Genomic DNA, 113765 nt, shown 5'->3' on the forward strand with positions numbered 1-113765 from the left:
ACAACCATCACCGCCCGCACACGAGCCTCGACGGGCTTACCCCGCGGGAATACTTCAACAGGTCAGAGAAGGACCAAACCCGGAACGGACTAAACTTCTGAACGAGGACAATCCGGGGAGCAGGTCACGGCGTCCGAGCACTTCACGCAAGGGTCATTTTGTTGCGTTCTGGATCAACAGTGCTCACTCCAAGCGCCTGATTTCCACAACAAGTTTAGAACCTACAAAACCTTCCGGTAAGTCTCTCGACTATGTGTTCCGACAACGAAACGACGATCGACCTTCTGAATTACGGCGAGTCGGTCGGGTTGGTGAGCGAGCTCCTCGCTCGTGAAGATCTCCGGCCAATTTCGGTTGGGCACGGGCGAATACCGAGAACTGGTCGAGGTCGCGCGCGAATTCCGGAGCGGTCTCGAAAGTGTGCTTGTAGGACTCGAAGCGCCGCGCCATCGGATCGCTTCCGCCCTTTTGCTTTGACCCGTTCGCAAGTCGGACCACACATGGTCTTAATGCGGCATGGTCCGACGGCTTGGAATCGGGCAAGGTTCGTGATGTGGCGGGCGGACGTACCACTCGATACGTGCGCGGTGGCTGAGGCTGCAGTCGCTGCTGGCAACTTCGAATATTCGGAAATCGACGCGCTCTTCTCTAGTCCTTGATTAGGTACATCCAAACGGCAAGTTCATTCGAGCGCGTATTCAACCTTCCCGCGCAAGTGGTGCCAGGGTTGGATGAGCGAGTTTGGGAACGCTTCGAGAGAAAGCCGAAAGCGATGCGCGACAAAACGGTCGTAGGGCCTGCGATCGAGAGCATAAAATGTCTCCGAAGACTTGTTCCAAGGGCCCTTGAGGTAATCGAGGGGCAGGCAACCGTGCCATTGATCTTAACTCACTGGGGGGTAATACGGGTCTTACTAGGAGCAGGTGCCGATGAGCAGATTCCACACCTCAAGCCCATTATTGCTTTATGACCTGATAAAAATTGGCTCCAACTCGTATAAAGAAAGCCAATTATAGCTTGTCAAGGATATATCTATCTGCGAATGTTCAATGACCTGCTTATGCGTGATCGGACATTGTTGCCCGATCATCGCTTGCGTTGAGACTGAAGCGACTGGCTATGCGTCGCGAGAAGCACGAGCCTCTTCGGCAATCGCAACAAGATCATACCAGTGGTCGAAGAGCTGCGTGTAGGCAGCCTTCAGGGCAACCTCCGTCTCAGCAATCTCCCGTTCGCGCTTATTGCGGCTGAGGCTGCCCACGGGGCCATGCATGCCACTATGGATCTGAGCCTTAAGCTGCTCACGAATACGAGCCATATACTCGTCATAAATGCGCTGGGTCTCTTCGACCTCGCGCCTGTCCGTAGTGAGGCTGGGAGTGATCTTAGAGATGGGCTGACGGGTCTTCATGGTGTCTCCTTTGAAACTCAAGCTTCTGACGAGGCGCAGATATGCGCACCGTTCAGCTCCGCAAGGTATATTTTGGAGGTCTCGACCCACACTGACTGCCACCGTGAGAGCAGGGTGGCGCTCGAGATGATCAATCGGCATTCGCCAGGTTCAACCCGGCGCCTGACGCTTGGAGCTTACAAAGGTTACGACAGCGCCGACTTCGTCGCTGCGCTCAGGCGGATGGTCGTGACGCCGCACGTCGCGCAGAAGGCCCGGCATTCGGCCATCGACGGGCGGACCACCAAACATCCTGGCTGTGGCATGTCCCAGCGACACCAGAAGAAGTTCGAGGATCCCTTCGGCTGGGAAAAGACCGTCGGCGGCATTGCTCAAACCGTTCACCGCGGCCTCGACAGGGTCCGCGCACAGTTCACGATGATCATGGCAGCCTGCAACCTGCCAAGATTGCCGAAACTCCTGGCCGACCCACCAAGGCAACCTTCCTCAACCCGCGGTCCGTCTCCCAGTTAGCCGCTCTCAAACTGCGGCAGAGAGGAAACCGTCCTTCACGTCAGACTTCTTCAGCAACCTGTTAGAGCAGTCATGCGGAAGAGCGAACGCGTGGAGACGATCGCATGCATGCCAACGATTCATTGATCATCGGTATTGATGGCGGGCAGCAACGCAAGCTGCTCGCTTCATGTGCATGTGTCCTGATGAACTCGCTCTATTTTCCAAGATTAGACAGTTGTTGCTTGACCCGAACTTCGGTGATTGATCGTTTTACCAACATGATTGAACGTTACACCACTTGATGGCCCGTTCATGAGCGGTACTTCTGCGTCTCTGCGGCGCATCGCCTCAGAAGTCGGCGTTTCGCGCACGACCGTGTCGAACGCGCTGCGCGGGACGGGGCGGATGTCCGACGAAATGCGCCAGCGCATCCGCGAGACGGCGGAGGCGGCGGGATATCTGCCCTCGCACGCCGCGCGTGCGCTCCGGATCGGGCGCAGCGCCAATCTCGGGCTGGTGGTGCCGGATTTCTCAATGCCGCTTTTCCCGGTCTTCGCACGCGCCTTCGAGGCGGCGGCGCGGAGACACGGGCTGGCGCTGATGGTTGCAGACGCCATGGGGACCGATGACGGTCAGGCGCAGGCGATGCGCGAGCTCGTCGGGCGCGGTGTGGATGCGCTGATCGTCATCCCGTTACGCGACACCGATGCCAGTGCCTCGCGCCTGCCTGTGCCGATCATTACGGTGGACAGCGAGGCAAACGCCGCCAACACCGTTGCGAGCGACCACCGGGACGGGGGGAGGCAGATCGCGAGGCATCTCGTCGATCTCGGGCATCGTGATATTGTCATACTGGTCTCCTCCGGCGCCTCGACGGTGAGCTCGGAACGCGCGCGCGGCATGGAGGAGGTATTCTCTGCCGCCGGTGCCCGAATGCGTCTTGTCCCCGTGGCGCCGGATTTCGACAGCGCCCGCGATTTTGGAATGACGTTCGATCCGCGTTCGGCCACGGCCATCGCCGCAGCCTACGACGCGCAGGCGGTCGGCGTGATCTCCGCGCTGCGCGAGCGCGGGATCGACGTGCCCGGAGAGATATCTGTGACCGGGTTCGACAACCTGATATGGGGGCGGATCATTTCGCCCACGCTGACGACCGTCGCGCAGGATCTGGACAGTATCGCCGAGCATGCGCTCGCCGTCGCCACGGGTACCGCGCATGACACGCGCATCGTGCCGGTGAAACTCCGCGCGCGCGCCTCCTCGGGCCCGTGCCTCTCAGAGCAAAGCAACCAAGACAGGGAGAAAGATCAATGTTCAACGCAAGACTGACCGTCTCGGCGGCCGCCTTGGCCATGGTCGCGGCCCCGGCCGCGGCGCAGGAGCTTACGATTTCCGTTTACGGGATCGCGCAGGACGCCTTCGACGAGGTGCTCTACACCCCGTTCGAGGAGATCTGCGACTGTGAGCTGGTGGTGGAGACCGGCAACAATTCCGAACGCCTCGCCAAGCTGGAGGCGAACGCGGCGAACCCGGTGATCGACGTCATCGCGTTTGCCGACAGCGCCGCGCTGGAAGCGGCCGAGAAGGACCTCTTGGCGCCGCTCGACATGGCGCAGCTGTCGAATGTCGATGGCATCTACGACTTCGCGCAGGACCCGCTCGGCAACGGCATGGCGGTGGGCTACACTTTCTACGGCACCTCCATCGTCTACCGCTCCGAAGAGGTCTCGATCGAGACCTGGACGGATCTCTTCTCCGAAGAGCTCGCGGGCCGCGTCGCGCTGCCCAACATCACCACGACGCAGGGGCCGCTGACACTTTATATGATCCAGCGCGCCATCGACGCGGAGAAGGCCGAGGCGGGCGACTTCTCCGACGCCATCGCGATGGTCGCGGAGAACCGAGACAGGATCGTCACCTTCTACGAGCGCTCGAGCCAGATCCCGCAGCTGTTGCAGCAGGAGGAGATCCTGGCCTCGGTCGTCGGCCGCTTCGCCTGGCCCGGCATCTCGAGCATCCCGCTCGAGGTTGAATGGGCGCTGCCCGAGGGCGGACAGTCGGGCGGTCTGAACGTGCTCGCGGTGGTCGCCGGTACCGAGCAGACCGAGCTCGCGCACCAGTTCATCGACTACTGGCTGAGCGAAGAGATCCAGACCAGGATCGCCGAGGCGCGGGTGGACAGCCCGGTCAACACCGCCGTCGAGGTCGACGAAGAAACCGCCGAGGCGCTGACCTACGGGCCCGAGATGGCCGAGAGCATCCACTTCCTGCCGCCGGCGGTGCAGATGGAGAACCGCGAGAGCTGGCTCGACGCGTGGAACACCGAAATCGCCCGCTGATCGTTCGCGCGCCGTCCGCCTGACCGAAAGGCGGGCGGTGCCCACCCGGTCCCGAGGAGGTCCCCCAGGATGACCAACACCAGACGCGCCGGCCTGATGCTCGTCGCGCCGGCGACCCTCTTCATCGCGATCGGCTTTCTGTTGCCAGTGTTCGTCCTGCTGTCGGGCGCCTTTCGGCTCGAGAGCGGCTGGACCCTGTCCAACTTCACCGACTTCTTCGCCGATCCGCTCTACCGCGAGGTGTTCTTCCGCACCTTTCGGCTGGGCCTGACGGTCACTGCCGTCGCGGCGCTTCTGGGCTATGCCACGGCACTGGCGATCAACGACGCGAACCCGCGCTCCAAGGGACGGCTGGTGGCGCTTCTGGTGCTGCCGCTGATGATCTCTCCGGTCGCACGGACCTATGCGTGGCTGGTGATCCTCGGCCGTACCGGGTTTCTGAACGTCGCGCTGACCTCGGTCGGGCTGACCGACGAGCCGTTGCGCATCCTTTTCACCGAATGGGCCGTCTTCATCGGCCTGCTGCAGCTTTTCTTTCCGCTCATGGTGCTGCCGCTCATCTCGTCGCTGGAGAACATGCCGCGGGACGTGATCCCGGCGGCGCGGGTTCTGGGCGCGTCCTGGCTGGCGATCTTCTGGCGGATCATCCTGCCGTTGACACGCGAAGGGCTGGTGGTCGGCGGCACGCTGACCTTCGTGGGCTCGCTGACGGCTTACGTGACGCCGGCGATCCTCGGCGGGTCCAAGGTTCTGATGCTGGAGACGCTGCTCTACCAGCGCGTCTCGGTCGCGAACGACTACGCATCGGCCGGCGTGATCGCGGTCATCCTGATCGCCATGAGCGTGGCGACCAACGTGATGCTGAAGCGGCTCGCCACCGCGAGAGGAGGTAGGTGATGCGCCACGCCGGACGTGCCTTGCTGGTCGTCGTGATGCTGTTCCTGGTCGGGCCCTTCATCCTGATCTGTTTGACCGGGTTGTCAGGGGGCGAGACGCTGGCTTTTCCGCCCGACGGACTGTCGTTGCGCTGGGTTATCCGGGTCTTCGAGATCGAGAGCTTTCGCGACAGCTTTGCCCTGTCGCTGACGCTCGGCATCGGGGCGACGCTGATCGCGCTTATTCTCGGCATCCCCGCGGCCTATGCGCTTGTGCGCTACGACGTGCCGGGGGCGGATGCGATCCGCAACCTTCTGACCGCGCCGATCATCGTGCCGGGAATCATCGTCGGGCTCGCGCTCCTGCGCCATCTAGTGATCCCGAGCGGGCTCGGGGTCACGCTGGCGCTTTTCCTGGGCCATACCGCGCTTTTGATCCCCTACGCGGTGCGGGTGACGGCGGCGTCGCTGCAGAACCTGCGCGCCGACATCGAGGATGCCGCGATCCTGCTCGGCGCCTCGCGCATCGGGGCCTTCGTCCGGGTCACCCTGCCCAACATCAAGAACGGTATCATGGCCGCCTTCATCATCGGCTTCATCACCTCGTTCAACGAGGTGCCGGTGTCGCTGTTTCTGACCGGCCCGGGGGTGGCGACGCTGCCCGTCGATATGCTGCTCTATATGGAATATAACTACGACCCCTCGATCGCGGCCCTGTCCGGGCTGCTCGCACTGATGTCGCTCGGCGTCGTTCTGACCGCCGAACGCCTGCTTGGATTGTCCCGCTATGTCTGACCCGTTCCTGGAACTCGACGCCCTGACGCTGACCTACGGCGACACGATCGCGGTGGAGGCTCTGGACTTCCACATGGCCGCCGGAGAGCTGGTGGCGCTGCTGGGCCCCTCGGGCTGCGGCAAGACCACGACGATGCGGGCCATCGCGGGGCTGATGCGACCGGCCGCGGGCCACATCCGCCTCGACGGGCGGGACATCACCCGCGTGGCGCCGAACCGGCGCGGCGTCGGGCTGGTGTTTCAGTCCTACGCGCTCTTTCCGCACCTGTCGGTCTACGAGAACGTGGCCTTCGGCCTGCGCATCGCGCGCATCCGTGCCGAGGAACTGGAGCGGCGTACCCACGCGGCGCTGGGCGCCGTCGGCCTGACCGACTTCGCCGGGCGCGCCCCGGCCGAGCTGTCGGGCGGTCAGCAGCAACGTGTGGCGCTGGCGCGGTCCATCGTCATGGAGCCGAAGCTCCTGCTGCTGGACGAGCCCTTGTCCAACCTCGACGCGCGCCTGCGGCTGGAGATGCGCACAGAACTTGCGCGGCTGCAACGCGAGTTCGGCATCGCCATGCTCTACGTGACCCACGACCAGGCCGAGGCGCTCGCGCTGGCCGACCGCATCATCGTGATGAACGACGGCAAGGTGGAGCAGGTGGGCACGCCCGAGGATATCTATGACCGCCCGACATCGGTCTTCGTGGCCGATTTCGTGGGCTTCGAGAACACGTTCCGGGTGGAGCGCGGAGCGTTGTCGGGAGCAAACGGGCCGGTCGATGCAGGCTTTGCGGTGACCGAGGGCGCGCGCGGTCTCGCCTGGCGACCGCAGGACGTGACACTCGGGCAGGGACCGCATCGCGGGCGGATCGAGGGCGCGTCGTATCTGGGTCAAAGCGTCGAATACCTGATGTCCTCGCCGCTGGGGCCGATAAAGGCGGAGCGCCCGGCCCACGAGAAGCGTCACGCGACCGGCACCGAGGTCACCTTCGACCTGCCGCAGGCCCGCGCGGTGGAGCTGGCGCGTGGCTGAGGGCACGCTCTGGGTCGATACCGACATGGGATTCGACGACCTCGCGGCGCTCTGTCTGCTGGACGCGGCGGGGATGCCGGTCGGTGGCGTTTCTCTGGTCGCCGGCAACGTGGCTCTGGAACAGGTGCGTCGCAATGCGCACGGGGCCCGCGCCGCCTTCGGGTGGCGCTGGCCGGTCCACGACGGCGCGGCGGCACCCTTGGCGGGCCGCACCGAGACCGCGGTGGCCATCCTCGGCTCGATGGGCATGCGGAGCGCGGGCAGGCACCTGCCGACGGTCGAGAGCACGGCATCGCCCGTCTCGGCGACGGAGGCGATCGCGAGCTGGATCGGCGAGGGTGGTCGAAGGATCCTCGCGCTCGGGCCTCTGACCAATCTTGCGCATCTGGTGGAGGCATACCCGGTGGCTGCGGAGCGGGTCGAGATCGTCTGGATGGGCGGCTCGGCGGGGCCGGGCAACCACACCGCCGCTGCGGAGTTCAACGCCTTCGCCGATCCCGAGGCACTGGCGCGGCTGATCGCGTGCGGCGTGTCGTTGTCGATGGTCGGGCTGGATGTCTGCCGGCAGGTGCAGGTGTCGCACGCCGACGCCGTGCGGATGCGCGGGAACGGACCGCGCGCGGAGCTGCTCGCGGACCTGCTGGAGGGCTATGTGAACATCGCCGGGACCGGGCGGATGGCGCTCTATGATCCGGTCGCGGCAGCGTTCTGTGTGGCACACGACTGTGTGAAGTTCGCGCCGGCGCGGCTTGATGTCGAGCTCAATGGCACCCTGACGCGGGGCATGACGGTGATCGAGTGGCGCGCGCATCGGGCCGCGCCGAACGCGCGGATCGCGACCCAAGCCGACGCGTCGCGGATCCGCGATCTGTTCCGGCGCGGGTTCGATGCGGCGATCAAGGCGGAAGGAGTGCGCCCATGAGCGCTGATCTCAACGATCCCGACCTTCGGGACAGGGCGGTCGCCGCCGCCCGGGGGCAGGCGGCCTTCGACGTGCTGCTGACCGGCGGGCAGCTGGTCGACGTCATCACCGGAGAGATCCGGCCGGCCGATATCGGACTCGTCGGGCCGCTTGTCGCCTCGGTCCATGACCGCGGCGCTCGGGACGACGCGCGGGTTACGGACGATCTGTGCGGCGGGTTCGTGACGCCGGGCCTGATCGACGCGCACATGCACATCGAAAGCTCCATGACTACGCCGCGTCGCTACGCCGAGACGGTGGTGCCTCAGGGCACGACTGGCGTGGTGTGGGACCCGCACGAGGTCGCCAATGTCGCGGGACTCGACGGAGTCCGCTGGGCGCTCGACGCGTCGCGAGACCTGCCGCTCGAGGTGATGACGCTCGCGCCCTCCTGCGTGCCCTCCGCGCCTGGCCTCGAGCGTGCTGGCGCGCGGTTCGATCCCGCCGACATGGCCAGCATGCTGAAGATGCGCGACATTTGCGGCGTCGCCGAGGTGATGGACATGCGCGGCGTGCTAGAGCGCAGCGCGCGCATGCGCGGGATCGTCGATGCCGGGCTCGCGTCGGCAAAGCTCGTCTGCGGGCATGCGCGCGGCCTCGCTGGCGCAGATCTGCAGGCGTTTGCGGCAGCCGGGATCGGCTCGGATCACGAGTTAACCGATGGCGAAGACTTTCTCGGCAAGCTGCGTGCCGGCTTCACCATCGAGCTGCGCGGCAGCCACGATTACGTGCTGCCAGAGGTGGTCGCGGCGCTGAAGACGCTGCCGCGGCTGCCCTCGACAGTGACGATCTGCACCGACGACGTCTTCCCCGACGACCTTGTCGCGCGCGGGGGCATGTCCGACGTGCTGCGCCGGCTGGTGGGCCACGGGATGCCGCCCATCGATGCAGTGCAATGCGCGACGCTGAACGCCGCTCATCGGCTGGGTCGCGAGGATCTCGGGCGCATCGCCCCCGGACGCCGCGCCAACATCGCGGTCTTCCGTGATATGGAGCGCTTCGAGGCGGTGCGCGTCTATGCGTCGGGGCATGAGGTCGCGCGGGACGGGCAGTTGGTCGCGGACATCCCGGCCCCGGTCGCGAGGTCGGCGCCGTCGAGCATGCATCTGGAGCCGTTCGTGCCCGAGGATTTCACCTTGCGGGCCGAAGGGCCGAGCGTGCAGGTGACCACCGTGGCGAAACCGCGCTTCACGGAATGGTCGCGCAAGACGCTGCAGGTTGTGGGCGGCAAGGTCGTCCTCGGCAACGGCATGATCCAGATTGCGGTCATGCACCGCCACGGGCAAGCGCCGGCGACGCCGAGCCTCGGAATTCTCGACGGCTGGGGGCGCTGGACAGGCGCGGTGGCGACGACCGTGTCGCACGACAGCCACAACCTTGTTGTCTTCGGCCGCGCGCCTGAGGACATGGTGGCCGCGGCCAACGCGCTGATCACGTGCGGCGGCGGCATGGCCGTGGCGAGGGCGGGGCGCGTGACCGCTTGCCTGCCGCTGCCGGTCTTCGGCCTGCTGAGCGATGCGTCCGCAGCTGACACCGCGGAATGTTTCCGCAAGCTCAAGGCCGCGGCGGAAGAAGTAGCAGACTGGGCGCCGCCCCTCCGCACCTTCAAGGCGTTGGTCGGGGCGAGCTTGGCATGTAACCCTGGGCCGCACGTGACCGACCTGGGCATCGCCGACGGGTTGACGGGCGAGTTTAGACCCTTGTTCGCATAAGGATGCATCGATCTTGAGTCTTCTGCGTCGCATAAGCCGTACGATCCGCCCACAGCTGTTCGAGTTCAGCCCGTCGTCTCCTCGAACCGATACCCGACCCCTGGCTCGTTCAGTAGCCAACGTGGTCTGGCGGGATCATCTTCGATTTTCTTTCGCAGCGCCCGGACCGTTACTCGTAGGTATTCGATGCTCTCGGTGTGAGCGGGTCCCCAGATTTCACGCAGGAGATGGGTATGGGTCAGGACTTTTCCGGAATGACCTGTGAGTTCGGCCAGAAGCGCGAACTCTTTCGGTGTCAGTTTCACAGGCGTGCCGGACTTCAGAACCGCATGGCCGTCGAGGTCGATTTCAACCGGGCCAACCGTGAGCCGCCGCCTTCGTCCGTGTTCCTTGTCTGAACGGCGAAGGCAACTTCTTATCCGGGCCAGCAACTCATCGCTGTCGAATGGTTTCGTGACGTAGTCGTCGGCACCCAAATCGAGTGCCGCAACCTTTTCGGTTGGCGCCTCACGCGCGGTCAGCACGATAACGGGCACGTCGCGGGATACGAAGGACGGGATCAGCTCCAGCCCGTCCCGGTCCGGTAGCCCCAGATCGAGAAGAACGAGCCGTGGGCTCGCGCGTTCAATCGCCGAAATCGCCTCAGCGGCGTTGGCCGCCTCGACCACCGAATATCCTCCACGCTCTGCGGAGACCCGGAGTAGTCGACGGATTGCCAACTCGTCATCGACGATCAGGATGTGGTCGGTCACACGATGTCCTCCAGGTCGATATTGACGACCGCATCCTTCGGAATGCGGATCGAGAATCGTGATCCGCCCCGTTGTCGACGGCTCGCCTCGACCCCGAAGCCCATCGCATCGACGAAGCCTTTCACGATTGCCAGCCCGAGGCCCGAGCCGCCTGTGCGTTCCGAGGTCTCGCCGCGCGCGAAACGGTCGAAGATGCGGAGCTCTGCGCCGATCGGGATGCCCGGACCGCGATCGAGAACGTCTATGACCGGGCCACGCCGCCCCATGCGCGCAATGACACGGACGGGAGTTTCGTCCGGAGAATACTTCAGGGCGTTGTCGATCAGGTTCAGAAGTGCATGGTGCAGAAGGACCGCATCGGCGCGCACGAACGGCACGTTTGGGTCAATAGTCGTTTCGATTTCGCGGTGCGCGTAGGACCTGGGCAGATCCGCCAGAGCCGAACTGACCACATCGGTCAGATCCGTCGCCGCGAAATCCGGCGTGACCGCGCCTTCCTCGATGCGCGTGAGGTCAAGAAGATCGGACAGGAAGCGGCCCAGCCGCCGGGCCTCGGTGCGGACCGTCTCGACCAGATCGGCGTCCTCGCCGGACGGTCGCATCGCTTCGGCGGCCGCTGTCACGGCGGTCAACGGGGTGCGCAGGTCGTGACTGAGCGAGGCGAGAAGCGTGGCCCGCAGCGTATCTCGCTGACGCACGACCTCGACCTCACGCATGTCGAGTTCCAGCTTGAGCCGCTCATGGGCAAGCGCGGCCTGGTCGATCAGACTCTCGGCCAGCGCGGCGCGTTCCGCGGGGATCGGCGCGCGGCCGGGCGGTCCACGCAGGCCGAGGACCGCCAGGACACCGAGCGAGGTCTTCAGCGGGCGGAATTGCCATGCGCTTGCGGTCAGAGTGTCGGTTCCGTTTCCTGCCGGCTCGCCATGTTCCGGCGCCCAGCTTGCGGCGGCATGATCGACGGATGTGAGATTTGGCTCGGCCTGCCCCGAGGCCGTGATGCGCGCGCCCTCCTTCGATGCATGGAGCACGATGGTCTGCACGGCGAGCCGCGAGGCAACCGGCGAAACTGCGATCCTGGCCATTTGGACGGAGAATGGTCCCATCGTGGTCCAGTTCGACGAGTCGACCCGCCCTGTCTATATGAACGTCAAGGTGGGCTCGGTCCTGCCCCTGATCTGCACCGCGGTCGGGTATGCCTTTGCCGCCTTCATGCCGCAGGTCCGGCTGACCGAGATGATGCAGCGTTATCCGATTCACCGTGTGGCCAAATCCCAGAGAGCAGCCCTCGGCGAGACGCTTGCGGCTGTGCGCCGAGATCACTGTGCCTTTGTGCATGGCGGGCTTGTCGCGGGGGTCACAGCCGCTGCTGCGCCGGTCTTTAATCACAATGGCTCGGTTGCCGCCGCTATCGGCCTGATCGGTCGGCAGGAGGACCTCGAAGACCGGATAAAAAGCGAAGTCATGCCCCTCTTAGCCGGGCTGTCGAGGGATTTGAGCAGTCAGTTGGGGGATGTTTCTGCCGCCTTGTGACAAACGTCGCCGCCCGGCACGCCTTCTTCAGCCTGCTTTTGGATGAACGCCTACTGCGCGTCCGTGAACTAGCTCGCCTTCATGACCCTCCACTCCTCTCCCAGCCTCGTCGAACATGGCCCGGATTCCAGTTGAGAGCGGCCCAGTTCTCAGGGGGAAGAGCAGTCACCCAGAAAAGATCGCTCATCGTCAGCCTCCTTCGAGCGGAGGGTGAATCACGCGAAGCCGTGCTGATCAATGGAGTCTGAGCCTTCTGTATCTCAGGTTCGCTATTCTGTCCCCGTCACCAACCTTGGCCGAGGTCGGTGACGGGGGCGGTGTTTGGCGTCTGAGCCTTGTGGCCTGACCACGTCTGCTAGCGAGCCAGCACCGTCTCTCTTTCATCGTCTCGAACAGTTGGAAGCGGCCATCAGGACCGCGGAGCAGAAGGAAGAGAGCATGAACACGGTATCACCCGAACGCGTCATCGGCATAGACGTCTCTCGAGGCTGGCTGGACATCCATTACCTGCCGGGTGGTGAGCGCTTTCGATTGCCGAACGCGCTGGACGGCCACGCACAGGCGGTGACCATGGCTCGCCGGCAAGGCGCCCTGGTGTGCTTTGAGGCCACCGGTGGTCAGGAGTGGCGGCTATCGGCTGCGCTCGACGCGGCAGAAATCGTCACGCGACAATTACCACCAGCGCAGGTCAAAGCCTTTGCCGCCAGCCGCGGGACCCGGGCCAAGACGGACCGCATCGACGCGGAGCTCATCGCCCGTTTCATGGTGTTCCGCCCGGAAGCCGGCCGCAGCCATCCTGCTGGAAAGGTGCGTGGTCTCAGAGCGCTGACATCAAGACGCGCGCACCTCGTGGAGATGCGAAAGCGCCTTCTGGCCCAGATCAAAGCCCACGAGAAGCTCGGGACCGCCGAGATGTTCGAAGACATCGATACGGAGCTGAAGGCGGTACTTGATCGCCGGATCGCAGAGCTGGAAGAGCGGATCGACCACGCGATTTCGGCCGATGCCGCGCTGGCCGATACCGCATGCCTGCTGCGCTCCATTCCCGGGATCGGCCCCGTCGCCAGTGCCATGCTGCTCGCGGAAATGCCCGAGTTCGGAGCCGTCACCGGGGAACAAGCCGCGGCTCTGACCGGCCTTGCCCCCATCGCCCATGACAGCGGATCGCTGCGCGGCAAACGCGCCATCGCCGGCGGCAGGCGTGCCTTGAGACATGTCATGTTCCAGGCGGCGCTCGTGGCCACGCATCACAACCCGACCATGAGAGTCTTCGCGCAGCGGCTCCGCGAGGCCGGAAAGCCACACAAAGTCATCATCACCGCGGTTGCCCGAAAACTCGTAACCATCGCGAACGCGCTGTGCAGGAACCGTCAGAAATGGGCCGCTCCGGCTACCTGACAGATACAGTTGCTAGTCGGATGGCTCGAGTGTGCCCGCGAATGCTATGACATGCTGTCGGGCAACCAGGTGGCGGTGCCTGGAAGGACGAGTAGAACCGCGATTGCAAGGGCCATTGCGATCCAGAATGGCATGACGCCGCGATAGACAGTTCCAAGGCCGAGATCGGGTTTTAGGCTCTTCACGACAAAGACGTTCATGCCGACCGGGGGTGAAATCAGCGCCATTTCGAGTGTAATGACAAGCAATACACCGAACCAGATCATATCGACACCCGAGGCTTCCAGGATCGGCTGCAAGATCGGCACGGTCAATACGAGGATAGCGAAACCATCGAGGAATGTGCCGAGCACAATCAGCGCGGCCAACACGGTGAGGATGAGCACGCCTTGTGAGAGACCAGCCGCCTCGACCATATCTACGAGGGCGAATGGAATGCCAGTGAAGGCAATAAAGGTCTTGAACACAAATGCGCCGAAGAGGATCAGGAAAATCGAGCCCGTCGCCGATAGTGTCTGCCGCGCAGCTCGACTCAAACCTTCCACGCTCAGGGCGCGACGCGCGAGAGCCACGAGGAAAGCAAGAGCCGCTCCGACGCCAGCGGCCTCTACCGCTGAGAAAGCGCCGGCATAGATACCACCGATCGAACAGACAATAATACCGACCATCGCGCTCGCGCGCCCAGTCGTTCGCAGTCGCTCGCCTATGTTGGATCGCTCGGCAGCCTTCGGGGCAAGCGATGGTCGGGCGCGAACGCTCAGTTGGATTGCAAATACGAAGAGGGCCGTAAGCATTATCCCTGGAACCACGCCGGCGAGAAACAGCTTCTCGATCGAAACCTCCGTTAGAATGGCGTAGATAACGAAGCCAGCCGAGGGTGGGATAAGGATGCCGAGCGTACCACCCGCCGCCACCGCACCGGTCGCAAGGGAAGGGGCGTAGTCGTACCGCTCCATCTCTGGCATCGAAACGCGCCCCATTGTCAGCGCCGCGGCCAGCGACGAGCCGGAAAGCGCCGAAAAAGCTGCGCAACCCAAGATCGTCGCCGACGCTAGGCCTCCGGGCTTGTGCCCGATCCAAGCGTTTGCAGCATCGTAGAGGTCACGCGACATGCCTGAGAGCCCCGAGAGGTTCCCCATAAGAATAAAGAGCGGCAGGATCGTCAGTGCGTAGGAAGTGCCTTCCGAGAATATCTCCGCCGCCACCACAGGCATCACCGCGGGTGGTCGGATCGCCGCGATCCCGAGCGCTCCGACAAGAAGCATGGCCAGTCCGACAGGCATCCGCAGCGCCAGAAGTGTCATGAGCCCCGCTAGGGCCACGAGGCCGATCTCGACACCTGTCATGATTCCGTCTCCGGCCGGACTGCGTGCCAACATTCGACGAGGAGAGTTGCCGCATAGTAAGCAAAAGCAAGGGCGAAGGCCCAGTAAAAGGGCAGGTGGGAAATTGCGAGGTTGGATGTGAACTCCCCGCAAGCTCGTCCACAAGCGGCCTTGTCTATCAGGGCCCAAGAGGCGAAGGTGCATACGCCAGCGCCGAGGAGGGTGACCGGCAGGGCGATGGCGCGCGCAGCTCGATCGGGCAGGGTTCCGACCAATAGATCAACAGCGACATGCGCCTGACTGTGCGCGGCTACGGCGACGCCCGACGCGACGACGACAGCAAGTGTCACCGAGGCCACGTCTTCCAGCCCAAAGATTGGCGCGCCGAAAAGGTATCTAGCGACCACGCCGATGACGGTTGTCGTTCCGAGCACAGCTAGCGCGGCCGCCCCTACCCAGCCAAGCGGGGCGGCAATGGAGATCAGGGCGCGCCTCATCACCCTTCAGTGCCCTTCATGACATCATAGATTTCGCCGCCTGTTACAGCTCCGATGGGGCTGCCGCGGAAGGATTCGAAAGGTGCAGCCATCGCGTCGGAGAAAGCTGCCCGCGCCTCATCGTCGAGTTCGATAACTTCGACGCCAGACTGTTTGGCGAGTTCGAGCCCGGCATCTCCTGCCGCTCCATAGGCCGCGCCTCCCGCGCGGCTGAGTGTGTCGCCAGAGGCCTCCTCGACCCAGGCCTTCTGCTGTTCCGAAAGCCCATCCCAAACGCCCTTATTCATCAACAGAACGAAGGCAGCGCCCGAAAGCGGCAGACCGGTCGTGACGTAGTTCGCAGGCTCGTGCAGCGAAAAGGAACGGATCGAGCCGGGGTCGATGACGATCGCATCGATGACGCCGTTTGAAAGGTTCTGATTGATGACGCTAACGGGTTGACTTACAGGGGCAGCGCCAATGGCCTTGAGATAAGGCACATCCGCAGCGGTTGTCACGCGGGTCTTCAGCCCTGCCATGTCCTCGACACTGCGTACGGGCCGGTCGCGCGTCAGAAGGATGGGCGGATCGTTGGCCCAGACTGCGAGAAGCTTGGCGTCGTACTCAGCTTCAATCTGCGACTTGGCACGCAGCAGGGCTTCGGTGCAATCCTCTGCCGACTTGCATAATCCAGGTGACGAAATGACCGTCGTGACGGGGAAAAGCTCAGCGGTGTAGCCCGGCAGTGCGAAGCCGACATCCATAACGCCCGAGAGAAGCGCCGAATACTGCTTCGGCGGAGAGGAATTGAGAGCGCCCCCAGGGAAGAGCCGCACGCTCATCTCGCCGTCCGAGACCTCCGCGAGCGACTCCGCAAAGGGCGTGAAGACAGCCGCGTTCATCGGGTGGTTTGGCCCCATGAAGTATCCGAGCGCAAGCTCTTGTGCGGCAGAAGCGGTTGCGCTCAGTGCAAGAGCGCTTCCGAGCACGGCAGGTATGATCTTCTTAAACATCTTTAATCCTCCCAATGTCGCAGACGTGCGGCGAACGACCCAAGGATTGACAGACAAGAAGCTACCTGTCAAATAAAACGGACCAATGGTCCAAAAAAGAGAAAACCTATGCCCGCGACGATGCCGCCGAACGTACTCGCCGAGAGCGGCCTTCCGCTCGCCTTCGCCACGATGACTCCGAGGTTGGACACCTTTGGGCCCCCGGAGCCGCGCTTGGGCACCGCCCTACGCGCGTCCGTCCGGTCGCTCACGGTCATGCAGAAAGAGGCTATCGTGACGTCGACGCGGTTTCCCGGACGATCCTGGCGGCTTGCCTCCGACGAAGGTGCGTATCTCGGTGGGCATGACCAGGCGCCACCACCGCTCGCTTTCCTTTCCGCGGGAATGGTCGCCTCTTACTTCGCCGAACTTTCGGCGCTTGCGGAGGCGAGAGGTGTGCCAATGACAGGCGTCGAACTGGTTCAGGACAATTTCTACTGGATGCGTGGCTCGGCATTGAAGGGTACGATGGAGGCCGGCGCCCGAGATGTGAATCTCGAGATCCGCGCTCCAGCCACGAATGTGGCAACGCTACGCGACCTCGCACCCGATGCGGTTGCGGCATCTCCGCTCGATGGACTGATGCGCGCGCCGGTTGAGAGCCTTTTCACACTTCACCATAACGGCGCCCCACTCGGCCTCCTTCACGCGAAACCCGTGGACGGTCCTCCGGTGCCGGATCCTGGTCCTGCGCTTGGAGACCTGCAACCCGATCCGGGGGACTGGTCCGCTCTTGTTCGCGGCACCGGGGAGCCCGCACCCCGGAACGAGGCGACGACGACTTTTGCTGGGGGCGCTCTGACCGAGACGCAGGATCGCATCCTCCACGTTCGGGTTCGCGCGCACCGCCGCTCAGACGGGATGCTCTCGATCGTTCTGCACCTTTTCAACCCGGCCGGAACCATTTTCCACTTTATTAGCGCTCAAGACGGTCGCGCGCCGGATGCCGAGACGCTCATCTGTGCGGGGATCGGCTTCTGCTTCATGACCCAGTTCGGCCGTTATTCGAAAATTGCAAAGAAGAACCTGAGTTCCTACCGCATTGTACAAGACGCGCATTTTTCGCTCGCTGGTGCCTCGGATGGAACGGGCGCGCGCGGGACGGCGACTCCGCTCGAGACGCACGTACATCTGCATTCTTCAGAGAACGACGATTTCGCACGCACCGCCCTCGACACAGCCGAGCGGACCTGTTTCCTTCACGCCTTCTGCCGGGCGAGCCTCAAAGCCCGAATCCGTGTGACGGGGACCGATGAAGCAAACGCAGCCTGACGATCCGCCCGGGGGTGCGCTCGCGCGTGGCCTACGCTTGCTGGTGGCGCTGAACGACGTTGAGACCGCGACCATCTCGAGCCTTGTGGACGAGACCAGCCTGGCCAAACCGACTCTGATCCGGCTTTTGCATACGCTCGTCGAGCAAGGCTATGCTCAACATGACGAGGAGACGATGACGTATGCCGTTACGCCCAAGGTCGCGTCCTTGTCGCGGGCGCTGGTCGGTCGAGGCGCGGCTGGTGCGCGCACACAGGAGGTACTTGATCGTCTCGCGGACGACACAAAATGGCCAACCGAATGGCTGGCCCGGGACGGCGGATCGATGGTGGTGCAGGGTAATAATCGCGAGCGCGCGCCGATCCGCCTCAAGCTTTTCGAGCGGCGACGCTTTCCGCTTTTGACGTCCGCTTCGGGCCTTGCCCAGCTTGCTGGTTTACCATTGGAGGAAGCCGATGCGCTGATCGAGAGCCACGCGACCGAGCCCGCAATGCTTGCCAAGACACGCTCGGCCGTCGTTGAAGCGCGCAAGAGAGGATATGCGACCCGTCTCCTCCGCGAATTGGGACCGAACATGATCGTCGCCGCGGTGCCGATCCCCGATGAAGGTGGCGCCTTGGCGCTGATTCATTTCGACGATGTCGTTGATGACAAGACATTTCGCACGACACTTTTGCCGCGTTTGCAGGACGCGGCCCATGCGATGGGCAAGGCGCTGGCTGGTCACGACCAATAAAGCCGCAAGGGATTATCGACCATCAGCTTCTGGCGTGCCTCCGTGCTCGGCGCGATGATCGGCACTTGGTCAAGGAGCAATCCGTCATCGGGCAGATGACTCGCCATGTTCGGATGTGGCCAGTCCGTTCCCCAGAGTACGCGGTCGGGCGTATCTGCGACCAGCGTGGCAGCAAAGGGAGTGACATCATCGTAAGGTGGTCCGTTACGGCTCAGCCGTTCAGGACAGCCGACTTTGACCCAGAACCGTTCATTCTCCATCAACGCTCGGAATGCGGTGAATCCAAGCGAGTCGACCCCTTGGGAAGTATCGGGCCGACCCATGTGGTCGACAACGACGGGGCAGGGCAGGCCTTCGAGGAACGACGTCAGCTCTGGCAAGTCGGCAGCTTCGAAATAGACGACGACATGCCAGCCTCTCTCGGCGACGCGCGCCGCGAGCTCCGCGCGAGGGGCGAGCGGGCCTGGATCGACGAGGCGCTTGAGGAAGTTGAAGCGCACGCCGCGCACACCAGCCTCATGCATCGAGTCGATCTCGGCATCAGTGATTCCGGGATCGACAACCGCCACTCCGCGAGACGCGTTCGGTTGCCCCCGCAAAGCATCGAGCATCGCGGCATTGTCTGTGCCATGACAGCTTGCTTGAACGATCACTCGCCGTTCGATGCCCATATGCCTATGCAACGCGTTAAGCGCCTCGACGCCTGCGTCCTGCGGCGTATACTTCCGGGTCGGAGAGAACGGAAACCGACGCTGCGGTCCAAAAACGTGGCAATGTGCGTCCACCGCACCCACAGGCACACGCCAAGATGGCCGTGATGGATCGGGATGCCAGGTTTGCGCGTCTCTGCCGGGATCGCTGCGTGGAACATCTTCTGGTTTCATGGAAAAACCCTCCCTTCCATCAACTTCCGAGCGGTGCGCACCGAACCAGCCGCAGCGATACCGCCCTCCGCATTCCGCTCTAGCGCCAGCGAAAGCGTTCCACCTGGGTGTTCCAACACGTAGTCGTCGTCCTCCACTGCATCCGCCACTTCCGCCGCAGTCGTTCCGGGGCGCAAAGCGCCGGCTGCAATGGAGACTGCGCAGAGAACGCCGAGTCCTCGATGCACAGCGCGCGGGATGAAGCACCGGGTCGCGATACGCCCGCCCGTGCTTGGGGGCGAGAGAAGGCACATCTTCGGGACGCTGGCCTCCGAAACGTCGCCCAGACCCATACGTCGCCCCGCCGCGAGCCGGATCTTCTCAACATGAGCGCACAGCGCTTCGTTTGCCTCCATTTCTTCGGGCGCCTCGTCGCCCGTGAGTCCAAAGGCATCGGAACACATCAAAACTGCAGGCATCCCCGCATCGACGAGGGTGCAAGCGATGCCCTCGATCTCCTCTATGGCCTCGCCTGTCGGAAAGGTGGCAGCGCACCGCCCCGGCGCCGCTGGCGTCATCAGTCGAATTGGAACGGAAGTGCCCGGCACCCCGTCGATCGATGCCGCGCCCTCATAGCTCATGCGTCCCGCAACTGTCGGGAAGCGAGCCGTCGCGATCTGGCCGGTATTGATCTGACGGATTCGAACTTTCGTCTCTGCCGCCTCAGCGGCGACCAAGCCACGCTCGATCGCGAAAGGTCCGATGCCCGCCAGGATATTACCGCAGGGCTGGGCGTCCGATACCCGCGCCTCGTCGACGAATACCTGAAGGAACAGGTAATCCACGTCCGCCTCCTCGTTCGGCGAGGGCGAGACGACCCCCACTTTGGACGTGAGTGGTGAGGCACCGCCCATCCCATCGATCTGGCGGGGATCAGGGCTGCCCATGATACGCAGCAAGAGTGGGTCACGCGTGGCCGGGTCGGCCGGGAGGTCGGAGGCGAGGAAATAACCGCCCTTCGAACTGCCGCCACGCATCCAAATACAAGGAATGCCGTCACTCATCCCCATACCTCACGTATCGCAGCCCGGCCGCCTCCAGCTTTCCGCGCATGTCATAGATATCGAGGCCCAACTCTCCAGAAGTGAGGCGTTGGCGTTTCTCGGCCTCGTTGACCTCGCGCCTCTGTGCCGTTTCGAGAATCCTTTCGACGTCGGCCCGAGGCACGATACACACCCCGTCGTCGTCGGCCACGACGGCGTCACCTGGATGGACAAGGGCTCCGCTACAGATCATCGGAACGTTAACCGATCCTGGCGTCGCCTTCACTGTCCCCTGGGCGTGGACGGCGCTGGACCAGACCGGGAAACCCATTTCGCGCAGATCGGCAGTGTCACGCACGCCCGCATCTATCACCAGTCCACGGCAGCCGCGTGCCATCGCGGAGGTGGCGAGCAGGTCGCCGAAGTAACCGTCAGAGCACGGTGATGTCGGCGCGAGAACCAGCACGTCGCCCTCGGAAAGTTGCTCGATCGCGACATGCACCATCCAGTTGTCACCCGGCGGCGCGCTGATCGTCACCGCACTCCCGGCGATTCGTGTGCCCTGCTGGATAGGCCGCATCGTGGGCGCCATCAGTCCGCGCCGGACCTGCGCCTCGTGTACCGTTGCAACGCCTGCTTCCCCCAGTCCGTCGAGCAGATTGATCGGCACTCGCGGGCAACCGGTAACGACCATCGGCCCGCTCATAGCTCATCCACCGTGCGCGGAAAGACTGATTGGAAGCCCTCCGCATGAGTCGCGCTGCGGCCTCCTGACTGCCCGCCGGAGTTTCGGCGGAAATGGTTGCCGCGGTTCTCGGCAGCGTTGGTATAGTAATTCCAGAGGTGCTCCTGGCCTTCCATGCATTCGATCGCGGCGCGTTTCTTGTCCCAGACGGCCGAGATGTCGAGAAAGGTGTCGGGTTTCCAACCCATTTGCTCGGTCTGGTGCGGCTCGAACAGATAAAGCTGAGGCGCGCCCAGGACTTTCCCACCCGGCGAATGTCCCCATGCCTGCGCGATCATGCGAGATTTGAGCGCAATCTCCGTCGCATACATGTGGTCAGTGTTGTATGGGTCGTATTTGGAATGGCTCATCATCCAGCGTGGTTGTACCTCGCGAATGAGCGCAACGAGGCGGTCCATCGCTTCGGGCCCAACCTCGAGTGGGTAGTCGCCGAGATCGAACATCTCCAGTCGGTGTATGCCCAGGACCTTCGCGGCCGCTTCCGCTTCCGCCTGTCGCGCGTGCTTCACGCGCTCCAGCGTCATGTCGCGCTGTTTCCAGAGTTTCGCGCTTTCACCACGCTCACCGAAGCTTAGGCAGGCAACTGTAACCTCCCAGCCCTTCGCGGCATGAAGTGCGATGGCGCCACCACAACGCCAGACGAAGTCGGCGGCATGGGCTGAAATCACAAGGGCCGTTGGCTTGTCTGGCACGGTGTCCTCCACGAGTTTTATAAAAACGGACCACTGGTCCATAAAATGTTGACAGCTCCATTGCAAGCTGTTTAATGAGGTTGCGTTCACGGCGTCGGAGGTCCTATGCGCGTTCAAGTTGTCATCATCGGCGGTGGGCCGGCTGGTATGCTGCTGTCGCATATTCTGGGTCGCGCGGGCATCGATGTGTTGGTCCTCGAGCGCCGCGCTCGTGCGCATGTCCTGTCCCGAATTCGCGCGGGCGTGCTGGAGGCCGGAACTTGCGAGGTGCTGCGCAAACACGGCGTTGGCGAGCGGCTAGATCGTGAGGGCGAAGCGCATGACGGCATTCGCGTTCTCTGGCAAGGCGCCGAAAAACCCTTCACCATCGACACGCTTGCTGAAACCGGCCGCCCGATGACAGCCTACGGGCAGACGAAGATCACAGAGGATCTTTACGCTGCGCACGATCCGGCTTGTGTCACATTGATAGAGAATGCCGAAGACGTGAGGCTCTACGACATTGAGTCCGAGGCTCCCTACGTCACGTGGATCGAAGATGGTGCGCAGAAGCGCGCGGACTGCGACTGGGTCGCGGGATGCGACGGGTTTCACGGAGTCTCCCGCCGGTCGATCCCTGAAAGCGTCCGCCGCGAGTATGAGCGTGTCTATCCCTTCGGATGGCTCGGCGTCATGTCCAGAGTGCCTCCGCTCGAGCATATTTCCTACGCGCATCATGAGCGTGGCTTCGCGCTTGCATCGCAACGTGGACCAAACCTCGCGCGCTATTACGTCCAGTGTGCTGCGAGCGACCGGGTCGAGGACTGGTCCGACGATCGTTTCTGGAGTGAACTTCTCGCGCGCCTTCCCGAGGACGAGGCCGGAAAGGTCACGACCGGTCCTTCGATCGAGAAGTCTATCGCACCGCTGCGCTCCTTTGTCTCCGAGCCGATGCGCTGGGGGCGGCTCTGCCTCGCTGGCGACTCCGCACACATCGTGCCGCCGACAGGCGCAAAAGGGCTGAACCTCGCCGTCTCGGACGTGCATTACCTCAGCGAGGCGCTTATCGCGCATTATCGCGGAGATCACGGTCTGATCGACCGCTATTCGCAGACTGCGCTGGCTAGGGTGTGGGGGGCGATCCGGCTATCCTGGTGGCTGACGACGTTCCTGCACACCTTCCCAGAAGAGACTGAATTCGAACGTCGCCTGCGCCAAACCGATTTCGACCGGCTCAACAACTCGCCGGCCGCGCGTACCGATCTCGCCGAGCAGGTAGTCGGTCTGCCGCTCTGATGCTCACCAAGGAGGCGCCCATGGCACAGGACAACGACGACATCTCAGCCCGGATCGCGCAGGATAAGGCGACCGCGCGCTCACTCGAAGGCACCTACCTCTTCGACGGTGCGCGCTCAGGCGTAAACTATCCACTCAACAAGATGTGCATGTCGTTAACCTCCGACGCGAACCGGAAGGATTTCGCGGCAGACGAGGACGCGTATTGCGACCGCTATGGTGTCTCACCCGAAACCAAGGCGATGGTGTTGGCGCGCGACTGGATCGGTCTCATTCGTTCGGGCGGCAACATTTACTACGTCTTCAAGCTCGCTGCGATCGATCATGTTTCGATGCAGCATGTCGGAGCGCAGCAGAACGCGATGTCGCTCGATGAATTCCGAGCCAAGCTAAACGGCTTCAAGGACGCTGATCGTCCGCAGATAACCCCGGAAACGAAAGGAAGCTGAGATGGCCAAGCTTGTCGGAGCAGTCACCACCTCTCACGTCCCCTCTATCGGCATCGCCATGGACAAGGGTATTACCCAGGACGACTACTGGAAACCGCTTTTCGACGGTTACCTGCCCGCAAAGGAATTCGTGAAGGAACTAGCGCCAGATGTGACGATCGTCGTCTATAATGATCACGGGTTGGAAGTGTTCCTCGACCGCGTACCAACTTTTGGCATCGGCGCGGCTGCGGGATACGAGTCTGGGGATGAGGGCTGGGGACCGCGCCCCATTCCGCCATTCTTGGGGCATCCCGATCTATCCTGGCACCTCATCGAGCAACTCGTCGCACGTGAGTTTGACATGACGATGTTTCAGGAGATGAAGGTCGATCACGGCTTCACCGTCCCGATGTCTGTCGCTTTCGGTGGCCCCGCTGGAGAAGTCGACGAATGGCCCACCAAGGTCGTGCCGCTGACCGTCAATACGATCCAGTTCCCACTGCCTCAGCCTGCGCGATGCCTAAAGCTTGGTCAGGCGATCCGCAAAGCGGTGGAAGCCTACCCCGAGGACCTTCGGATCATGGTGCTGGGTACGGGTGGGATGTCGCACCAACTCCAGGGAGAGCGGGCGGGGTTTATGCAGCCACCATTCGATAGGATGTTTCTCGACAAATTCGCGCCAGAACCGGAAGAGCTCGCGAAGATCCCGCTTGGCGACTACATGAAGAGTGCAGGTCACGAGGGCGCTGAACTGATCATGTGGCTGGTCGCGCGCGGGGCGCTTAATGATGCGCGCGAAGTCTATCGTCACTACCACGTCTCAGCCTCGCTGACGGCGGCGGGTCTGGGTTGCTACGTGGACGCCGAGAGTCCCCACGCTGCCTTCGCCGCTTGAGATGCGACTGGGGTTGATGGGCGAGGGCGCGATCGCTGAAATCCACATGGAAGCTCTGGCAAGTACCTGCGCGCAGGTGACGCATCTGGTACCGGGAGAGACGGAGACGGGCGCGCGTTTTGCGTCAAAACACCAAATCAGTTCGATCTGCAACCTTGACGAACTTCTCGCTTCGGACGTTGACGGTGTCATCGTGGCCACCCCATCGGACCTCCACGCCACCCACGCGCAAGCGCTTGCGAACCGGGGCATACCCTCATTGGTCGAGATTCCCATGGCCACGCGCCTGGAGGACGCAGAGGCGCTTGCCATCCTTCATGCACCGCTCATGATCGCGCACACGCGGCGTTTCTCACCCGCGCACCGGGCCATGAAGGCGCGCATTGAGAGCGGCGAGACACTCCAACACCTCGTGGCCCAAACGTATTTTATGCGCCGCGAGAATCGAAACATGATGGGCAAGCCGCGCACTTGGGTCGACAGCCTTATCTGGCACCATGCCGTTCATAGCGTCGATCTGTTTCTATGGCTTACCGGTGATACTACGCCGGACATCGCCGCGCTCGCGGGACCGCCGCATCCAGAGATGGGCTGCGTGATGGATCTTGCAGTCGTTCTAAGGTCCCGAGCGGGCACGCTCATGACTCTGGCGTGCTCGTTCAACAATGACGGACCTTTCGGTGGCTTCTATCGATATGTCTGTGAGGGCGGGACCTGGCACGTCTTTCGCGATGAGCTCACTGATGCCGGGGGTGCGTCGGTGGCGACGGAAGGGGCAGGTGGGTTTGTCTCACAAGATCAGACATTTCTCGACGGGATTGCGGGTCACAGTGAATTTGAACCGACGCCCACTACCGCACTACCCGCTATGCAGATTGTCGAGAAGATTGCTCGTATCACTGATGCGCTCTTTTGAGCTGGCCACTCGCTTATGCGCTCTGGCGTACGCGTCTTTTTCCGGCTATCGGTCTGGTAAATCACGATCTTTCCAGAACTCCACTTGACGACGTATGCGGGAAAGACACCGGCGATAGGGCATAACCGACGTGCGTTCTCGCATTAAGGGTAAAGTTTCAGGTGGATAGTGCCTGTTTAAGTCAAGATCGCTCCGGCATTAGTTACCCCGTGGTGCTTCCATCTTTTCTTGATGTGTCTGACTTCATGGAGTTCGATGCCTTCCCCCTCGTTGTCCAATAGGATCGCCGTGTAGCAGGATTCGGCAGAGATCGCAGGTTCTCATATGCGCGAGTTTGCGCGGATGCCGAGACGGCTCGTGATTGCGGGATCGTCCCGCCTGACCCACGGCAAAAGGATACGTCCTTTAGCTGTTCATGCCGATGAGCAGTAACACGTCGCCTTATCGTTCGGTTAAATCGCGCGACCGTCGGTCGGCAATCCAAAGGTGTTCCCTCGCGCTCGCGGCATAGCTCGGGTCACCAACAAGATGGCTGATCGAGACAGATGCCATCAGTGCTGCGGTCGCCCTACGATGGGGCATACGGCTTCGGTATGAAACGGAAGCGGAAACGGTATTCGACCGCATGGTTTGGTCGAGACAGTGTATGCTGCAATTGTCGAAGGGAGGACGACATGCAGACGATTCTGACCGGTGCAATACTTACTTTCGTGCTGGCTACCGCGCCGGCAACGGCGCAGGACTTCAAGCTCAAGGTTTCGCTGGAATCTCCGGATGGCCACGTCAGGAACGAGGCTTTCGATCGCTTTGCCGACCTTGTGTCTGAACGGACCGATGGCCGCGTCGCTATCGAGGTCTTTGGGTCCGCCTCGCAATACAGCGGAGCCGAGGTGCCGGCGGCGCTTGCTCAGGGTAGCATCGACATGGGCGCCCCTCTCTACTTGCATGTCGGCCGTTTCGTGCCAGAGGCTCAGTTCGCCGATCTGCCGATGGCCTACGGCGCGGACGAGGCGCAGATTTACGCCGCCGTCGACGGCCCATTCGGTGCGGAGTTGCATACCAGGATCGAAGACACACTCGGCGTGCGGGTGCTCGGACGACCCTTCGGCGTCGGTCACGCCATTCTCTACACCACGGATAAGAAGGTGGAGACGACAGCGGACATCGCGGGACTGAAGTTGCGCGTGCCGGGCGGCGCTGCGAGCGTCGAGCGTTTCCGCGTAATGGGTGCAAACCCGGTCAGCATTCCGTGGCCCGATGCGCCTCAAGCGCTTAGCCGCGGAACTGTGGACGGGACCCTTTCCACTGATGAACCCATTCGTTCCGTCGCAATGTGGGACAGCGGCGTGTCGCACGTCTTCCTCGATGGGCAATCCTATTTCATGTATGTGCCGCTGGTATCCGGCGCGGCCTGGAGCCGCCTTCCCGAGGAGCTGCAAATCGTCCTGACCGATACCTGGGAAGAGATGATCGCGGACACCCGGAAACGCGCGAACGCGCGATGGATGGAAGCGCGCCGGATCAACCAGGAGAACGGAATCGAGCCAGTGGAGGCGTCCGCGGACGATCTGCTGGCCATGCGCGAGAAGCTCTTGGCGATCCAGCCGGATCTCGTGAAAACCCTCGGCATGGACCCGGACCTGATCGATCTGGCGCAAGAGGCGTTTTGATCCCGACATGATGGGTCGCATCGCACGACTTGCCGCGACGGGCCTCGACCTTGCCGGGGCCCTCCTTGCCCTCGTCGCGATCTTCCTCGTGACCTGGGAGGCCGGCACGCGCTACGTTGCCGCGCGGTATTCGAACGACTGGGGAACGGAGGTCGTGATCTACCTGCTGGTCTGGTCGGCGGCTCTGGTAACGGCCCGCACGGCATTTGAGACCCGCCACGTCTCCGCCAATGTACTCATCGATCTCGCGCCCCTGCGTATCCGGCAGGCGGCCTTCCTCGTGGCGCTGGTGGCCGGAATCGCGTTCGGAGCGCTCCTCGCCGTCTACGGCGCGGAGGTCGTCCGGTTCGCTATACGGTTCGGGACCACTGGAGACAGCAGCCTCAGGCTGCCTATGGCTTGGTATTATTCGGTCCTCCCGACGATGGGGGCGCTGCTGTCCATTGGTTACGGGGTCCGTCTGGCACGCTTCGTCGCCGACCCCGCCGCGCGGCTGCCGGGCCAGACGCCGATCGAAGGCGAGGTCGCATGAGCCCGCCGGTTCTGTCTGTCGTTTTCCTGTCGCTTCTTGCGACCGGCATTCCGATCTTCCTGGTTCTCGGAGGTCTGTCGTTCCTCCTCTACTGGATGGACGGCACGCCGCTGATCAGCCTCGCCCAGCTCTACGGCGACCGTCTGAACAGCATCACGGTCGTGTCTATCCCGCTTTTCGTGATCGCTGCGCAGTTCATGCAGAAAGGCGGGATCGCGCAGGCCCTGATCGACTGGGCGGAGGCATGGGTCGGCCGGGTGCCGGGGGGGCTTGCCGTCGTTTGCGTTCTCGCCACGACCGTCTTTGCGGCGATCAGCGGCTCGTCCACCGCGACCGCGATGGCCATGGGCCTGATCGTAATTCCGGCTATGCTGAGATCGGGCTACGCGCCGTCCTTTGCGGCCGGGACGGTCGGCGCCTCCGGGACCCTCGGGATCCTAATCCCTCCCAGCCTTGTGTTCATCCTGTACGCGATCGTCGCCGAGCAATCCATTCCCCGCCTTTTCCTGGCCGGGGTCGTGCCTGGCGCGATCCAGGCTTGCCTCTTCATCCTATACGCGATCTGGCACGCGCGCCGAGCTGGATATGCGCCGAGCCCGCGTCCCGATCCCGCCGCCTTCCGGCGCGCTAACTTTCGTGCGCTGCCGGCCCTTGCGATCCCGCTCGTCGTTCTGGGGGGTATTTATTCCGGGATGCTCACGGTGTCCGAAGCGGCAGGTGTCGCGGCGCTGCTGTCGATGGTCGCAAGCGTCGCAATCTACCGACAATGCCGCGTCGCCGAGGTGCTGCCCACGATCGCCGAGGCGCTGGCGCTGACCGCAGTTCTGTTCTTCATCATGATCGGGGCTATCAGCTTCTCGCACTGGCTTATCTCGTCGGGGATCAGTACGCGCATCGTCGAGATCTTCACCGGCAGCGGCCTTACCACTTGGCAATTCCTGCTCATGGTCAATCTGCTGCTCATCTTGCTCGGGACCTTCCTCGAGGTCTTCGGTGTCTTGTTCATCGCGGTGCCGGTCCTGCTGCCGATCGCTTTGGGCCTCGGTGTCGATCCGATTCATTTCGGTGTGATCCTTGTTATCAACATGGAACTGGCATTCATCACGCCGCCCGTCGGCCTCAACCTCTTCGTTCTGCAATCCATCAGCACGATTCGCATCGCGGAGATCTTCCGGGGGATTCTGCCCTACATCCTGATCCTCGCCGCGCTACTGCTCCTCGTCACCTACGTGCCCGCGGTATCGCTCTGGCTTCCGAACCTGGTCTACGGAGGCTGAAACGGTGTTGTTTCTAGTCAGGATGGAGGTAGACTGGCCCAAGGACATGGACCCGGAGGCGGGCAGGGCGCTCGTGGAGGCCGAGCGCACCTACAGTCAGCGATTGCAGCGCTACGGCAAATGGCGGCATCTGTGGAGGATCGCCGGTGTGTTTGGCAACGTCAGCGTCTTCGACGTCGACAGCCACGACGAGCTGCATGAAATCCTGTCGAACCTGCCCTTCTTCCCGTATCTCAACATTGAGATCACGCCGCTGGCGCGGCATCCAAGCCGCATCGACGCACCGCCGGCGGCGCCGCCCTGACCACCGCCTGCGGGCCGTCAGGGGCAGGGCGGCACCGGACCGGGCCTAGTGCGCGACCTTTCACAATCCCAAGCGTGTCGGATGCGTCTTCGCATTCGCGTCCATGTCTCCCATCGTGTCACGGGGAACGTTCCGTTCGAGCACAGCCAACACGGACGACACGGTCGAGACCGTGTAGGGGACGAGAAAGGTCACCGCGACCTTTGCCCATTGAGGGGCATCCATTGTTCCGTGCCAGATGGCGTCGCCGTGGTTGATGACCGCGATGACGTGCCCGACGATGAGCGCCATGCCCGCGGCCCGCCGCACCACCCGCGGGGCGGTGGCGAGGCGGAGAATCTGGCGTAAAGATCTCCTCATGCGTCCGGGCGCGCGCCCTGCCACGCGGCGCGAAAGACAGACCGCAGACCCTCGGCATCGACATCGCGCGGGTTGTAGTACGGCTTGTCGAGCGCGATCTCCACGGCGCGTTCGATGCCGTCCTCTGGCATGCCCAGATCGCGCAACGCTGTCGGCGCACCCGCGGCGCTTGAGATGTCGAAGAAGGCGGCGGCAGGAGTTTGCGATCCGGTGGCACGCCGGAGTGCTTCCATCACGTCGGGGACCGCGGGGGCATTGTAGGCAAGGGCGTGCGGCAGCATGACCGTATGGGTTTCTGCGTGCGGTAGATCGAACGAGCCGCCGAGGACGTGGCAGAGCTTGTGATGCAAAGCCACTCCGCCGGACCCTAGACATACTGCGCAGAGCCAAGCACCGTAGAGCGCGTCGGATCGTGCGCCCGTGTCCTGCGGCGTGTCGCGCACACGCTCCAGCGCCTCGGTCAGTTTCGCAATGCCGTCCTCCGCCATCAGCGACAGGACCGGGTTCGCTTCCTCGGCATAGAGCGCCTCGACCGCGTGGGCGAGCGCGTTCATGCCCGACGTCACCGTCATGAGCGGCGGCAGCGTCAGCGTATGCGTCACGTCGTATATCACGGTTTCCGGAAGGACCTTCAGCGTCGTCTGCGTCGTCTTCTTGCCGCCGTCGGTCTGACCGATGATCGGTGTCATCTCGGAGCCCGCGTAGGAGGTCGGCAGCACGATCTGTGGCGCGTCGGTGCGCAGGGCGATGGCCTTGCCAAGACCAATCGTCGAGCCGCCGCCGATGGACACGACACAATCGGCGCCGCTGTCGCGGTACTGTATCACTGCCGCGTCCGTCACCTCCACGGGCGTGTGCATCGCCGCACCTGGAAACAGCCCAGCCGAGATCGGACCCAGCAGGTCGCACAGATAGCGGCCCAAGGCGGCTTGGGCTTCGGTCGTGAGGACCAGCGCCTTCCTGCATGCCAGTCTTTCGACCTCCGCGGGCAGCAGCGACGTAGTGCCCGTCCCGAACAGGACCCGAGCGGGCAGACCGGTATAGGTGAAATTCTGCATCGTTTGCCTCCCAACTCTTTCGGATGGTCTAGGCAGTTCGGGTCATTCCGTCCAATGCCGTTGGGGCCATTTGTTTATGCGCGAAGCGTATCGGTTGCGGCGGAGGTTTAATACGGTAAGCGCATCCCGCTCTGCGAGCTAAGGTATTGGATTGCATTGCATGCGGTATGCCCCAATCGCGGCGCGAAAGTTGACGCCGGAAGGAGGCAGCATGGCCATCGGTCAGATACCCCGTATGTCCCCCAAGACGATCGGGGACCTCGACGTGTTCAGCCTGCTCGATACTGCCGGGCCGACGCGACCGCCTGGCGACATGCTTAAGGACGTGCCCGAGGACTGGATGAGCCGGCACGGCGGGTGGCTCGCCCCCGACTACGTCGACCCAAGCACCGGCACGATGCGCATGGCTTACCAATCTTTCCTGATCCGTGGGCCCGCGACGATCCTCGTCGACTGCGCCGTCGGGGAGGACGGAGAGTTTCCAGCCCGGCCTGACTGGAATCACGCGAAGTCGGACTGGCTCAACCATCTGGGGCAGGCCGGCTGCGCGCCCGAAGACGTCGACATCGTCTTTCTCACGCATCTTCATCCGGACCATACCGGATGGCTGACACGGAAGACCCCGGAAGGCTGGACGCCGACCTTTCCGAAGGCGCGCCACGTGACGAGCGATACGGAGCTCGAATTCTGGCTCTCTCGACACGAGGAGTTCGCCTTCATGGGACGTTCGGTCGACGACAGCATCAAACCGGTCCACGCGGCCGGCCTGTTCGACACGATCTCTCCCGGGCGGAGCCTTGCCCCGGGTCTCGGCGTGGTCGATCTAGCCGGACACTCCCCCGGCATGATCGGCCTCGAACACACAAAGCATGATCGCACCGTCGCGGCATTCAATGCCGATCTAATGCACCACCCCCTTCAGATGGCCGAACCGGAATGCGCAACGATTTTTTGTCACGACCCCGAGGCTGCCGTGGCGACCCGAAAGTCGGCGCTGGCACGCTATGCGCGGGACGAGACGCTGATGTTCTGCAACCACTTTCCCGGCGAATGTGCCGGCTACGCCGTCGCTGAGGACGAGGGATACCGCTTCGTTCCCGAGGCCGGCGCAGCGAGAGGCGGACATGCTCAAGACGTTGCCTGAGGGCGAGACGGCGCGCATCGACCGGGTCGAGACGATCCTTGTCGATCTGCCGTTCCGGCGATTGCAGAGGTTCGCCCGTCTCGACGCGACTGGCCAGACCTCGCTGCTGGTCCGCGTGACCGACAGCGACGGTGCCGAGGGGATCGGCGAGGCGATCGTGCCCTGCGGTCCTTGGTGGTCAGGCGACAGCGTCGAGACCATGAAAATCATGATCGACGCCTATTTCGCACCGGCGATGATCGGCTGGCCGGTTATGTCGGTCGAGGCGATGCTCGAGGGTCTCGACCGCGTGGCGCGCGGCAACGCCTTTGCCAAGGCCGGTCTGGAGATGGCCTGCCTAGACCTAATCGGCCGGCGGCTCGATGTGCCGGTTCACGTCCTGCTCGGCGGTGCGCGGCGGACAGTCTGCCCGGTGGCCTGGCCGCTGGCCAGCGGCGACCCCGGTAAGGATCGCGCCGAGATCGACGAGATGCTCGAGACCGGACGCGCCTCTGCCTTCAAGGTGAAGGCCGGGGCAGGGGATCTCGACGCTGACATCGCCCGTCTGACGGACCTTGCAGCGGCGCTCGACGGGCGCGCCGGGCTGAGGGTCGACCCCAACGAATCCTGGTCCGAGATCGAGGCGATCCGCGCGCTGCCAAAATTCGCCGAACTCGGCGTGGAACTTGTCGAGCAGCCCGTGCCGCGCGAACGGCTGGCGTGCATGAGCCGGATTGCGGCCCGCTCCACAATCCCCGTGATGATCGACGAAGGGGCCTGGAGCGAGACCGACATGATCGAGGCGGTCACAACGAGCGCCGCGCATGTCGTGTCGCTGAAGATCATGAAGTCCGGCGGCATCCGGGCGGCACGACGCATGGCCGACATCGCCCATGCCGGGGGTATCATGCTCTACATGGGCACGTTCCTTGAGACCGGGATTGGCACCGCCGCAGGATTGCAACTGGCAGCGAGCCTGCCCGGTCTGCCGTTCGGCGGAGAAATATTCGGCCCGATGTTGCAGCGGGACGACCTGCTCGTCTCGCCGATCCGCTACGAGGACGGCGCAGCCCATCTGCCGGAGGGACCGGGGCTCGGCATCGAGATCGACGAAGACAAGTTGCGCCGGTATGCGCGCGATTGACGCACCGGCACCACATTCGCTGACAGGAGCAACCGCATGTCCGCAAAAAATCTGGCACGCGCCGCTGCCATTCTGTTCGGCCTCTGGGGCGTCCTGCATGTCGCGGCGGCATGGCAGGTTGCCAACCTTGCCGGAACACTTGAGGCCGGTGCTATCCGGGGCCGCGTCTCCCAAGTCGCATTCTTTCTCTTGGAGTTTGCACTTCTGTCTATGGCGTGTGTGCCTTCGATCTGGCGCATCAGTCCCGGCGGGTACCTCGTCGCGGCCGCAGCGACGACAGCGGCTGACATCCCGTTTGTCTTGTTCCTGGTAATTCCGGGCCATGTCGGCCTGCCGACTAGCGTGATCGGTCCGTCCATCTGGATCGCGGCCGTCGTCCTTGGAGCACTTGCATTGCGACGCAGCCCTAACACCGGCGTCTACGTGACAGGCGCAAGACGCGGGTGATGACGCCCCGGTAATGCCGGCGGGGACATGGCGCAATGCGGTTTATTTTGGCTAGTAGCTCTTGCAGTATCGAGGAATGCACGCAGTGAAGCTTCTATTTTGAACTGGCCGCTTTTTCGACCAGACACCTAGGCGTAGCCATGGAGGTTGAGCACGTGCCTGGGCACGTGCGTATGTCCGAGATAGAGATCATCACCGATGGCGGCCGCCGGCGCCGCTGGCCGGTCACGGAGAAGCTGCGGATCGTCGAGGAGACGTTGGAGGATGGCGCCAGCTTCTCTGTCGTCGCGCGCCGGAATGGCGTGGCTCCGAACCTGCTGTTTCGTTGGCGTCGTCTGATGCTGGACGGAGGAGCGGTGGCCGTGTCCGAGGATGACGATGTGACCAGCAACCGTGCCGTGCGGCAGATGGAGGATCGTATCCGCGAGCTCGAGCGCCAGCTCGGCCGCAAGACGCTCGAGGTCGAGATCCTCAAGGAGGCGCTGGACAAGTCGCGCTCAAAAAAACGGACGTGGCTCGCGCAGTCGCAGCCGAAGGGCGGTTCCCGGTGATGGCTGTGGCCGAGACCCTGGGCGTCTCCCGGTCGAACCTGCATGCTCGGCTGAGCGGGAGCGCAAAGCCGCGACGGCGCTGCCGTTGATCGAGGCATAGGTCGCCGCGCGGCCGACCTATGGCTATCGCCGCATCACGGCGCTTCTGAACCGGCGACTGCGGGCGGACGGCGCGGCGCCTGCGAACCACAAGCGCGTGTGTCGCATCATGCAGGCCCATGGCCTCGTGCTGGCACGAGCTCATGCGGAGAGGGCGGAGCTTGCCCACGACGGCAAGGTCGTGGCGGTACATTCGAACACTCTTTCGCCAGTGGGCTCGAACCAGTGGCGCCTTAACTGGCTCACGGCTCCAACGGGTTCGAGTTCATCTGCTGGAACAATGACATCACCCTTGGCGCCTTCAACATCCACGCGCAGGACCGCGAGATTATCTCCGGGCGCGCCGTGGCGGGCGCCAACATCAGCGGATCCAACGTTCACGACATGATGCTGGAGGCCGTGAAGGCCTGGTTCGGCGGCTACCGCGCTCCGCATCTCGTCGCGGTTCTGAGCTATACCGGCTCTTGGCGAGCCGTCTCTTCGACGATCTCGACGGGTAGAAACAGCGTGTCGGTCTCGTCGCCCTATTCGGGCGCGAACCGCGGGTCCTTCAGCCAAATGAAAATTCTGGTTGGCGTTCAGATCGTAGCGACGCGCCATCTGCGCGACCGAGCCCCCGGACATCCGCGCCTGCGCGCAAACCATGCGCTTATCATCGTCGTTCCACTTCCTGCGCTCGCGCGGTTGCCCCACCAGAGACCCCGTAGTGTCCACTTCGCTTGGTGGACACTATCCGACACTTCCTCGACTTCGGCAGGGCAGTCAGACTGGACGCCTTCTTCTCACGAGATCGCATTGGGCGCATGTTTCACCGCTGTTCATCGAGAGCCTCATAGCGAAGACGGAGCGTATCGAGTTCCAGATCGTGCTCGGCGAGAAACGCCGCGGTGTCTGCATCGACCTCCGGCCGCATGATCGACGAGAAACGTTGGACCAGGCTCGCCATCGAGCACACGACGATCAGTGTGATGAGTTGGTCTTCATCAAAATGCTTGAGCACCGGATCCACGAACCGATGTGGCGTCGCAAGCGGCGCCTGTGCGGACAGCCACGCGAAGACTAGCGCAGCGCGCTCTGGCTCTGTGAAAAGTTCAATAGCCTGGGAGTCTCTGATTGGCGCCATCGTCGCGCGAACCCGAAGAAGGCTGTTCTTCGTCCGGCCGGCGGCCACATACGCCAGATGACCTTCGGCGGCCGCGAGAACATGATGTCCTTTGGCGATAGCAGACACTCTGGCCATGAGGTGCTTCAGCTCGGAGGTGATGCCATTTGTGTCCTCGCCCGCCATGATCGTCGCGTAGAGGTGGATGTGGTTCGCGCGCAGCGGTTGCGGCCAGCTGCGCAGCCAAGCGGGTTCCGCGCCAAGCATGTTCTTGGCGTATGCTGCGGGTCCTCCGGCCTCAACGACTGAAGCAGCGTATTTGCGAACCATGTCTTCCTTCGTCGGTCCGCCCTCGGAGATGGGTTCGATCGGCAAGCCTTGTCGAGTGTCCACACCATGACGACCGGCAGAGAGCCCGGTTCCGTCTTGAGCTTGCCGTGCCCAGTCCGCTTCGACCTTCACGCCTGTCAGGTCATTGAACACGTTCAAAAACCCAAAGGCGGCGGCGATCATAGTGGCACTGGCGAAACACTCGTTGAACTCGCCGAACGGCATCCGCGCCTCTGACCAAGTGTGACGCACGGTCGCGACGGCTTCATCTGTGACAGAGTTCGTGGATGATCGGGCGACGAGATCGGCTAGGGCGAGTTCGAACGGGCCGAAGGGATTGTTCTCTCCTGCTTCTCCTCGTTTCGCCGCTTCGAGCTGGTTGACCGCATCAATGCTGTTTTCGCCGCCTGTTGTGGCGGAATGGACCTGGCAATAGCTGCAACCGTGCGCGTTGGACGTCGCGTATCCAAGTGCGGACATCAGCGGCATTCCGAGTGCATCGCGTCCTGTCCCGATGGCCGCGCCGTTGTGATCGTATACGAAAGCTTTGTAGGCTTCAGGCCAGCGATGAAGGTAGGCGAAAGTATTGGGCCAGAACCCGAAAAAGTCCTTGTACATGGAGAGGATCGGCCACTGTTCCGGGTCTTTGTCGCGCGTGCCATCGCTGGATGAGATTTCGTTCCGCAGCAGCAAGTCTTCTGCACCGTGACGGAGGTCTTCATCCGAAACGTCGTCCAGACCCAAAGAGCCGACTGACTGGCCCGCAAGGTCTGTGAGCCTCCCGGTCATGTGCAGCAGGGCGAGGTCCTCTGACCCGTTGACGTGCAAGCCGCCAATAAAGATTTGCGGCACCGTTGTGGAGCCGGAGAAGTAGACGCTGGCATTTGCGTCCCGATCGGACGCGATCACATCGTGCTGCGTGTAGCCCAAGCCGGCTTCGGCAAGCGTCTCCTTGGCTTGCGAGCAGAACCGACAATTCGGCTTCGTGAAGATGTCAATGTTGCCTGCCATGTGAACCTCCAAATGGTGTATACTTCGCAGCGACGTTCGCAAGTAGCGATTGTGGCAACCAGTGATCCGCACTGCTGAACAAGTCTGAGCTTTGCCATCCGGCGAAGACATCGCCGTGTCGCCGAAACGGCCGGCACCACAATGTGCAAGCTAAGTCTTTGAGGTAGTGGCTCTATCGCTGCTGGCGGAACAGAGCGTTCCGCTTACGCAGCAAGGGCAGGTGTCGGCCCTCAAGACGTTTCGAGGCCAAGACGATGCCGGGGTTCACGACGGCTTTGCAATATCTGCCCGACCCGATTGCCGTGCCATGCTACTTGCGGCAAGCTAGCGCCCAACCTGATGCACAGGGCGCATGAAAATGGAGTTTCGACAATTAAGGTATTTCGTCGCTGTTGCCGAAGAAGGCAATATTGGACGTGCGGCGCTGCGCCTCAACGTCTCTCAGCCCCCAATCAGCCGACAGATTCAAGCTCTCGAGCATGAGCTCGGCGCCACGCTGCTCTACAGGACGCCAAAAGGTGTTGAGCTGACTGAGGCGGGGCGCGTCTTTTTCGAAGATGCGCAGAAGGTTCTCGCGCATAGCAAGACCGCCATGGATCGCACCCGCGCGGCGCACCGCGGGGAACTCGGACAACTAGATGTTGGGTTCTTCGGATCGACAATCTATCAGGCCGTGCCGCAAGCGCTGCGAGCGTTTCGACGGGATCGACCGGAAATCGAAGTCTCACTTACGCGTATGGGTAAGGCGGAACAGGTCCACGCGTTGCGCGAAGGACGGATTCATGTGGGGTTCGGCCGATATTTTAATGATACAGACGGATTGGTGGTCGAGGCCATATCGGAAGAGCGTCTCTACGCCGTCCTGCCGGAGGACAATGTTGCGCCGGGACAGACCCAGACCGAATTTAGCGAAATCGCCCGATTGCCTGTGGTCCTATATCCGTCCGGCGACCGGCCCAGCTTCGCCGACGAGATAATTTCGCTTCTCCGTGCGGCCAAGGTGTCGTTCGAAGTGGCGAACGTGGCCTCCGATTCGTCGTCCGCGCTGGCCATGGTGGCCTGCGGTTCCTGCTGCACCATCGTTCCCGAAGCGATCGCCGCGCTCAGCTACCCGTCCGTGCGGTATCTGCCGATTGCTGATTGCGACACACGGATCCCGGCGGCGTGCATGTACCTCGAGCGCGACCGGGCGCCGGTCCTCGAAGAGTTTCTTCGCGTTCTGCGGGCTATTTGGGTTGGCCAACAGAGTATGAGTACGGATCGCGATCCGACGAACTCCTCATCGCGAAGCAGTCGTTGATACTTGCGATACGTTCCCGCTGACGTCGCTTCGTTTCTGGTTTTCCGCCGTGGCTGGACGCAGACCAGAGCGGCGACGTCTTGGCCATCGGCTCGGCCGGAACGGTGTTTCGAAGATCAGAAAAGGTGGCGATAGCTTTTGGCCGCTTGGACACGGGAGAGTTGCGGCGCTGACGCACCATCGTGTCGGTTAGGTCTGTTCTGATCACCGGTCGAACGTCCACCTCGGTTGATACCAAAGAAGTATCGGGGCGACCGGTTCAAAGTATTGGCGCGCAACTCGCGCGTAGCCGTAGTCTGCTCGACATTACATCCAACCGAAGCCGCGAAAGGGAGGATCGCAATGTCGGATCGGGTCAAGACCATCACCATGGACATCGTCGAAGCCGTGCGTGACGTGATGCGTAAGCACGACGTCACGTTCGCGGAGTATCGCGCGGGCGTCGGCCATCTCATCAAGACGCAGGAGGCGAAAGAGATACCGCTCCTCCTCGACGTCTTCCTTAATTCCACGGTTGTTGAAATCGAAAACAGGCAGCGCGATGGCTCGAAGGCTGCGATTCAGGGCCCCTACTTCCGCGAGGGCGCGCCGCGGGTGAATGACAGCCTTGCCATACGGCCGGAGGACGAAGATCAACCGCGCATGGTCATGCGTGGGCGCGTTACGGATCTTGGCGGTTCACCGGTCGCCGACGCGGTCATCGACGTCTGGCACTCAACACCTGAGGGCCGATACTCCGGCGTTCACGGCAACATCCCGATCGAGTACTACCGCGGGAAGATTACCACGGACGAGAACGGACGGTACGAATGCCGCTCGATTTTGCCGGTCCCCTACCAGATCCCGAACCAGGGTCCGACCGGGGAGCTTCTTGAAAAACACATGGGCGGGCATTCCTGGCGTCCGGCGCACATCCATTACTGGGTTCATGCCGAGGGCATGCGCGACCTGATCAGCCAGGCCTATTTCGAGGGCGACAAGTACATCGAGGATGACAGCTGCAACGGCGGCGGCACCGAGTTCATGGTGCCAGAAGCCTATGAGGATGGCGTCCGGGTCATGGAGGTCGACTTCCGCCTCGACCCGGCTGCGGTCCGGGCCGAAGCCGCCGAATAAGCCAGAACTCCCGCGACTTCGGTGGCGGGTGACCGGACTCTCCGGGTTGCCCACACCGGAAGCTGACTTGGACATAGAGGGAGGAAGTCTTGCAACAGCAACGCGAAACCGACGTCCTGGTAATAGGAACAGGCCCCGCCGGAGCCGCTGCGGCCGCGCTTCTCGCAGAACAGGGCGTGGCCTGCATGGTGGTCAACAAATACGGTTGGACAGCCCCGACGCCCCGCGCGCACATCACGAACCAACGCACGATGGAAGTTCTGCGCGATCTCGGCGTCGAAGACGAGGTCATAGCGAAAGCTACCCCCAACGATCTCATGGGCGAAAACACGATTTGCGCCTCATTGGCCGGAGAGGAATTCGGCAGGATCCGCACCTGGGGCACGGACGTGCGCCGCCGCGCCGATTATGACGCCTGTTCGCCCACGTCCATGTGCGACATACCGCAGAACCTGCTTGAGCCGATTTTGATCAACAAGGCCGCGCTCGGTGGCGCCAAGGTCAGATTCGACACCGAGTATCTCGGGCACGAACAGGACGCGTCTGGCGTTACGACGCAGTTGCGCGACCGTCTCACCGGGACAGACTACGACGTGCGTTCGAAGTATCTTATCGGTGCCGATGGAGCCAATTCGCAGGTCGTCTCGGACCTCGAACTGCCGCTCGAAGGGGAGATGGGTAAATCCGGATCCATAAACATGGTGTTCGAGGCGGACCTCACGAAATACGTCGCTCATCGCCCGAGCGTGCTCTACTGGGTAATCCAGCCCGGCAGCGACATCGGCGGTCTCGGAATCGGCGTCGTGCGCATGGTGCGGCCCTGGACCAAATGGCTTGCCATCTGGGGATACGACGTCGAAAAAGGCGCGCCCGAGATCAACGAGTCGTTCGCGCGCAAAATCGTTCACAACCTTATCGGTGACGATACGGTGCCGGTGAAGATCGAGGCGACTTCGACCTGGACCGTTAACGACATGTATGCCACGCGCTTGCATGATCGCCGGGTCTTTGCTGCTGGCGACGCGATCCACCGCCATCCGCCGACGAACGGGCTGGGGTCGAACACCTCGATCCAGGACAGCTTCAATCTGTGCTGGAAGCTCGCACATGTGCTGAAGGGCAGGGCGGACCCGTCGCTTCTTGACACATACACGACGGAGCGAGCTCCAGTGGCACGGCAGATCGTGACGCGCGCAAACAAATCGCTCGGAGATTTCCCGCCGATCGCGATGGCCCTCGGTTTGCCGCAGGCCGGTTCGGTCGAGGAGATGTACGCCAACATGGCAGCGCGGAAGAACGAAACGCCCGAGGCCGCGACGCAGCGTGCGGCGCTGCGCGAGGCAATCGCCGGAACCGACTACGTGTATAACGCTCACGGCGTCGAGATGAACCAGCGGTACGAGGGGCCCGCTATCGTTACCGACGGCTCCGCGCCAGAGGTTTTCGCGGATGCCGAACTCTATCACTTGGCCTCCTCGCGCCCCGGTGCCCCGGTTCCGCATTGCTGGCTTTGGCGGGCCGACGGAAGCCGGGTCTCGACCAAGGATCTTTGTGGGCGCGGCCGGTTTGCCATACTCACCGGGATCGGCGGTGACGGCTGGAAAGACTGCGCGCGCGAAGTTGCCGAGCGCCACGGAGTCGATATCGACGTGTGTCTGATCGGCCCCGGACAGGAGTTTGAGGACCACTATGGTGAGTTCGCCATGCTGCGCGGGACAACCGATAGCGGTGCGATCCTCGTGCGTCCGGATTTTCATGTCGGTTTCCGCGCGGTATGCTTCGATGCCGACGCCGTTTCGCGCTTTCACGACGCGATGGCGTCGATCCTTGGTGTCAAGCAGATCGACTCCACGGTGGCGGCGCAATGAAACAGGCACGCGGATGGATTCTTGCGTCAGTTTTTCTTGCCGCCGGCTCCTTGCCATCTTGGGCCGAGGGCATCGCGGTAACATTGCTTGGAACGGGTACGCCCGTCCCGTCGCTGGACGCGTTCGGGCCCGCCACGCTTGTCGAGGCGGCGGGGCAAACGCTTCTGTTCGATGCCGGCCGAGGGGTTGCGATGCAACTCTCGCATGCTGGCGTGCGCATCGGCGGCATCGATGCGGTGTTCCTGACCCATCATCACTCAGATCATGTCACCGGACTGGATGATGTGCTGCTGACCGGCTGGCTGCCGTTTCCTCCAGGGCGCCGGATCGGGCCCCTGCCACTCGTCGGCCCCCCGGGGGTGGGCGAGTTGGCAGAGGGTTTCGCGATAGCCTTCGCGCGGGACCGAGCGATCCGCGAGGCTTCACTCGGACTCGACCCTGCTGGAATGACTCTTGAGCCACGGCCCTTCACTCAAGATGGTGTTGTTTGGGAGAAGGGCGGGCTGACGGTCACGGCCTTTGAGGTCCCGCATGGCGAACACATCAAGCCGGCCTATGGGTTTCGGATCGACTATGCTGACAACACAGTCGTGTTGTCCGGCGACACGGCCTTCAGCGAGACGGTGATCGAACAGGCGACCGGAGCCGATCTGCTCGTACACGAGGTTTTTGCGGCCAACGCGGAGGTGAGCGCATCTCCTGCGGGCAAGGCGATCGCAAGCCACCACACCTCTCCGGAAGAAGCGGGCGAAGTGTTCACTCAAGCGCGACCCGCGCTCGCTGTCTTCACTCACGTCGCCCTCTTGCCACCGGCGCCACCGACACGTGACGAGGTGCTGGCGCGCACGCGGGCGGTCTATAACGGTCGCGTCGAAATGGGTCAGGACGGTATGCGTATCGTCGCGTCCGAAGATGGCATCCGGATAGTGAACTGACCAATGAGGCAGCTTTGAACCGACAGGCACACGGGTCGTAGGAATTCGCACTCACGGACCGACCCGAAGGACCGGCACCGCTTTTCGCGCGGTGCCGGTTCGAGACCACTGAACCGGAAAAGGATCCTGGGGCCAGTATCGATGAATGAAGTTCCATTCGCCAACGCTACACGAAGCGTGCTCCACAATACCGGACAGGCGCTGAGACAGCGATTGTTTGGACCGGCCCGGGATCTGACGCCTGTTCCGCCCGGGGCGGAAGAATGCCGAACCGAATTCGAGTTCGGACTCATTCAGGCGAGAGAAACGGTCGATTTGCGAACACGGTTCATTGTCTGGATTTCAGCTGCGGCAGTAACCGGAAACTTTCAGCGCCTGACTGTTCTGGCGCGTGGGGCCAAGGCCGCGGGCTTGCATGCAGACGCCATCGGCGAGATTTTCCTGCAAGTCGGTCTCTATGGAGGTCTAGCGAAGAGCGAGGCGATGTTCGCGAGTGTGCCCGACGATCTCGCGACGGTTCCGCGATCTGTGGTGCGGGACTGGCCCGGGGACTTCGTGGGCGCATCCTATCGCATGCGTGAGGAGCTCCACGGCGACCGGGCCACAGAGGGATATGCAGATCCTGCGAATTCGGAAACGTCCTCCATCTATGCGATCGTGGCAGATTATGGCTATGGATTAATCTGGACTCGCCCCGGTCTCGACATCCGCTCGCGCCTTGTCTGTGCGGTTGCAGCATTGGCCTGCCTGCCACAAGCCGCCCCGATGTTGTCGAAATTCGCGACGACGGCCCGAAACCACGGTTTAGCCGATACAATCCTCAGTGAGATTATCGTTCAAAGTGCGCCGTATTGTGGTTTCCCACAGGCCATCGCGGCACAACGTCTTCTTGCCACGACCAGGACCGCCGATTCAAATCGGAGCTGACCCTTGCCCCAGAGCCTTCTTCCTGGGCAAGCAACGCCCACCCTCGAATTACCGACCCTTGAACATGGCACGTTCCGACTGGACGAGAGCGAACCCGACTTTCTTACCTTGATCGAGGTGTACCGAGGGCTGCATTGTCCACGATGCAGGCGGCATCTACTCGCGCTGACCAGTGTCTTGCCGCGATTGTTCGAACGGGGTGTCGAGGTCATTGCTGTGAGCGCTGATTCCGAAGAACGGGCGCGCGAAGCGCGCCACTCCTGGGGACTGGGCGCACTGCGTATTGGCTATGGTCTCTCTCAAAAAGCCGCGAAAGACTGGGGGCTTTACATCTCGGACCCGATCCAGAACAGCGAACTCCACCCGTTCGCCGAACCGGCAACGTTCTGGGTGCGTCCCGACGGAGTCCTCTACGCTGCCACTTACAATACGACGCCGTTTTCGCGCGCTCATTGGACAGATTGGCTCGAAGCATTGGACGCGATACGGGCCCGGGACTATCCGCCGCGCGGCGGCCATAGATCCTGATCTGACTGACCCGCTCTAGTTTAGCGCCAGAAGAGAACGGCACAGCAAGGAAGCGGGTCAGTGGAGGTCGTGCCAACAAATGGATCGATCGATCTTGCGCGGAAGCGAGCGTTCTCATGCGTCGTCATGTGCGATGCGCGACAGGAGTGTCAGTAGAGTTTGCCGTTCCGTAGCGTTCAAGCCAGACAACATCCGTTCTTCAGCGGCGATATGTCCGTCTAGCATCGTGTCGACGAGATCGACACCCGCGGGCGTGAGCGAAACCAGCAGCGCGCGGCGGTCCCCCGGACGAGGGCGACGGAGAATGAGCCCACGGGCTTCCAGGCGGTCCAGACGCGCAGTCATTGCGCCGGTCGAAAGCATCATGTCCTCGGACATTTCCTTCGGGCTCATCGGTGCTTCGACGCCGTTCCGCCTCAGAGTCAGCAGCACATCCATCCCCGAGAAGTCGAGTTGGTAGCGATCAAGGTTCGGTTTCAGCCCGTCGGTCAGACGCTTCCCGGCGCGCCAGATCGCACCGCAGACCGCCATGCAGGTTGGGTCGAGATCCGGCTTCTGGCTTCGCCATTGGCAAAGGATCCTATTGAGCGACGCCCCTTGAGTCATAGGTACCTCCACATCGTTTAACTTGACATCAAACAATTTGACGCCAAGTGAGTAAGTGCGCATGTTACCACACGAGGCAACACCATGGCTAACCTGTTTGCGTCTTCAATCGGTGAAACTCTCAAGCCTCTGGCAAGTCTTGCGGGCGCCGGTGCCTGTCTGGGACTTTCCACGACGATGGCAAAAATCGCCGACTCGGCCGGGATCACGGGCCTGCCGTTTCTTGCCTGGTCGGTTCTCGGAGCTGCGCTGATCCTTTTTTTGGTGTCGTACCTTCGCGGTGACTTGCCACCCGTAACGCGGCGGACGGCGGAGTATTTTTGCGTGTCAGCTTTTGTCACGGTGGCTGCATCGAACCTTATTTTCTTTCTTGCTGTCCCACGTGTCGGAGTCAGTTTCGTGTCACTAGCGATCACGCTGCCGCCGCTTCTTACCTATCTCGGTGCGTTGATCTTGGGGATGGAGAAATTCATGCTCATGCGCGCGGCCGGGGTTTGCGCTGCATTGATTGGCGCCGCAGTCCTCGCAGTGGAAAAGCTCGGCGCCCCAGATGCCGACATCTTCTGGATTTGCCTCGCGCTGACCGGTCCGCTACTGCTGGCGATCGGCAATCTATACCGGACCGCGCGATGGCCGAAGGGCGTGACTGCCGAAGCGCTCGCTCCTGGTATGCTAGGCGTCGCTGCGGCCATGTTGTTCGCGTTCGCTTTGGTGCCAGATTTCGACGTTCGGGTGCCGCTCGACACCGCTGGACCTGCATTGTTGATCGCGGGCCAATCGCTCGTGTTCTCTGCACAATTCTTGCTGCTCTTCGTGTTGCAGAAGTCCGGCGGACCGGTCCTGCTCAGCCTGCTCGGTGCGGTTGGTGCGGTTGTGGCGGTTCCTTTCGCTGTCTTTTTTCTCGGAGAAACGCCCCCACAAGGGTTGGCAGTTGGCGCGGGGCTTATTGCGCTCGGGATCGCACTTGTCGCTACAGGCAAGGCCAAAGCGGATCGGCGCGAAGTGCGAAGCCGGGCCGAGCTCTCAACTTCGTAATGTCGCAGCCCCACAAGCGAGCCTGCGTGTGGTCGCCACTCGGAATCCTCGACCAAAGCCTCTCGACGGGGAATTTCCGGACGTCGTTCCGGTAGCGGAATAGGCTGTTTCAGTGTGACCAGTTTCGGCGACGTCACAGGCGGTTATTTACGAAACAGTCGCGCTGAGGGGGGAGTTCCGCTCTTTCCGAGCGCGATCGGACGAGGTTGAGGCCGTATGCGAAGATCCGACGAATTGTCGCGTGTCGTTGCTTAAAGGTCACTCGTTGCAAAGCTTTTCCGCCGAAACGAGGACAATAACATGAGAACTTCCTTCCTGGCATTGATTGCCGTAGCTGGCGTCACCTTGACTGGACCCACATTTGCCCAAGGCGCTTTCTCCAACACGGAGGTTGCCGAAGATCGCAACGAAGATCTGCGGGACGACATCGAAGAGGATTTCGATCGTGACCTGGACCGCTTCGGAAATGAAGGCCGGCAATTGGGATTTGACGGCTCTCTTTCGCTGCGTGCGACGGCAACGGACGGAAACACCGAGAACAGTGATGTGGGTCTCGGCGCCAATCTTGGTTACTTCGATGGCCGCAACGGTTACGAGCTACAGCTGAATTACACCTACAGCGAAGATGATGGCGACACGACCGAAGAGAGTCTTTTCTACGACCTCGAATACAATCGTACCTTCACGGACCGCGCTTACGGCTTTGCGAAAGTACAGGGGACGGTCGACGAGTTCTCGGCATACGAAAGTGATACGTTCCTAGGTTTCGGACTTGGCTACCGGGTCATCGACACGGGCCGTACGCAATGGTCGCTTCAGGCAGGCCCCGGGTATCGCGTTGCAACGCTGGACAGCGCTCTCGACGCGGACTTCGAGGAGGAGGCGCTCAGCGCATCGTCGAACTTCACCTACAACATTAACGAAACAACCTTCCTGACCAACGACACCGATATCATCAGTTCAGAATCGGACACCGTGGTGATCAACGAGATCGGTGTCAACGTTGCGATGAGCAATCGCCTTGCTCTCAGAACGAGCCTTGCCACGGAGTACCATTCTGACCCGCAGCCAGGTTTCGAGGACACGGACAATACGCTTGGCGTTTCGCTGGTCTATAGTTTGAACTAAGGCCTGTAGCCCAATTTAGGTGAGCCGTTCGGCTCACCTGTTTCTGGGACCGCCCGCAATAGATATCTGAGCGTCGGTGGCGTGCGATCAGACGTCACCGTCTTGCCAGTAGTCCCCGGCGGGGCGTTCGCGTCAATACATCGGCGTCATGCCCCTGAGCGACCGGAACTGTGTTGCGAAGTGGAAAGCCGAGCCGAAGCCAAGAAGCCCGTCAACCTCCTTCACAGACTTCTCTGAATTATTAAGCAGATCGCAAGCCCAGCAGGTTCACATCCTGATTAAGATGGTCTTCAAAGACATCCCGATTTCTCGGCGGAAAAGCTGTTGTAGGTGAAGTAGCTCAGCCAAGCCTTGCGCGCCATCTCTTCTGGATTGAGCGGCATGGTGCAGTGTTCCATGAGGCTTGGCCGAACGCTGTCAAGAAAGTCAAATCTCAAATGAAACCGTGGACTACGCGGCACAGCTTTTGTCGGAGCATTCCGTGAAAATTACCAGCTATTCGGCGCACAGACGTCGAAGAATAGGAAGCTTGAGCCAACGTAGAGGCATGACACTCGGTATTCACGGAAGTGGACGCGCCTCGATCATGGGTTGAGTCGATATTGCACAAAATTGGAGCAAGAACAAAGGAAGAAGCGGCCATTTCTGTCATTGCAGTAGATGGGCCCGCGATATACGCCTCGACCGGTGCCAGCGCTCCAGTGCGAGAAGAACCGTCAGACCGAGCAACGTCGCCGGCATCACTAGGCTGCCCTCGAAAAAGAATAGCTGAGCACTCACCGCGCCGGTTGCAACGATTGCAAGGATTGCTATTCCGAGCCAGATCGTGTGTGGCACGACGAGAAAAAAGGCACCGAGAAACTCGAGCGCGGCCACCGCGCGTGGGATCCAGGACTGATCGCCGAGCGTCGCAAACATCACCATCATCAACGGCAGGTAAAAGAGCTTTGCCAAGCCTGCGACCACGAAGGCGAGTGCCAAAAATAGTCTTAATGTGCCGGTGAACGTGCGACGCAAGTCGCCAACGTCTGAGTTGCTATGGTCCAACTTCATGATGCGTCCTCCGTCACGATGCGCAGATACCTCTTTCCAATCCGAGATTGACATTTCCTCGACACGATTCCAGCCGACCACCGGAAACACCGCGTTGCGCAATTGAAACGGAGGGGGGCCCACCCAGAGCTCCAGTGTCGGTGAGGGGTCTCGGACTGAGACGCGAACTCCTGGTTGACGTTCAGTGGCGGCTTCGAGCCGCTTTCACCGATGCTGCAGGCACGGGGAATGACAGCTTCGGCGCCGCACGACTGTCGTAGCTTGGCGCTTCTTGTTTGGCCGGCATTCCATTTTCCATAATGCCCCAATCCAAAGCCCCGTATTCTGAACGGTACCGGAAGCAATATCTGAAGCGCATTCGGTTCGATCAGCAAGATCGGACGGGCAACCAGCAGGAGCTTCCGATGACCCTACCGAGCGGCGAACTGACCCCCGACAACTGCGTGTTCCTGATGATCGACCACCAGGTCGGTCTTATGCAGTTCCTGAACTCCACTGACCCGATGCAGATGAAGAACAACATCCTCGGTCATGCCAAGACCGCCAAGGCGTTCGGGATCCCGGTAATCATGGGGACGAGTTGGCCGGACGGTCCTAACGGCCCGACGATGCCGGAGCTGAAGGCACTCTTTCCGGACGTCGATGTCATCGACCGGCCCTTCGTCAACTTCTGGAACGATGCGGCCTCGAAGGCGGCGGTCGAGGCCACAGGGCGCAAGAAGCTGGTCATCTCGGGCCTGGCCACCGAGGTCTGCGCCGCGTTTCCCGCGCTGGCAGCACTGCGGGAGGGCTACGAGGTCCACGTCGTCATGGATGCCAGCACCGATTTCAATCCGTTCATCACGCAGGTGACGATGCAGCGCCTCGCCTCGGCCGGCGCGATCGTGACCACCTGGGTGGCCGTTCTGGCCGAGCTGTCGGCGAACACGCAGGAGAACGGCCAGTTCATCGGCCAGTATCTCAGCGAACACATGGGCCAGTATTACGCCGCGATGAACAATTACCTCGGCGTGGCCGCGAATGCCGAGACGGTTCGCACGAATGTCGGCCTGAACGGCCAGCCGCCGATCCCGCTGGCCGGATTGTGATGGGGTCTAGGCGACTCCGCGCAGGTATCGGGATTCGTCTCTTCGGATCGGCTCCGGAATGAACGTGCGTCCGATGGATCGCGGTCAGCTTGCCTTCGCCTGGACCGTGATCGGCAGCGTGCTCCTTTTAGCATCTGTCCTGCAACCGCTCGTGTCGGCGCGACTCGCTGACATTCCGCCGGACGATCTGCTCGCCCCGATGCGGGAGATCGGAGGTGGCGAGCCGCTGCCGCCGGAAGTGACCGCTCTCTTCGCGGGCATGTTCGCTAACATCCGCTTCTCGCTCGCCTTCGCGGCGCTGAAGCTGGTGGCGGGTGCGTCGATCCTCTTCGCGGCCCGAAACCTTCCGGCACGATGGGCACGTGGTGTTCTCACGGTGGCTGCTGGTCTGGGCATCGCCGCTTTCGCCGGGATCGGAATCTTCTTCTGCTACTCGGCCGTGATCATCGCTGGCGCGATGTCGATCCCGCTGGCGGTGGCCCTGATGATGGCGTTCTTCGGATTGGTGGCCGCGGCGCTGCCGATCCGATGGCTCTGGCGCAACTTTCAGGGCCTTCGATATCTTGGCTGATCGACCTACGCCATATCTTGGCGTTCGAGAGCGGCAACTACGTGCGCATCCGCCTCCATCCGCACCCGGAACGCCGACAGGTGCGAATAATCGCCAGGCGTGAGCGGCGTGCCGTCGATCCAGCGCACGAGGATATAGAGATAGGGATCGGCTATGCTGCGCCGGTCCAGATACCAGCCGCTGCCGCTTTCCATCAGGCGCGTGTCGAGCCGCCGAAAATGTGCGTTGAGCTTGACATAAGTCACCTCGCGGACCTCGATCATGGCCGCGTCGCTCTTGGCGGTCCGCTGGGGGGCGAAATGGCCGCCGAAATCGGCATGGACCTCCGACGTCATGTAGGACAGCGCCTCGATCCGTCGCGCGCGGTCCAGTGGGTCGGTCTCGTGCAACGGACCGCCCGGCACCGAGTCCGCAATATAGGAAAGAATCGCCGCGGCCTCGGTCAGGATCTGGCCCGGCTTCAGTTCCAGCGCGGGAACCTGGCCCTTCGGATTGATCGCCAGATAGTCGGGCTTGCGATGCTCGCCGCGCTCCAGATTGACGATTTCGACCGGCAAGCCCGCCCAGAGCGTCGCGATGTTCGGTGCCAGCGCGCAGGTCCCTGGCATAGTGAAAAGGCGCATGGGGCGCTCCTACTCCTGGGGTCCGGGGTCAGTTCGGGTCTTCGCCCCGTGAAACGGCGCCGTGTCGGTGTAGACGCGCCAGTCCCGAATGCGCTCGCCGTCGAACCGGTAGATGTCGGTGCAAGGGATGACGATATCCGCCCCGTCACTCAGCCTGCGGAAATTCGACATGACCTCGATGATAACGATGCCGTCCCGCTCGATCATCATCTCGGGCGCATGGCCCGTCCATTCGACCAGGCGTCGCTGCCACTCCATGTAGCGGCGGATACCTGCGATGCCTTCGAACGAGCCGCGGCCGGAGACGTGATAGGCCGCATCGTCGGTGAAGAAATCGGCTGCTGCGCCCCAATCCCCTGTGCCGACATGCCGTTCCATCTCGGCGACGCGGACGATCAGGGGACCTTCTTCGATCAGTGCCATTCCAGTCCTTTCCCGACCAACCGCCCGACCGGCTCAAGCCTTCGAAATCAGGATCTCTTTACCATCATAGGACCGGTCGGACACCAGAGACACCAGAAATCCCGCGACGCTCGCGCGCGAGACGGTGGTGGGCTGCGGTTCCTCGCCGGGCTCGGTCATCCGCCGCAGGCCCCGGCCCTCGCGCCCGTCGGTCAACTCCGCCGGACGCACGATGACCCAGTCCGGCAAGCCGGAGGAGCGAATGACCGCCTCCTGCGCGGTTCGATCGCGCAGGATGTGCCGCTGCAGTATCGGCGCGATCAGCGTTCGGAACGGCCAGCGGAGTCGCCCACCCCGATGCTGGTTGTCGCGATCAGCCTCGGAGTGCCGGCCTCCTGCATCGCGGCGACCGCGTTGCGGGTGCCGCTCTCGCAGATATCGGTGTCTTGCAGGATGGTCCGGCGGTTCACCGGCGCGCCGAAGGTTAGGATGACGACGTCCTGGCCAGTCATCGCGTCCGCGACGTCGCTTGCCTTCGTCACGTCGCCCGTGAACGGGGTCAATCCCGGTCGCGGCGCGAGGCGGTCCGGTGACCGTGCGAAGGCCGTCACCGCATGACCGGCGGCGAGCGCCGCGTCCACGGTGAGGCGACCGACCTTGCCAGTGGCGCCGAAGACAAGAACCTTCACTGGCGCGCTCCGGGCCGAGCGCTCATCTCTGCGATCCCTTCCTCTCGTCCATAAACCGGTCGAACTCGTCGCGATCCCGCGCCTCGCGCAGACGCGCACGGTAAGCGTCGAAGGCCTTCGCCTCTTCGTCGAGCCGGGCCAACGTCTCGTCGCGATACGCGTCGAACGCCGAATTGCCGCGTCTTTTGGTCTCCTCGTGTCGCCCGAAGGCGCAGGGCCCCATTCCGAACGGGCCGCGCATCATGCGCCACGGCATCGGCATCGACCACATCGGGCCTCTTCCACGACCGAGGATCGTCCAGGCGAAGACCGCCATCGGGACGGTTATTGTCAGCATCAGGAACGCGGCGAACAGAAACGCGGGAAAGAAAGTAAATTCCATCATGTCCATCTCCTTTGTTGCGACGAAGATGGAGACCGGCCATGATTTCAAAATGGGCAACCACAAAATGGGGCGTTGATGGAATTGGAATGCTGTTCCAGACGATCTCCGACGCTCGGCTGCTGATCGCCGTCGCCGAGGCGCCCAGCTTCGCGCAGGCCGGCCGGCGGCTCGGCATGCCGCCCGCGACGGTGACGCGGCGGATCGCGGCGATGGAGGATCATTCCCGCGTCAAGCTCTTCGAACGCTCGACCCGCGCGGTCCGACCGACCGAGGCAGGGCTGGTCCTGCTCGACCATGCGCGCCGCCTCGTCGCCGAGGCCGACAGCGCTGAGATGTCGATGGAGACCCTGCGCGACACCCCACGCGGCTGGATTCGCATCTCCGCGCCGGTCATGCTGGGCGAGACGCTTCTCGGTCCGATCATCGGCGCGTTCCTGTCGGACCATCCGGAATGTGACGTGTTCCTCGACCTGTCGAATGCGCCCGTCGATCTGGTGGCCGAGGGGTTCGACGTGGCTGTCCGCGTCGGGCCGGTCGGCGAAGGCGACCTGGTCGCCCGCAAGCTCGGCACCGCAGGCGCGGCGCTCTATCGTAACGCCAGGTCCAAAGCCGACCCGCTCGCCGCGATCTCCGAACTGGAGGGACTGCCTTGCGGTCTGCTACGCAGCGCCGAGACCCGAAAGAACAGCCTGACGATCGCCGATCCAGACGGCCAGCTCCATCACGTCAGCGTCAAGCCGAGGCTCATCGGGATCAACGCCCAGGCCATGCTCGACATTGCCCTGGCAACCGATCTCGTCGTCGTCCTGCCCCGGATGGTCGCCTATCCGGCGGTGACCCGCGGGACGCTGCGCTGCGAGCTGCGCGATTGCACCGCGCAGCTTTCCGATGTGTCCCTCGTCTTTCCCTCGAAACGTCTCATGCGCCCGATCGTGCGGCAACTCGTCGATCATCTGGCTGCCAACCTGCCGCCGCTACTGAAAAAGTACGAGTATCCAGAGACGTGAGAGGCGCGGATTGCGAGGTGCCCGCCTCGGCGTCTCAAACCTATGTCAAGATCAAGCGGACCTTCGTGACCCCTGCGGCGAAAGCCCACTCCGTCCGCGCTGCAGTCGTTCGGCTCAAAAATTCCATGGTCAATATTGACCAGGCATTTCGGTATCCGCATCCAACGCGCAACGCCGCGCACGACTTGCGTTTCGTGCCATTGTGGAGGTGGTATCGCGCGATCTGGTATTGCTTTCCTCGAAACACGACGACGATCGTGATGTGCTACCCCGCGGTGCAAATCGTTTCTATCTCTTCAGCTTGCCGGTCATAACAGCGTGCTGGAAAGCGGAGCCGGTTACCTCGTGACCATGACCTAGGTGAAGAAGTGTAGGTCGCTTTCTGCGGACACGTTCGATGCTCTTGGCCAGCTGCAGTTCGTCTTGGATGAAATAGGGGAGGTCGACAGTGTCGTGACGGGCATAGCCGCCGCGCAGCAGATCCCCGACGAAAACTGTCCCATCAGCGAGTTCGACACACAGATGTCCTTTCGTGTGGCCGGGCGTGTGGAAGATCCGCAGGGGATAGTTGTCACGACCAAGCGTTATTGTCCGATCTTCGAAAAGTGTCACGTCTGGCCGGAAGCCCGGGAAGGTCCGCGGCATGAAGCCTTTTAGTAGGTGCGCCATCGTGCCGAGAGGCCGGTCAAACTCGCTCCGCCCCCGACGCAAGGAGGAAATCTCGAAGTCGTGCGCAATGACCTGCGCTCCCCAAGACCTTTGCAGGCGCCTGGCGTTTCCAGCGTGATCCGAGTGCGAATGAGTCAATATTACGTGCTCGAGATTGTCCTTTGTCACGCCGTGCCGTTCCAGAAGACTTCGCAGTCGGCCAAAAGCAAAGTCTGCGCCCGTATCGATCAGCGCGAAGCTCTCGCCCGATCTCACAAGAAACGCGTTGGACACGAAAAGATCCAGGCGGATGATGAGAACCGGTGATTTGCGACGAGGGTCGCCGGTTCGAGAGGGATCGGTTGTCGTTAAAGGCGCATCGTCGGTCTGGATCATGGTTCTCACCGCAAGACGTTGCTGACATGAAAAATTCAGCAAACCGAATCATCGATCGGCTGGAAGAAGACGGACATGCTGTCCACGCGCTTGAATAATCTTGCACGAACGCCGCTCGTCGGCAGTGCCCTCCAGGGGAATGATGTGTTTCATTTTTGGCGCTTTTGATGCTCTTTTCGGACAAATGCCTCTGGCAAAGTGGGAAGCCAAGGCCTTGATATGCAGCGTCGCGTCGCCATCCAGGTCAGCTTGCCCGAAAGATTAAGATACGGGCGGGGCTGTTCCGCATATGCAGTGGTACATCCGCATACGTGCTCGTTCGTCGAAAGCGCGACAGTTTGCCGGAGCAAGGCGGAGCTTGGTGTCGTTCTCGCGGTCGGCGGGCGCCCCTCCTCGCGGCGGTGACGTCTCGGGCTGCCCCATCCGATTGGTCGTAGAGTGCATCAGAGCAGCGACGTTTCGCGTATACTTCAAACAATCAAATTATCGCGCAAATACTGGCGATGTCGCGGCTGATGGCCGCCTATTGTCTTGAGTGCTCTTGGACGGCGGGATGGTTCATTCTGCGTTTGTCGCAGGAGAAATGTGTAAGGCGGCCGTCTCCTTGACCGTCCGCATGGCGAAGACGGTCTCCGTCGCGGAGACGGCCGCCTGCGGCTTAATGACGTTCGTTAGGAACTCTTGGAGCGCCGCCATGTCGCCAACGCGCAGCTTGGCTAGATAGGAGTGCGGCCCGCTGATGTGATGAAGCTCCTGCACCTCAGCATGCGCTGCAATTGCTCTGACTGCCTTGTCCTCTCCCTCATGGCTCATGTCGATAAGGACGAAAACGCACAAACCGGCGCCCACGCGGCGGGGATCGAGTTCCGCCCGCCAGCCGAGGATCGACCCGTTGGCGACGAGGCGACGCACCCGGTCGTTGGCCGTAGACGCTGGGAGCTTGAGACGCTGCGCGAGGTCGGATGCGGAGAGGCGTCCTTCCACTTGGATGATTTCGCAAATCTTGCGGTCGATGTCTTTCATGATCGAATAGAGTGCGGATTTCTCCCGACTTTGTCAATAATCATCCGATTTCTGCTTGATTTATCGGATGTTTTCCGGATGATAACCGCGAAAATGGGAGACTTTCGGTATGCCGGCCTTCGACGCTCTTCTCACCTTCACGGTTGCCAGCGTCGTGCTTTTGGCCGTCCCAGGACCAACCATCGCGCTGGTCATTGCTCGCTCTTTGTCGGAAGGGCGTCGTGTTGCCTTGCCGCTTGTCGCGGGCGTCGGGCTTGGAGACCTTGTTGCGGCTTCGGTCGCCCTCGCAGGCGCAGGGGCGCTGCTGTCAGCATCGGCGACCGCGTTCACAGTTGTGAAACTCGTCGGCGCAATCTACCTCATTTGGGTCGGTATCCGCTTGTTCCGGTCTGAGCCGACCTCGCCGAAGGACCTTAGCGGCGATTTCGCTGGAACAGGAGCCGCTGCATTTCGCGACGGCTTCCTGGTCACAGTTTTCAATCCCAAGGGCATCTTGTTTTTCGTCGCATTCGTCCCGCAGTTCGTCGATCCTGCGGCAAGCTATTTGGCTCAGGCCGCTGTATTTGTCCTTCTTTTCTCTAGTCTTGGCGTCATCAACGGTGCTGTATATGCTATGGCGGCCAGCAGGATGCGGCTCGTCCTGCGCTCGAAAGTAGCGATGCGCTGGGTGAACCGAGCAGGAGGCACCGTGATCTTGGGCGCAGGGGTGGCCGCGCTTTTCGCCCGCAGATCTGGCGCCTAACCACCGTTGTGGCGGCTCAAGAGATCTCATGCGCTTCAACACGCATCACCGACGCGCCTCTGGCCCGCCATCGAGCTCGCACAGGACGCCATGCCCCGACCATACTATCCCGATTACATTGTTTCGCAGATTCTCCTCGGGGCGGCACCTGCTGCGAGTTTCCCGGATGGTTGGGCGGTTTCGCATCGCGAACCGTTTGCTTGCGCCCTGATCGACTGCCTTGGAACGCTTGGCGTTGAACCGCTCGACCTGCAGATGGTTGACATCACCGTGACCTGCCCAAGGGCCGGTCGTGGTGGCTTCTCTTTGCAATGGCTGCCCCGAAAAAAGCTGAGCCTCGACGCCATGGTAGCTGCACAGGCGAGCGCCCAGATCACGGGTTGGGCCACGAGCGGTCGACTGGGTATCGGTCGGGAAAGTATCGGAGAGGCAACAGCCCTCAGGTTCATCAATACATCCCGAAACGCCGCCGAGTTGCTCGGGGCGTGGACGATGTCCGCGCTTGTGCCTGTCGTGCGCTCTCATCGGATGGACACGCGTCATATTCAGGCCGAACTGCGAGACGTTTTCGGTGATGAAGCAACTCGGCAGCCGTTCAGTGTTCCGGTCGATGACCGTTCGCACATGGGATACCTGCCGATCGAAGCGATGGCGATTGCAGAGAACCTCTCCGGGCTCGAGCGGCATGACAGTGAAAGCCTCTGGTCTGGCTTTGCGACATACGCCTTGCCGACCCGCACAATCCTCCGGGCGCTCGAACCATTCGAGTTCGACGACGCGACCGAAATCCAGACGCTCGACTTTATTGCCGGAAGCATTGCCAGCACTCTGGCGCAGTATCGCCCCGTCCGTATCCACTGGGTCACGCACCAGCACGCTCCGAGCTTGCAGGCCCTTATCGACCGCCGGCGCGTTGAGATCACGCACGCGCGCGAGAAGGAGCGCGCGAAGAGGCAGGTCGACCTTGAAGCTGGCCGCGCGGCAAGCGCAGAGACGCTACTGCAGCGTCGCTTCCGCAGGCTGCCAGCGCACCAGAAGGAGGGCATCGAGCCCGGTTCCGGAAACTTCGATGCTCTACAAGACGAGAAGCTGCTCGAGGAGGCGCGGTTTCGGTCCAACGAGGCCATTGGCGTGCAGTATGGTGTTTCGGCGAGCCGGGTCGCCACGCGGCTGAAAGTGCTGCATGCTCGGGAGCGGGCGAAGAACAAGCCAAAGGATGGAACGCCAGCCCGAAGTGTGCGCCGTCCCGTTCCACCGGTTGCAAGCCATCTCGATCGTGTCGCGCACTTCCAGAACCTACCTCACGCAGAGGTCTTGCGCTTGTCGCGGTCGAAGTCACGAAAAGCGCTTATTCAGGAGTTCGGACTTACTCCCGCGCAGGCCAGTCGACGGATCCGACAAGCAATCGAATGGGAAAAGCGATATTCCTAAAGCTCAAGAAGATGTCGCCGACTGTCGACGACATCTTTGCGCTTCGTAAACTTGAAAATATCTGAAGAACGTGTTGGCCGGCTCAAACGCGTTGTTCTGACAAATTAGATTTTGGAGATACAACCTTCGAGAGGTAAGAAGCTCCGACCCAAATGTAACGGTCTCCTCACAAGAAGTGGTGGCGGGCTCTTGCATCAATGTCTGATGTGACGGCGGACCACTAATACCACAGCTCGTCGGGAAATGGCTTTCCAAAACGTTTCTGGAAGCGCTATCAGCGGTTTGGGGCGGTCATCTGGGTTCATTGCATAATACGCCCATGCAGCCGTTGTTGGATATCAGCAGCAGGATGTTGTGATGACGTAGTCTCTCACCAGTGTCCGAAGCAGAGTGTCAGCGACGATCCTGCGGTATGTGCCGGTTCATTCGGAAGTTTAAGGAACACGGCAGTTTTTCCAACGACAAGATTGCCGGATGCTGAGCCACATCGAACGGCATACGTGTCTTCAGGGAGTTGAATTACGTCGGCGGGCCATTGCAGCCGTAGACACCCGTTGGTGACCTTCTCCAGAACGATTGTTTCGACCATCCAAGACGCTCCGAGGAGCTTCGATGCACACCGGACGTCCCCACGAGCAACTTGCGCGCGTATCGACGTGCTCGACACGCGGCTGCCGAGCGAAGAAACATTGCGCACAACCTCTACATCGACACCGTATACTGATCCCCAATTCTTGAGCCAGTCTGCATCACCGGCGCGGCGCGCGCCGAAGCGGAAATCAGAGCCGAGCACAACGCCGGACACGCCGAGCCTTTGACGCAGAATGGCGTTGGCAAATTCGGCTGGCGTCTGCGCGGCAAATCTCGCATCGAATACCGGCTGGTAGACGTAATCGAGACCAGCACTGGAGAACGCCATCAATTTGCTTCGAGGGCAATGCAACCTGAATCCGGGCTCCTCTGGCGCAAAGTACTGCCTTGGATGCGGCTCGCAGGCCATCACGCCGACGGGGCGATCTCCTGCAAGACGCCGTGCGGCGGCAATCAGGCTGCGATGCCCAAGATGAAGTCCGTCGAAATTGCCGAGAAGCAATACGCCGCCACGCAGATGACGCGGAACCGGGCGGGCATCATCGAGTACGGTCAACGCGTCAACGCCTCGTCGGGAAAGACGGCAGGGGGGCAAGGCCGTCACGCGGCGCGTCCGAGTTCACGATAGCCGCCGCCGTAGTAGAGCAGGGGGTCGCCGTCGCTGGAGTCCCACGTCACGATCTCACCGAGCAGGATCACGTGGTCGCCACCGTCGATCAACGCGTGAGGTCTGCAATCGAAGCGTGCAAGACATCCACCGAGAACCGGAGCACCCATGGCATTGCTTGCGTATTCGAGGCCGGCAAACTTGTCGGAGGATGGGCGGCAGAAGCGATCCGCCAGCGGGCGCTGCCTATGCTCCAGAACATGCACTGAGAACGCAGAGCAAGATTCGAATGCTTTGCGGGACGGAGCGTTCCTCATGAGGCTCCAGAGCAGGAGGGCGGGATCGAGAGAGACCGAGGCGAGAGAGTTGATCGTGACACCCCACGGGTTACCAGCCGCGTCCCGGCAGGTCACTACTGCGACACCGGTGGTGAATTGTCCGAAACATTTGCGAAGAGACCGCAATTCATCGGGTCGTTCTGCCATCATTATTCCTTTCGTTCTCGCTTGTCCGAAACTCAGAACCGGCGGGTGAAGCCGACGAGCAACTGGACTTCTTCCATGAATATTTCCGTATCGTTGCCCGCGGCGCTGAAGGCGTTGCCGTCTCCCGGATCGGTCTGGCTGGTTTCGGGCGCCCAGCTTGCGGCGAAAGAGAATTCCCGGTCGGGTGTTCCGTCGGGCCGCCAGCTGAAACCGGCCGAGACCACGTGCTCGGTAATTGTGGGCGCCAGTGCATTGGCAAAGCTGTTCTCGTCTGGGATCTGTGAGGGGGAGTAATTGTAGCCGCCCCGAACCGTGAACTTTTCTGAAAGGTCGTGTTCAAGGCCGAGGGCAATTGCCCATTGGTCCTCCCATCCGAACCCTCCATCGACAGTCTGGCCGCCGAGGATCTCGGTGTCCTCGTAGAATGTATAGCTGACGTCTGCAGCCACGCGCGTTGTTGGTGTGAACGCGTAGGCCATGCCGACACCAAGTTGCGCGGGCACGTCGATGGGGCCGGAGAGCAGGTCGTCGTATTTACCGTGTTCCTGGAACCAGATCGGCGAGGCGGCGTAGGCGCCGAGGCTGACGGGGCCTTCCTGGTACATCAACCCCGCGCGGAGGCCGATGCCCATGACGGTGGAGCCTTCGCCGGCATTCTCCGGCGCGGTGAACGCCTTCGTGATGAAGTCGGTGTCGAGGTATTGCGTGCCCACGACCAGAGACGCTCCGAATGACAGCGTCTCTGTTGCACGATAGGCCAGCGAGGCGTTGAGCGTACCGACCAGGATCATCGCCTCGGTGTCAAAATTGCCGGCGGCGCCCGGGGCGGAACGGGAGACCTTGTAGTCGGTCACGCCGCCACCCCAGTCGCTGCCGGAAAGCCCGAACGTCAGGTTCGGCGTGATCCGGCGCGATAGAGCGATGGTGCCGCGCGGGTAGACATCGCCGCGGCTCTCGACCTCATCTCCCGGAGCGAGGCCGGGATTGGTGAGCGGGCCGGTACCACCTGTAAAGCCGCGCCGAGGCAGATAGAGCCCGCCGCCGATGCTGTAGCCCGGCCGCGAAAACGCCAGCGACGCGGGGTTGCGCAGCGCGTCCTCGGGGCCTGACGCGGTGGCGATGGATGCGCCGCCCATGCCGCAGCTTGCGACGCCGTAGCAGTAGTAGAAGAGCCCGTTTTCGGCCCGCGCCGTGGCAGGCAAAAAGGTCAGCGCAGCACATGCGCCAGCAAGTACGAAACGAATTGTCATGTAAATCCTCCCTTGGATTGGCGGATGCCGAGCAGCCTGCTCCCGCCCGGCACGCCTGTTGTTCAGGCGACGCCGCGGGCAGCGCCGGCCGGTGCCAGAAACGGCAGCGCCGCCTCGATCACCGCAGGACCACTCTCAAAGGAAAGTGCGTGACCCGCGTCCGGTAGGCGCGTTATTTTTGCGTCTTTAAGCGCTCCGGCGAAAAGATCCGCATAAGTGATCGGGATCAGCCGGTCCTCGTTGCCCCAGATGAGATGGACGGGCGCGGTGACCCGATGCAGCCGGCTCTCGAGTCCCTTTTCGGGAAGCGGCCAAAGGAACTTGCCAGTGACGCCGATGGACCAGACAAGAGCGGCAGTCTGATCGGCGGCCACATCGGGGTCGTCCGGCGGCGTGAAGATCGCCTTCGCCGCAGGACCAGCCGGATCGGCAAAGAGCATCGCAGGCATTGCCTCAGGCGGAGCGGCGATCCAATTGGCGATGGGGATGTCCTCTCGCCAGATTCCAACAGGGGCGAGAAGTGCCAGACGAGAGAACAGGTCCGGGAAATTTGCCGCGAGCTCGAGCGACAGCATGCCGCCGAAGCTCTCGCCCATCACCGGCGCACCCGCGAGGTCCATGGCGCGGATCGCCTCCTCGTAGATCAACACGAGGTCCCAGAGCGAGCCGATTTTGTGGATCTCCCTGGGCCGCTCCGGGTCGGTGCCCGGGAAATGCGGCGCATGGATGCGGAAGTGCTTGGACAATTCAGCGAGGAACGGTGAATGTCCGAGCCCGGCGGCGGGATGCAGATAGATCAGGTCGGGACCGCGCCCCAGGCTGCGGAAGGTAACCTCGACCTTGTCGTTCCAGACGCTTACTGTGCGCGTGTCGGTGTCGGCAGGGAAATCCATCAGACGGCCTCCTTCATCGGTGTGTTGGTCTCGGGGCGGGCGGCGCCGCCGAGCGCTTCGGGCCACCAGTGGTGATCGTGCCCCTCCCAGAGATCGCGAAGTTTCGGCATCACGCGGTCGGCGAAGAGGTCGATGTTGGCCTCGGCCAGGTCGCGAGGCATCGAGCCGAAATGCAGCATCGCGTGAAGGTTACCGATGCGGAACTCGGACAGGGTTTCGCGGAGCTGCTGCGCCACGGTCTCGGGCGAGCCGGCGATGAGCGCGCCCGAGTCCACCAGATCGCGGTAGGTTGCGGTTTTCATCTGCGCGTAGGCGCCGAAATCCTTTGGATCCCGGAATATGAATTCGAGGCCGCGAATATCGATGCCACCCGGCAGGGCGAGCTGATTCATCGGGATCGCGCCGAGCGCCTTGCGCGCGAAGTATTCGGCGTGCGGCGCATAGAGCCGTTCGGCCTCGGCATCGGTCTCAGCGACCGCGATCATCTGCATGAAACCCATCTGGTACGGGTTCGTTTCGACTCCCATCTCGGCGGCGATGTCGTAGAACCTGTTGAATATGCGTGGCCCTGTGGCCTTGGTTCCGAACCAACTGAAATAGTTGAACCCGAAGCCGCGGGAGAGCACGAATTTCATTGTGTTGGGGTTGCCGATCCCGGTGATCCAGACGGGTGGCTGGCTCTGCAGCGGGCGCGGCCAGATGTTGACGCAACCATGCTGGGAGAAGCGGCCGTTGAAGGCGAAAGGTTCGGGGTCGGTCCAGGCGCGCAGAACCAATTCGAGGTTCTCGTCGAAGCGTGCGCGGACCTCGGCTGGCGGCACGCCGTTGTTCATGCTGGCGTCGTAGGCGAGGCCGACCGGGAATCCGGCCACGAGTCGCCCGCCCGAAATGCAATCGATCATCGCCATCTCTTCGGCAACGCGCAGCGGCTCGCGCGCTTTGCCCAACGAGCGGCCGAGCGGATGAATGGCGGTGGCGAGGCCCTCGGTGTCTGTCGCGTGGGCGAGCGCCGAGCAGATCAGCGACGGGTTCGGCAACATGTCGTAGGCGCTCTGGCTGTGTTCGGTTACGGCAAGCCCGTCGAAACCCCGCCGTGCGGCGTGCATGTATTGACCGAGTGCATCGCGATACGCTGAGCGGACCTCTTGCGGATCGACGAGCGCATAGGGCGTGTCCACGGCGGCGCCGTGATGCGCTTCAAAGTCGGACGCGAAGCGGCGGTAGGGAATGAGCTGGAAATAGTTGATCTTCATGCGGTCCTCCCGGTCCTCCATGTGATGGACACGAGAGAAGCATGATCACCGCCTGACCGGTTTACGATACGTGCCCGAGTGCGGGCTCAGGACAAAGACAATGCGTTCCAGGTCAATTCTCGAGGGCGGTAAGCTCCGCGATCCCGGCACTATCGCGTGGGCTTACGCCGAAGCGCGCCTTGAATGCCCGCGAGAAATGCGATGCCGAGGCAAAGCCAACACTACGCGCGATGTGTCCGATCGGCTGATCCGGCGCCGCGCGAATGAGATCGCGGGCGCGGTCGAGACGGGCTTCGCGGATTGCGCTTCCGGGTGTGCTGCCCACCTCGGCAAAAAGCGCGTGCAAGTATCGCTGCGAGATTCCGAGGCTGCTTGCGAGTTTCGCCGGAGCGAAGCGAGGGTCTCCGAGCTCGGCGGCGATGCGGTCCCTGGCGCGGATCATCTGGGCGCGTTTTGCGGAGCTTTCTTTTTCGGACCCGTCGGTTGCGCTCGGAGCGACGAGACACATCGCCAGCAAATCGATGGCTTGGGTTGAAAGATGCGCCGCACGGTCGACGCTGCCGCCGATCGCTCCGATCTCCTGCGAGATCGACGCCATGAATCGGGCGACAATCGCCGGAAGACCGTGCCGCGTGTCGATCTGTCGACAGGTATAGAGACCCAGATTGGAAACGCGGCTCGACAACGCTTGGCGCGACACGCGTGCCACAAGCACGTCGATCTCCGATGGCTGGTCGAGGAGAAACGGCACCTCGCTGTCGATCAGGCAAAATGTACCGGCGCGTGCGCAGGCTGTGCGACCCAATTGTTGCAGGTGCATTTCGCCGCGCCGTGCGAAGAAACAGAAAAGATCGTCGCGCGCACTAAGCGCTGCGTGCGAGGCGCGCCGCTTGGCGGAGTTCGGGCTTGCGGCATAGCGGGTCAACGCAAGACCGGGCAGTTTGCCGTAGACGAGGGCCCCCCGGAAGTTCTGGGACCTTGGCAACTCGAGATCCACGGCGACGTAGTGATCCTCAACGACGGATCGCCAGAAATCCGCGCGCTCCGCCAGCGGTACGCTGTCCGTCGATACCAATCCGTGCATCCCCGTTTCCTCCCCGATGCGGCTCACACGCGTTGGCGCGGAAGTATCGCGGGTTTGGCTGTATCTTGAAAATACCGAAACGGGTGGGTGTCCATACGAAACAAGAATGTCGTCGCTCTGCTCAGGTTGACGCGCGTCACTTCAAGGCATTGCTCGACATAGGCAGATTGGAGTGCGTCAGGCGCCTAGTGCCTTGAGCAGGTGTGCCTGACGCTGAATTCCGGCGCTTTGCCTAGGCGGACAGTCGGTCCTCAGGCTGCTCACCGACGCGGTTGCCGTCGCGCGCAAGATAAAGCGTCTGGGACGGAAACGCGAAGCCTGGCGATGCGCCTTCGACAATCTCCATCATACGCAGCATCAGTTCCTCCTGGATTTCCAGGAATTGGTTCCAGTCGCTGGCGTGAATGTAGGCGAAGAGTTCGATGTCGAGCGAATGGGCCCCGAAAGAAAGGAGTCGCACGCGGGCAGGATCAGGGGAGACGCGCGGATGCTCAAGCAGCATCGATTTCAGATGCCCGAGCAATGCCCGCATCTGTCGTGGCGAGGTCTCGTAGCGCACGCCGATGGTATGGTGGAACCAGTAGTCGTCCCGGCGCGTGAAGTTTTCAAGGTGAAGCGACGAGAACTCTCCATTCGGAACTGTGACGATGGTCCGGCCCAGCGTTCGCACGCGAGTCGACCGAATTCCGATCTCCTCGACGGTGCCGTATGTCTCGCCGAAGCGGCAGAAATCACCGACGCGAACCGGCCGGTCGGCAATCAGCGTCACCGACCCGATGAGATTCTCGATCAGCTTCTGCGCACCGAACGCCAGCGCCAGGCCGCCGACACCCAGTGCCGCGAGGCCCGCTGTGATGTCCACGCCGAACGCGCGCAGGGCGGTTGCGGTGACGACTGCAACGATGACCGTTTTCAGGACTCGCGTGAGAAAGGTTACAGCCGAATAGGCGGTGATCGCGCCGCGGCGCGACATGCGGCCGAGCATGATCTCGGCGAGGACGTCAATGACGCGCCACAGAAACCACGCGGCCGAAACGAAGGCGGTCAGTTCGACGACCCAGCTCAACTGGTAGCGGGCGACAACGGACACGCCAAGCTGTCCTGCACCGAACGTGAAGATCAGCGCCGCGATGAACAGGCGCAGCGGCGGCTCGGAAATCGCAGCGAAGCGGGCAAGGCGTTCAGATTCGGACTTCCTGCCGACAAATCCGGTGACAAGGGCCCGGATGGCCGTCAACCCGTAGGCGAGGATGTAACTGATCGCCGCAAATGCCACGAGGAGAAGCCAGTCGCGGAGCGCGATGCCGCGAACGTCTGGGCCCGCGGGCAGGTTGCCAAGCATTGCCTGAAATCGCGCGAGACCGGACGCGTCGGTCGAGCGCCAGGAGAGGAGCGCATCGACTGATGCCGAGGACAGCACCCAGACTGGGATCTCATCCCGGACCACCTTTTCGGCGATCATCGGAACGGCGGAGTCGCCGCGACCGAGGCGTCCAACGCGCTCGCGATCCGCTGGCAGGCCGTCGTCGAGATCTCCTTCCGGCACGAGGCTGAGTTCGGTTGGGGGCACGAACTCGACGGCCGAATTCAATGTGCTCTCGATCCGGCGGATCTCCCACGACGCGATGTCGTTGGCTGCTGCGTCCGATCGCAGGAAGCGTCCGGCTTGTTCGAGATCACTTTCGCCTAACGCAGCGATCAGTCCCGTAACAAGACCTCGCGGCGTGTCGCGGCCCAGCGGGTCGGCTGCTGTCGGACTGGCTTCTTCCGCGCCAGCAGCGCCACCGAGCCCCGGTATCTGGGCCGAGGCGGCGCCTAGGAGAAGCAGAATGACGAGAGCCGTCGCCGCGGCGAAAGTGACGATTTTTCTGATAATTCCAATGCCCATGAGATGCACCATTTTTCAGAAGGACCCGAACACGGACCCGAGAAGGATCACGGCGATCAGTGACAGGATTGGGGCTAGGACAGCGACGACTGCGATGTCTGCATAGCTATCCTTGTGGGACAGACCGCAAATCCCGAGGAGCGTGATGACGGCTCCGTTGTGTGGCAGGCTGTCGAGACCGCCAGTGGCGATGGTCGTCACACGATGCAGCAGGTCCGGCGCAATGCCAGCCATCCGAGCTTGTTCGAGATACTGCGAACCGAGCGCTTCGAGGGCGATCGACATGCCGCCCGAGGCTGAGCCTGTTAGCCCGGCAAGAACATTGGTCGAAATCGCCAGCGACACGAGTGGCCCGCCGCCTATCGCATCAATCGAATTCGAGACCGCTGCGAACGCGGGCAGGGCGGCGACGACCGCGCCGAAACCCACGAGACTTGCGGTGTTGAGAATCGGCAAGACCGCAGCGTTTGCGCCATCACTCACGTCGCGACGCGGGGAGGCGAGCCGGTTCAGCGAGGTCGCAAGGATCAGGACGATTGCGACCGTCAGCGCGGCAATCACGGACCATAGACCACGCAGCTCGGAAATGTCAGTCGCGCCAAACTGATCCTCGGACAGGTAGCTCGTATCGACCGCCGGGAAAATATGAACACTCAAAGCATAGTTGAGTGCGATGACAACGACAATCGGCAGTGCCGCGAGCCAAAAAGGTGGGGCAGGGGAGGTTGCGGCGGGATTGATCTCGTTAAGATCAAAGCCTTCGTCCATGGCGAAGTCGCGCAGGTCTCCATCGATGGTCACGACGGAGTCATATGCCTCCCCATAGCCTTCACCGCGTGCTGCGGCGGCGCGCTTGCGGCGCTCGAGCCAGAGAAAGCCGGCTCCGCCCATGATGGCGGCGGCAATGAGACCGAGGCCCGGCGCGGCGAACGGCGTCGTGCCGAAATACGGCATCGGGATCGCGTTCTGGATGGCGGGTGTGCCAGGCAGGGCGGTCATGGTGAAGGTGAATGCGCCGAGCGCGATGGTCGCAGGAATGAGACGTTTCGGGATGTCGGCCTGCCGGAAAAGTGCCGCGGCCACCGGAAAGATCGCGAAGGCGACCACGAACAATGAGACGCCGCCATAGGTGAGAACGGCGCAGGCCAGCACGACGGCCGGGATGGCCTGGCTTGCGCCGAGCTTCGCGACGATGCCATTCGATATGGCCTTGGCGGATCCGCTCGCATCCATCAGGCGCCCGAAAATGGCGCCGAGAAGAAAGAGCGGGAAGTATGTCACGATGAAACCGCCCGCCGCGGGCATGAAGACCTGTGTATAGGTCGCGAGGCCGGGTGTCAGGGAGAAGGCTGCAGCGAGAAGTGCCATGACCGGTGCCACGACCAGCACGCTCGCGCCCTTGTAGGCAAGGAATATCAGTAGACCGAGGGCGAGGAGGATGCCGAAGAGACCCATCACTCCACCTCCTGAGCAAGGTCGATATTTTCACTCATAAGGTCTTGGATCATCGGACGTGGATCGAAGCTCGATCTGACTCCAATGTCCTGACCATGCGCCTCCAGGAACCGGTCAGTCTCGGCGCGTCCGCGTTCGAACAGATGCTGCAGATACGCCCATTCCGCATTGAGCTTGGACGACGGGGAATATTCGATCAGCACATCGTCGGCCTGTACATTGTGAAGGCGGACATCGGTTTCGCGTCCTCGGGCTTGGGCCGCGATCAATGCTCGCAACTCCTTCAGTAGCGAGGAGTTGAACGTGATTTCGTTTAACCGGTTGGCGATGTCGCGCGCCGTCCTCGGGATATCTGGCCGTCTGAACGGGTTGGTCTGGACGATGACGAGGTCGTGTGCGGACTCGAGTGCGATCAAAGGGAAGAGCGCCGGATTTCCGACATAGCCACCGTCCCAATAGGCTTCGCCGTCAATTTCGACCGCGCGGAATAGGTTGGGCAGGGCGGCCGACGCCAGAAGGGTTTCGACCGAGAGTTCAGGTTGGGTGAAGACGCGTGGTAGCCCAGTTCGGACATTCGTTGCGGTGATATATGTTCGGGGTGCCGCAGCGGCGTTAAGCGCCTCGAGGTCGAGATGACGCTCCAGGATGGGAGCCAATGGATGATGACCGGGCAGGCTGGATTGGTAGGGACTGACCATCCGACTCATGAGGTCGAGCATCCTGTATCCAGGATTGTCGTCGAAGGACCAGTCTCCAAGCATCCGCGCAAGAGGCGTGCGTTGGATCGGTGAAAAAGCGGCGCTCCGGCTGACCGAACGCCAGTAGCGCGCCAACGCCGCCCGCGCAGCCTCGGCTCCGCCGGCAGCGAGCCCCGCGGACAGGAAAGCCGCGTTCATGGCGCCTGCGCTCGTCCCGCTGACGGCAACGATGTCGAGATCTGGTTCTTCAAGCAGTCGGTCGAGCACCCCCCAGCCCATCGCGCCGTGCGAGCCTCCGCCCTGCAAGGCGACGAGAATGGGTTTCTTGGTCTTCGGTGTCGTGGTCATGTCGGTCTCCTCGAATTGTCCGCGCGGGCGTGCGAGGACAGTGCGCCCGCCGCAGCATGTCTGTTTCGGGGCTCCTGATGGGCCCTGTCGATCGGGAAAGAGCGCCCCGGCTGAAATTGCCGGGGCGCCGCGTCAGGCCGGACGGGGGGAGTCCGGCCGTGCCGCATCCGCAGAGGTCTGATCGGACGCGGTATCGGGATCGTCCTTTTGAGCCATTCGGAAAAAGAGCGAATAGAGGACCGGCACAAAACCTAGCGTGAGGATCGTGCCGACGCCGAGGCCCGCCGCCATCACCGTTGCCATTCCGTAAAACAGCGGGTCGTTTGACAGGATCAGCGGCAGCAGGCCCAGAATCGTTGTTATGGTTGTCATCAGGATCGGCCGCAGGCGGCGGCGCGCGGCCTCGATGATGGCCTCGTTTCCAATACGTCCCGCCTCGCGCTCGATGTCGATGCGGTCGATGAGCACGATCGCGTTGTTGAGGATGATGCCGGCGAGGCTCAGAAGCCCGAGGATCGGCATGAAGCCGAAGTCTGCGCGGAAGAGTCGCAATCCGAGCGCTACGCCGAGGACGATCAGAGGGACGGTGGCGAGTATGATCGCCGGCCGGCGAAACGAATTGAATTGTGCAATCAGCAACACGACCACGAGCGCGAGACAGAGGGGCATATTGGCCGCGAGCGCCGCACGTCCCTCGGCCGATTGCGTGAGGATGCCGTCGTATTCGATGCTGTGGCCGACTGGCAGGGTGGCGCGCAGCGCTTCGATGTCGTCCTCGATGATCGGCGCCATGTCCTCGGCGCCCATGAGCTCGGATCGGCCAGACACCGTGACGGTGCGCTCCAGCCCTTCGCGTTCGATGCGCGAATAACCCTGCGCTATTGCCACCTCTGCTACTTGCGCCAGCGGCACAGACGAGCCGTCCTGGGCGAAGACGGGCACGGTGCGCAGGCGGTCAAGATCGGTGCGTTCTGCATCAGAAGCTCGCGAGACGATGGGAATGACATCGTCCCCGTCGCGATATTGCGACACCGCGCGGCCCGAGAAAAAGCTCGACATCGATTGGGCCACGTCCGACGAGGTGACGCCGGCACGCCGGGCCCGGACCTGGTCAACTTTGACTTCGAGGCGCAGGATACGGTTTTCCCAGTCCTGATGGATGTCGCGGGCGCCGGGGACGGACCCCAAGATTTCTTCCAGTTGCGCCGCAGCCCGGTAGACAAAGTCCCTGTCCGGTCCCTTGATCTGAACCTCGATCACCGAACTGTCTGTTGGGCCGAGAAACATCGTCGTGACACGCGAGGTGAAGTCCGAGAAATTCGTTTCGAGATGGCTGCGCAATTCCTCGACACCACGCGCGACGTTCTCGCTCTCGTCGACATTCATCACCAGAACCGCGCGGTTCGGCGCCGGATCGATCGGCGTGAGCGACAGAACGAACCGTGGACCGCCATAACCGACATAGGCAGCCGTGTCCTCGAGCCAGTCGAATTCGTCGTCGGTGAGAGTCGGCAGGAGCTCCTCGACGGCGTCCTGCGTAGCGTCGGCGGTCACGTCCGTTGGCAGGTCGAGATAGGTTATGATCTGAGCACGGTCCGAACCGGGAAAGAACTTTTGCGGCGCGGTTGCGATTCCCGCGATCCCGCCGACGAGCCCACACACCATCAGAGCCACAAAAATCCAGCGATGGGACAAGACTTGGCCTATGAGGCGCGCGTACCCGTCGTTCAGGGGATCGAACATGCGTTCGTAGAACGGGCGATCCGCACCTTCCGCCGGCTCGCGCGCAGCGAACTTGTGCGACAGTATCGGCGTCACGGTCATCGCAAGCAGCCATGAGATGGAGAGCGTGATCGCGATCACGAGACTGATCGAGCGAGTGTATTCGCCCGAAACGTGGTTCGCCAGCATCAGCGGCAGGAAGACGAGGATGGTTGTCGCCGTCGAGGACAGGAGCGGCAGTTGCATTTCCGATCCGGTCGCTTCGAGCGCTTCATCTCGCTCCGCACCTTCCGACAATCGGGTCTTATAGTCCTCGGCGACCACCACGCCCGCGTCCACCAAGAGCCCCAGAGCGATCACAAGGGTCGCGAGGCTCATTCTTTCGAGCGGCAATCCCATGAAGCCCATGACAGCAAGTGTCGAGAGCATCACGATCGGCACGATGGCCCCCACGATGAGCCCTGTGCGAAGCCCGAGCAGACACACGACGACGGCCAAAACGATCCCGAGCGTCTGCAGTACGTTGATCGACACGCCATAAACGGCCTTCTCGACCTGCTCGGCCTGAAATGTGATGGTGCCGATCTCGTAGCCGAGCGGCAGACCCGTCTCGATCTCATCGAGTTTGTCGGCGACCCGCGGGCCGAATTCGAGCACGTTGCCGCCATCCTGCATGGCCACCGCGAAGATTATCGCGGGCTTGCCCTGGTAGTAGGCTGCTTGCGTCACAGGGTCGGCGAGAGTGCGCTCCACCGTCGCGATATCGCGCAACGGAATTGTACCGCCGCCCGGGACCGGGATTAACGTCTCCGCGATCTGCTGCACGTTACGATAGTCGCCGGTGGGCTCGATCAGGAGTGTCCGGTAGCCCAGGTCGACCTGCCCGCCAGGTCGGATGATGTTCTGGCTCGACAGTGTTTGCGCAATCGCTGCGGGTCCGATCCCGAGCGCGGCTAGTCGTGAAGAGTTGGTCTCGATATAGACCCGTTCTTCGCGCGCGCCGGAAATGTCGACGGCCTTCACGCCATTGACCGTGTAGAGTTGGTCCCGTACGTGGCCTGCCATTTCTGACATCTCGGCAAGCGTGTGATCCTGCGACGTTAGCGTCGCTGTTACGACCGAGACGTCGCCCACGTCATCGGTCACCACCGGTGGCTGGGTGCCGTCTGGCAGCGAGGTGGACGCACGCTCCACCTCCGCGCGCAGCCCGTCCCATATCTGATCGAGATCGAAGAAACGGTCATAGACCTCGACATGAATGATTGAGGCGCCAGCGGTGGAGGATGAGCGGATCTCCTCGACCTCGGGCATGGTTCGGATTGCGCGCTCCAGCGGTTTGGTGACGAGGTTTTCAATCCGCTCGGGCGGAAGTCCCGGATATCGAGTCGTCACGATGGCTTCGCGGATGGTGATCTGGGGATCCTCTTGCGCCGGCAGCGTGAAGTAGCTGTAGGCGCCGAACCCCATCAGTACGGCGACGAGGAAGAAGGTCAGTCGCTGAAATCGGAAGGCGAGACGGGTCAGCATAGCATCCTCACATGTCGTAGCGGGCAATGCCGACGCCCTGGAGCGCCACTGCCGCGCCGTCAGAGAGAACGGAGACCCCGCGCGTAACCACCACGTCCCCGGGTGTCAGCCCATCCGTGACGATCGCCAGTTCTCTTTCGACTGTCGCGACCGCCACCTCGCGCAGACGCACGACACCTGCGGAAGGGTCGAAAACGAAGATGTGCGTCTCCGAGCCCTCACCCGGACGGATTGCAGCGAACGGTACCGCGACTGCATTTTGCGGGGCAGCGTTTCCACCGAACCGAAAATGGACCTCCGCGCTGAGACCGGCCCGGGCCGAGCCGTCTGCATCGAGAATTTCGAGCGTAACCGGAAAGCCTGTTTCGGCGTTGGCCCGGGCACCGATCTCGATCAGCTCGGCCGTGACCTGTTTTTCATGACCGTCGAGCAGTTCCGCCTCGTGACGGGTTCCGAGTTCGAGTGCGCCGATGAGCGTTTCGGGAACCACGACATCGATCTCGGCGCCGCCGTTCAGGCTTTGGATCTCGAACACGGGCTCACCAACGCGGACGAGTTGCGCGGGCTCGACGCTTCGCTCGGCGACACGACCGGCATAGGGCGCGGTCAGCCGGGTATCCTCCAGCCGGTCCTGGGCCTGCTCGACGCCCTTGCGCGCGACCTCGAGCCGAGAGCGCGCGCTGTCGAGCGCTGCGGCGGCATCCTCGAGCCGTGCCTCGGCAGCCACGCCGCGATCGAAGAGCTGTTCCTGACGGGCATACTCCTGCCGGGCCTCTGCGAACATGGCCTCGGCCTCGATCAGCGCCGCTTGCCGCTCGTCGAGTTGAAGTTGCAACGTGCGCGTGTCTATCGTCGCGAGCACGTCGCCACGTCCGAACTCGTCGCCGATGCGCACAAGTACGCGATCGACTCGGCCATCGACCTCGAAGCCGAGCGGCGCGCTCTCGGCGGCGGTCACCGTGCCCGTGAGCGTGCGATGTGATGACCCGTCATACGGCGCCGCCTCTGCCCAAGCGACGGGCCGGGCGGGCGTATCGGCGGCGTCTGGCTCGTCCGGGGTCGTCGGCGGCGCGTAGGCAACCGCATTTGTGTCAGCTACGGCGGCGAGACGGCTCCCGGCGGCGGCGATGGGTGGATAAACGGGGGCTGAGAGCACTGCACCGCGAGCCTGGGAATTGGTCGCTTGTATGATGCCGGCGACGAGGATCACCGCTGTGATGCCGTGCGCGAGCCCAACGGCCGAGCCGAGGCTGCGCGACACAACGACTATTCGCAAGACAGGTAACCGCGGCAGCGCGATGCCGAGGAAGACGAGAAGAGCAAGAGAACCGCCCACACCAAGTCCTACAAGACGTGCGTCGTTCCCCGAAAAAGCCGCCATCGCGCTTGCGCCCAGGGCAGTCGAGCAGGCCAACGCAGCAGGCAATCCGGCTCGGAATGCGAACAGCATGGCGCCCAAAAGCGCTGCAACGGCGATAAGTGTCACGGGCATGAGCCGTCTCCGGTTGCTTGTATGAGCAGCGAGATAACGCGGCGTTTGACGTGAAATAAGGAGCGCGCCGGGAAGGCGGTGTTTCGTATTTGAAACGCTACCGCCAAGCATCTCCTGATGTGGCGCGCGTGTATCCGTAGCGATAGAGCGGTCGCATGTAGTCGAGTGAGAACCGCTCGGAGGCATCGAACGGGACGTCGAAATCCGGTCCGACCGCAGCAACCTCAAACGCCATCCCGGTGCGCTCGGAATAGCGCCGCGCACTTTCCGTGGTCTGTCGGGCCGAGGCGCGGACCATGCTGCTGAATGTCGCCTGCATGATCGACAGAGCTCGGCGCGGGACCGCGTTCTGTGTCGGCGAAAGCGTGTTGTTGATCACGAGGTAGAGGCTACCGCCGGATCCCGCAGTCGCGGACAGGTTCCGGAACGCCGCATCCGGCACGGCAAGCAGCTGCATGTTTACGCCGCCATCCACATGGGCTTCCGATAGCGCGCCGCGCTCTGTGGAGAGCCGGATACGTACGGGTGGAAAGACGCCAGGGATACTGGCGGAGGCAAGCGTGACGGACCGGAACAGATCTATCTCGCCGGCCGCGGCGATTGCGCCCATGTTCCAGATCCAGGCCCGGCCCGTGTCCAGGTTCGACGTCACGACGAACATGCGAGCGCCACTTGCGTGCCGTGCCGCAATCCGTTCCAGAAGTGCCTCGTCAATGTAAATGTCGAGCAATTGGCGCATGGGCTCGGAGTCGAAGATTGCGTCTTGTACGATTCCACCCGGAAACCGCGAGCGCAGGATGTCGCCCTGATCATGGGTGGTATAAATGCGTCGTAGGACCCGGTCTTCCGACGCACCTACGAAGGCAAATGGTGCGATCAGTGCGCCGGTCGAAACGCCAGTGACCAAGTCAAAATCCGGTCGCTTTCCGGTCGCAGACCAGCCGTTCAGAAGACCGGCTCCAAACGCTCCGTCCTCGCCGCCGCCCGATAGTGCGAGTATGGTGGGACGTTTCCGCATGACCGAAAGATCGAGATGGCGCCGCCAGATATCGAACGACGCATCAGCGGGCAGTCGGTACTCCGGAATGACTTGCCCGCGCCGCTCACGCGGTAGAAGTGTCGGGCCCGGGGCCGCCGAACAAGCGGCGGCCACGAGTGGTGCGGCGAGAAAGACTCGTCGTTTCATTGCGGCCTCTTCAGCCACAAGACCGCGCCGGCGAGGATCAAGAGGACGAGTGCGGGAACCGCCGTACCGCCGATCAGAAACAGGTGTGTGAAGATGGCTCCGAACATAATCACGGCGATCGTGGCCGCCCCGATGAAGGCGGTCGCCGGAATGGCCACGAGCACGGCGGCAACGACCTCAAGCCCGCCGGTGATCCATCGCAGCCACTGACCCTGGCCGATCTGGTCGAACATCTGGACCATTGCTTCTGTCGATGCGAGCTTCTGGCCGCCCGCGGCCAGGAAGGCGAGAGCCAGAAGGGCTTGAAGACCCCATGTGGTCCAGGTCAGCCAGCGCGGGGTTGAGTTGCCGGTGACGGGATCGGTGCCGGATGTGGATTGTGTCGATAACTTCATGATATTTCTCCTTTTGGTTGGTGCAATTGTCCTCGGTCCGCTTGACTGACTTTGTCTTACAGCTCGACAGCTAGGCCGCCTTACGTCGTGGCAGTCGGCTCGGATCCATTCTGGCGGGAACTTCCAGCCCCTTGCGAACGGCCCGACGTGCATCGACCCGATCAAACCATGCAAGGAGGTTGGGCGTCTCCGCGAGCGTATATCCCGCTGCGACAGCGATCTTGATCCATCCGTAGACCGCGATATCGACAATCGAATACTGTTCGCCGAGGAAATACTCGCGACCCGAGAGCATACTGTCGCAGACTTCCATCAGCCGATCGCCCTCGGCTTCGTACCTACGAATGCCGTATGGAACAGTCTCCGGTGCAAGAAACGAAAAATGCATCCTCTGTCCGAACATCGGACCGATCGATGCCGAGGCGAAGAAAAGCTTCTGCATTCCGTCCCAATACGACGCCGGCTCACTCTGGTCGGGAAATAACTGACCCGATCGCTGCGCGAGATAGAGTAGAATAGCCTGGCTTTCGTAGATCGTGACGTCCCTTTCCCGGTCGACCAGGATCGGGATTTTCGCGTTAGGGTTTTTTTCTCGAACCGCGGCCTCGAATTGTTGTCCTTTCGACAGATAGATCGGATGCACCGAATAGACGTAGCCGAGTTCTTCAAGTGCGATTGAGACTTTGTAGCCGTTTGGTGTGGCGTGAGTGTAGAGATCGAACATTTGCAATCCTTGGATTTGTCGTGGACGCTAAAGGGTCGAGGTGCCCATGACGCCGTCCAGCGGGTAGCGCATCGACAGCGCATCGGAAGGAAGGCCGTGCTCTTTGAAGAAGCTACGGATCATGCCTTCAGTGGACGGCCGAGCAATTGCGCAGAACCGTTGCGTGAGGCCGGCGACGGCACTTGTCGTCAACAATTGGACCAGTTCTTCAGGATCGAAATGCTCAGCCGCATCCTGAATCCAGCGCCGCGGTGCCCGCGCAGGTATTTGCGCGGAGACCCACGCCAGTTTGAGCGCGGCACGCTCACGGGCGTTGTAGAGTCCACTTGGAACGAACCGCATCCGGGAGGCGTCGTAAGCGTGGCGTAAGCGATCGAGGCTCCACGTATCGGCGCCACCTGTGCGCCAGGCTTGCCAGCCTTCGAATGAAGCCAAGTAGGAATGATCCCGAGCCGCCGCGGACACATGCGCCATAAGATGCCGCAACTCGGACGGGATACGTTCGTGCGTACGCGTCTGCATCATTTCGGTGTAAAAATACGCGTGAAGTGCTCGGCCACCCTCGGGCCAGAGACCAATCCATCTCGGCATGATGCCGAGTTCGCGACGGCAATAGGCCTCCACTCCGCCGGCATCCTCGACGTTGGCGCGATATGTGTCGAGCATCCCGTCGAGCGTGGGTGTCCGGCCCTTGGGTGGGGCATAATCCGGCAAGGGAAAGACCGGACCTTCACGTGCAGCCGCCCCGACATCGAAACCGGCGTGTTTGTTGGCCTGACAGGTCCAATGTCCTTCCGGCTCGACTCCGGATAAGGAACAAAAGACGTTGAGAAACCCGAAGGAGGCCGCTATCGCGGCAACCGCCGAGACGCGACGGTTGGCCTCCGAGGCGTCCGAGGAGACGCTCGCCATTGCGGCGAGGTGTTCGTCCGCCACGCTATTGGTGACCGAGCGGGCCGCAAGGTCGATGCATGATTTGCGCAAGTCTGGTGGTCCGCCAGTTCCATTCGCACCTTCCCGAAGTGACTGCGAGAATTCTCGGGCAGTTTCGAGGCTTCGCTCACCACCGGCAACGGCGGCGTGGATCAGGCTGTATCGACAGCCGTATCTGTGAGACGCAGACAGCGCGACGCTCGTAGTCGTGCGGTGTCCGAGAAGCTCCAGCGCTTCGGCCATGGCAGGCATGTGCTGACAATAGAACGAAAGCTTGTAGGCTTGCGGCCATCTGTAGAGCGGGCTGCACATGTTCGGCCAAAACCCGAACAAGCGACTGAAGAACTGCAGCATCGGCCACGTCTCAGGCTCGCGATCGTCACGACCATCTTTGACGGGAATGAGGTCGCTCAAGTTGATGGGCTCGACTGCGGTCTCCAGACCCTCGCTGGATAGGGCCGCGAGGTCGATCCTGTCCGTCTTGTGACCCGACAGGGCCGCCAGTGACCCATCTTGAGCAAGTGGTTCGATATCACAGCGTTCGATGTTCAGATCGCCGACGAACAATTGAGGAAATGTTGACGAGCCCGACAGATACGTCGCAGCGCGCGCCATCAGCTTGTTTGTCGAGATATCAATTCGGCGGAACGCGAGATCCGCTTCGCGCATTGCCCGCTCAACCCGACCGGTTTCGGCGTCTGCGGGATCGAAGAACAACGTCATGCTCGAGGCGTTTTCGGCGGCCATCTTGCGGCTCCAGAGTTTGCTGGGTCAAAAATACTTGCAACGGCGCGTTGAAAAACGACCGACAACGGAACATCTCATTCCAAATTCGGAACAGTTGGCGTGCGGCGAAGTGGCAGATGAACCCAAGTTGAGCTTAGAGGACTTGCGCCTTTTTGCACTGATGTCTGAAGCGGGCGGCATTAGTGCCGCCGAGCGCCAGTATGGCCTTTCGAAGGCTCGCCTGTCGCGGGCGCTATCGAGGCTCGAAGGTCTGGCGGAAGGTCCACTCTTCGACCGAGTCGGTCGAGGCTTAGCACTGACCCAGGCGGGCCACGTTCTTCTGCCGATCGCCCAGGACAGTCTGAGAGCCGCTAGGGAGGCGGAAACGGCTTTGAATGCTGCACATGGCGTGCCTCGCGGCCCGTTGCGGATTGCGGCCAGTGCCCTGTCGGCGCAGCAATTGCTTGCACCGGTTATTGCCGAGTTCGGTCACCGCTACCCGGCTGTGGAAACCTCGATCGTGGTGACAGGTCACGGTCCGGACCCGCTTGCAGAGAATCTCGACGTCGTTCTGCGTCTCGGGAGACCCGAAGAGGCGCATCTCGTGGCCAGGCGTGTTCTGACATCGCCGCTCAAGCTCTACGTATCTGCTCTGCGTGAAAAAGATGTCGATTTGCACGATCCGGAAGCCGTCGCCGGCCTCGGGCGTATCTTGATCGACGTACCCGGAAGCCCAAGGGACTGGACGTTGCGCAACGCGTCAGGACAGGTTTTGAAGTTCCAGCAGCCACCTCTCGTGCAAGTGGGAGACCCGACCGTAGCGTTGGGAATTCTTCGTGCAGGAACCGGGGTGGTGTTTCTTCCGGAACTCTACGGACGCGCGCGGATCGGCTCCAACGATTTCGTCGAAGCTTTGCCGGGATATCGCGGACCCGACGTCGAGATCTACGCCGCGTTTCCTCCAAGACGAGCGAGCGTACCAGCCGTCAGGGAATTCATGAACACGCTTGGAGAGTACGTTCTGCGGGTCGGGCGTGGATTCTGAACCTCAAACTGTCGATGCTGGTATTTTCTCATTGGAGAAGATTTCGTTTTTCGAAAGAGGGTCGAAGGCAATGGAAATATGCGAAGCGGTTGGTACCGCTCCGCACTTAGCGTTCACCAGGCGAGCTTGGATCAGCGATACTGGCGGATGAGTGACTCGAGAACAGACTCCGTGTCGCCGAAGCTGTCACCCGAGTTGAGGACGTTCATCAGCGACGCGATTTCGGTTTGGTTGAAATCGGAAAGATCAACGTCACCCACATAGGGACGAAGTTGTATTTCCGCGGACTCATACGGCGTCGCGGTTGCGGCCGATGCGCCGAATACGAGAGCGGTTGCGGCGACAAGTGACGCGAGTTTGTAGCGTGTCATGTTTGATCCTTTCAGAACACTTTATATCATGGCCGACCTGGGAAGGCGCCGACCTCGTTGTTCTAAAATGCTCACGCGATCCTTGTGTTGAAGTTAGTGTAGTGGAATTGGCTGTTTCGAATTCGGAACGGATTCATCAGGTCGAGAAATTTCTAACTTGCTCAACCGGCGCGGCGCTTCCGACGCCAAATCTAGCGCATGCTAAGAGGCGCTGCTTCAACCGACCCTGATCCTACGATACCTCGCCGCCAACCGTGGCTCGAACTAAGGTCTTGAATGCCAGTTCGCCTCTGCAGCAAAGGCCTGGAAAAATCATGATTTTTCGCTGAAGAGAGCCATCCATGTCAATCGGCAGCCAATAGAGGCTCTGAATCAAATTTGGTGCTTCTCCAGCGTCATGATGCAGCGACCAGACGCGCTTTCAGAAGCTCGATGTTGCACCTGCCATACATCTGTCGTTTGAGGGTCTTGAGGCGGTTGATCTGCCCCTCCGTTTGACCGTTGGACCAGGGCTCCGTCAGGGCTGCGACCACGGCAGCTCGACCAGAAGCGAGGCCACGGGTGATTGAGGCGATCTCGCTGGTCGCTGCTTCAACGAGCCACCCCGCCAGGTCGTCCGATGTGCCGTTGCGCACCATTGCGACGAACCGGTCGACGAGGAGACGGGTGGCCGCCAAAGCTGGCAGCGCGGCTTCGACTTGTGCAACGAGCACGGCGTCCGCCCTGGAAAGGTGATTGCGTGCCGAGGTCATGAGTTGCGCGATCCTGCGCTCGGATGGGCACCTCCCGGACCCCGACAGCACCACACTTTCAGCGCGCCGCTGTCGCGTGGCCCATTCACTTACCACCCGGAGGCTACCGCCGAAGCCCGAGGTGCGAAGCCGGCGCCAAATCTCCGTGGCATTGCGACATCCGCCTGCCCAATCTTCCTCCAGCCGAGGCAGCCAGGGGGTCAGGCTATTCTGGCGCACCCGGAAGACATCGTCGAGCTCGTCACGCACGATCCGGCGGACGAGAACGCGGCTCAGCCCTGTCGCTCGCACGATACGTTTGATCGGAACACCTTCACTGGCCATGCGCCGCACGGTCTCGTTCGTCTGCTCTCGGCGCTGGAAGCCGTCGTATTGCAGGCGCTCGGCCGCAGTGAGCAGGGCGGGATCGAGCTCCGTCGCACCAACCGCGCGGCGAATTATTGGCATCTGCCGTCGCACTGCCGCCAGTGACGCCGCGCTGACGTTCTCGAGGAGATGCCAGCGATCCGCGACCTGGACCGCTCGGTTCAAGGCCCGCGTGACCGCACTGCCATAGCCACCATTCCGATCACGGGCGACCACCTCGATCTGCGGCTGCGCCCTCAGCCATGCCTCCACGGTCGCCGGCTCCCTGTCCGGCAGCAGGTCGATGACCTGACGTCGCTCGAGATCGCAGATCAAAGTGCCGTAGCGCTGGCCGCGCCGCCAGGCCCAGTCGTCGATACCGATCACCCGCGGCGCGCTGGACGGCGGTCTCACCGCGGTGCGGACGCTGCGCAGGAAGGTTCCTTGCTGACCGGCAGTAGCAGTCGTGCGACTAGGGCCTGAGCGGGACGCCCTCCCAAGGCAAGACCGAGATGACGGACCAGGTCTTGCACGCGCCCTGTCCGCCGCGCGTATGGCTGAGCAATTGCCGGCGAGAACCGCTCCGCGAAGATCCGTGTCCGGCACAGAGGGGACCAGCACCTAAAGCGCCGAGCAGACAGAACGAGCCTGACTTGTCGGCCATGCGCCGACAGATCCGCACGACGACGCTGGTAGTGACTATGAACGCGCCGGGAAATCTCGCCGCATCTTGGGCAGGCGGCAACTCCCCCGACCGGACGCGCATGGATCAACACACTGTCGTCCACCACCTCGACACGTTCCGCCTTCAACCCTCCGGGCAGGAACGCCCGTCGATCCATTCCAGATGCCATGGGCAACCTCCCGCGAAGATTGCCAAAATGTAGCGCTCAAAAGCATCATCTGCCCCAAATATGCGTCAGACCCACTTTTCCACGCCGGGTCACACGCCAAGTCGACCCGAGAGTTCGGAAGAAAGGGCTGTAGGCTCCGAATCCACGTTGTGTGCATCAGTCCGAGGGCGCACCAGCACGAACATCGGCGGCACGAAGTAAAAACTGACGACGGTCGACAGAAGGACGCCGCCTGCCACCGCCATGGCAAAGGGTGGCCAGAAGCCGCCGCCCTCCACGATCAGCGGCAGGAAGCCACCGAACGTTGTGATCGTCGTGGAGACGATATGCCGGCTCGACCGCATCACCACCTCGACCATCGCATCGCGAGCGCCCGCGTTCGCGGCGCGGTCGGCTTGCAGACCCGTCTGGATGATGATCGCCGCGTTGATCGAGACGCCGATGGAGCCCACGAGACCGATGATCGCCTGCAAACCGAACGGATACTGGAACATGGCGAGCGCCAGCAGGCTCAAACCGGCCGACAGGCCGCTCACCACCAGCGTCACGGCGGCAAGACGGAACGAGCCGAAGGTCAGCACGATCGCCGCGATCGAGGCCAAGACGATAACCGGCAGGGCCGCGATCAGGTTGCCGAGCGTGTCGGCACGCGCATCGCTGTCGCCGCCGAGCTCGAGCCGGACACCGTCCGGCAGCGCGAAATCCTCGGCCTCGAGCGCGGCCTGAACCCGGGTCAGTGCCTCGTCGGGCAGAACGCTGCGAAGGATGAAGCCCTGCACGGTGTTCACGCGTTCGCCGTTGCGCCGTGTGATCGCGCCTTCGGCCGGGGTCACGTCGACTGTCGCGATGGCCGACAGCGGGACTGCCGGCCAGCCCCCCTCGGCCGCGATGGCGCGCGCGTCCGCGCGCAGGATCGGAAGGTCGCGCACCGCATCGAGATCGCCGCGCGTCGCATCGCCGAGCCGCACCCGGATCGGCAGTTGTTCCGTGCCCTCGACCATCGACCCGCCCGTCACCCCGTCGAGCGCCGCCCGGATCTGGCCTGAGATCACCGATAGGTCCAGCCCGAGCGTGCGCGCCAGCGGTTCGTCCACCGCGACGGTCGCCTCGGGCGCGGCCTGGCCCAGCGTCGACCGGGCAAGCGTGATCACATCGACTCCGTCCATGATTCGGCGCAGGGCGTCACCGGTCTCGCGCAAGACGGCGAGATCGTCGCCCACAAGCCGCATTTCCACCGGCGCGGGCACGGGCGGGCCCTGGACAAGGCCCTGCACGCGTACCTGCGCGCCGGGGGCGAGGTCGGGCAGGTCACGCTCGAGAACCGGCAACAGCGCCTCCGTCGCCTCGGGCGAGGCGGAGCGGATCAGCGCCTGCGCGTAGCCCGCGTCGCCGTCGCGGTCGCCCACGATGTTGTAGTAGAAGCCCGGCGCGGACCGGCCGAGGACCCATGTCACGCTTTCGATGTCGTCTTCGACCCTCAGACGCGCGTCGAGCGCACCGACCGCTACGCGCGTGACCGCGATGGACGCGCCGGGGGCCATGTCGAGGTCGACGGTGAACTGGTCGCGATCGACGCCGGGAAAGAATTGCGCCGTGAGGCCGGGCAGGCTCAGGAAGCCAACGATGGGCAGGACGAGCGCAAGCGCGATCGAGCGCACGGGGTTGGCCACCGAGGCCGCAACCGACGCGCGGAACACCCGCGCGACGGCGCCGCCCGGGATGCCGCCGCCCGTCCCTTTGCGCAGCGCCCAGCCGGCGATCGCTGGTGTGATCGTCGTCGCGACCACGAAGGACCAGATCAGCATCACGACGACCGCGATCGCGATGGACCCCACGAAATCGCCCGCGCCGCCCGGCAACAGGATCAGCGGCGTGAAGCTGAGCGCCGTCGTGACCGTCGAGGCCAGAAGCGGCGCGGCAAGGCGGCGGACAGCCCCGCCAACGGCATCGACCCGGGCGTCGCCGCGGCGCAATCGCTGCCCGATCTCGTCGGTCATGACGATTCCCGCATCGACAAGCAGGCCAAGCGCGACGATCAGCCCGGTCACGGACATCTGCTGGATCGGCAAGCCTATGACGTTCATCGTGGCGAGCGTCAGCAAGGTTACGACCGGCAAGACGACGGCGACGACGAGCGCCGCGCGCAAACCCAGCGTCAAAAGCAGGACAGCCACGACCAGCGACACGCCGATGGCCATGTTGATGCCGACCTCGGTCAGCCGGTCGGCGGTATAGACGCTCTGGTCGAAGACAAGGTCGAGCGCGAGCCCGTCCGGGACCCTTGACTGGTACGCAGCCAGATCGTCGCGCACGAAGCCCGCCCAGATGTCGATCTGGACTCCGTCCACCGGCCGCGCGGCGACAAGGATGGCATCGCGTCCGTCCTGAAGGGCCGCTTCCGCCACCGGCAGGCGCGGACCCCGCGTGACCTCCGCGATCTGGCCCAGACGTGTCACCTGTCCGTCCGCACCGTCGCGCAGAACGACGTCGCGCAGCCGGTCGAGCGCGCGCACCTCGCCCTCTAGCGCGACGCTCAGCTCCGTGCCGGACCCGCGCACCCGCCCCGCCTGGCCCTTCGCGTCGGCCGCGGCGACGGCGCGAGAGACGTCGGCGGCCGTCAATCCCAGTTGGGCCGCGGCGACGGGATCGAGCGTCACGAGCACGTCTTCGTCCGGCGCGCCGAACACCTCGACCAGTTCGGTGCCGGGAACGTTGCGCAGCCGCTTGGCCAGATCCTCGGCGTAGCGCGCGGGGATCGTCGCCGGAATGTCCGGCATCTGCGACGATATGGCGACGATCGCTGCAAAGTCGGAGCCGTCGGTCGACAGATCGGGCTCGGACGCGCCCTCGGGCAATGTGGGCGCGAGATCGGCCAGATCGTCGCGCATCTCCGTCCAGATGCGGCCCAGCTCGTCCGCGAGCGTCGCGGCGCCAAGCTCGACCGAGACGATGGAGATCCCCGTGTCGGAGGTCGACGCAATCACGTCGACCTCGGGCGTCTCGCGAACTGCATCTTCAATCTCGGCGGTGACCAGCGTCTCGATCCGTTCGGGATCGGCACCGGGCAGGGTGGTCGTGATCGTCCCGAACAGGTTGGTGATGGTCGGATCCTCTTGCCGACCGATGGCGGTCAGGGCGGATATACCCGCCGCGAGGATCACCAGCAGCACCAGCGCAACGACACGCGGCTTGCGGAAGGTCAGCGTCTCCATCACTCGCGTCCGATGTCGGCGGAGGCGAGGCCGGGCTCATCGGCCGCGAGACGGATGCGCTGGCGTGGCACCAGGCGGTGGGTGCCGTCGACGACCACGCGGGCCCCGGTCCGGATCGTGCCGCGCACGTAAGCGATGCGGTCGTCTGCGTGGATCATCTCGACCGCGGCCATCGCGGCGACATGCCCGCCCGATCCGTCGGGTTGCGCGACCGTCACCGTCCAGGCGCCGCGCACCCCTTCGCGCAGCGCCGTCAGCGGCACGGCGAAACCCGGCGTCTCGATTCTTTCGTCAAGGCGGAGCGTGCCGCTTTGTCGGAAGGGCGGCGCGCCATCCATGAGCCGCAGGATCACCGTGCGCGTTCCGGTCGCGGGATCGAGGTCCGGTCGAACCGCGGTCACGGTCGCGGGGTAGGCCTGGCCATCCACGATCACGTCGTGCGCGTCGCCGGGCGAAAGCGTGTGCGCCAGGCGGGGCGCGAGGCCCACGCGAAACGTCGGCCGACTGTCTTCGAGAAGCGTCAGCACGGGCACCCCTGCGCCGACCGCCATGCCGTCGTCGACGGCCCGGGTGCCCACGCGGGCCGCGAACGGCGCGCGCAATTCGGCCTTTTCGATGCGCAGAGTGATGTCTGCAAGCGCGGCGTCGGTCTGCGCGATCGCGGCTTCGAGCTCGGCCAGCGTCAGGCGCACCTCGTCGAGGCGCTGATCGGAGGCGAAGCCCGATTGGGCAAGGTCCTCTTGCCTCGCCGACGTGCGGCGCGCCAGTTCCGCGCGGGCGACGTCGGCTTTGCGCAAGGCGCGCAGGCGCGCGCGTTCCGCCTCCAGCCGCCGCGTGTCCAGTCGCGCGACAAGCTCGCCCTCGGATACGACGTCGCCCTCGTCCACCAGCACCCGCGACAGCGTCCCGCCCGCCTCGAAGGCAAGCGCGGCGGTGCGCATCGGCTCGATCTGACCGGCGAAACGCCGCGAGACCGTGAACCCGCGCTGTTCCTCGGCGAAAGCCGTCGCGACGAGCGCGGCGGGCACGGGGTCAGGCCCATCGGTGGCTTGCGTCCGCGCCGCGATGGCGCTCGACAGGCCGGTCGCGACCGCCCCGGCGCCCAATACGACCACGAGTGTCACGATGAACGTTCCGGCGTGTCGAAACGCATTGTTCCAGCGCCTTTGCGGATTTGCATCTTCCATCGTCGCGCGCCCTCGCCTACAAAGTGAGTGTCGCTTACATATGTAATCGATACTTACTTTGGCAAGGGACGTCGAATGATCTTGCGCGCGGGAAACGGGTCCGAGATAGCAGCGGCCATGTCGAACCGCCGGCCATACCATCACGGCGACCTGCGCGCGCAGCTCCTCGAGACCGTGCGCGCGCTGATCGAGGAAAAGGGTCCCGACGGCTTCTCGATCAGCGAGGCAAGTCGCCGCGCGGGCGTGAGTTCCGCGGCCCCCTACAAACATTTCCGCGACAAGCCCGAGATCATGAAGGCGGTCGCTATCGCGGGAATGGAACGGCTTGCCGACAGGATGGAGGCCGCCGCACAGGCAAAGCCGGAGGCGAGCCTCGAACGCCTGAGCGCCATCGGAAAGGCCTACATCGATTTCGCGCGCGCAGAGCCCGGAATCTTTCGTGTGATGTTCGGCGCGACCATCCACGATGAGGACCCGGACGTGCAGCGTGCCGGACGGCGAAGCTACGGGATCCTGCTCGATGCCGTCGGGGCCCGCCTCGGACGCGAACCGACCGACCCGGACGTGCTGATGCGCGCGTACTCACTGTGGACGCTGGTCCACGGGCATTCGTTTCTGGTGATCGACGACAACATGCCATCGGAAGGCGCGCGGCCGGACGAGGATGCCTTTCTCGACCAGGTCGGACGTCAGGTGATGGACGGATAGGGGCGGCGTCGCGCGCGCCCAAATGCAATGCAAAGGAGCAGAACCTTGACCGATGACGCCACGGCGCGCCCCAAGACGGGTCTCGTCGATCCTGAAACGGCCCTGTCGATGACGGGACTGGACTTCGTTGCCGGCATGGGGGAGGGCACGTTGCCCATGCCGCCCATATTCGACGTCATGCCGGTTCGGGCGCATCACTGGGACCACGGATCGGTCGAGTTCCGAAGCCGCACGGAACCGCGCTTTGCCAATCCCATGGGCACGACGCATGGCGGCTGGATCATGACGATGCTCGATACCGCGATGGCGGTCGCGGCGCACACGACCCTTGCAAAGGGCGAGACCTATACCTCGATCGACACCAGCGTGCGCTTTGTCCGCCCGATCCCGACCGAAGGTGAGGACCTGCGCATCGTCTGGCGCGTCCTGTCCCGCGGTCGCAAGGTCATCACGGTCGAAGGCCGGTTGGAAGCGATCGGGAAGGACGACGCGTCCGGCAAGCTTTGCGCGACGGGCACATCGTCCTGCATGGTGATCGACAACGGTAGGAGCAAGATCCCGTCGTGATTGGCGTGCCCCCATCGGGTGGTCCGTTTTCAGTCTTAGTGCATGATAGGTCGTGGTGCCAAGGCTGGGGCCGAGGGGGGCAGAGATACGTCTCGCTTTGACGGCCAGTGGATGGCTTCCGGCGCCGAGGGTCGATAGCCCAGCGATAAGTGAGGCCGCACGGCGTTGTAGTGGACACGCCATGCTCCGATCACGACGCGCCTCTGCGAGCGAGTAGAAGATCTCGCCGTTGAGCAGCTCGTCGCGGAGCTTCGAGTTGAAGCTCTCGCAGTAACCGTTCTCCCAAGGGTGCCGGGTTCAATGAATGCCGTCATTGCTCCCACGGCATCAATCCAGCCCCGAACAGCTATGGCAATGAACTCCGGTCCGTAATCCGAGCGAACATGTCCGGGCACACCTCGCAAGATGAACAGGTCGGTCAGGACGTCGATCACCGCAGTCGAGTTCAGTTTCCGGTCGATGCTGATCGCCAGGCATTCCCGGGTGAACTCGTCGATCACGTTGAGCCTGCGGAACTTCTTCCCGTCATGGGTCCGGCTCTCGACGAAGTCGTAGGACCAGACATGGTTCGGCCGTTCCGGCCTTAGACGGATGCATGACCCGTCACCCAGCCGGAGCCGGCTCTTATTTGGCTGCTTTTGTGGAACTTTCAGCCCCTCCCATCGCTACATCCGCTCAACGCGCTTGGTGTTCACGATCCAGCCGACATCCCGCGGCATCGCTGCAATCCGACGATAGCCGTAGCGGCCGTACTGGGCGGCGAGCGCGATGACGTCCGCGGTCAGCGCGTTCTCGTCAGCTCGCACTCGCGGCACCTTGCGCTGCGTCGAGCGATGCTGGCCGAGCACAAGGCAGGCTAAGCGTTCCGAGACGCCGAACTTCTGCCTGATGTGGTCGATGCACCGACGGCGGCGGGCGGGGCTTAGAAGTTTCCCGAGGCGGCCTCTCGCAGGATCAGCTTCTCGAGCGTCAGGTCGGAGACCGCCTTTCGCAAACGCTCATTCTCCTTCTCGAGCTCTTTCAGCCGCTTCACCTGGTCGGTCTTCAGGCCGCCGAACTCCCTGCGCCGTCGATAGTAGGTGAACTGTGTCACGCCGATCGACCGCACAGCCTGGGCCACCGACTGGCCTTGCGATACCAGCACGTCGACCTGCCGAAGCTTCGCGAGGATCTCTTCCGGCTTGTGTCTCTTCTGGGGCATCTTTGCATCTTCCAAATGGCTCGTAAGCCATACTTCAGGGAGGATCAATTTTCAGGCGGCAGGCCACGAGCGGCCGAAGGAGATCTAGGTCGAGCATGCCTAACACCAGTGACGGCGACCGCGGAGAAGTGAGACATGTCCGCGATGAAGGAGCGGCAGCCATAACACTGGTGGACCCATGGCGGAGCGCCGAGCCATTGGCTTTATTGTGGCGGAACTCTGCATGACAGATCTGCGCAGTCGCCGCTTCAAGGACCAGGCGCGTCCCAAAAAGTGTCGCTAGAGTTGTCCGGTCCCGAAGTAGGACGAGGCGGTCGTTGAGCGCTTACAGGCGCTGTTCGAAGCGATGGCTGACAAGAAAGGACGCGCCCGGTACCCCAGCCCCTGAGGTAAATGTTGATCAATCGAGCCCGGGCACAGCAATGCGCCCGGGCTTCTGTTTGAGCTGATTTCGACTGACCAGGTCGAGCATGTCGCCTCTTCCCGGATGAGCCGAATGGCGGCGATAAGCCCTCACTTGACCTTCGCATACATCAGGCAGTCTCGGGGAACATCCGACATGTTGGGGTGTAGGAAGTACCGGCGCAGTACGCCTTCCCTGCTCATGCCCACCTTTTCCATGACCCGTGCAGAGGCCGGATTATCGACATCGCAGAACGCTTCGGCGCGAAAGATCCTCGGGTGCGCCAAGGCATGCTCGACAAGCCACGCCATGACTTCCGTGGAGCAACCAAAACCCCAAGCCCGCCGCGCCAGGACATAGCCATAGCGCACCGTGGAATTGGCTGCGCGCGGGTGAAACATCCCGATCAGATCGTCCGGGTCGGATCGCGCGAAGACAACCAGGGGAAATCCGCGCCCCGTCTCCCATTCCTGCGTGGCAGCCTTAACAAACTCCGTCGTATCGTCGATGTTCGTGTGAGGGCGCCACGCCAGGTACCGCGTCACGGCTGCGTCCGCTGCGTAGCTCTCGAAAATGGAGGAGGCATCGGCTGGAGCGATCCGTCGTAAGCTATAGCGCGCGGTCTCAAAAGAGTCGGGAACACGGTAGGCTGAGTCCATGGCGGGATGATTATCCGATCCAGCGCGATCCGCAACGATGGCTGGGGCCGCATGGCCGCCGCTCGTGGGAGTTGCGCCGAAGGTCCGCGAGCCCACTTTGCTGGATGCTGCGGAGGTCAGGAAGGTCGGCTTCTGCGGTTGGAGTGGAACTGTTCGGTCTGAACCGCATAGACTGTGGCTGTGTTGACTGTGTCGGCATTCACGGCGACGTTCCTTTCCCGGGGGGCTATCGCTTGATCGACCAGACCATCGCCGTCTCGTAGCCGGCGGCCTCCAGTAGCTCGATCTTCGAGCGCCAACCCGCCGGGCAGACGACGAAGGTCACGCCAGTGCTCCGTTCGGCAAAAGCCGCTTCGGCGGCGCGTAGGAGCGCCATGCTCCCTGCGCCTTCGTTCGCAAGCGCGTTCGGTTCGGCGAGATCGGGATGGTAGAAGTCATCGATGACGCCTGTCCCGGTGATGTCGTGGGCGGGCGGGAAGTGCAGTCGAGAGGCAGGCTGCGCGATCACGTAGCCCTCCAGTTTTTCTGCGTCGCCCATCACCAGCATGTCCCGATCAGGCAACGTCAGGCTCCGTCGCATCCAGGCATCGAAGCGAGCATCTGCCTCTGGGTGGATCGCCCAGAAGGGGTCGATGCCGAAGAGGACGGACCGGTTCTCGGCACTGCGTGCGACGATTCCGGGCACGTCCGCCTCGTTGGCCAACCGGACGTCCGACGGCCTTGCCGCATCGCCGAGATCGGAGCGCGAGTAGTAGAGAGTCAGCGGTTCATAGCCTTCGGCCTCGAACGCGGCCCGCCAATTCGGGCCGGTGACGAAGGACGACAGAAAAATCCGCGCACCGGCCTCGCGCAGAACTGCTTGCGCAGCCTCTACCAGCGCATTCACCGTGCCCTCGGGCGCGTCCGGCACGGCGAAGCTGTCGGGCAGGATCAGGCCGGGCTTTCCGTCCGCGCCGGCATAGATCGGCGGGACGGGCAGCAGCATCGAATGAACCACGCCCACGATCCGTCCACCATGCGCAGCGACCTGCCAGAACTGTCGGAAGGGTTGCGCCTCGGCGGTCAGGGCGAAAGCAACTGCCTTCTCAACGTGCGAAGCCTCATCCTCGGCCATGTCCCACAACAGCGCGTCTGCTGCATGACGCTCTCGCGCGTCGGCGAGCAATAGCTCGACCATCGCGGGAATGTCCTCGGTGATCGCGGGGCGGATTGTGGCGGGCACGGCGGTCTCCTGGTTGAGCCGGGTTCTTCCGTGAGCATCGACAGGACGGGGAGGTTTGACAAAGCAGGACTTCTGACCGAGCCATTAGAAAACCTAACGACGGGAAACCCGATGCCACCTGCGAACCTGAACGCCCTGCGTGTCTTCTCTACCGTGGCGGAGCACGGCAACATCCAGTGTGCAGCCGAGGTTCTGAACCTCTCGCGAGGAGCGGTGTCGCAGAGGATCAAACAGATCGAACTCGAGATCGGAACACCGCTCCTCGTGCGGGGCGCGCGCGGCGTATCCCTCACACCTGCCGGCAAGCGTTGCCATGCGGCGATGACCGAAGCGCTCGCCATCATCGACAGCGCGCTTTCAGACGTCGCCGGGCACGACGGCTGGATCACCCTGCATATCGGTCCGTCCTTCATGGCGAAATGGATGATGCCGCGGATGGAGCGGTTCAGGAAGGCCTTCCCATGGGTCTCGCTTGCCACGGAGATTCATAACCGGGTGATGGATCGCGGCCTAGGACGCGGCGAGATCGCCATCTGGCCTGACACCGCCCCCGATCCGAACCCCGCCCATCAGAGCCGACATCTCACAGAACTGCGCCTTGCCGCCGTGTGCAGCCCCGACTTCCTCCGCCCCGATTGGCCGATGGGGCCGGAGACGCTGTTGACCCTGCCGCTCCTTCAGGACGGGCATCGCCGTTGGGATCGGCTGGCCGAGGCCACCGGACAGCGTCCGGCGCATGCCCCTCTCAACTTCGGCCGCTCGGCGCTCGCGCTGGACGCGGCCATGAACGGGCACGGCGTGGCGATTGCGCCCCACCACATGATCGAGGCGGACCTACGCGCCAAGCGGCTCGTGGAAATCTGGTTTCCTCCGGAGCCCTCTAATGAGGGCCTGTATATGTCTTGGGCAAAGGAGCAGAATGGCGGGCGGCATCTCCGTCGCGTCGTGGACTGGTTCCTCGTGGAGTTCGGGCAAGGCCACAGACGGCAGGAATGAAGCGTTGGGACAGTTTCAGATTTATGCCCGGCTGAACGGACTTTAGAGCCTTGCGCAGCGGATGCCCGTTCCGTCCTGCCTAGCTGTCATGCGGCGAGCAGATCTCGGCGATACACCAGCCCTCTCGCCAACCCGATCTTCATGGCAGGCGTTGCGCCGCTCCGGTCCGAGGCGGGCAGCATGTAGTTGTGGTAGAAGCGCAGGATGTTCGCGACGCGCGGAAACATGGCCGGCTCGTAGATGCTGTAGGCATGCCAGATGCGGCCCGCGTTCGCGCGGGTCGGAATGCCCCGCTCGAACCCCGCAACGCGCCGCCGGGCAAAATTGAAGTAGGCATCGACAGGGTGAATCGAGGCTCGGCACAGCACGTCCGCCAGCTCCAGGAAGCCGTGCTGGCCGAGATCGGTCCTCAGCCGGATCGTCTTTTCCGGCTCCGCCTTGGTGTGGAACGGCCAGCGCAGGCCCTCACGCATCAGCAGGTCTCCTCTCGCTGCCGGGTCGAGCTCACCGAGCCGGTCTTCGAGGACGGCCGCGACGAGGGCCTGCAGCTCGGGCACATCGTGCCTCGCGACGGTGTCGGCCACGGCCGCCTGATGCTCCTCCAGCAGCTCGCGGCGAACCTTCCGGCCCCGATCAGCATATTCGTTGCGAAGATCGTTCGTCATACCCTTGGTGAAGCTCACCTCGGCGATGTCCACACGCCGCTCTGCGACTTCGGGCTGGAAGATCGCCGAGGTCGCCGCGGCCAGCCCGGCTTCGGCATCGAGACAGAAGAGCGCGCGCTCGAAATCCTGACCAAGCAGTTTTTTCACAAGCATCATGTGCGCGTGCATGAAGATGTCTGTGCGCACGCGGGATCCTGTTCCGGGCAATCTCCACTGGCCGCCAACGGCCAGGTCGTCTTCCGAAAAGATCGCGCGGTTCATTCGCAACAGGCCGGCTTCATACTCCCGCGCCGACCAGAGACGCGCCTGCCGGCGCATCGACCGCGGGAGTGCGAAGTCGCCGGACTGGATCATCTCCTCGTCCACGCGTTTGGGCGAAACGGACGGATCGTAGTCGACCGTGGCCGCCATGATGAACTGGCTGCCCTGATGCACCGTCGCCATGTGAAGCAACGGGATCGTGCCGCGGCGCCGTTTGACCGGCCAGTTCACGAGGATGACCTGCGCATCGGTGGCGAAGCAGGGGGCCGAAGCCCGGAAGCAGTCTGCAAGGCGCTCTTCGCGCCGGGCGGCAAACTTGAGGCACTGCTCCTCTAGGAATTCGATCTTGTTGTAGATATGGCCGTAAGTGACGCCCAGCGTCTCCCGGATACGACTGATCGGCACCTTGTTGACCAATGATACCAGGATGTCGCCGGTTCGATCCGTCTTCTTGTGCCGGCGCGTCGGCGAGCCCTGCGAGAAGGTCGCCCTACAGATCTTGCACTGGTGCCGCTGGTCGCCCCGGGCAGTCCGTCCCGCGCCGCGGTAGGCACTTGGAGCAAGGGCCAGCGGGAGGTCGAAGTTCGGACAGGACGCGGTCCGGCAGGACGGGAAAAACTTTTTCCTATACTGACGGGACAGCCGGGAGTATTCCTCGGCGATAGCGGTGTTCGACTTGAGGATGTTGAAGCCGTCGCATGCGGGGCACCGAAATGTTCGGTCTTCGCCGGAGCCAACCACCCGGCCGTGATCCTGGTCGCCACCGCGGCGTCCTCTGACAGAGAACGGGTGCGGAAGAAGCCCGAACCGGTCGCAATGCGGGTTGCGGCAGAAGTTGACGCTGAAGCCGCCGACCAGTCAGGGAAGGCGTATTTTCGGCGTCGAATAATTCATCGAGACGTTCTTGGCGGCACCAACTCCTCAAATGTCAGTAATTCAAAGCTCGAGAGCCGCCCACTTGGGGGCGGCTCTGCGAATTTTCAACATTTATCTGAGGGGCTGGGCCCGGTACCATCTCTTCAACCACTCGAACAGGACAAGGGGAATGCGATCATGGGTGCAATTCGAGAACGCCTCCGCAAGACGCGGCCAGACGTCGAAGAGCAGCTTCTCCTCAACAAGGACAAACGCGCTCTGGCGCGGGTGGCAAGCCGGGCCCGAAAGCAACAGGGTTTGACCATTGATGCTTTGGCCGCTGCGAGCGGGCTGTCGGATGACGAGGTCCTCGCGATCGAGGCTCCGACCGGGGAACTGCCAAGCCTCAAGAGCCTATTTGCGTATGCCGAGGCTTGTGGCTTGAGGCTCAACATCAGTTTCGTTCCGGCGACTGAGTAGTGTTCAAGGCACCTGTCGCCTGCATCTATTCATGAACAGGACGCAGAATGTTAAAGATGGTACATTGGTTTGAGTGCTGCTGCGCGCTCAAATCTTTTTCCTGGCACTTTGCGAATGACCGACGAAGAGATACTCTATCTGTTTGCTAATGTTTTGAGATCGGTGCTCGCTACGATCGGACGCAAAATCGAATTTTGATATCTGTCGAGTCTTGGTGATTTCGAGGCCAATGTCGATACTTAACCAGCAACAAAAGGTAATATCGAAAGCACAGCTGCTGAGATGTTTTAAAACGTTTTGAGTGATGGCCCGAACTGAAAGTGTCGTGGATCACTTTCGAAGTGAATAGACATCCACCAGATGCGCAGAAGATTCAAACTGTTTGGGACAGTTGTCAATTTTAGTAGGTGTACGAAAGATGCGATTGCGCTAGTGCTGGATAAACGTAAGAAGCCGATCGATCGGTGCGGCTTTCCAAGGCTAGTCCGCCCTCATCGCTCGTGCATCAGCGTAATCCCTCGAGAAAATCTGGCCGTTGGGTTGTGATGGTGAATTGAAGCTCGTCAAACCTAACCTTCGGATTTCGGCTTCGATCGTCCGGCAGTTGACTCCGCGCTCTTTCGCAAGGCTTGTCACGGTAAAGAAGCGTTTGTGGAACGCTTCCGCATCCTCTCCAGTGATATAGTGCTGCTTTCTACCAGAAACGGGATTCTTTTGCTTCGTCGCCGGAGTATGTCCTTCAGCCACGAACTTAGCGAAAGCTCCGTTCTCCCGTATTCCAATGCTTCTCGCGAATTCAGCCAACGTTGGTGGTCGTTTGTCCCTCAATTTCTGAACGAGAGCCTCAGGTACGAACACAGCTGCATAGCCCCAATATCTCGGATGTTTCCCAATCAGTTCAGTTCCAGCTTCAACGTGCTGAACGATGTCAGCCGGAGATATTCCAGACAGTCTGGCGGCCGTGTGAATGTGGCACCATCCCTTCGAGTCGACGTTCAACGAAACCGCTTTAGACAGCAGGCGCTCCAACAGGCGCGCGCCGTCATAGGGTCGCCAAGGTCTATGGGCTGTGCCGACTTCCAGCGCAGGCTGAATCAATCCGCATGACATCATCGCCCGTAGTTGCGCCTTCGTCGCGTTGATCTGAGCCATGAATTCTCTTGTGGTGACCATGGTCCGGATGTCGGAAGTAATTTCGGATAGGTGTGACGCGGCGAACGTTTCATGAGAAGAATGTTGTTTGACCTCTTTAAGTAGCACGCCTCGCTCGATTAGGGCCTTTCTAAGGGTCCCTTGGTGAATGCCGCTTTCTGCGCTAGCCGAGCTAAGCGAGTGTAGGCGGCGTCCGGTGAGGGTTTTTCCGAGCACACATTCGCCAGGGCCGAAGGGCCATATACCCAAGATGACGTCCCTCAGAAGGTTCTGGAGTTCTGCAACTCCCTGTTTGTTTTCAAGATCCTGGGCGAGCCACGTGTAAAGACTTCCGTACGCGCCGCGCGGCCCCTTGCCCTTTTTGAATCCCGTTCGCCCAAGATCTCGCAGGACGTCGGTAGCATGGTACTTTCCCGCGTCCAGAACCTTGAACCCGAGAGCGCATGACTCCCGCTCCTTGGGTGACACAATTGGCGATGATGCGTCTACATGTTGATCCCGAATTCGTCCTCCCAGGAGCCGGCAGAACGTGGCCGCACTATGGACCGGCAACTCGGCCAACCACGTGGCGTCTTCGCCGGTCTCCAAACGTTTGTCGAGCCAGGTGTCGTAGGCTGTCACGGGCACCGACAATGGCGTGAGCTCGCCCGACATCAGACGTGCCGAGACGTCGCGAAGCCGGGACGCGAGATCATACCGCCGCGAAGGCAAATTTTCCGACCAAATCGGAACGAGCGGACGGCCGTGGAATCGGCAAACAGCGACATGCCGCACTTGCCAATCGCCTCGCATAATCATGCAGCGAACGGGCTCTTCCCCGGATGCTTCCGCGTCTTCCATTAGGCAGCATGGACATCCGCGGACGGTTGGATGTCGGATCGCGCGCGAGACCATTGTTTCTCCGCGGAACAACATTCGAACGTCGCCAAGCCTGCGTCCGGTCCAGGACACCAGCTCGTCAAGCTCGGCGCCTGTAAGATCACAGATCAAGCCGATGTGCTCGATGGCGGCGTCATTGGTGTCAATGATCCTCTTGAACGACGTACCCATGTCGAACGCAAACTCGTTCGGAGTGACTCCATTCATCGACGCAGCCCGCGAAAGGAAGGACAGGAACGTTTCTCTTGAGGCTGGCCTCGGACGCCGTTTGAGAGTTTCTTTTGCAGCCATGAACAGCGAGAGCAAGTGATTGGGTGTGAAGTTCCTCCCGTACAGGAGCCAGAGTCCACGTAGCCATTCGGCAAAGCAAGGAAAAATTTTATCCGAGAAGCCGAAAGTCGGCGACAAGAATTTGCGAAAAAATGAGACAGAAAGTTTTTCGCAAAATCCAGAATCCAAAACTGAGCCAAGCGAGTCCAAGGAAAATATAGGAATTTCCATGGCTTGAAAGGGCGAGTGTCTCATTTGGGAATTTTCCGCGGAGTAAATTTACCTGCGGCCGATCGGTTTTTCGCAAATTTGGCGGTGGGAGGAATTCCGCTCGATCGAAAATAAGGCGCTCGACACACCGCAAAATTTGTGTATTTGAAAGAATCACTAGTTTTCGCAAGAACGTTGGAACGAGCAAGAGAAAGGGAGAAGTCAAGGAAAGTAAGGGCAAAACGAACAAAGCCCAGCCGTTGGCCCGGCTGAGCTTTGAGGATCAGAGCTTAGAGGTCCCGATCGAGTGTCTGAAGACGAGATAGCGTAACCGCTGATCTCGCGCAAGAGGTATTTTTCAGGCCTTCTCTGCTCCCCGTGGAGCTGCCGGACCTTGACGGGTGCGGCAGCACCCTCGGGCACATCCGAGAATATCTTCCGAGCGGTCACGACGACCGATGCTCGGTGATAACAACGGTTTTGCGCGGCCTGAGAGCCGCGAACGGAGAGAACATGCCTTCAGAAGATGATATATTCACGAGCGAGCTAACCTTCGAGTATCCTCCTGCTTGCTACGATACCGCACCGTTTGAGGCGGTTCCGCTAGCGAGCCCGACAGATCCGGATGAAGTCTATCCAACCCACTTGAAAAAGGTCGAGCCCGGGAAGTCTTCGAGATCGTTCCGAATTCTCGCCACGATTCGCCCGCACCGGAAATCAATGCTCCAACAAGTTTGGTGCGCAAGTCAGGAGGAGTATGGGGTGTGCCTATGTCTTGCGGCGCATCCGGAAGTTGTGGGGCTGCGAGAACAGTTTGCAAGATTAAAGTACCGAAAACCAAACGGAAGGCCAGGTTCGACACTGGTCGATTTCCTCTGCCTGAAGCGAGATGGAAGCCAAGTCTACGTTTCCGTAAAGTATCCTCAGAAGGCGCGGCGCGCGTCGTATCGCAGTGAAGTTGAGGAAATCGCGAGGCAGGCGATCACGTCTAGCTCCGAATCATTTGCGATCGCCTCCCGACAATGCTTCGGTTCTAGGTATTTGAAAAAAGCTCAAATGATCCACTACGTCCGGAAGGGATGGGATCCGGAGGCCGATAAGATTGTACTTCGTCAGGTACCGCCCGACACGAAACAACGATCCATCGGAGAAGTCTTGGCCGGCTCCGATCTTGAGTATGGCCGCGCGTTTCGAGCCATAGCAAGATTGATCGGAGACGGAGATGTGCAGATCGGATTCTACGACCCGATCGAAGATGCAACGAATTGCTGGAGAGCCTCGCTATGACGCGGTCACTTCCGGTAAGGCAACTCACGGACATGGACTACGCAGTCTTTGAGGGGCGCGATGTTCTTAGCATAACTCCGGAAAGGCACGGAGAGAGCACGGCGGTAACTCACTACAGGCTGGCGGTGAAGAATGAAATTGACGGCTTCGATGTCCGATTGTTTCAAGTAAATGAAGTGAGGGAATTAATTCAGGAGCAGAGGCTTCTTGTTGATTACGACTACTTCACGGAGGCGCGTCGAAGAGACCGAGAGGTTCGGAGTACGGGTGAACTGTACGGCGCCACAAACAAGGTGCGACGCGACGTTGGAAGAAAAGTCTTTCTCATGGAGAGGCTGGACCGCCTTCGTTTAGAAGGGTTGAATCTGACACGAGAGAGCGTCGACGAATTCCGTGTCTCCTTGGAAGTTGAATATGAGAAATATCAAGCTCAAGTTGAGCATGGCGTTAAAAAGGCAACCGCACAACATGCATTGAGGCGTCTACCTGCAAGTAGTACGCTTTTGGAATGGTATCGTAGATGGCGAAGTTCGGGAAGGAATCCCAACTGTTTTGTTTACAATGTCCGAAAGTGTAAAAATAAAACTCTTGAGAAAAGAATTGACGAAGCCAAGATCCAGCGTATCATATCGGAATGGGAGAGGTCGCCATCACAAACAATTAAAGCGGCTGCAAAAAAAATCAATAATTTGGTGCTAAAAACGAATAGAGCTCGCAGGGAGCGAGGCAGAACGGACCTCATGCCGGAGCGATGCTTTCGGACTTACGAGAATTGGATCAAGGACCGTTCAGACCCTTTTTCCGCGACCATGCACAAGAAGGGGCGCGGGCGGGCAATTCAAAAGTTCGGAACCAGCGAAGGTGGCCGCACGGTTCGGATTCCCGGCGCCGAGGTCGAGTTCGACGCTTGGAATATTCACGCAGTTGTTCTGGACGTGAGCCGGGAGCGGTGGCTGACTATGACAGAGGCGGAGCGTGAGAAAGTGCCTCGTGTAAGACTATGGCTCGTCATAGCAATTGATGTAGCAACGCGTGTGGTATTGGGATTCTCAGTTTGTAAGAACCCAAACGCGGCTGCGTCGCTGGAAGCTCTGAGGCTCTGCTTCTTGGATAAGACTTACCTGCTCCGTGCGGCTGGACTCAATGATTCGGATGCCACCTGGAACTATTCGGTAAAGATGGCTGCAAGCGTTAGTGATTCCGGTTCTGAGTTCGGTAGAGAGCCGTTTGGCGGGCACCTGTTTATCGCGGCGCATAGAATAATGGGAATTACCTGCGCGACAACCCCAACTGCATCGCCATCGGCAAAACCTTATGTAGAGACCAGTTTCCGAACGTTTGACCTACTTGGTGTGAGAAACTGGCCGGGTGCAACCGGCAGTAATATTTCGGATCGGGGGGACAGGGATCCCTCCGCACAAGCATGTTTGACGCATGATGAGGTGCAGGAATTAATTATCCTCCACATTGCCGAATATCACAATCGTCCGCATAGCGGCTTGGATGGTATTACACCAGCAACAGCCTGGGAGAACGCGACCTCGTTGCCTGAGTATGACGACGAAGCAGCGCACTGCCCTGGTCGCATCAGAGAGGCTTGCGGCTACAAAGCGAAGGCAACGATCACGAAATATGGTATCAGGTATGAGAATAACCTCTATGTTAATGGGGATGTCAGAGACGAGCGCGTTCGACCCTATGGGAGTAGGAGCTCGTCTCGTAATGGGGAGGTTGATATCGTCGTAGATCCGTTTGATTTAGGCGCAATTTCAATTGTTACCGCCAAAGGACTTATCGGGATCCCCTGCATTGACAAAACAATGTGTGGAAAGTCGTTGCGCACCTGGCGGCGTGAGCGCATGGAGAAAAAGATAAAGTCGAATTTGGACGCTGAGAGGCGTTCAGGAGTGTTGTCGGGGGCGCGAGAAGCGTGGCGAAGTATCTTGTCTATTGCGACCCAACGGATTGATGTCGGCCTCTCTGGATATTCTGACGGTGAGGTGATGTTGGAGAAAAATTTACTCTGGGTTGGGAAGGGGCAACACGAAGAACCTTATATCGGAAAGGATGAGGGGCGCGATCCGCTTGCCAACGGCTTCCGCGGCGACCTGGGCGAGGATACAACCCGTCCGAAGCGTAGTCCCCGAAAAAGTTCCTCCAAAGCTGAGGTCAAGTCTGATCCTTTATCGCGCTATCGCCGCAAGAGTTCGGATGATGGATCGAGGGGTCAGGAATGAGTGAAGATCGCACTCAATTTGTTCTTTCCGAAGGCGCGCGGATTAGACTGGCGTCGGACACAAAAGCCCGCTTGGCTAGCTTGTTTTTTCCAACCGATGACTATCGAGAAGTGATGAAAAAGGTGTTTCAGGTCCTTCAGGCGCGCGAAGCGAGCATGGCGCTAGGACGTATGGTCGCCACCGGTGTCGTTGTTGTGGGTCCTTCGGGAGCTGGTAAGTCGAGATTGATCGAGGAGGTCGTAAAGGATTACGAGACCTTTGCATGTGGGGGAGTAGCGCAGAAATTCGGTACAAACATCGTGACAAGCGTAGTTCCGGGTAAAGCGTCGATCAAGGCGATGCTGGAACGGCTTCTCCGGGATCTTGGCTACCCAATTCAGCGAAATCTAAGTGAGAATGAACTTCAGTCCAGGTTGGTCTTCCAACTGAAGGAACAGCGCATCGCCGCGCTTCACCTTGATGAAGTTCAAGATGTAGGGCGACACCGAACGGACGATAGCTACGACCGATTCACAAAAAAGTTCCGGAACCTTATGCAAGATCAGGATTGGCCGGTCTGTCTCATATTGTCCGCAACACCAGAAGTTAAGACGTTCATCAATCACGACCGAACGCTGACGAGAAGGCTGCTTGCGCACGAGATGAACTCGCCCAAAATGAAGGACTCCGGGACGCTGAGGTGCGCTACGAATACCTTGCTCGCTGAAGCGGGGCTTCGAGATGTCGGGTTGCTCAGTTTTGACGGGTTCTTCGAGATCTTGAGGCACGCTGCTTGCGATTGTTTCGGTCAGTCGATTCATCTGACCATTCAGGCGATGGGTTTGGCTAAGGAGCAAGGCGCCGAACTCATTGATGCAGATCACTTCGCGGAAGCCTACTCTATCGAGACCAACTGCGCAGATGACCATAACCCTTTCATTGTTCAGGAGTGGCATCTCATCGATACACGCAAGGCGATGGAACGCGCGAGGCGCGAGGACCTCTAGCTCGGTTCCGCTAGCCGGTTGGAGCTGACCGGCATCAAGGCCGGCATTTTTCGCCCCTCGGGGCGATTTTTTTTGACCTATCCGAATTTGAGGGCCGGTGCTGGGGTTTCGTAGGTCAGCCGTGAGGTTTCGTCGATCAGCAGGTGAGTTTCGTCTCGGAAGACGTAACGTGTTGATAAAAATACGTTCTCTTTCGATTCGGATCTGTCTTTCCACTTCGTTCTCCAGCAGTCTCAGAAAAACGATCAGTATCAGCGCGTAATCCGGCGCCGATCGGTCGGAGCCGACGCAGGTCGCGCTGTCAGTCCAGCGAGCATGTCCACGCGGAGTCCGGAGCATATCGCGCCCTCCGAGGGGCGCTGCCACGAACGTCGGACGGAGCGAGGTGCTGTCGCTGTCTCCTCGGCAGACCGGGGCACCTGACGCAGATTTTATCTGGATTTCAGAGGGCGACCGCTCCGGTCGCGGGCCGTGCGGTCGGGCCGGAGCCGGTCACGCAAGGCTCCGGCTGCGCCGCACGCGCGGGCGAGTTGGCGGGGCGGCACGCGCAAGGAAATGTCGCCACGCTCTTGAGCCTCGGGCGAAACTTCCGCATCAAAGGGAAACGATCAAGCCAAGCTGGGGTGGCCCTTGTCCCTGATCCTCGTCGTTCTCATGCCGTTTCTGGGCGCTCTGCTGCCCGGCGTCCTGTATCCGGCGGGTCGGCGGACCTGTGCGCTGGGCACTCTGGCCGTGTCGGTCATCGCCCTGATCGGGCTGGCCTCGAACCTGCCGGCGCTTCTCAACGGAGAGGTGGTCACCCAGAGGATCGAGTGGCTGCCGGCGCTGGGCCTGAACGCGACCTTCTTTCTCGATCCGCTCGGCGCGTTCTTCGCCACCCTGATCCTCGGGATCGGCTGTCTGATCATCGCCTATGGGCGCTACTACCTGTCGCGCGACGACGACATGGGCGAGTTCTACACCTACCTGCTGCTGTTCCAGGGCGCGATGGTGGGTATCGTCCTGAGCGACAACATCCTGATGCTCCTGGTGTTCTGGGAACTCACGTCGCTGTCGTCGTTCCTGCTGATCGGCTATTGGCGCCACCTGCCGGAAGGGCGGCAGGGCGCGCGCATGGCGCTGGCGGTGACCGGCATGGGCGGGCTCGCCCTGATCGGCGGGATGCTGATCCTCGGCCAGATCGCCGGGTCCTATGACCTGACCGTGATCCTGGAGAACCGCGACGCGATCCAGTCGTCGGACCTGTACCTGCCTGCATTGATCCTGATCCTGCTGGGCTGTTTCACGAAGTCCGCGCAGTTCCCGTTCCATTTCTGGCTGCCGCACGCGATGGCCGCCCCGACGCCGGTGTCGGCCTACCTGCACTCCGCGACGATGGTGAAGGCCGGAATCTTCCTGATGGCGCGGCTGTGGCCGGTGCTGTCGGGGTCCGAGGCGTGGTTCTGGCTCGTGACGGGCGCGGGGCTCATCACGGTGGTGCTCGGCGCGGTGATCGCGCTCTTCAAGCATGACCTGAAAGCGCTCCTGGCGTTCTCGACGGTGTCGCACCTCGGGCTCATCACGATGCTGCTGGGCACCGGGACGGCGTTCGGCGCGATGACGGCGATCTTTCACATCCTCAACCACGCGACGTTCAAGGCCGCGCTCTTCATGTCGGCCGGCATCGTCGATCACGAGGCGCATACCCGAGACATCCGCAAGCTCGGCGGGCTGAGGCACCTGATGCCGGTGACGGCCACGATCGCCACGCTCGCAGCGCTGTCGATGGCGGGCATCCCGCTCTTCAACGGGTTCGTGTCCAAGGAAATGTGGCTCGAGGAGGCGCTGCACACGACGCTGTTCGGGCCGGAGTGGCTGGTGCCGGCGGTCGCGACGGTGGGGGCACTGTTCTCGGCGGCGTACTCGTTCCGGTTCATCTTCCACACCTTCTTCGGCAAGGAGCGGCACGACTACCCGAGCCATCCGCACGATCCGAACCCGGGCATGTGGCTGCCGCCCGCGTTCCTGGTGTCGCTCGTGCTCCTGATCGGGCTTGCGCCGTTCCTGGCGGAACCGCTGGTGAAGGGCGTGACCGGGGCGGTTCTGGGCAGCGCCGCGGAGGTGCCGGAGTATCACCTCGCGATCTGGCACGGCTTCAAACCGCCGCTCTATCTCTCCGCGGTCGCGGTGGCGGGGGGCATCCTGCTTCTGCTCTTGCATCGCTGGCTGCAGAAGGGCTGGGACGTGGTGCCACGGCCCGAGGCCAAGACGATCTTCGACGGCGTCATCGCGGGCTGCGTCTGGGTCGCGCGCCGGGTGACCTGCGTGCTGCATGACGGAGCGTTCACGCGCTACGCGGCGATCCTGTCGGTGGCGATCCTCGCCGCGGCGGTGCATGCCTTCCTGACGGGCACGACGGGCCCGGCGACACGTGCGATGCAGCCGCCGAGCGTGGTCGCCATCGCGACATGGGTGATGCTGGTCGCCGCGACCGGGTTCCTCGTCTTCGTGCACCGCCACCGCTTTGCCGCGCTCATCCTGATCGGCATCATCGGCCTTATCGTGTCGGTGGCCTTTGCCTTCTTCTCGGCGCCCGACCTCGCGATGACGCAGATCTCGGTCGAGGTGGTGACGGTGGTGCTCATGCTCCTGGCGCTGAACTTCCTGCCCAAGACCACCCCGGTCGAGAGCGGAATGCTGCGTCGGGCGCGCGACGCCGTGATCGCGTGCGCCGGCGGGATCGGCGCCGGGGCGCTGGCCTACTTCCTGCTGCTGCGCGATTTCGTGTCGGCGCCGATTTCGGAGTATCACCTCGAGAACTCGTATGCCGGCGGCGGCGGCACGAACGTTGTGAACGTGATCCTCGTCGACTTCCGGGGCTTCGACACGTTCGGCGAGATCATCGTTCTGGGCATCGCGGCGATGGTGATCTACGCGCTGACGGAGGCGCTGCTGCGCGGTCCGGTGCGGGCGCGGCTTCTCAACCGCGTGCCGGAAACGCCGCTGGCCGGCGACCGGCATCCGCTGATGATGGTGGTGCTGACGCGGGTCATCATGCCCGTGCTGCTGATGATCGGCGTCTACATCTTCCTGCGCGGGCACAACATGCCCGGCGGCGGCTTCATCGCCGGTCTGGTGGTCGCGGTGGCCATCGTCCAGCAATACATGGCCTCGGGTTATGCCTGGGCCACGCAACGCCAGCGGTTCCCGTATCACGGCATTGTCGGGGCCGGCGTCCTGATCGCCGGGCTGACCGGCATCGGGGCGTGGTTCACCGGGCACGAGTTCCTGACCTCGTCCTTCACCTACATCAAATTGCCACTGCTCGACGAATTCGAGGTCGCCTCGGCGATGGGCTTCGACCTCGGCGTCTTCCTCGCGGTGCTGGGCGCGGTGCTTCTGTCGCTCGAGAGCTTCAGCCGGATGGCTCGCCGCGCCTATACCGAGGAGTCCGAGTACGCGATGGACATCGACCCGTCGCGCGAGAACCGGACAGGGGGAACAGACTGACATGGAATTGCTTGTCGCCAGCGGCATCGGGGTGCTGACCGCCGCGGGGATCTACCTCGTGCTGCGCCTGCGCACCTTTCCGGTGATCCTCGGGACCGCGCTTCTGACCTACGCGGTCAACGTGTTCCTGTTCGCGTCGGGTCGGCTCGTCGTCGGCGCGCCGCCGATCCTGATGGACGATGCCAGCCGCTACACGGACCCGCTGCCGCAGGCGCTGGTGCTGACGGCGATCGTGATCTCGTTCGGTATGACCGCGGTCGTGGTGATGATCGCGCTTGGCGCGTTCCTCGGCTCTGACGATGACCACGTCGACGACCAGGACGGCGCGCTCGACCCGGTGCGGAAACTGGAGCGCGCGGAATGAGCCACTGGATCGCCACACCGATCGTGCTGCCGGCGATGGTGGCCGCTTTCCTGCTGCTGGTCTGCCGGCATCACCTCGGGCTGCAGCGCATCTTCGCGCTCGCTTCGGGCGTGGCGATGATCGCGATCGCGCTGGGCCTGTTCGTGCAGGCCTTCGACGGGACGATCACCCTCTACCAGTTGGGCGACTGGCAGGCGCCCTTCGGCATCGTGCTCGTCGCCGACCGGCTGTCGACGCTGATGGTCCTGCTGACCGCGGTGCTGGCGCTTCTGGTGCAGCTGCATGCGATCGGCACCGGGTGGGACGATCGCGGCCGGCATTTCCACACGCTGTTCCAGTTCCAACTGATGGGGATCATGGGCGCGTTCCTGACCGGGGACGTGTTCAACCTCTTCGTCTTCTTCGAGGTCCTGCTGATCGCGAGCTACGGGCTGATGATCCATTCGGGCGGCACGCGCCGGACGCAAGCGGGCACGCAATACGTGCTCTACAACCTGCTCGGCTCAACGCTCTTTCTGTTCGCGCTCGGCACGATCTACGCCGAGACCGGGACCCTCAACATGGCCGACCTGGCCGAACGCGTGCGCCAGATCGACCCGGAGAACAGCGCAGGTATCCGGGTGGCGGCGGTGCTGCTGATCATCGTGTTCGCGATCAAGGCCGCGATCGCGCCGGTGCATTTCTGGCTGCCGGCCTCCTATTCCGAGGCGCCGGGTCCGGTCGCCGCCCTGTTCGCGATCATGACGAAGGTCGGTGCCTACGCGATCATCCGCATCTACACGCTGGTGTTCCCGCCCGACCTCGAACTGACGCAGGGTCTGATCGATACGTGGCTGCTGCCGCTGGCGCTCATCGGCCTGACGATCGGCATGGTCGGCGTGCTCGGTGCGACACGGCTCGACCGGTTGGTGGCGTTCTCGGTGATCGGGTCGATGGGCATGCTGTCGGTCGCCGTCGCGCTGTTTACCGCGGAAGGGATCACCGCCGCGCTCTACTACGTCGTGCACTCTACGCTGGCGACGGCTGCGCTGTTCCTGATCGTCGACCTCGTGGCAGAGCATCGCACCCGGCACGCCGAGCTGGTGACCGCGCCGCCGGTCCCGAGCGCAGGCATCCTGGGCGCGATGTTCTTTGCCGCGGCGATCGCGATGGCGGGTCTGCCGCCGCTTTCGGGCTTCGTCGGCAAGCTCCTGATCCTCGACGCGGCGTTCGACAGCCCGCTCGTCGTCTGGACGTGGGCCGTGATCCTGACCACCTCTCTCGTGGCGGTGGTGGGCTTCGCCCGCGCCGGGTCGACGGTGTTCTGGAAGGCGGCGGAGGCGCAGGAGCGGCTCGATGCGGATCTCGACGACAGCCTGACCCAGATGGACAACGTCGAGAGCAAGCCGGAGACCGATCCGCGCCGCCAGCCGGCGCTGCCGCTTCTGCCGATCGCGACGCTTCTGGGCCTGCTGGCGCTGCACACCGTGTTTTCCGGGCCGGTCAACGGCTTCATGGCCGCAACGGCCGAACAACTCTTCTCGCCCGAGCCCTACATCTCCACCGTGCTCGAGACCGAGGGCAAGGAGATCGAGTATCACGGCAGCGGCGAGTATGCCGAGGAGGGCGATGGCGACGGCCACGGCGAAGGTTCCGGCTCAGGCGAGCACGGCGAAGAGGAGGGACACTGACATGGCCCGGTTCCGCCGCGCATTGCTTCCGCATCCGCTCCTGACGCTGCTGCTGATCGTGACATGGTGCCTCGTGTCCAACTCGATCGCACTCGGGAGCATCGTTCTCGGCGCGATCCTCGGAGTGCTGATTCCGATCCTGACACTGCCGTTCTGGCCGGACGCGCCCAAGGCGCTCAGGACGGCGCGGATGGTCGGCTACATGGGCGTCGTGATCTGGGACATCGTCGTCGCGAACATCGCGGTGGCCTGGATCGTGGTCACGCGGGCCAACCCGGCCATGCGCTCCACGTGGGTTGTCGTGCCGCTCGACCTGCGGACGCCCGAGGCGATCACCGTGCTGGCGGGGACGATCACGCTGACCCCGGGCACGGTGTCGGCGGACCTGTCGGACGAGGGGCACGCGCTCCTGGTTCACGCGCTCGATGCCGAGGATCCGGACGCGGTCGCACGCGAGATCAAGGACCGCTACGAGCGCCGGCTGAAGGAGATCTTCGAATGAGCGATCCGGACCTTGTCACCTACGCGATCTGGTTCGCCTTCGGCTGCGTCTCTTTGGCGCAGGTGATGGCGATGGTGCGGCTGATCCTCGGGCCGAACACGGCGGACCGGATTCTCGCGCTCGACACGATGACCCTGAACGCCATCGGCCTGATCGTGCTTCTTGGCCTCGCTCAGGGCACGCAGATCTATTTCGAGGCGGCGCTGATCGTCGCGATGCTCGGCTTCGTGTCGACGGTCGGCTACTGCCGTTTCGTGCTGAGGGGGGACATCATCGAATGACCGCCACGCTGATTATCGACATCGCGACCGCCGTCAGCCTCGTGATCGGGGCGGTGTTCACGTTCGTGGGCTCGTACGGCCTCCTGAAGCTCGACGATCCGATGAAGCGGCTTCACGCGCCGACCAAGGCGGGTACGCTCGGTGTCGGTTCGCTTCTGCTGGGCTCGATCCTCGCGGCGCTCGGACGGGGCGAGCCGTCCCTGCAGGAGGTGCTGATCGTGGCGTTCCTGTTCGTGACGGCGCCGATTTCGGCGCACTTCATCTGCAAGGTGAACCTGCACCGGCGGAGCTGCGACACGCCGCCCGCGCCGGTCAACGACACCACGTGGTCGACGCTCGACACGCCACCCACCGGCGCGCCGAAACCGTCCTGACATCGGGCGGTCCGTCGCGCCGGGCCATCATCATTCCCCGAGCGCAATGCCCTCGCGGCGCGGGTCCGCGCCGCCGGTCAGCCCCTCGGGGCCGATGGCGATCACGTGCAGGCCGGAGGTCAGCTCCCGCACCTCGGTGTCGAAGCCGAGGCCACCGAGCGGATCGGCCAGCGTCTCGGCGTCCGTTCCCGCCTCCAGGTCCATCGTGCCGAAGCGGTTCAGGACATGCGGGGCGGCAACGGCGGCCTGCGCGTCCATGCCGAAATCGACCACGTTGATCACCGCCTGCGCGACGTAGCCGATGATCCGGCTGCCGCCCGGCGATCCGACGACGAGCACCGGCGCGCCGTCCCGCAGGACGATCGTCGGCGCCATCGAGGAGCGGGGGCGCTTGCCCGGTTCCACGCGGTTGGCGATGGGGCGGCCGTCCTCGTGCGTCGCAAAGGAGAAATCCGTCAGTTCGTTGTTCAGGAGGAACCCGCCCGGCGTCATCAGGCGCGAGCCGAAACCGTTCTCGATCGTCGTGGTCATCGACAGCGCGTTGCCGGCGGAGTCGACGATCGAGATGTGCGAGGTGGACGGAAACTCGATCGAGGCATCGTCGCCCCAGGCCTGGGCATGATCCCAGTCTGGCGTGCCCGGGGTCGCTTCGGACAGCGCCGCGTCGCGCCCGGCGATCAGCCCCGCGCGCTCGGTCAGGTACGCCGGATCGACGAGACCCGCGGTGGGCATCGGCACGAAATCGGAATCGGCCATGTAGCGGCCACGGTCGGCGAAAGCGAGGCGCGAGGCATCGCCGACCAGCCGCCATGTCTCGACGTCGTCCGGGCCGCCGGCCAATTCGAAATTCTCCAGCGTGCCGAGGATCTGGCCCACGGTAAGCGCGCCGGACGAGGGCGGGCCCATCCCGCAGACCTCGTGCGCGCGGTACTCGACGCAGACCGGCGCACGTTCGCGCACCGCGTAGATTGCCAGGTCGGTCGCGGACAGCAGCCCCGGATTGCCCGCCGCGCCGCGCACCGTCTCGACCACGCCCTGCGCGATGTCGCCGGTGTAGAACGCGTTGGCGCCGTCCGTGGCGAGGGCGCGTAGCGTCTCCGCATAGGCCGGATTGGTCAGCGTGTCTCCTTCGGCAAGCGGCGTGCCGCCGGGCAGGAAGTACTCCGCCGTCGCCGGGAAGCGGCCGAGCCGCTCTGCGTCCTCGGCCACGAGGCTGGCGAGCCGGGGCGAGACGACAAAGCCGTCCTCGGCCAGCGCGATCGCCGGATCGAAGAGACCGGCCCAGTCGGCCGTGCCCCAGAGTTCGTGCGCCGCCTCGAGCAGCGCGGGTGTACCGGGCGTGCCGACGGAGCGTCCGCCGACCACGGCGTCGAAAAAGTCGAGCGGTTCGCCCGCGTCGTCCTGGAACAGCGTGGGCGTGGCGGCAAGAGGAGCCGTCTCGCGCCCGTCGAGTGTCGTGACCGCGCCGCTGGCGGCGTCGTACCAGACGAGGAAGGCGCCGCCGCCGAGGCCGGAGCTCTGCGGCTCTACGAGCCCCAGCACGGACTGAACGGCGATCATCGCATCCGCCGCGCTGCCGCCGGCGCGCAGCACGTCGGCGCCGGCCTCGACCGCCAGCGGGTTGGCCGCGGCGACCATCCAGTCCTCCGCGAGAACGGGCCGGCCCTCGGCCTTGGTCGCCAGCGCTGCGCGCGCGGGCTCGGACAACGAGCCGAAGGCGCTGTCCGCGCCCGCCTCCGCCGCGGCTTCGGGCGCGACGGTGTCCGCAGCGTCCTGCGCCGTGGCCGGAGCGATGGAAAGACAGAGAATGCAAAGGGCGAGGATGCGGCGCATGGGCGGTCTCCGGTAGGGTGCGAGGATCTCTCTCACAGGATGACCCGCGTCGCGCGAATGTCCATGCCGGGCTTCGCTCTTGCCCTTCCTCCGCGCCGCCGCTACTTGAGTGCGCGGCGCCGGTATAGCTCAGCTGGTAGAGCAACTGATTTGTAATCAGTGGGTCGGGGGTTCAAGTCCCTCTGCCGGCACCATTAAATTATATCAAGACTTTGTTTTTTCTCGAGATTATTCTCCGCTACCGTATCTCATCCACCCTAGTATCCACCCGGTCATCGTCGCTTCGCCTTAGGTAAGGCGTTCTAGCGCTGCATCCGGCAAAGGCCGTTGGAGCGCAGCGGCGTCCTGCCATGGTGCTGACTACCAAGCGCCGCCCTCGTTCGCAGTCGCAAGAATGACGGCATTGATGTCAGATGCACCTCGAATTCCGGCTAAGTGGCCACAAATCCACACTATTCCGGCGAATCCACGTGCCGCATGAAGTGAGCGGGGTCCATTTCAGCGAGCTTGCACGCGGCCACCGTCGAGAACGCGTTGCAACTGCCGCTCAGCAAAGAGCGGCAATGGCTACCGACAAAGGGGGATAGAGACCTCAATCGTACCCATCGCTTATTGAAGGGAAAGGTGAGTCGATACCGAGGCGACGATCAAGGTACGCAATCATGGTGGGCGTCAAGCCTTCACCATCAGGCAGACCACCGAATACGACGAAGCGCCCATCGGGCGCTTCGATTCGGTATACATTGGCTGTGCCCTGCACCCCCTCTTTAACTGTACAACCAGCCTCTTCCTGGACCCACTTGATGTACGTTCTGAGCGACGGGAACTTTCCAAAAGGTGCCGACAAGGTAATTCCACTTAAGCTGCGAGGGCGACTTCGTAACCGCACTGCTCGTCCGCGAGCCGACGCGCATTATCCCACATCTTGTGAAACTCTTCGGGAGCAGGGTCAATATCGGCCAGCGATCCATTGCGCTCGCTGCACTCCAAATCGACGGTCAAAACGAGGCGAGACATGAGTTCGTCAACGCTGCAACCCTGCGCGCAAATGTCGTGCTCAAGGCACTGGCCCACAAACATTTCGCCCTCTTTTTGGATCAGAACTCTCATGATGGCTCCCCTTACAACTGGCGTCGGTCTTTGCCGACCGGCGTGTTAACCATATAATGTTTGTCTGCTCAAGTCCTACGTAAACGCAGCGTTGTGACGAAACTGCGGCAGGAAGCCGCTTGCGCGGCGGCGGTGGCTATGGCCGAGACCTGGGCATTCTGTTCGGGCGCGACGGCGAAGATGTGCGCGAGCCACTGATGCGTGCGGGGCTCGCTCAGGCGTCAAAGAACGCGGACTGGTGTCGCTAGACGGTAGCAAGGTCGGGAGATCCCGAAACACACCAACGGCACCCAGAGGAGTTGAGGCACCGTTGACCCCTTTACATGCGAACCGGATCTCCCTGCTCACAACGCTAGCCAAGATCCGTGCACACTCAACGGCCGATGTATCTGTTGAGCGTCAACAGTCTGTTCGTGTGGCTCTCAGACAATCATCGCGACGAGACCCGTGCACGAACCGACTACCGTCAGAACAAGCAAAACCATGACCGCCGCGCCAGGCGCGCCCCAGCGCTCATCTTCATCGGGTTCGTGATGTTTGTCGTCGTACATATCAGACAGGCACATCCGCTGGCTTGAGATGTCGGTTTTCAAACAAGAAATCTGCAACGGGCACAGCGATACAGTGACAGGTCAGCGGGTCGCGTCAAGCGAGCGTAGGCGAGACATTGTGACCTACCCACGGTTGCCGAGTTTTACATCACGTACGTAGCTTCGAACCACGTTGGAAGGAGCTGCTTCGTGGAGAAGACTTCAAACGACATCAACAGGATTTTCGGGGCCAACCTCCGGCAACTCATCGATGAGCAACAGGGCGGAAACGTGTCTCACGTCTCTCGCGAGATGCCGATGAACCGAACCCAGCTGAACCGCTATCTCGCCTCCGCGGCGTGGCCTCGACCGGATGCTCTGGATCGGATCTGCCAATACTTTGGGGTAGATGCCCGAGTGTTGCTTGAGCCCTTGGACGATATCAGAAACGCAAGACGTGATGTCCCCCACGGATGACAGGCGCAGGTATGTACCCGCGCCTGCAGACTTAATTTCTCGCAGAAATCAGAGCGCACGGATGCCAGGGTCGGCCCGACTGTTGCAACTCTTGTCGGCTTGAAGGAAAGTCTCGCTTACTACTCTGCGGCGATCAATCGGAAGCGAGCGTCGCTGCCTTCACTGATCATGGTGCCGCTCCTCCGGAAGTGACCGTGCCTCTGCAGGCTTGTTTGGATCACGGCGAGAGACTGCGAAAGCTCCTCTGCCTCGAATGATCCGGCGCGCTCAACGGGGTAGTCAAGTTCTCCGCGCGCGAGCGCACTGGAGCACCCGGCCAAGCGCTCAATCGGGCGCGAAATCACGCTATTCACCTTGCCGAGCATCGCGAGGATGCAAGCCGCCGCAGTGACGAAACCGAGGACATCCCAGTTCCAAGGGTGCTCGCTCGTGGCCGACTGACCTTGCAGCGGCACCCGCACGATCAAGCTCCAGCCCATGTCCGGAACCGCAGTGCTGGTAATCCTCGAAATGGTCGCAGAGGCGAAGCTGGGTCCATCCTCCCGATCAGCGTTGATGCCCCGATCCTGTCCCAGGCCGAGAGCCATCAGCTCGGCTTCGGACGGCATGAAGTCAAACTGCTTCGCCGCGCTGGCAAGCACGCTACCGTCTCTGCTCACGACCAGCGCATCCGCGTCGAGTGCAACTGCCGTCTCCTGAACGAAGCCATCCACCCAAGCCATGTCGATGCGGTAAACAGCTACGCCAACCGGTGCTCCGTCAGCATCGAGAACAGGACGGGACAAGTTGATGAAGCCGTCGCCTTCGTGTCCGGATGGTTGGAATACCGATCCGGCGCTCTCCCCGCGCAGGCCCTCCCGGAACCATCGGCGCTCGCTGACGTCCTCACCCTCGCGCACCGCGTTCGAGCCCGCGACGATTAGGCCGGACGGGTTGGCAACGCCGGCCCATGCGACGCTGACGCTCGCGTCAGGGACGGCGTCAACGAAGCTGCGCATGGACTCGTAGTCGCTCGTTTCAATCTTCTCGGAAACTGCTCGGATGCTCTCCCACTCCCGATCAAGGGCCTTGGAGAAGGTCAACGAAACGGCGCGTGCTGCTCTCAGCGCGTTATCTTCCTGGGCTTGGCGGCTTACTTCGTGTGCATGCTGCTGCGTGAAGTGCAGGACCATTAGGACGGCGATGCCGAGACACAGAGCATTCCAGAAGGTGAGAACCACGGACAAACGCGGACGGTGTGTACTCAAGTTCATCATTTGCTCCCTGTCGCTCGCTGCATCACAACATGTTCTGCCGTTTCGAGCGCTCGATTAATCAGGGAAAATGACGTAATTGGGGCGCCTGCAAAAAATATCAGTGCATGACACAGCTTTTTCGATACGCCGCGAGACACGTCAAACGGAAGCTGCGACAACAATCGAAGGATGCTGAGGGAAGGTGCGGAGGTCGAACCAGACAAATCGGCTACCGTCAGGGTTTGTCTTGTTCCCCCAGGTGATTGCGCCCTCACCGGACTTGTGGCGGATCAGCGCCGCCCGGAACGCCCGCAGGTCGATCAGCCACCACCGATCCATACCGCCCCACTCGTTCGCGTGACCGTAGAACATCCAGTCGCCATGACCGTTGACGATTTTGGACAACTCCGTCTCTCCACCTGACGGAAGCCCGGAGCGAATGGTGAACTGGTGCGGGAAGCGTTCTGCGTAGCCCGGCCGGCGCACGCGCGCAGCGATGCGAAGATCCTTGCCATCGAGCATCAGCAAGTCCGTCGCCTGGCGCATATCCAAGGCATCGGGCGCAGCCTGCAACAGGTGCGCCCCGACAATGTGCTTGATCTGCGGGATGAACTGGTCCGACCAGGACCGGTTCTGCTCGTAATCGCGAGCGATCATGTTCATGCGGCAAATACCTGGTTGGGGGAGCGGAGGGCGCTGGGGTGCTTGCGCCCTCCGAAGTCACTCATGCGGCCCGCTGCTCCTCCACGACACGGGTGAATGTCTGCATGGCGTCATCCACGTCAGCGCCCTCAACGATCAGTCGAAGCGTGAAGACCAGCGCCTTCCGTTCGTTGTCCGAGAGGTTGCGTGTCGCCTTCATGAACGGCTTCTTCTGCTCGGAAAAAGCGCGGTGGGACCGCAGGAGTTCCCCGACGTCACCGGTCAGCAGCCAGTCCAAGCTGCCGTTGGCCTCATTGCAGAACGCGATCAGGTCGTCTGTCAGCAGAGCATCGCCATCGGCAATCTCGATCCCGACCGGCTCGATGCCCGCCGCAGCCGCAAGCAGATCCACACGCTCGCGGAGGGCTGCCGGAGACCGTTGTGCATGGGTCGTCCTGTAGGCCCGCAGGAGCGGCGTCACATCGCCCAGAAACAGCCAGTCCAGCGAAAGCTCCTGCTCGCGCACGAAGTCCATCAGCTCGTCCGTGGGGGCGCCCTCAGCGTCCAGAAGCGTTGCCGGCGCTTTTGCACCAACAAGCTCGCAGAAGCGCTCCATGCGCGTCTCTGCGGCCTGCATTTCGTACCACGGCAGGCGCCCCGAATCCTTCCCGTCGAAGCCGGGCACCGGCTCTCCGATGAGATTGCACGCCTCGCGGAGGATCTGGCCGATACCGTCGCCTGTGAGGCCAAAGTCTCCGTGCGACGTGTAGGCGAGAACCTTCGCCGCAAAGTCGGCCGCGCTCTCGCTCGGGATCTCCAGCATCGCGTCCTCGATGCGCATCATCTCTTCCACAGCAGCGTCGCAATCCTCCTCCGAGGTGCCGTGAGCGCTTGCGCGGAGCTGTTTCCACTGGTGGTACATCTGCTGAATTGCTGTCGTCATGTCGTCCTCCTGAGGTTTGTTTGTTGGTCAGACGCGCAGGGTGGCTGCGGCGCTGGCGGTCGTAGGTGTGCGGGGAATACGCACGCGTTGCTGAGGGCGCTTTGCGTGCCGGAGGGGGCGAGGCTCGGAGGCTTCCCCGCACATCCGAAGCGCCGCTTGCAGCTGAGAGAGGCGCTTCCAGCCATCCGGTCCGATACGGTTGCGGGTTTCGATGTCGCGGATCTCGGCGCGCAGCGAAGAAGCGCTGCGGTCGCCCAGCTCGCCAAGGTTGGCTGCATGCGCTGCGAGACGGGCCACGCGGGCCTTCATCTCGGCCCATGCCCTCCGAAGGCACTCGGCGAACACAGCGCGTTTCTCCGGGCCTGTGGCGGCTCTCCTGTGGCCGTAGCCCGGGCCGGGCGTCCAGTTGTAGATGAACGTGTAGCCTTGCTCCTGACGCGCCCACATCCAGGCGAGGCGCATAAGTTCGCTGCGGTTGATCCTCACTACGCCGGCCATGAACTCTATCACTCGCTTGCTGTTTTGTGCTGATAGCACTAAAATAGGATGTCAGCGCATGCTGTCAACACATTTTAGTGCCATCAGCACAAGAGAGAAGAATGGCGGAACGAGCAGTATCGATCAGCGGAGCACAGATCAGGATGGCGAAGGCCGCCCTGGGCCTCTCCAATCCGCAACTGGCAGAGAAGACCGGCCTCCATAGAAACACGTTGAACAGGGCCGAGCGCGGTGAAGGGCGCGCTGCGACCTTTGATCACCTCAGGCGTTTTTTTGAGGCGGAAGGTGTAGTCTTCGTTCCGGAAAACGGAGGTCCGGAAGGTATCCGTTTCGCTCAAATTCAATCAAAGGGAGATGAGGGTGTCTAAAAGCCTAGAACCGGCGGAAATTAAATCATTGCGCTTCGAGCGGAACGGCGGCTATCTTTTTGCTGTGCTTGGTCCATATATTTATGATTATTGGTATGGGCCTTTCGATAACCTCCCTCTGATCTACGTGATAAGTTTCAGCGCTGGATTAATCCACGGAAAGCTGTGTGAAATTCGCAGTGACGCCATATATCGCGATTTCCGAAATTCATTGAATTCATAGAGTTCGGACACGCCGACCCTCTGCTGCAGCCTTGGGGTGAAACTAGTATCGGCACCGGTAACAGTTTTCGAGGGACCGTTTTGCTCAGCTTCAGACGGTGCCAGCGTGTATAGTGTGAAATAACGTCGTTTCTACCTTCGCACTTTTTCAAGCTTGCTGCCTCCAATCTTGAAGTAGCGACCGCCATTGTCAGTGACGGTGGCGCCGTTCTCGCACATGTCCTCAAACACATCGTCCGGAACATTTGCGAGATGCTGGGCGGTGTCGGCTTGGCGCTTAGAAAGCCCGGCTGCCGCAGCGGCCTGATGCTTCGGAATAGACATATCGGCGCCGTTACGTTTACTTTCCCAATGCTTTCCGCGTTGACCTAATATCGGCGCCGGTATCAGGTTGAATGTCAGTCCTGGCGCCATATGCGGGCTCAACCTGCTTCAACAGTTCACCTGCCCGACGCGTCGCGCGAGTCCTGATGCGCTTCGACATGGGGTGACCACGCCAGGACTTTGCCATCTCGAACGACACAGGGAACCAGAACGCCGCCCAGACAGTTCGCCCCTGATAGTTTGTGAGAAAGATAGCTATGTCGCAGGCCCCTCAGCCGCCGGAACGCCCCCCTTTCAAAAAAGCAGGATTACCGCCAAGACGAGCTTTGGATGCCGTCGGATGGGGGTACATCTGGGTCGGCGTAGCGATCATGGCCGGCATAGCTGTGGTGTCCGGATACCAATAGGCTGAGAGCGACGGCTCCACCGCGTTTCCTCGCAGCGTTAGCGAATCGTACCCCGGATCAGACGCTCGCTGGTAAGCTTGCGCTCGTACTCGATCATTCGATGAAGTACCGCGATGATCATTGCCCGCGCCTCAACAGGAGTGTTCGCGGACTGTTCGTTGGTTACCCTGACGACCTCTTTGGCAAAGTGGCTAAATTGATCGTCTGACATTATGGTTGGAGTTGCCGCGAAATGCTTGGCGATCAAGGCGATCCCGCCAGCATCAAATCGATAGAGACTACTTTCGGCCATGATCAACAAACCTAAGATGTTGTCTGGAAACAGCTTTGGAATTTTGCTCGCTTCGATAATGTGCGGCGTGAGGAACTCACGTTTCACGCACGAGCGTAGTCAGACTGTTCTTCGTGCACGTCGGAACCGGATTCACGGCATCCTTGGATGCTTCAAGTTTCGAGGCGCACACCGCAGACTCTATCCCGAGCGTTGGGTGCTCGGAGGTTTTTCTGACACGTAGCTACAGCATCACATGAGGCTGGCCCAAACACTTTCTGAACGCGCAATACTTCGTGATGTCGATGGCGTATGACCAGACGCCTTCTGCAGCACGAGGTTCGGTGATCTGAGTGAGTAGCGACGGCCTGAGACGAAGAGCTGCTGGCTAGATGCTTGAAGGCCCGGGCTGGCCCTCCATGGCGCGCGCCTCCTCACGCATCCAGCGCCTCGCTTCTTCGACGCGCCCTTCATTGCGCAGGCTGTTCATCAGCACGCCGTGGCCCTCGATATGCATCCAGGCCTCAAAGTCCGAGAACTCTAGGTACTCAAGCGGCACAGGCATGCGGAAAGGGCTCGCCATCCAGACGCGGACGTACTGTCTTACGAGATGCTCGGCAGCTGGCTCAGACACCTCGGTGACTTCCCCGC

Annotated in this window: 108 protein-coding genes, 1 tRNA gene and 4 pseudogenes; 55 read left to right on the plus strand and 58 right to left on the minus strand. The window is 62.1% G+C overall.

What is annotated here, in order from left to right:
• Positions 1 to 509: 509 nt before the first annotated feature.
• Positions 510 to 659: a histidine phosphatase family protein gene (locus ROJ8625_RS21580; RefSeq protein ID WP_370738489.1), complete on the plus strand. Its 150-nt coding sequence runs from the start codon at positions 510 to 512 to the stop codon at positions 657 to 659.
• A gap of 458 nt (positions 660 to 1117) precedes the next feature.
• On the opposite strand, the gene ROJ8625_RS18120 is transcribed toward ROJ8625_RS21580, so the two are convergent.
• Positions 1118 to 1411: a hypothetical protein gene (locus ROJ8625_RS18120; protein WP_085793348.1), complete on the minus strand. Its 294-nt coding sequence runs from the start codon at positions 1409 to 1411 to the stop codon at positions 1118 to 1120.
• An 84-nt stretch (positions 1412 to 1495) separates the two neighbouring features.
• Here ROJ8625_RS18120 and ROJ8625_RS18125 point away from each other — a divergent pair.
• The 9 genes and pseudogenes from ROJ8625_RS18125 to ROJ8625_RS18160 form a co-directional block, all read left to right on the plus strand.
• Positions 1496 to 1924 (plus strand): annotated as a pseudogene (locus ROJ8625_RS18125) (transposase); the annotation flags it as partial.
• 104 nt (positions 1925 to 2028) lie between these two features.
• The gene (locus tag ROJ8625_RS21230; RefSeq protein ID WP_143535180.1) at positions 2029 to 2208 is read left to right on the plus strand and encodes a hypothetical protein; all 180 of its coding nucleotides are present in this window, start codon (positions 2029 to 2031) and stop codon (positions 2206 to 2208) included.
• Positions 2209 to 2218: 10 nt separating this feature from the next.
• The gene (locus ROJ8625_RS18130) at positions 2219 to 3235 is read left to right on the plus strand and encodes a LacI family DNA-binding transcriptional regulator (RefSeq protein ID WP_085793349.1); all 1017 of its coding nucleotides are present in this window, start codon (positions 2219 to 2221) and stop codon (positions 3233 to 3235) included.
• A complete protein-coding gene (locus ROJ8625_RS18135) occupies positions 3217 to 4245 on the plus strand; it encodes an extracellular solute-binding protein (RefSeq protein ID WP_085793350.1) in 1029 nt (342 codons plus the stop codon). The genes ROJ8625_RS18130 and ROJ8625_RS18135 overlap by 19 nt, the downstream gene beginning before the upstream one ends.
• A 69-nt stretch (positions 4246 to 4314) precedes the next feature.
• The gene (locus ROJ8625_RS18140; protein ID WP_085793351.1) at positions 4315 to 5142 is read left to right on the plus strand and encodes an ABC transporter permease; all 828 of its coding nucleotides are present in this window, start codon (positions 4315 to 4317) and stop codon (positions 5140 to 5142) included.
• Complete coding sequence (locus ROJ8625_RS18145; RefSeq protein WP_085793352.1) at positions 5142 to 5915, plus strand: ABC transporter permease; 774 nt, start codon at positions 5142 to 5144, stop codon at positions 5913 to 5915. Before ROJ8625_RS18140 ends, ROJ8625_RS18145 begins: the two co-directional genes overlap by 1 nt.
• Positions 5908 to 6930 carry an ABC transporter ATP-binding protein gene (locus ROJ8625_RS18150; protein WP_085793353.1) on the plus strand — a complete coding sequence of 341 codons (1023 nt, stop codon included), beginning with the start codon at positions 5908 to 5910 and terminating at the stop codon, positions 6928 to 6930. The genes ROJ8625_RS18145 and ROJ8625_RS18150 overlap by 8 nt, the downstream gene beginning before the upstream one ends.
• Positions 6923 to 7852, plus strand: a complete 930-nt coding sequence (locus ROJ8625_RS18155) for a nucleoside hydrolase (RefSeq protein WP_200813338.1) — start codon at positions 6923 to 6925, stop codon at positions 7850 to 7852. Before ROJ8625_RS18150 ends, ROJ8625_RS18155 begins: the two co-directional genes overlap by 8 nt.
• Positions 7849 to 9603 carry an adenine deaminase gene (locus tag ROJ8625_RS18160; protein ID WP_085793354.1) on the plus strand — a complete coding sequence of 585 codons (1755 nt, stop codon included), beginning with the start codon at positions 7849 to 7851 and terminating at the stop codon, positions 9601 to 9603. Before ROJ8625_RS18155 ends, ROJ8625_RS18160 begins: the two co-directional genes overlap by 4 nt.
• 65 nt (positions 9604 to 9668) lie before the next feature.
• Here ROJ8625_RS18160 and ROJ8625_RS18165 read toward each other — a convergent pair whose 3' ends face one another.
• Both ROJ8625_RS18165 and ROJ8625_RS18170 read right to left on the minus strand, forming a co-directional pair.
• Positions 9669 to 10355, minus strand: coding sequence for a response regulator (locus tag ROJ8625_RS18165; RefSeq protein WP_085793355.1), 687 nt, complete (start codon positions 10353 to 10355; stop codon positions 9669 to 9671).
• The gene (locus tag ROJ8625_RS18170) at positions 10352 to 11437 is read right to left on the minus strand and encodes a sensor histidine kinase (protein ID WP_234984313.1); all 1086 of its coding nucleotides are present in this window, start codon (positions 11435 to 11437) and stop codon (positions 10352 to 10354) included. Before ROJ8625_RS18170 ends, ROJ8625_RS18165 begins: the two co-directional genes overlap by 4 nt.
• A gap of 22 nt (positions 11438 to 11459) precedes the next feature.
• Between ROJ8625_RS18170 and ROJ8625_RS18175 the strand changes: the two genes are divergently transcribed.
• On the plus strand, positions 11460 to 11885 hold the full coding sequence (locus ROJ8625_RS18175; protein WP_159456801.1) for an IclR family transcriptional regulator domain-containing protein: 426 nt from the start codon (positions 11460 to 11462) through the stop codon (positions 11883 to 11885).
• Between the two features lie 438 nt (positions 11886 to 12323).
• The gene (locus ROJ8625_RS18180; RefSeq protein ID WP_085793357.1) at positions 12324 to 13283 is read left to right on the plus strand and encodes an IS110 family RNA-guided transposase; all 960 of its coding nucleotides are present in this window, start codon (positions 12324 to 12326) and stop codon (positions 13281 to 13283) included.
• Positions 13284 to 13327: 44 nt separating this feature from the next.
• Here ROJ8625_RS18180 and ROJ8625_RS18185 read toward each other — a convergent pair whose 3' ends face one another.
• Genes ROJ8625_RS18185 through ROJ8625_RS18195 form a run of 3 tightly spaced genes read right to left on the minus strand, consistent with a single transcriptional unit; the run spans position 13328 to position 16097 of the window.
• The gene (locus ROJ8625_RS18185) at positions 13328 to 14629 is read right to left on the minus strand and encodes a TRAP transporter large permease (RefSeq protein ID WP_085793358.1); all 1302 of its coding nucleotides are present in this window, start codon (positions 14627 to 14629) and stop codon (positions 13328 to 13330) included.
• Complete coding sequence (locus ROJ8625_RS18190; RefSeq protein ID WP_085793359.1) at positions 14626 to 15105, minus strand: TRAP transporter small permease; 480 nt, start codon at positions 15103 to 15105, stop codon at positions 14626 to 14628. Before ROJ8625_RS18190 ends, ROJ8625_RS18185 begins: the two co-directional genes overlap by 4 nt.
• Entirely contained in the window at positions 15105 to 16097 is a 993-nt protein-coding gene (locus ROJ8625_RS18195; protein WP_085793360.1) for a TRAP transporter substrate-binding protein, read from the minus strand. Before ROJ8625_RS18195 ends, ROJ8625_RS18190 begins: the two co-directional genes overlap by 1 nt.
• Before the next feature lie 108 nt (positions 16098 to 16205).
• On the opposite strand from ROJ8625_RS18195, the gene ROJ8625_RS18200 reads away from it, so the two are divergent.
• Positions 16206 to 17408 (plus strand): OsmC family protein, encoded by a 1203-nt coding sequence (locus ROJ8625_RS18200; protein ID WP_200813339.1) that lies wholly within the window; start codon positions 16206 to 16208, stop codon positions 17406 to 17408.
• Complete coding sequence (locus ROJ8625_RS18205; RefSeq protein WP_085793361.1) at positions 17389 to 18144, plus strand: IclR family transcriptional regulator; 756 nt, start codon at positions 17389 to 17391, stop codon at positions 18142 to 18144. The genes ROJ8625_RS18200 and ROJ8625_RS18205 overlap by 20 nt, the downstream gene beginning before the upstream one ends.
• On the opposite strand, the gene ROJ8625_RS18210 is transcribed toward ROJ8625_RS18205, so the two are convergent.
• From ROJ8625_RS18210 to ROJ8625_RS18225, 4 genes are read right to left on the minus strand one after another with little or no spacing between them, the layout of a single operon-like run.
• A complete protein-coding gene (locus tag ROJ8625_RS18210; RefSeq protein ID WP_085793362.1) occupies positions 18132 to 19028 on the minus strand; it encodes an amidohydrolase family protein in 897 nt (298 codons plus the stop codon). The genes ROJ8625_RS18205 and ROJ8625_RS18210 overlap by 13 nt on opposite strands.
• Positions 19025 to 20071: a 4-oxalomesaconate tautomerase gene (locus ROJ8625_RS18215; protein ID WP_085793539.1), complete on the minus strand. Its 1047-nt coding sequence runs from the start codon at positions 20069 to 20071 to the stop codon at positions 19025 to 19027. Before ROJ8625_RS18215 ends, ROJ8625_RS18210 begins: the two co-directional genes overlap by 4 nt.
• Entirely contained in the window at positions 20064 to 20756 is a 693-nt protein-coding gene (locus ROJ8625_RS18220) for a 4-carboxy-4-hydroxy-2-oxoadipate aldolase/oxaloacetate decarboxylase (protein ID WP_085793363.1), read from the minus strand. The genes ROJ8625_RS18215 and ROJ8625_RS18220 overlap by 8 nt, the downstream gene beginning before the upstream one ends.
• Entirely contained in the window at positions 20753 to 21529 is a 777-nt protein-coding gene (locus ROJ8625_RS18225) for a PIG-L deacetylase family protein (RefSeq protein WP_085793364.1), read from the minus strand. The genes ROJ8625_RS18220 and ROJ8625_RS18225 overlap by 4 nt, the downstream gene beginning before the upstream one ends.
• A 63-nt stretch (positions 21530 to 21592) precedes the next feature.
• On the opposite strand from ROJ8625_RS18225, the gene pobA reads away from it, so the two are divergent.
• The 8 genes from pobA to catC all read left to right on the plus strand — a co-directional run bounded on the left by pobA (position 21593) and on the right by catC (position 28787).
• Positions 21593 to 22762 (plus strand): 4-hydroxybenzoate 3-monooxygenase, encoded by a 1170-nt coding sequence (gene pobA, locus ROJ8625_RS18230; RefSeq protein ID WP_085793365.1) that lies wholly within the window; start codon positions 21593 to 21595, stop codon positions 22760 to 22762.
• Between the two features lie 20 nt (positions 22763 to 22782).
• Positions 22783 to 23211, plus strand: coding sequence for a protocatechuate 3,4-dioxygenase (locus tag ROJ8625_RS18235; protein WP_085793366.1), 429 nt, complete (start codon positions 22783 to 22785; stop codon positions 23209 to 23211).
• Position 23212: 1 nt separating this feature from the next.
• A complete protein-coding gene (locus tag ROJ8625_RS18240; RefSeq protein ID WP_085793367.1) occupies positions 23213 to 24088 on the plus strand; it encodes a class III extradiol dioxygenase family protein in 876 nt (291 codons plus the stop codon).
• A 16-nt stretch (positions 24089 to 24104) separates the two neighbouring features.
• Positions 24105 to 25004: a Gfo/Idh/MocA family oxidoreductase gene (locus ROJ8625_RS18245; protein ID WP_159456802.1), complete on the plus strand. Its 900-nt coding sequence runs from the start codon at positions 24105 to 24107 to the stop codon at positions 25002 to 25004.
• 674 nt (positions 25005 to 25678) lie between these two features.
• On the plus strand, positions 25679 to 26674 hold the full coding sequence (gene dctP / locus ROJ8625_RS18250) for a TRAP transporter substrate-binding protein DctP (RefSeq protein ID WP_159456803.1): 996 nt from the start codon (positions 25679 to 25681) through the stop codon (positions 26672 to 26674).
• A gap of 7 nt (positions 26675 to 26681) precedes the next feature.
• Positions 26682 to 27206: a TRAP transporter small permease gene (locus tag ROJ8625_RS18255; RefSeq protein WP_085793370.1), complete on the plus strand. Its 525-nt coding sequence runs from the start codon at positions 26682 to 26684 to the stop codon at positions 27204 to 27206.
• Entirely contained in the window at positions 27203 to 28483 is a 1281-nt protein-coding gene (locus ROJ8625_RS18260; RefSeq protein ID WP_085793371.1) for a TRAP transporter large permease, read from the plus strand. Before ROJ8625_RS18255 ends, ROJ8625_RS18260 begins: the two co-directional genes overlap by 4 nt.
• A gap of 4 nt (positions 28484 to 28487) precedes the next feature.
• The gene (gene catC / locus ROJ8625_RS18265) at positions 28488 to 28787 is read left to right on the plus strand and encodes a muconolactone Delta-isomerase (RefSeq protein ID WP_085793372.1); all 300 of its coding nucleotides are present in this window, start codon (positions 28488 to 28490) and stop codon (positions 28785 to 28787) included.
• A gap of 60 nt (positions 28788 to 28847) precedes the next feature.
• Here catC and nrtS read toward each other — a convergent pair whose 3' ends face one another.
• Both nrtS and ROJ8625_RS18275 read right to left on the minus strand, forming a co-directional pair.
• The gene (gene nrtS, locus ROJ8625_RS21235; protein ID WP_200813340.1) at positions 28848 to 29078 is read right to left on the minus strand and encodes a nitrate/nitrite transporter NrtS; all 231 of its coding nucleotides are present in this window, start codon (positions 29076 to 29078) and stop codon (positions 28848 to 28850) included.
• A 65-nt stretch (positions 29079 to 29143) separates the two neighbouring features.
• Positions 29144 to 30205 (minus strand): maleylacetate reductase, encoded by a 1062-nt coding sequence (locus ROJ8625_RS18275; protein ID WP_085793373.1) that lies wholly within the window; start codon positions 30203 to 30205, stop codon positions 29144 to 29146.
• 211 nt (positions 30206 to 30416) lie between these two features.
• Between ROJ8625_RS18275 and ROJ8625_RS18280 the strand changes: the two genes are divergently transcribed.
• The 4 genes and pseudogenes from ROJ8625_RS18280 to ROJ8625_RS18295 all read left to right on the plus strand — a co-directional run.
• Entirely contained in the window at positions 30417 to 31349 is a 933-nt protein-coding gene (locus ROJ8625_RS18280; protein ID WP_159456804.1) for an MBL fold metallo-hydrolase, read from the plus strand.
• Complete coding sequence (locus ROJ8625_RS18285) at positions 31330 to 32472, plus strand: muconate cycloisomerase family protein (protein WP_085793375.1); 1143 nt, start codon at positions 31330 to 31332, stop codon at positions 32470 to 32472. Before ROJ8625_RS18280 ends, ROJ8625_RS18285 begins: the two co-directional genes overlap by 20 nt.
• 36 nt (positions 32473 to 32508) lie before the next feature.
• Positions 32509 to 32919, plus strand: coding sequence for a hypothetical protein (locus tag ROJ8625_RS18290; protein WP_085793376.1), 411 nt, complete (start codon positions 32509 to 32511; stop codon positions 32917 to 32919).
• Positions 32920 to 33074: 155 nt separating this feature from the next.
• Positions 33075 to 34034 (plus strand): annotated as a pseudogene (locus tag ROJ8625_RS18295) (transposase); the annotation flags it as partial.
• Positions 34035 to 34377: 343 nt separating this feature from the next.
• Here the strand turns inward: ROJ8625_RS18295 and ROJ8625_RS18300 are convergent.
• On the minus strand, positions 34378 to 36012 hold the full coding sequence (locus ROJ8625_RS18300; RefSeq protein ID WP_159456805.1) for a glutaredoxin domain-containing protein: 1635 nt from the start codon (positions 36010 to 36012) through the stop codon (positions 34378 to 34380).
• A gap of 358 nt (positions 36013 to 36370) precedes the next feature.
• On the opposite strand from ROJ8625_RS18300, the gene ROJ8625_RS18305 reads away from it, so the two are divergent.
• From ROJ8625_RS18305 to ROJ8625_RS18330, 6 genes are all read left to right on the plus strand, one after another.
• On the plus strand, positions 36371 to 37312 hold the full coding sequence (locus tag ROJ8625_RS18305; RefSeq protein ID WP_234984314.1) for a LysR family transcriptional regulator: 942 nt from the start codon (positions 36371 to 36373) through the stop codon (positions 37310 to 37312).
• A 342-nt stretch (positions 37313 to 37654) separates the two neighbouring features.
• Entirely contained in the window at positions 37655 to 38428 is a 774-nt protein-coding gene (locus tag ROJ8625_RS18310; protein ID WP_085793379.1) for a chlorocatechol 1,2-dioxygenase, read from the plus strand.
• A gap of 89 nt (positions 38429 to 38517) precedes the next feature.
• Positions 38518 to 40296, plus strand: coding sequence for an FAD-dependent oxidoreductase (locus ROJ8625_RS18315; RefSeq protein ID WP_085793380.1), 1779 nt, complete (start codon positions 38518 to 38520; stop codon positions 40294 to 40296).
• The gene (locus ROJ8625_RS18320) at positions 40293 to 41231 is read left to right on the plus strand and encodes an MBL fold metallo-hydrolase (protein WP_159456806.1); all 939 of its coding nucleotides are present in this window, start codon (positions 40293 to 40295) and stop codon (positions 41229 to 41231) included. Before ROJ8625_RS18315 ends, ROJ8625_RS18320 begins: the two co-directional genes overlap by 4 nt.
• Positions 41232 to 41372: 141 nt before the next feature.
• Positions 41373 to 42158 carry a carboxymuconolactone decarboxylase family protein gene (locus ROJ8625_RS18325; RefSeq protein ID WP_085793382.1) on the plus strand — a complete coding sequence of 262 codons (786 nt, stop codon included), beginning with the start codon at positions 41373 to 41375 and terminating at the stop codon, positions 42156 to 42158.
• A gap of 3 nt (positions 42159 to 42161) precedes the next feature.
• Complete coding sequence (locus ROJ8625_RS18330) at positions 42162 to 42686, plus strand: peroxiredoxin-like family protein (protein WP_085793383.1); 525 nt, start codon at positions 42162 to 42164, stop codon at positions 42684 to 42686.
• A 114-nt stretch (positions 42687 to 42800) separates the two neighbouring features.
• Here ROJ8625_RS18330 and ROJ8625_RS18335 read toward each other — a convergent pair whose 3' ends face one another.
• Entirely contained in the window at positions 42801 to 43355 is a 555-nt protein-coding gene (locus tag ROJ8625_RS18335) for a MarR family winged helix-turn-helix transcriptional regulator (protein ID WP_200813341.1), read from the minus strand.
• A gap of 21 nt (positions 43356 to 43376) precedes the next feature.
• On the opposite strand from ROJ8625_RS18335, the gene ROJ8625_RS18340 reads away from it, so the two are divergent.
• Both ROJ8625_RS18340 and ROJ8625_RS18345 read left to right on the plus strand, forming a co-directional pair.
• Complete coding sequence (locus ROJ8625_RS18340) at positions 43377 to 44327, plus strand: DMT family transporter (RefSeq protein ID WP_085793385.1); 951 nt, start codon at positions 43377 to 43379, stop codon at positions 44325 to 44327.
• Positions 44328 to 44627: 300 nt separating this feature from the next.
• A complete protein-coding gene (locus tag ROJ8625_RS18345; RefSeq protein WP_085793386.1) occupies positions 44628 to 45455 on the plus strand; it encodes a DUF481 domain-containing protein in 828 nt (275 codons plus the stop codon).
• A 648-nt stretch (positions 45456 to 46103) separates the two neighbouring features.
• Here ROJ8625_RS18345 and ROJ8625_RS18350 read toward each other — a convergent pair.
• On the minus strand, positions 46104 to 46508 hold the full coding sequence (locus ROJ8625_RS18350; protein WP_159456807.1) for a DoxX family protein: 405 nt from the start codon (positions 46506 to 46508) through the stop codon (positions 46104 to 46106).
• Between the two features lie 404 nt (positions 46509 to 46912).
• Between ROJ8625_RS18350 and ROJ8625_RS18355 the strand changes: the two genes are divergently transcribed.
• Entirely contained in the window at positions 46913 to 47596 is a 684-nt protein-coding gene (locus ROJ8625_RS18355; protein WP_159456808.1) for an isochorismatase family protein, read from the plus strand.
• 58 nt (positions 47597 to 47654) lie between these two features.
• The gene (locus tag ROJ8625_RS18360; RefSeq protein WP_159456809.1) at positions 47655 to 48167 is read left to right on the plus strand and encodes a hypothetical protein; all 513 of its coding nucleotides are present in this window, start codon (positions 47655 to 47657) and stop codon (positions 48165 to 48167) included.
• A gap of 5 nt (positions 48168 to 48172) precedes the next feature.
• On the opposite strand, the gene ROJ8625_RS18365 is transcribed toward ROJ8625_RS18360, so the two are convergent.
• The 5 genes from ROJ8625_RS18365 to ROJ8625_RS18385 are packed head-to-tail and all read right to left on the minus strand — an operon-like array spanning position 48173 to position 50266.
• On the minus strand, positions 48173 to 48790 hold the full coding sequence (locus ROJ8625_RS18365) for a glutathione S-transferase N-terminal domain-containing protein (protein ID WP_085793390.1): 618 nt from the start codon (positions 48788 to 48790) through the stop codon (positions 48173 to 48175).
• A 9-nt stretch (positions 48791 to 48799) separates the two neighbouring features.
• Complete coding sequence (locus ROJ8625_RS18370; RefSeq protein WP_085793391.1) at positions 48800 to 49213, minus strand: nuclear transport factor 2 family protein; 414 nt, start codon at positions 49211 to 49213, stop codon at positions 48800 to 48802.
• Positions 49214 to 49246: 33 nt separating this feature from the next.
• The gene (locus ROJ8625_RS21535; protein WP_085793392.1) at positions 49247 to 49627 is read right to left on the minus strand and encodes an NAD(P)H-binding protein; all 381 of its coding nucleotides are present in this window, start codon (positions 49625 to 49627) and stop codon (positions 49247 to 49249) included.
• Positions 49513 to 49881, minus strand: coding sequence for an NAD(P)-dependent oxidoreductase (locus ROJ8625_RS21505; protein WP_159456810.1), 369 nt, complete (start codon positions 49879 to 49881; stop codon positions 49513 to 49515). Before ROJ8625_RS21505 ends, ROJ8625_RS21535 begins: the two co-directional genes overlap by 115 nt.
• Positions 49882 to 49903: 22 nt before the next feature.
• Entirely contained in the window at positions 49904 to 50266 is a 363-nt protein-coding gene (locus tag ROJ8625_RS18385; RefSeq protein ID WP_234984315.1) for a DUF2852 domain-containing protein, read from the minus strand.
• An 86-nt stretch (positions 50267 to 50352) separates the two neighbouring features.
• On the opposite strand from ROJ8625_RS18385, the gene ROJ8625_RS18390 reads away from it, so the two are divergent.
• A complete protein-coding gene (locus tag ROJ8625_RS18390; protein ID WP_159456811.1) occupies positions 50353 to 51273 on the plus strand; it encodes a LysR family transcriptional regulator in 921 nt (306 codons plus the stop codon).
• Positions 51274 to 51561: 288 nt separating this feature from the next.
• On the opposite strand, the gene ROJ8625_RS18395 is transcribed toward ROJ8625_RS18390, so the two are convergent.
• Together ROJ8625_RS18395 and ROJ8625_RS18400 are read right to left on the minus strand one after the other, a co-directional pair.
• Positions 51562 to 52317 carry an MBL fold metallo-hydrolase gene (locus tag ROJ8625_RS18395; RefSeq protein ID WP_085793396.1) on the minus strand — a complete coding sequence of 252 codons (756 nt, stop codon included), beginning with the start codon at positions 52315 to 52317 and terminating at the stop codon, positions 51562 to 51564.
• Between the two features lie 558 nt (positions 52318 to 52875).
• The gene (locus ROJ8625_RS18400) at positions 52876 to 53340 is read right to left on the minus strand and encodes an Lrp/AsnC family transcriptional regulator (protein ID WP_085793397.1); all 465 of its coding nucleotides are present in this window, start codon (positions 53338 to 53340) and stop codon (positions 52876 to 52878) included.
• A gap of 109 nt (positions 53341 to 53449) precedes the next feature.
• Here ROJ8625_RS18400 and ROJ8625_RS18405 point away from each other — a divergent pair, with 109 nt between their 5' ends.
• Complete coding sequence (locus ROJ8625_RS18405; RefSeq protein WP_085793398.1) at positions 53450 to 54082, plus strand: LysE family translocator; 633 nt, start codon at positions 53450 to 53452, stop codon at positions 54080 to 54082.
• 90 nt (positions 54083 to 54172) lie between these two features.
• A complete protein-coding gene (locus tag ROJ8625_RS18410; RefSeq protein WP_085793399.1) occupies positions 54173 to 55513 on the plus strand; it encodes a hypothetical protein in 1341 nt (446 codons plus the stop codon).
• Positions 55514 to 55883: 370 nt separating this feature from the next.
• On the opposite strand, the gene ROJ8625_RS18415 is transcribed toward ROJ8625_RS18410, so the two are convergent.
• The 15 genes from ROJ8625_RS18415 to ROJ8625_RS18485 form a co-directional block, all read right to left on the minus strand.
• Positions 55884 to 56660, minus strand: coding sequence for an adenylyltransferase/cytidyltransferase family protein (locus ROJ8625_RS18415; RefSeq protein ID WP_159456812.1), 777 nt, complete (start codon positions 56658 to 56660; stop codon positions 55884 to 55886).
• Between the two features lie 44 nt (positions 56661 to 56704).
• Complete coding sequence (locus tag ROJ8625_RS18420; protein ID WP_085793401.1) at positions 56705 to 57199, minus strand: flavin reductase family protein; 495 nt, start codon at positions 57197 to 57199, stop codon at positions 56705 to 56707.
• Between the two features lie 29 nt (positions 57200 to 57228).
• Positions 57229 to 58446: an OmpP1/FadL family transporter gene (locus tag ROJ8625_RS18425; RefSeq protein WP_085793402.1), complete on the minus strand. Its 1218-nt coding sequence runs from the start codon at positions 58444 to 58446 to the stop codon at positions 57229 to 57231.
• Positions 58447 to 58508: 62 nt separating this feature from the next.
• Positions 58509 to 59339, minus strand: coding sequence for an alpha/beta fold hydrolase (locus ROJ8625_RS18430; protein WP_085793403.1), 831 nt, complete (start codon positions 59337 to 59339; stop codon positions 58509 to 58511).
• Entirely contained in the window at positions 59339 to 60592 is a 1254-nt protein-coding gene (locus tag ROJ8625_RS18435; RefSeq protein ID WP_085793404.1) for an LLM class flavin-dependent oxidoreductase, read from the minus strand. Before ROJ8625_RS18435 ends, ROJ8625_RS18430 begins: the two co-directional genes overlap by 1 nt.
• Positions 60593 to 60704: 112 nt before the next feature.
• Positions 60705 to 61676, minus strand: coding sequence for a helix-turn-helix domain-containing protein (locus ROJ8625_RS18440; RefSeq protein ID WP_085793405.1), 972 nt, complete (start codon positions 61674 to 61676; stop codon positions 60705 to 60707).
• A 232-nt stretch (positions 61677 to 61908) separates the two neighbouring features.
• A complete protein-coding gene (locus ROJ8625_RS18445; protein ID WP_159456813.1) occupies positions 61909 to 63564 on the minus strand; it encodes a mechanosensitive ion channel family protein in 1656 nt (551 codons plus the stop codon).
• A gap of 15 nt (positions 63565 to 63579) precedes the next feature.
• Entirely contained in the window at positions 63580 to 65019 is a 1440-nt protein-coding gene (locus ROJ8625_RS18450) for a GntP family permease (RefSeq protein WP_200813343.1), read from the minus strand.
• Entirely contained in the window at positions 65019 to 66065 is a 1047-nt protein-coding gene (locus ROJ8625_RS18455) for a patatin-like phospholipase family protein (RefSeq protein WP_085793408.1), read from the minus strand. The genes ROJ8625_RS18450 and ROJ8625_RS18455 overlap by 1 nt, the downstream gene beginning before the upstream one ends.
• A gap of 132 nt (positions 66066 to 66197) precedes the next feature.
• Entirely contained in the window at positions 66198 to 69314 is a 3117-nt protein-coding gene (locus tag ROJ8625_RS18460; protein ID WP_085793409.1) for an efflux RND transporter permease subunit, read from the minus strand.
• Between the two features lie 7 nt (positions 69315 to 69321).
• Positions 69322 to 70806: an efflux RND transporter periplasmic adaptor subunit gene (locus ROJ8625_RS18465; RefSeq protein ID WP_159456814.1), complete on the minus strand. Its 1485-nt coding sequence runs from the start codon at positions 70804 to 70806 to the stop codon at positions 69322 to 69324.
• A 97-nt stretch (positions 70807 to 70903) separates the two neighbouring features.
• Positions 70904 to 71992: a patatin-like phospholipase family protein gene (locus ROJ8625_RS18470; protein WP_085793411.1), complete on the minus strand. Its 1089-nt coding sequence runs from the start codon at positions 71990 to 71992 to the stop codon at positions 70904 to 70906.
• On the minus strand, positions 71989 to 72387 hold the full coding sequence (locus tag ROJ8625_RS18475) for a DoxX family protein (RefSeq protein WP_085793412.1): 399 nt from the start codon (positions 72385 to 72387) through the stop codon (positions 71989 to 71991). Before ROJ8625_RS18475 ends, ROJ8625_RS18470 begins: the two co-directional genes overlap by 4 nt.
• A gap of 70 nt (positions 72388 to 72457) precedes the next feature.
• Positions 72458 to 73111, minus strand: coding sequence for a glutathione S-transferase family protein (locus ROJ8625_RS18480; protein WP_085793413.1), 654 nt, complete (start codon positions 73109 to 73111; stop codon positions 72458 to 72460).
• A gap of 27 nt (positions 73112 to 73138) precedes the next feature.
• Positions 73139 to 74791 carry a hypothetical protein gene (locus tag ROJ8625_RS18485; RefSeq protein ID WP_085793414.1) on the minus strand — a complete coding sequence of 551 codons (1653 nt, stop codon included), beginning with the start codon at positions 74789 to 74791 and terminating at the stop codon, positions 73139 to 73141.
• On the opposite strand from ROJ8625_RS18485, the gene ROJ8625_RS18490 reads away from it, so the two are divergent.
• Positions 74766 to 75815: a LysR family transcriptional regulator gene (locus tag ROJ8625_RS18490; RefSeq protein WP_085793415.1), complete on the plus strand. Its 1050-nt coding sequence runs from the start codon at positions 74766 to 74768 to the stop codon at positions 75813 to 75815. The two genes, ROJ8625_RS18485 and ROJ8625_RS18490, sit on opposite strands and share 26 nt — an antisense overlap.
• 131 nt (positions 75816 to 75946) lie before the next feature.
• On the opposite strand, the gene ROJ8625_RS18495 is transcribed toward ROJ8625_RS18490, so the two are convergent.
• The 4 genes and pseudogenes from ROJ8625_RS18495 to ROJ8625_RS18510 form a co-directional block, all read right to left on the minus strand.
• Positions 75947 to 76186 (minus strand): hypothetical protein, encoded by a 240-nt coding sequence (locus tag ROJ8625_RS18495; protein ID WP_085793416.1) that lies wholly within the window; start codon positions 76184 to 76186, stop codon positions 75947 to 75949.
• A 395-nt stretch (positions 76187 to 76581) separates the two neighbouring features.
• A pseudogene (locus tag ROJ8625_RS18500) lies at positions 76582 to 78137 on the minus strand (ISL3 family transposase).
• Between the two features lie 89 nt (positions 78138 to 78226).
• A complete protein-coding gene (locus ROJ8625_RS18505) occupies positions 78227 to 81349 on the minus strand; it encodes an efflux RND transporter permease subunit (protein ID WP_085793417.1) in 3123 nt (1040 codons plus the stop codon).
• A complete protein-coding gene (locus ROJ8625_RS18510) occupies positions 81349 to 82473 on the minus strand; it encodes an efflux RND transporter periplasmic adaptor subunit (RefSeq protein ID WP_159456815.1) in 1125 nt (374 codons plus the stop codon). Before ROJ8625_RS18510 ends, ROJ8625_RS18505 begins: the two co-directional genes overlap by 1 nt.
• Positions 82474 to 82611: 138 nt before the next feature.
• Here ROJ8625_RS18510 and ROJ8625_RS18515 point away from each other — a divergent pair, with 138 nt between their 5' ends.
• Together ROJ8625_RS18515 and ROJ8625_RS18520 are read left to right on the plus strand one after the other, a co-directional pair.
• A complete protein-coding gene (locus ROJ8625_RS18515; RefSeq protein WP_085793540.1) occupies positions 82612 to 83244 on the plus strand; it encodes a TetR/AcrR family transcriptional regulator in 633 nt (210 codons plus the stop codon).
• Positions 83245 to 83289: 45 nt separating this feature from the next.
• Positions 83290 to 83811 (plus strand): PaaI family thioesterase, encoded by a 522-nt coding sequence (locus ROJ8625_RS18520; protein ID WP_234984316.1) that lies wholly within the window; start codon positions 83290 to 83292, stop codon positions 83809 to 83811.
• A 155-nt stretch (positions 83812 to 83966) separates the two neighbouring features.
• Here ROJ8625_RS18520 and ROJ8625_RS21595 read toward each other — a convergent pair.
• From ROJ8625_RS21595 to ROJ8625_RS18535, 5 genes and pseudogenes are all read right to left on the minus strand, one after another.
• A pseudogene (locus ROJ8625_RS21595) lies at positions 83967 to 84464 on the minus strand (DDE-type integrase/transposase/recombinase); the annotation flags it as partial.
• Positions 84465 to 84476: 12 nt separating this feature from the next.
• Positions 84477 to 84617: an IS3 family transposase gene (locus ROJ8625_RS21600; protein WP_503128380.1), complete on the minus strand. Its 141-nt coding sequence runs from the start codon at positions 84615 to 84617 to the stop codon at positions 84477 to 84479.
• Between the two features lie 116 nt (positions 84618 to 84733).
• Positions 84734 to 85012, minus strand: a complete 279-nt coding sequence (locus tag ROJ8625_RS21605; protein ID WP_503128381.1) for a transposase — start codon at positions 85010 to 85012, stop codon at positions 84734 to 84736.
• Positions 85013 to 85525: 513 nt separating this feature from the next.
• On the minus strand, positions 85526 to 86074 hold the full coding sequence (locus ROJ8625_RS18530; RefSeq protein WP_085793419.1) for a GNAT family N-acetyltransferase: 549 nt from the start codon (positions 86072 to 86074) through the stop codon (positions 85526 to 85528).
• A 226-nt stretch (positions 86075 to 86300) separates the two neighbouring features.
• Complete coding sequence (locus ROJ8625_RS18535; RefSeq protein ID WP_085793420.1) at positions 86301 to 87296, minus strand: GNAT family N-acetyltransferase; 996 nt, start codon at positions 87294 to 87296, stop codon at positions 86301 to 86303.
• Positions 87297 to 87326: 30 nt separating this feature from the next.
• On the opposite strand from ROJ8625_RS18535, the gene ROJ8625_RS18540 reads away from it, so the two are divergent.
• Positions 87327 to 88292, plus strand: a complete 966-nt coding sequence (locus tag ROJ8625_RS18540) for a LysR family transcriptional regulator (protein WP_143535186.1) — start codon at positions 87327 to 87329, stop codon at positions 88290 to 88292.
• An 86-nt stretch (positions 88293 to 88378) separates the two neighbouring features.
• Here ROJ8625_RS18540 and ROJ8625_RS18545 read toward each other — a convergent pair whose 3' ends face one another.
• The gene (locus ROJ8625_RS18545) at positions 88379 to 89959 is read right to left on the minus strand and encodes a hypothetical protein (protein ID WP_159456816.1); all 1581 of its coding nucleotides are present in this window, start codon (positions 89957 to 89959) and stop codon (positions 88379 to 88381) included.
• Between the two features lie 6 nt (positions 89960 to 89965).
• Here ROJ8625_RS18545 and ROJ8625_RS20740 point away from each other — a divergent pair, with 6 nt between their 5' ends.
• Entirely contained in the window at positions 89966 to 90553 is a 588-nt protein-coding gene (locus ROJ8625_RS20740; protein WP_143535187.1) for a helix-turn-helix domain-containing protein, read from the plus strand.
• Between the two features lie 480 nt (positions 90554 to 91033).
• Here the strand turns inward: ROJ8625_RS20740 and ROJ8625_RS18555 are convergent, their stop codons facing one another.
• On the minus strand, positions 91034 to 93109 hold the full coding sequence (locus tag ROJ8625_RS18555; RefSeq protein ID WP_085793424.1) for a TniQ family protein: 2076 nt from the start codon (positions 93107 to 93109) through the stop codon (positions 91034 to 91036).
• Between the two features lie 468 nt (positions 93110 to 93577).
• Here ROJ8625_RS18555 and ROJ8625_RS20745 point away from each other — a divergent pair, with 468 nt between their 5' ends.
• The 9 genes from ROJ8625_RS20745 (at position 93578) to ROJ8625_RS18590 (ending at position 104254) form a co-directional block, all read left to right on the plus strand.
• Complete coding sequence (locus ROJ8625_RS20745) at positions 93578 to 94351, plus strand: hypothetical protein (RefSeq protein WP_143535188.1); 774 nt, start codon at positions 93578 to 93580, stop codon at positions 94349 to 94351.
• Positions 94352 to 94383: 32 nt separating this feature from the next.
• Positions 94384 to 96588 (plus strand): TnsB C-terminal domain-containing protein, encoded by a 2205-nt coding sequence (locus ROJ8625_RS20750; protein ID WP_143535189.1) that lies wholly within the window; start codon positions 94384 to 94386, stop codon positions 96586 to 96588.
• Positions 96585 to 97574, plus strand: a complete 990-nt coding sequence (locus ROJ8625_RS18560; protein WP_085793425.1) for an ATP-binding protein — start codon at positions 96585 to 96587, stop codon at positions 97572 to 97574. The genes ROJ8625_RS20750 and ROJ8625_RS18560 overlap by 4 nt, the downstream gene beginning before the upstream one ends.
• 630 nt (positions 97575 to 98204) lie before the next feature.
• A complete protein-coding gene (locus ROJ8625_RS18565) occupies positions 98205 to 101063 on the plus strand; it encodes a monovalent cation/H+ antiporter subunit A (protein WP_085793426.1) in 2859 nt (952 codons plus the stop codon).
• A gap of 1 nt (position 101064) precedes the next feature.
• On the plus strand, positions 101065 to 101427 hold the full coding sequence (locus ROJ8625_RS18570; protein WP_085793427.1) for a Na+/H+ antiporter subunit C: 363 nt from the start codon (positions 101065 to 101067) through the stop codon (positions 101425 to 101427).
• A complete protein-coding gene (locus tag ROJ8625_RS18575) occupies positions 101424 to 103097 on the plus strand; it encodes a monovalent cation/H+ antiporter subunit D (protein WP_085793428.1) in 1674 nt (557 codons plus the stop codon). The genes ROJ8625_RS18570 and ROJ8625_RS18575 overlap by 4 nt, the downstream gene beginning before the upstream one ends.
• 1 nt (position 103098) lies before the next feature.
• Complete coding sequence (locus ROJ8625_RS18580; protein ID WP_085793429.1) at positions 103099 to 103599, plus strand: Na+/H+ antiporter subunit E; 501 nt, start codon at positions 103099 to 103101, stop codon at positions 103597 to 103599.
• Entirely contained in the window at positions 103596 to 103880 is a 285-nt protein-coding gene (locus ROJ8625_RS18585; protein WP_085793430.1) for a K+/H+ antiporter subunit F, read from the plus strand. The genes ROJ8625_RS18580 and ROJ8625_RS18585 overlap by 4 nt, the downstream gene beginning before the upstream one ends.
• On the plus strand, positions 103877 to 104254 hold the full coding sequence (locus ROJ8625_RS18590) for a Na+/H+ antiporter subunit G (RefSeq protein ID WP_085793431.1): 378 nt from the start codon (positions 103877 to 103879) through the stop codon (positions 104252 to 104254). Before ROJ8625_RS18585 ends, ROJ8625_RS18590 begins: the two co-directional genes overlap by 4 nt.
• Before the next feature lie 30 nt (positions 104255 to 104284).
• Here ROJ8625_RS18590 and ggt read toward each other — a convergent pair whose 3' ends face one another.
• The gene (gene ggt, locus ROJ8625_RS18595; protein ID WP_085793432.1) at positions 104285 to 106087 is read right to left on the minus strand and encodes a gamma-glutamyltransferase; all 1803 of its coding nucleotides are present in this window, start codon (positions 106085 to 106087) and stop codon (positions 104285 to 104287) included.
• A gap of 118 nt (positions 106088 to 106205) precedes the next feature.
• Between ggt and ROJ8625_RS18600 the strand changes: the two genes are divergently transcribed.
• Positions 106206 to 106281 (plus strand) — tRNA-Thr (locus tag ROJ8625_RS18600).
• A gap of 664 nt (positions 106282 to 106945) precedes the next feature.
• On the opposite strand, the gene ROJ8625_RS18605 is transcribed toward ROJ8625_RS18600, so the two are convergent.
• From ROJ8625_RS18605 to ROJ8625_RS18630, 6 genes are all read right to left on the minus strand, one after another.
• The gene (locus ROJ8625_RS18605) at positions 106946 to 107197 is read right to left on the minus strand and encodes a hypothetical protein (RefSeq protein ID WP_143535190.1); all 252 of its coding nucleotides are present in this window, start codon (positions 107195 to 107197) and stop codon (positions 106946 to 106948) included.
• Positions 107198 to 107619: 422 nt separating this feature from the next.
• Positions 107620 to 107790 carry a hypothetical protein gene (locus tag ROJ8625_RS21095; RefSeq protein WP_159456817.1) on the minus strand — a complete coding sequence of 57 codons (171 nt, stop codon included), beginning with the start codon at positions 107788 to 107790 and terminating at the stop codon, positions 107620 to 107622.
• Positions 107791 to 108323: 533 nt separating this feature from the next.
• Positions 108324 to 109457, minus strand: coding sequence for a HAMP domain-containing protein (locus ROJ8625_RS18615; RefSeq protein WP_159456818.1), 1134 nt, complete (start codon positions 109455 to 109457; stop codon positions 108324 to 108326).
• Between the two features lie 141 nt (positions 109458 to 109598).
• Positions 109599 to 110102 carry a hypothetical protein gene (locus tag ROJ8625_RS18620; protein ID WP_085793436.1) on the minus strand — a complete coding sequence of 168 codons (504 nt, stop codon included), beginning with the start codon at positions 110100 to 110102 and terminating at the stop codon, positions 109599 to 109601.
• A 61-nt stretch (positions 110103 to 110163) separates the two neighbouring features.
• Positions 110164 to 111024 (minus strand): hypothetical protein, encoded by an 861-nt coding sequence (locus ROJ8625_RS18625; RefSeq protein WP_159456819.1) that lies wholly within the window; start codon positions 111022 to 111024, stop codon positions 110164 to 110166.
• 27 nt (positions 111025 to 111051) lie between these two features.
• Complete coding sequence (locus tag ROJ8625_RS18630) at positions 111052 to 111522, minus strand: hypothetical protein (RefSeq protein WP_085793438.1); 471 nt, start codon at positions 111520 to 111522, stop codon at positions 111052 to 111054.
• A 101-nt stretch (positions 111523 to 111623) separates the two neighbouring features.
• Between ROJ8625_RS18630 and ROJ8625_RS18635 the strand changes: the two genes are divergently transcribed.
• The gene (locus tag ROJ8625_RS18635) at positions 111624 to 111890 is read left to right on the plus strand and encodes a helix-turn-helix domain-containing protein (protein ID WP_085793439.1); all 267 of its coding nucleotides are present in this window, start codon (positions 111624 to 111626) and stop codon (positions 111888 to 111890) included.
• A gap of 354 nt (positions 111891 to 112244) precedes the next feature.
• Here the strand turns inward: ROJ8625_RS18635 and ROJ8625_RS20755 are convergent, their stop codons facing one another.
• The 3 genes from ROJ8625_RS20755 to ROJ8625_RS21100 all read right to left on the minus strand — a co-directional run bounded on the left by ROJ8625_RS20755 (position 112245) and on the right by ROJ8625_RS21100 (position 113679).
• Entirely contained in the window at positions 112245 to 112526 is a 282-nt protein-coding gene (locus tag ROJ8625_RS20755) for a hypothetical protein (protein WP_143535192.1), read from the minus strand.
• 354 nt (positions 112527 to 112880) lie between these two features.
• Positions 112881 to 113222, minus strand: a complete 342-nt coding sequence (locus ROJ8625_RS18640) for a hypothetical protein (protein ID WP_085793440.1) — start codon at positions 113220 to 113222, stop codon at positions 112881 to 112883.
• A 280-nt stretch (positions 113223 to 113502) separates the two neighbouring features.
• The gene (locus ROJ8625_RS21100; RefSeq protein WP_159456820.1) at positions 113503 to 113679 is read right to left on the minus strand and encodes a hypothetical protein; all 177 of its coding nucleotides are present in this window, start codon (positions 113677 to 113679) and stop codon (positions 113503 to 113505) included.
• Positions 113680 to 113765: the final 86 nt, after the last annotated feature.

The organism is Roseivivax jejudonensis, assembly GCF_900172265.1.
GTDB lineage: Bacteria > Pseudomonadota > Alphaproteobacteria > Rhodobacterales > Rhodobacteraceae > Roseivivax > Roseivivax jejudonensis.

Coding starts and splice junctions, on each gene's coding strand:
- ROJ8625_RS21580 (WP_370738489.1), top strand. CDS start 510: ATGCGGCATGGTCCGACGGCTTGGAATCGGGCAAGGTTCGTGATGTGG.
- ROJ8625_RS18120 (WP_085793348.1), bottom strand. CDS start 1,411: ATGAAGACCCGTCAGCCCATCTCTAAGATCACTCCCAGCCTCACTACG.
- ROJ8625_RS21230 (WP_143535180.1), top strand. CDS start 2,029: ATGCATGCCAACGATTCATTGATCATCGGTATTGATGGCGGGCAGCAA.
- ROJ8625_RS18130 (WP_085793349.1), top strand. CDS start 2,219: ATGAGCGGTACTTCTGCGTCTCTGCGGCGCATCGCCTCAGAAGTCGGC.
- ROJ8625_RS18135 (WP_085793350.1), top strand. CDS start 3,217: ATGTTCAACGCAAGACTGACCGTCTCGGCGGCCGCCTTGGCCATGGTC.
- ROJ8625_RS18140 (WP_085793351.1), top strand. CDS start 4,315: ATGACCAACACCAGACGCGCCGGCCTGATGCTCGTCGCGCCGGCGACC.
- ROJ8625_RS18145 (WP_085793352.1), top strand. CDS start 5,142: ATGCGCCACGCCGGACGTGCCTTGCTGGTCGTCGTGATGCTGTTCCTG.
- ROJ8625_RS18150 (WP_085793353.1), top strand. CDS start 5,908: ATGTCTGACCCGTTCCTGGAACTCGACGCCCTGACGCTGACCTACGGC.
- ROJ8625_RS18160 (WP_085793354.1), top strand. CDS start 7,849: ATGAGCGCTGATCTCAACGATCCCGACCTTCGGGACAGGGCGGTCGCC.
- ROJ8625_RS18170 (WP_234984313.1), bottom strand. CDS start 11,437: ATGGCCAGGATCGCAGTTTCGCCGGTTGCCTCGCGGCTCGCCGTGCAG.
- ROJ8625_RS18180 (WP_085793357.1), top strand. CDS start 12,324: ATGAACACGGTATCACCCGAACGCGTCATCGGCATAGACGTCTCTCGA.
- ROJ8625_RS18185 (WP_085793358.1), bottom strand. CDS start 14,629: ATGACAGGTGTCGAGATCGGCCTCGTGGCCCTAGCGGGGCTCATGACA.
- ROJ8625_RS18190 (WP_085793359.1), bottom strand. CDS start 15,105: ATGAGGCGCGCCCTGATCTCCATTGCCGCCCCGCTTGGCTGGGTAGGG.
- ROJ8625_RS18195 (WP_085793360.1), bottom strand. CDS start 16,097: ATGTTTAAGAAGATCATACCTGCCGTGCTCGGAAGCGCTCTTGCACTG.
- ROJ8625_RS18200 (WP_200813339.1), top strand. CDS start 16,206: ATGCCCGCGACGATGCCGCCGAACGTACTCGCCGAGAGCGGCCTTCCG.
- ROJ8625_RS18205 (WP_085793361.1), top strand. CDS start 17,389: ATGAAGCAAACGCAGCCTGACGATCCGCCCGGGGGTGCGCTCGCGCGT.
- ROJ8625_RS18210 (WP_085793362.1), bottom strand. CDS start 19,028: ATGAAACCAGAAGATGTTCCACGCAGCGATCCCGGCAGAGACGCGCAA.
- ROJ8625_RS18215 (WP_085793539.1), bottom strand. CDS start 20,071: ATGAGTGACGGCATTCCTTGTATTTGGATGCGTGGCGGCAGTTCGAAG.
- ROJ8625_RS18220 (WP_085793363.1), bottom strand. CDS start 20,756: ATGAGCGGGCCGATGGTCGTTACCGGTTGCCCGCGAGTGCCGATCAAT.
- ROJ8625_RS18225 (WP_085793364.1), bottom strand. CDS start 21,529: ATGGACCAGTGGTCCGTTTTTATAAAACTCGTGGAGGACACCGTGCCA.
- pobA (WP_085793365.1), top strand. CDS start 21,593: ATGCGCGTTCAAGTTGTCATCATCGGCGGTGGGCCGGCTGGTATGCTG.
- ROJ8625_RS18235 (WP_085793366.1), top strand. CDS start 22,783: ATGGCACAGGACAACGACGACATCTCAGCCCGGATCGCGCAGGATAAG.
- ROJ8625_RS18240 (WP_085793367.1), top strand. CDS start 23,213: ATGGCCAAGCTTGTCGGAGCAGTCACCACCTCTCACGTCCCCTCTATC.
- ROJ8625_RS18245 (WP_159456802.1), top strand. CDS start 24,105: ATGGGCGAGGGCGCGATCGCTGAAATCCACATGGAAGCTCTGGCAAGT.
- dctP (WP_159456803.1), top strand. CDS start 25,679: ATGCAGACGATTCTGACCGGTGCAATACTTACTTTCGTGCTGGCTACC.
- ROJ8625_RS18255 (WP_085793370.1), top strand. CDS start 26,682: ATGATGGGTCGCATCGCACGACTTGCCGCGACGGGCCTCGACCTTGCC.
- ROJ8625_RS18260 (WP_085793371.1), top strand. CDS start 27,203: ATGAGCCCGCCGGTTCTGTCTGTCGTTTTCCTGTCGCTTCTTGCGACC.
- nrtS (WP_200813340.1), bottom strand. CDS start 29,078: ATGGCGCTCATCGTCGGGCACGTCATCGCGGTCATCAACCACGGCGAC.
- ROJ8625_RS18275 (WP_085793373.1), bottom strand. CDS start 30,205: ATGCAGAATTTCACCTATACCGGTCTGCCCGCTCGGGTCCTGTTCGGG.
- ROJ8625_RS18280 (WP_159456804.1), top strand. CDS start 30,417: ATGGCCATCGGTCAGATACCCCGTATGTCCCCCAAGACGATCGGGGAC.
- ROJ8625_RS18285 (WP_085793375.1), top strand. CDS start 31,330: ATGCTCAAGACGTTGCCTGAGGGCGAGACGGCGCGCATCGACCGGGTC.
- ROJ8625_RS18290 (WP_085793376.1), top strand. CDS start 32,509: ATGTCCGCAAAAAATCTGGCACGCGCCGCTGCCATTCTGTTCGGCCTC.
- ROJ8625_RS18300 (WP_159456805.1), bottom strand. CDS start 36,012: ATGGCAGGCAACATTGACATCTTCACGAAGCCGAATTGTCGGTTCTGC.
- ROJ8625_RS18305 (WP_234984314.1), top strand. CDS start 36,371: ATGGAGTTTCGACAATTAAGGTATTTCGTCGCTGTTGCCGAAGAAGGC.
- ROJ8625_RS18310 (WP_085793379.1), top strand. CDS start 37,655: ATGTCGGATCGGGTCAAGACCATCACCATGGACATCGTCGAAGCCGTG.
- ROJ8625_RS18320 (WP_159456806.1), top strand. CDS start 40,293: ATGAAACAGGCACGCGGATGGATTCTTGCGTCAGTTTTTCTTGCCGCC.
- ROJ8625_RS18325 (WP_085793382.1), top strand. CDS start 41,373: ATGAATGAAGTTCCATTCGCCAACGCTACACGAAGCGTGCTCCACAAT.
- ROJ8625_RS18335 (WP_200813341.1), bottom strand. CDS start 43,355: ATGCGCACTTACTCACTTGGCGTCAAATTGTTTGATGTCAAGTTAAAC.
- ROJ8625_RS18340 (WP_085793385.1), top strand. CDS start 43,377: ATGGCTAACCTGTTTGCGTCTTCAATCGGTGAAACTCTCAAGCCTCTG.
- ROJ8625_RS18345 (WP_085793386.1), top strand. CDS start 44,628: ATGAGAACTTCCTTCCTGGCATTGATTGCCGTAGCTGGCGTCACCTTG.
- ROJ8625_RS18350 (WP_159456807.1), bottom strand. CDS start 46,508: ATGAAGTTGGACCATAGCAACTCAGACGTTGGCGACTTGCGTCGCACG.
- ROJ8625_RS18355 (WP_159456808.1), top strand. CDS start 46,913: ATGACCCTACCGAGCGGCGAACTGACCCCCGACAACTGCGTGTTCCTG.
- ROJ8625_RS18360 (WP_159456809.1), top strand. CDS start 47,655: ATGAACGTGCGTCCGATGGATCGCGGTCAGCTTGCCTTCGCCTGGACC.
- ROJ8625_RS18365 (WP_085793390.1), bottom strand. CDS start 48,790: ATGCGCCTTTTCACTATGCCAGGGACCTGCGCGCTGGCACCGAACATC.
- ROJ8625_RS18370 (WP_085793391.1), bottom strand. CDS start 49,213: ATGGCACTGATCGAAGAAGGTCCCCTGATCGTCCGCGTCGCCGAGATG.
- ROJ8625_RS18385 (WP_234984315.1), bottom strand. CDS start 50,266: ATGATGGAATTTACTTTCTTTCCCGCGTTTCTGTTCGCCGCGTTCCTG.
- ROJ8625_RS18390 (WP_159456811.1), top strand. CDS start 50,353: ATGCTGTTCCAGACGATCTCCGACGCTCGGCTGCTGATCGCCGTCGCC.
- ROJ8625_RS18395 (WP_085793396.1), bottom strand. CDS start 52,317: ATGATCCAGACCGACGATGCGCCTTTAACGACAACCGATCCCTCTCGA.
- ROJ8625_RS18400 (WP_085793397.1), bottom strand. CDS start 53,340: ATGAAAGACATCGACCGCAAGATTTGCGAAATCATCCAAGTGGAAGGA.
- ROJ8625_RS18405 (WP_085793398.1), top strand. CDS start 53,450: ATGCCGGCCTTCGACGCTCTTCTCACCTTCACGGTTGCCAGCGTCGTG.
- ROJ8625_RS18410 (WP_085793399.1), top strand. CDS start 54,173: ATGCCCCGACCATACTATCCCGATTACATTGTTTCGCAGATTCTCCTC.
- ROJ8625_RS18420 (WP_085793401.1), bottom strand. CDS start 57,199: ATGATGGCAGAACGACCCGATGAATTGCGGTCTCTTCGCAAATGTTTC.
- ROJ8625_RS18425 (WP_085793402.1), bottom strand. CDS start 58,446: ATGACAATTCGTTTCGTACTTGCTGGCGCATGTGCTGCGCTGACCTTT.
- ROJ8625_RS18430 (WP_085793403.1), bottom strand. CDS start 59,339: ATGGATTTCCCTGCCGACACCGACACGCGCACAGTAAGCGTCTGGAAC.
- ROJ8625_RS18435 (WP_085793404.1), bottom strand. CDS start 60,592: ATGAAGATCAACTATTTCCAGCTCATTCCCTACCGCCGCTTCGCGTCC.
- ROJ8625_RS18440 (WP_085793405.1), bottom strand. CDS start 61,676: ATGCACGGATTGGTATCGACGGACAGCGTACCGCTGGCGGAGCGCGCG.
- ROJ8625_RS18445 (WP_159456813.1), bottom strand. CDS start 63,564: ATGGGCATTGGAATTATCAGAAAAATCGTCACTTTCGCCGCGGCGACG.
- ROJ8625_RS18450 (WP_200813343.1), bottom strand. CDS start 65,019: ATGGGTCTCTTCGGCATCCTCCTCGCCCTCGGTCTACTGATATTCCTT.
- ROJ8625_RS18455 (WP_085793408.1), bottom strand. CDS start 66,065: ATGACCACGACACCGAAGACCAAGAAACCCATTCTCGTCGCCTTGCAG.
- ROJ8625_RS18460 (WP_085793409.1), bottom strand. CDS start 69,314: ATGCTGACCCGTCTCGCCTTCCGATTTCAGCGACTGACCTTCTTCCTC.
- ROJ8625_RS18465 (WP_159456814.1), bottom strand. CDS start 70,806: ATGCCCGTGACACTTATCGCCGTTGCAGCGCTTTTGGGCGCCATGCTG.
- ROJ8625_RS18470 (WP_085793411.1), bottom strand. CDS start 71,992: ATGAAACGACGAGTCTTTCTCGCCGCACCACTCGTGGCCGCCGCTTGT.
- ROJ8625_RS18475 (WP_085793412.1), bottom strand. CDS start 72,387: ATGAAGTTATCGACACAATCCACATCCGGCACCGATCCCGTCACCGGC.
- ROJ8625_RS18480 (WP_085793413.1), bottom strand. CDS start 73,111: ATGTTCGATCTCTACACTCACGCCACACCAAACGGCTACAAAGTCTCA.
- ROJ8625_RS18490 (WP_085793415.1), top strand. CDS start 74,766: ATGCTCGAGGCGTTTTCGGCGGCCATCTTGCGGCTCCAGAGTTTGCTG.
- ROJ8625_RS18485 (WP_085793414.1), bottom strand. CDS start 74,791: ATGGCCGCCGAAAACGCCTCGAGCATGACGTTGTTCTTCGATCCCGCA.
- ROJ8625_RS18495 (WP_085793416.1), bottom strand. CDS start 76,186: ATGACACGCTACAAACTCGCGTCACTTGTCGCCGCAACCGCTCTCGTA.
- ROJ8625_RS18505 (WP_085793417.1), bottom strand. CDS start 81,349: ATGGAGACGCTGACCTTCCGCAAGCCGCGTGTCGTTGCGCTGGTGCTG.
- ROJ8625_RS18515 (WP_085793540.1), top strand. CDS start 82,612: ATGATCTTGCGCGCGGGAAACGGGTCCGAGATAGCAGCGGCCATGTCG.
- ROJ8625_RS21605 (WP_503128381.1), bottom strand. CDS start 85,012: ATGCCCCAGAAGAGACACAAGCCGGAAGAGATCCTCGCGAAGCTTCGG.
- ROJ8625_RS18530 (WP_085793419.1), bottom strand. CDS start 86,074: ATGGACTCAGCCTACCGTGTTCCCGACTCTTTTGAGACCGCGCGCTAT.
- ROJ8625_RS18555 (WP_085793424.1), bottom strand. CDS start 93,109: ATGAGACACTCGCCCTTTCAAGCCATGGAAATTCCTATATTTTCCTTG.
- ROJ8625_RS20745 (WP_143535188.1), top strand. CDS start 93,578: ATGCCTTCAGAAGATGATATATTCACGAGCGAGCTAACCTTCGAGTAT.
- ROJ8625_RS20750 (WP_143535189.1), top strand. CDS start 94,384: ATGGACTACGCAGTCTTTGAGGGGCGCGATGTTCTTAGCATAACTCCG.
- ROJ8625_RS18560 (WP_085793425.1), top strand. CDS start 96,585: ATGAGTGAAGATCGCACTCAATTTGTTCTTTCCGAAGGCGCGCGGATT.
- ROJ8625_RS18570 (WP_085793427.1), top strand. CDS start 101,065: ATGGAATTGCTTGTCGCCAGCGGCATCGGGGTGCTGACCGCCGCGGGG.
- ROJ8625_RS18575 (WP_085793428.1), top strand. CDS start 101,424: ATGAGCCACTGGATCGCCACACCGATCGTGCTGCCGGCGATGGTGGCC.
- ROJ8625_RS18580 (WP_085793429.1), top strand. CDS start 103,099: ATGGCCCGGTTCCGCCGCGCATTGCTTCCGCATCCGCTCCTGACGCTG.
- ROJ8625_RS18585 (WP_085793430.1), top strand. CDS start 103,596: ATGAGCGATCCGGACCTTGTCACCTACGCGATCTGGTTCGCCTTCGGC.
- ROJ8625_RS18590 (WP_085793431.1), top strand. CDS start 103,877: ATGACCGCCACGCTGATTATCGACATCGCGACCGCCGTCAGCCTCGTG.
- ggt (WP_085793432.1), bottom strand. CDS start 106,087: ATGCGCCGCATCCTCGCCCTTTGCATTCTCTGTCTTTCCATCGCTCCG.
- ROJ8625_RS18605 (WP_143535190.1), bottom strand. CDS start 107,197: ATGAGAGTTCTGATCCAAAAAGAGGGCGAAATGTTTGTGGGCCAGTGC.
- ROJ8625_RS18615 (WP_159456818.1), bottom strand. CDS start 109,457: ATGAACTTGAGTACACACCGTCCGCGTTTGTCCGTGGTTCTCACCTTC.
- ROJ8625_RS18620 (WP_085793436.1), bottom strand. CDS start 110,102: ATGAACATGATCGCTCGCGATTACGAGCAGAACCGGTCCTGGTCGGAC.
- ROJ8625_RS18625 (WP_159456819.1), bottom strand. CDS start 111,024: ATGACGACAGCAATTCAGCAGATGTACCACCAGTGGAAACAGCTCCGC.
- ROJ8625_RS18630 (WP_085793438.1), bottom strand. CDS start 111,522: ATGGCCGGCGTAGTGAGGATCAACCGCAGCGAACTTATGCGCCTCGCC.
- ROJ8625_RS18635 (WP_085793439.1), top strand. CDS start 111,624: ATGGCGGAACGAGCAGTATCGATCAGCGGAGCACAGATCAGGATGGCG.
- ROJ8625_RS20755 (WP_143535192.1), bottom strand. CDS start 112,526: ATGGCGCCAGGACTGACATTCAACCTGATACCGGCGCCGATATTAGGT.
- ROJ8625_RS21100 (WP_159456820.1), bottom strand. CDS start 113,679: ATGCCTGTGCCGCTTGAGTACCTAGAGTTCTCGGACTTTGAGGCCTGG.